At 64.6% G+C, this 110,692-nt stretch carries 115 protein-coding genes, 3 tRNA genes, 1 other RNA gene and 2 pseudogenes (1 of these 121 cut by a window edge); 70 read left to right on the top strand and 51 right to left on the bottom strand.

Annotated features, from left to right (window positions below):
- Positions 1-2,079, bottom strand: the 5' portion of a protein-coding gene (gene polA / locus IVA96_RS09595; protein ID WP_247276408.1) for a DNA polymerase I. Its footprint begins 1,002 nt before the window's first position; the window shows 2,079 of its 3,081 coding nt (coding positions 1-2,079); its start codon is at positions 2,077-2,079; the stop codon falls past the left edge of the window.
- A gap of 226 nt (positions 2,080-2,305) precedes the next feature.
- The gene (locus IVA96_RS09590) at positions 2,306-3,376 is read right to left on the bottom strand and encodes an acyltransferase family protein (protein WP_247276409.1); all 1,071 of its coding nucleotides are present in this window, start codon (positions 3,374-3,376) and stop codon (positions 2,306-2,308) included.
- 194 nt (positions 3,377-3,570) lie between these two features.
- On the opposite strand from IVA96_RS09590, the gene IVA96_RS09585 reads away from it, so the two are divergent.
- The 6 genes from IVA96_RS09585 to IVA96_RS09560 all read left to right on the top strand — a co-directional run bounded on the left by IVA96_RS09585 (position 3,571) and on the right by IVA96_RS09560 (position 10,786).
- The gene (locus tag IVA96_RS09585; protein ID WP_247276410.1) at positions 3,571-4,887 is read left to right on the top strand and encodes a UDP-glucose/GDP-mannose dehydrogenase family protein; all 1,317 of its coding nucleotides are present in this window, start codon (positions 3,571-3,573) and stop codon (positions 4,885-4,887) included.
- Between the two features lie 184 nt (positions 4,888-5,071).
- Positions 5,072-7,546, top strand: coding sequence for an ATP-dependent helicase HrpB (gene hrpB, locus IVA96_RS09580; protein ID WP_247276411.1), 2,475 nt, complete (start codon positions 5,072-5,074; stop codon positions 7,544-7,546).
- Positions 7,547-7,926: 380 nt separating this feature from the next.
- Entirely contained in the window at positions 7,927-8,439 is a 513-nt protein-coding gene (locus tag IVA96_RS09575) for a TIGR02281 family clan AA aspartic protease (protein WP_247276412.1), read from the top strand.
- Between the two features lie 62 nt (positions 8,440-8,501).
- A complete protein-coding gene (locus IVA96_RS09570; protein ID WP_247276413.1) occupies positions 8,502-8,798 on the top strand; it encodes a nucleotidyltransferase family protein in 297 nt (98 codons plus the stop codon).
- Positions 8,788-9,201, top strand: a complete 414-nt coding sequence (locus tag IVA96_RS09565; RefSeq protein ID WP_346015471.1) for a HepT-like ribonuclease domain-containing protein — start codon at positions 8,788-8,790, stop codon at positions 9,199-9,201. The genes IVA96_RS09570 and IVA96_RS09565 overlap by 11 nt, the downstream gene beginning before the upstream one ends.
- Before the next feature lie 85 nt (positions 9,202-9,286).
- A complete protein-coding gene (locus IVA96_RS09560; RefSeq protein WP_247276414.1) occupies positions 9,287-10,786 on the top strand; it encodes a phosphomannomutase/phosphoglucomutase in 1,500 nt (499 codons plus the stop codon).
- A gap of 65 nt (positions 10,787-10,851) precedes the next feature.
- Here IVA96_RS09560 and IVA96_RS09555 read toward each other — a convergent pair whose 3' ends face one another.
- The 7 genes from IVA96_RS09555 to IVA96_RS09525 form a co-directional block, all read right to left on the bottom strand.
- Positions 10,852-12,318 (bottom strand): methyl-accepting chemotaxis protein, encoded by a 1,467-nt coding sequence (locus IVA96_RS09555; protein ID WP_247276415.1) that lies wholly within the window; start codon positions 12,316-12,318, stop codon positions 10,852-10,854.
- Positions 12,315-12,656, bottom strand: a complete 342-nt coding sequence (locus IVA96_RS09550) for a hypothetical protein (protein WP_247276416.1) — start codon at positions 12,654-12,656, stop codon at positions 12,315-12,317. The genes IVA96_RS09555 and IVA96_RS09550 overlap by 4 nt, the downstream gene beginning before the upstream one ends.
- Positions 12,657-12,737: 81 nt before the next feature.
- Positions 12,738-13,247, bottom strand: a complete 510-nt coding sequence (locus IVA96_RS09545) for an Lrp/AsnC family transcriptional regulator (RefSeq protein ID WP_247276417.1) — start codon at positions 13,245-13,247, stop codon at positions 12,738-12,740.
- A 67-nt stretch (positions 13,248-13,314) separates the two neighbouring features.
- Positions 13,315-14,268, bottom strand: a complete 954-nt coding sequence (locus IVA96_RS09540) for a sugar kinase (RefSeq protein WP_247276418.1) — start codon at positions 14,266-14,268, stop codon at positions 13,315-13,317.
- Positions 14,269-14,281: 13 nt separating this feature from the next.
- Entirely contained in the window at positions 14,282-15,226 is a 945-nt protein-coding gene (gene nudC, locus IVA96_RS09535) for an NAD(+) diphosphatase (RefSeq protein ID WP_247276419.1), read from the bottom strand.
- A gap of 8 nt (positions 15,227-15,234) precedes the next feature.
- Positions 15,235-15,654, bottom strand: a complete 420-nt coding sequence (locus tag IVA96_RS09530; RefSeq protein WP_247276420.1) for an HIT family protein — start codon at positions 15,652-15,654, stop codon at positions 15,235-15,237.
- Between the two features lie 239 nt (positions 15,655-15,893).
- Positions 15,894-16,535, bottom strand: coding sequence for an HD domain-containing protein (locus IVA96_RS09525; RefSeq protein WP_247276421.1), 642 nt, complete (start codon positions 16,533-16,535; stop codon positions 15,894-15,896).
- Between the two features lie 105 nt (positions 16,536-16,640).
- On the opposite strand from IVA96_RS09525, the gene IVA96_RS09520 reads away from it, so the two are divergent.
- From IVA96_RS09520 to IVA96_RS09495, 6 genes are all read left to right on the top strand, one after another.
- Positions 16,641-17,642, top strand: coding sequence for a GlxA family transcriptional regulator (locus tag IVA96_RS09520; RefSeq protein ID WP_247276447.1), 1,002 nt, complete (start codon positions 16,641-16,643; stop codon positions 17,640-17,642).
- Between the two features lie 126 nt (positions 17,643-17,768).
- An RNA gene (gene ffs, locus IVA96_RS09515) (signal recognition particle sRNA small type) lies at positions 17,769-17,865 on the top strand.
- 91 nt (positions 17,866-17,956) lie between these two features.
- Positions 17,957-19,774, top strand: coding sequence for a DNA polymerase III subunit gamma/tau (locus tag IVA96_RS09510; RefSeq protein ID WP_247416923.1), 1,818 nt, complete (start codon positions 17,957-17,959; stop codon positions 19,772-19,774).
- A gap of 26 nt (positions 19,775-19,800) precedes the next feature.
- Positions 19,801-20,121: a YbaB/EbfC family nucleoid-associated protein gene (locus IVA96_RS09505; RefSeq protein WP_247276423.1), complete on the top strand. Its 321-nt coding sequence runs from the start codon at positions 19,801-19,803 to the stop codon at positions 20,119-20,121.
- A 1-nt stretch (position 20,122) separates the two neighbouring features.
- Positions 20,123-20,725, top strand: coding sequence for a recombination mediator RecR (gene recR, locus IVA96_RS09500; protein WP_247276424.1), 603 nt, complete (start codon positions 20,123-20,125; stop codon positions 20,723-20,725).
- 27 nt (positions 20,726-20,752) lie between these two features.
- The gene (locus IVA96_RS09495; RefSeq protein ID WP_247276425.1) at positions 20,753-21,187 is read left to right on the top strand and encodes a hypothetical protein; all 435 of its coding nucleotides are present in this window, start codon (positions 20,753-20,755) and stop codon (positions 21,185-21,187) included.
- 145 nt (positions 21,188-21,332) lie between these two features.
- On the opposite strand, the gene IVA96_RS09490 is transcribed toward IVA96_RS09495, so the two are convergent.
- Positions 21,333-22,688, bottom strand: coding sequence for an MFS transporter (locus IVA96_RS09490; RefSeq protein ID WP_247276426.1), 1,356 nt, complete (start codon positions 22,686-22,688; stop codon positions 21,333-21,335).
- A gap of 190 nt (positions 22,689-22,878) precedes the next feature.
- Entirely contained in the window at positions 22,879-24,078 is a 1,200-nt protein-coding gene (gene rmuC / locus IVA96_RS09485) for a DNA recombination protein RmuC (RefSeq protein ID WP_247276427.1), read from the bottom strand.
- A 171-nt stretch (positions 24,079-24,249) separates the two neighbouring features.
- Between rmuC and def the strand changes: the two genes are divergently transcribed.
- The 3 genes from def to truA all read left to right on the top strand — a co-directional run bounded on the left by def (position 24,250) and on the right by truA (position 26,761).
- Positions 24,250-24,774, top strand: coding sequence for a peptide deformylase (def, locus tag IVA96_RS09480; RefSeq protein WP_247276428.1), 525 nt, complete (start codon positions 24,250-24,252; stop codon positions 24,772-24,774).
- 194 nt (positions 24,775-24,968) lie between these two features.
- Positions 24,969-25,904 (top strand): methionyl-tRNA formyltransferase, encoded by a 936-nt coding sequence (gene fmt, locus IVA96_RS09475; RefSeq protein ID WP_247416917.1) that lies wholly within the window; start codon positions 24,969-24,971, stop codon positions 25,902-25,904.
- A gap of 119 nt (positions 25,905-26,023) precedes the next feature.
- Complete coding sequence (gene truA / locus IVA96_RS09470; RefSeq protein WP_247417061.1) at positions 26,024-26,761, top strand: tRNA pseudouridine(38-40) synthase TruA; 738 nt, start codon at positions 26,024-26,026, stop codon at positions 26,759-26,761.
- A 239-nt stretch (positions 26,762-27,000) separates the two neighbouring features.
- Here truA and dapE read toward each other — a convergent pair whose 3' ends face one another.
- The 10 genes from dapE to rpmH form a co-directional block, all read right to left on the bottom strand.
- Entirely contained in the window at positions 27,001-28,167 is a 1,167-nt protein-coding gene (gene dapE / locus IVA96_RS09465) for a succinyl-diaminopimelate desuccinylase (RefSeq protein ID WP_247276430.1), read from the bottom strand.
- A gap of 10 nt (positions 28,168-28,177) precedes the next feature.
- Positions 28,178-29,023, bottom strand: a complete 846-nt coding sequence (gene dapD, locus IVA96_RS09460; protein WP_247276431.1) for a 2,3,4,5-tetrahydropyridine-2,6-dicarboxylate N-succinyltransferase — start codon at positions 29,021-29,023, stop codon at positions 28,178-28,180.
- A gap of 217 nt (positions 29,024-29,240) precedes the next feature.
- Positions 29,241-29,930 (bottom strand): pyrimidine 5'-nucleotidase, encoded by a 690-nt coding sequence (locus tag IVA96_RS09455; RefSeq protein WP_247276432.1) that lies wholly within the window; start codon positions 29,928-29,930, stop codon positions 29,241-29,243.
- A gap of 194 nt (positions 29,931-30,124) precedes the next feature.
- Positions 30,125-31,111: a DUF1036 domain-containing protein gene (locus IVA96_RS09450; protein WP_247417059.1), complete on the bottom strand. Its 987-nt coding sequence runs from the start codon at positions 31,109-31,111 to the stop codon at positions 30,125-30,127.
- A 230-nt stretch (positions 31,112-31,341) separates the two neighbouring features.
- The gene (gene argB, locus IVA96_RS09445; protein ID WP_247276433.1) at positions 31,342-32,229 is read right to left on the bottom strand and encodes an acetylglutamate kinase; all 888 of its coding nucleotides are present in this window, start codon (positions 32,227-32,229) and stop codon (positions 31,342-31,344) included.
- Positions 32,230-32,473: 244 nt separating this feature from the next.
- The gene (locus IVA96_RS09440; RefSeq protein WP_247281526.1) at positions 32,474-32,839 is read right to left on the bottom strand and encodes a DUF423 domain-containing protein; all 366 of its coding nucleotides are present in this window, start codon (positions 32,837-32,839) and stop codon (positions 32,474-32,476) included.
- Positions 32,839-33,492 (bottom strand): ribosome biogenesis GTP-binding protein YihA/YsxC, encoded by a 654-nt coding sequence (gene yihA, locus IVA96_RS09435; protein WP_247281525.1) that lies wholly within the window; start codon positions 33,490-33,492, stop codon positions 32,839-32,841. Before yihA ends, IVA96_RS09440 begins: the two co-directional genes overlap by 1 nt.
- Before the next feature lie 140 nt (positions 33,493-33,632).
- Positions 33,633-35,501 (bottom strand): membrane protein insertase YidC, encoded by a 1,869-nt coding sequence (gene yidC, locus IVA96_RS09430; RefSeq protein WP_247281532.1) that lies wholly within the window; start codon positions 35,499-35,501, stop codon positions 33,633-33,635.
- On the bottom strand, positions 35,501-35,893 hold the full coding sequence (rnpA, locus tag IVA96_RS09425) for a ribonuclease P protein component (protein WP_247281524.1): 393 nt from the start codon (positions 35,891-35,893) through the stop codon (positions 35,501-35,503). The genes yidC and rnpA overlap by 1 nt, the downstream gene beginning before the upstream one ends.
- A gap of 28 nt (positions 35,894-35,921) precedes the next feature.
- Positions 35,922-36,056 carry a 50S ribosomal protein L34 gene (gene rpmH / locus IVA96_RS09420; protein ID WP_212501943.1) on the bottom strand — a complete coding sequence of 45 codons (135 nt, stop codon included), beginning with the start codon at positions 36,054-36,056 and terminating at the stop codon, positions 35,922-35,924.
- A 407-nt stretch (positions 36,057-36,463) separates the two neighbouring features.
- Here rpmH and IVA96_RS09415 point away from each other — a divergent pair, with 407 nt between their 5' ends.
- From IVA96_RS09415 to queD, 3 genes are all read left to right on the top strand, one after another.
- Positions 36,464-37,909, top strand: coding sequence for a HAMP domain-containing sensor histidine kinase (locus IVA96_RS09415; protein WP_247281531.1), 1,446 nt, complete (start codon positions 36,464-36,466; stop codon positions 37,907-37,909).
- Positions 37,910-38,173: 264 nt separating this feature from the next.
- A tRNA-Arg gene (locus IVA96_RS09410) sits at positions 38,174-38,250 on the top strand.
- A 4-nt stretch (positions 38,251-38,254) separates the two neighbouring features.
- Entirely contained in the window at positions 38,255-38,674 is a 420-nt protein-coding gene (gene queD, locus IVA96_RS09405; RefSeq protein ID WP_247416911.1) for a 6-carboxytetrahydropterin synthase QueD, read from the top strand.
- A gap of 84 nt (positions 38,675-38,758) precedes the next feature.
- Here queD and IVA96_RS09400 read toward each other — a convergent pair.
- Positions 38,759-39,084 (bottom strand): annotated as a pseudogene (locus IVA96_RS09400) (hypothetical protein).
- A 244-nt stretch (positions 39,085-39,328) separates the two neighbouring features.
- On the opposite strand from IVA96_RS09400, the gene IVA96_RS09395 reads away from it, so the two are divergent.
- From IVA96_RS09395 to IVA96_RS09385, 3 genes are all read left to right on the top strand, one after another.
- Complete coding sequence (locus IVA96_RS09395; protein ID WP_247281521.1) at positions 39,329-39,487, top strand: hypothetical protein; 159 nt, start codon at positions 39,329-39,331, stop codon at positions 39,485-39,487.
- Between the two features lie 266 nt (positions 39,488-39,753).
- A complete protein-coding gene (locus IVA96_RS09390) occupies positions 39,754-39,972 on the top strand; it encodes a hypothetical protein (protein ID WP_247281520.1) in 219 nt (72 codons plus the stop codon).
- 10 nt (positions 39,973-39,982) lie between these two features.
- Positions 39,983-40,438 (top strand): hypothetical protein, encoded by a 456-nt coding sequence (locus IVA96_RS09385; protein WP_247281519.1) that lies wholly within the window; start codon positions 39,983-39,985, stop codon positions 40,436-40,438.
- A 167-nt stretch (positions 40,439-40,605) separates the two neighbouring features.
- Here the strand turns inward: IVA96_RS09385 and IVA96_RS09380 are convergent, their stop codons facing one another.
- From IVA96_RS09380 to IVA96_RS09350, 7 genes are all read right to left on the bottom strand, one after another.
- Entirely contained in the window at positions 40,606-41,034 is a 429-nt protein-coding gene (locus IVA96_RS09380; RefSeq protein ID WP_247281518.1) for a hypothetical protein, read from the bottom strand.
- Positions 41,035-41,052: 18 nt separating this feature from the next.
- Positions 41,053-41,406: a hypothetical protein gene (locus IVA96_RS09375; protein WP_247281517.1), complete on the bottom strand. Its 354-nt coding sequence runs from the start codon at positions 41,404-41,406 to the stop codon at positions 41,053-41,055.
- 58 nt (positions 41,407-41,464) lie between these two features.
- Positions 41,465-41,971, bottom strand: a complete 507-nt coding sequence (locus tag IVA96_RS09370) for a hypothetical protein (RefSeq protein ID WP_247416907.1) — start codon at positions 41,969-41,971, stop codon at positions 41,465-41,467.
- A gap of 232 nt (positions 41,972-42,203) precedes the next feature.
- On the bottom strand, positions 42,204-42,563 hold the full coding sequence (locus IVA96_RS09365) for a hypothetical protein (RefSeq protein WP_247281515.1): 360 nt from the start codon (positions 42,561-42,563) through the stop codon (positions 42,204-42,206).
- A gap of 114 nt (positions 42,564-42,677) precedes the next feature.
- Entirely contained in the window at positions 42,678-43,022 is a 345-nt protein-coding gene (locus IVA96_RS09360) for a DUF1236 domain-containing protein (protein WP_247281514.1), read from the bottom strand.
- 347 nt (positions 43,023-43,369) lie between these two features.
- On the bottom strand, positions 43,370-44,392 hold the full coding sequence (locus IVA96_RS09355) for an LLM class flavin-dependent oxidoreductase (protein ID WP_247281513.1): 1,023 nt from the start codon (positions 44,390-44,392) through the stop codon (positions 43,370-43,372).
- A 656-nt stretch (positions 44,393-45,048) separates the two neighbouring features.
- Positions 45,049-45,234 (bottom strand): hypothetical protein, encoded by a 186-nt coding sequence (locus tag IVA96_RS09350; protein WP_247281512.1) that lies wholly within the window; start codon positions 45,232-45,234, stop codon positions 45,049-45,051.
- Positions 45,235-45,386: 152 nt separating this feature from the next.
- Here IVA96_RS09350 and IVA96_RS35770 point away from each other — a divergent pair, with 152 nt between their 5' ends.
- Both IVA96_RS35770 and IVA96_RS09345 read left to right on the top strand, forming a co-directional pair.
- Positions 45,387-45,542 (top strand): GreA/GreB family elongation factor, encoded by a 156-nt coding sequence (locus tag IVA96_RS35770; protein WP_346015511.1) that lies wholly within the window; start codon positions 45,387-45,389, stop codon positions 45,540-45,542.
- Positions 45,543-45,858: 316 nt separating this feature from the next.
- Positions 45,859-46,086, top strand: a complete 228-nt coding sequence (locus tag IVA96_RS09345; protein WP_247281511.1) for a hypothetical protein — start codon at positions 45,859-45,861, stop codon at positions 46,084-46,086.
- 271 nt (positions 46,087-46,357) lie between these two features.
- Here IVA96_RS09345 and IVA96_RS09340 read toward each other — a convergent pair whose 3' ends face one another.
- Positions 46,358-46,870 carry a PRC-barrel domain-containing protein gene (locus IVA96_RS09340; RefSeq protein WP_247281510.1) on the bottom strand — a complete coding sequence of 171 codons (513 nt, stop codon included), beginning with the start codon at positions 46,868-46,870 and terminating at the stop codon, positions 46,358-46,360.
- Positions 46,871-47,371: 501 nt separating this feature from the next.
- Here IVA96_RS09340 and IVA96_RS09335 point away from each other — a divergent pair.
- Together IVA96_RS09335 and IVA96_RS09330 are read left to right on the top strand one after the other, a co-directional pair.
- Positions 47,372-48,184, top strand: coding sequence for a helix-turn-helix domain-containing protein (locus tag IVA96_RS09335; protein ID WP_247281509.1), 813 nt, complete (start codon positions 47,372-47,374; stop codon positions 48,182-48,184).
- Positions 48,185-48,254: 70 nt separating this feature from the next.
- Positions 48,255-49,307 (top strand): MBL fold metallo-hydrolase, encoded by a 1,053-nt coding sequence (locus IVA96_RS09330; protein ID WP_247416900.1) that lies wholly within the window; start codon positions 48,255-48,257, stop codon positions 49,305-49,307.
- Between the two features lie 270 nt (positions 49,308-49,577).
- On the opposite strand, the gene IVA96_RS09325 is transcribed toward IVA96_RS09330, so the two are convergent.
- The 3 genes from IVA96_RS09325 to IVA96_RS09315 all read right to left on the bottom strand — a co-directional run bounded on the left by IVA96_RS09325 (position 49,578) and on the right by IVA96_RS09315 (position 53,016).
- Positions 49,578-49,910, bottom strand: a complete 333-nt coding sequence (locus tag IVA96_RS09325; RefSeq protein WP_247281507.1) for a hypothetical protein — start codon at positions 49,908-49,910, stop codon at positions 49,578-49,580.
- Between the two features lie 170 nt (positions 49,911-50,080).
- Entirely contained in the window at positions 50,081-50,281 is a 201-nt protein-coding gene (locus IVA96_RS09320; protein WP_027547784.1) for a DUF6494 family protein, read from the bottom strand.
- Positions 50,282-50,994: 713 nt separating this feature from the next.
- Entirely contained in the window at positions 50,995-53,016 is a 2,022-nt protein-coding gene (locus IVA96_RS09315) for a YgiQ family radical SAM protein (RefSeq protein ID WP_247281530.1), read from the bottom strand.
- 47 nt (positions 53,017-53,063) lie between these two features.
- Here IVA96_RS09315 and IVA96_RS09310 point away from each other — a divergent pair, with 47 nt between their 5' ends.
- The gene (locus IVA96_RS09310; RefSeq protein ID WP_247281506.1) at positions 53,064-53,282 is read left to right on the top strand and encodes a hypothetical protein; all 219 of its coding nucleotides are present in this window, start codon (positions 53,064-53,066) and stop codon (positions 53,280-53,282) included.
- 23 nt (positions 53,283-53,305) lie between these two features.
- Positions 53,306-53,443 (top strand): hypothetical protein, encoded by a 138-nt coding sequence (locus IVA96_RS09305; protein WP_247281505.1) that lies wholly within the window; start codon positions 53,306-53,308, stop codon positions 53,441-53,443.
- A 6-nt stretch (positions 53,444-53,449) separates the two neighbouring features.
- On the opposite strand, the gene IVA96_RS09300 is transcribed toward IVA96_RS09305, so the two are convergent.
- Both IVA96_RS09300 and IVA96_RS09295 read right to left on the bottom strand, forming a co-directional pair.
- Positions 53,450-54,166, bottom strand: coding sequence for a GntR family transcriptional regulator (locus IVA96_RS09300; protein ID WP_247281504.1), 717 nt, complete (start codon positions 54,164-54,166; stop codon positions 53,450-53,452).
- An 8-nt stretch (positions 54,167-54,174) separates the two neighbouring features.
- The gene (locus IVA96_RS09295; RefSeq protein ID WP_247281503.1) at positions 54,175-55,587 is read right to left on the bottom strand and encodes an FAD-binding oxidoreductase; all 1,413 of its coding nucleotides are present in this window, start codon (positions 55,585-55,587) and stop codon (positions 54,175-54,177) included.
- A gap of 155 nt (positions 55,588-55,742) precedes the next feature.
- On the opposite strand from IVA96_RS09295, the gene IVA96_RS09290 reads away from it, so the two are divergent.
- The 4 genes from IVA96_RS09290 (at position 55,743) to IVA96_RS09270 (ending at position 61,289) form a co-directional block, all read left to right on the top strand.
- Positions 55,743-56,627, top strand: coding sequence for a dihydrodipicolinate synthase family protein (locus tag IVA96_RS09290; protein WP_247281502.1), 885 nt, complete (start codon positions 55,743-55,745; stop codon positions 56,625-56,627).
- Between the two features lie 299 nt (positions 56,628-56,926).
- Entirely contained in the window at positions 56,927-58,159 is a 1,233-nt protein-coding gene (locus IVA96_RS09280) for a rhodanese-like domain-containing protein (RefSeq protein WP_247281501.1), read from the top strand.
- A 141-nt stretch (positions 58,160-58,300) separates the two neighbouring features.
- Positions 58,301-59,545 carry a phosphoglycerate dehydrogenase gene (gene serA / locus IVA96_RS09275; protein WP_247281500.1) on the top strand — a complete coding sequence of 415 codons (1,245 nt, stop codon included), beginning with the start codon at positions 58,301-58,303 and terminating at the stop codon, positions 59,543-59,545.
- Positions 59,546-59,627: 82 nt separating this feature from the next.
- Positions 59,628-61,289, top strand: coding sequence for a tannase/feruloyl esterase family alpha/beta hydrolase (locus tag IVA96_RS09270; protein ID WP_247416897.1), 1,662 nt, complete (start codon positions 59,628-59,630; stop codon positions 61,287-61,289).
- Positions 61,290-61,326: 37 nt separating this feature from the next.
- On the opposite strand, the gene IVA96_RS09265 is transcribed toward IVA96_RS09270, so the two are convergent.
- Positions 61,327-63,054 (bottom strand): ATP-dependent Clp protease adaptor ClpS, encoded by a 1,728-nt coding sequence (locus tag IVA96_RS09265; RefSeq protein ID WP_247416895.1) that lies wholly within the window; start codon positions 63,052-63,054, stop codon positions 61,327-61,329.
- A gap of 234 nt (positions 63,055-63,288) precedes the next feature.
- Here IVA96_RS09265 and IVA96_RS09260 point away from each other — a divergent pair, with 234 nt between their 5' ends.
- The 6 genes from IVA96_RS09260 (at position 63,289) to IVA96_RS09235 (ending at position 70,153) form a co-directional block, all read left to right on the top strand.
- The gene (locus tag IVA96_RS09260; RefSeq protein WP_247281498.1) at positions 63,289-63,738 is read left to right on the top strand and encodes a MarR family winged helix-turn-helix transcriptional regulator; all 450 of its coding nucleotides are present in this window, start codon (positions 63,289-63,291) and stop codon (positions 63,736-63,738) included.
- Positions 63,735-64,505 (top strand): enoyl-CoA hydratase, encoded by a 771-nt coding sequence (locus IVA96_RS09255; protein ID WP_247281497.1) that lies wholly within the window; start codon positions 63,735-63,737, stop codon positions 64,503-64,505. Before IVA96_RS09260 ends, IVA96_RS09255 begins: the two co-directional genes overlap by 4 nt.
- 118 nt (positions 64,506-64,623) lie before the next feature.
- The gene (locus IVA96_RS09250; protein WP_247416893.1) at positions 64,624-66,723 is read left to right on the top strand and encodes a methyl-accepting chemotaxis protein; all 2,100 of its coding nucleotides are present in this window, start codon (positions 64,624-64,626) and stop codon (positions 66,721-66,723) included.
- A 113-nt stretch (positions 66,724-66,836) separates the two neighbouring features.
- The gene (locus IVA96_RS09245; protein ID WP_247281495.1) at positions 66,837-67,775 is read left to right on the top strand and encodes a dihydrodipicolinate synthase family protein; all 939 of its coding nucleotides are present in this window, start codon (positions 66,837-66,839) and stop codon (positions 67,773-67,775) included.
- Positions 67,776-68,060: 285 nt separating this feature from the next.
- Positions 68,061-69,461: a selenium-binding family protein gene (locus IVA96_RS09240; protein ID WP_247281494.1), complete on the top strand. Its 1,401-nt coding sequence runs from the start codon at positions 68,061-68,063 to the stop codon at positions 69,459-69,461.
- A gap of 83 nt (positions 69,462-69,544) precedes the next feature.
- Entirely contained in the window at positions 69,545-70,153 is a 609-nt protein-coding gene (locus IVA96_RS09235) for a hypothetical protein (RefSeq protein ID WP_247281529.1), read from the top strand.
- A 3-nt stretch (positions 70,154-70,156) separates the two neighbouring features.
- On the opposite strand, the gene IVA96_RS09230 is transcribed toward IVA96_RS09235, so the two are convergent.
- From IVA96_RS09230 to IVA96_RS09220, 3 genes are read right to left on the bottom strand one after another with little or no spacing between them, the layout of a single operon-like run.
- Positions 70,157-70,855, bottom strand: coding sequence for a DUF1045 domain-containing protein (locus IVA96_RS09230; RefSeq protein WP_247416890.1), 699 nt, complete (start codon positions 70,853-70,855; stop codon positions 70,157-70,159).
- Positions 70,856-70,873: 18 nt separating this feature from the next.
- The gene (locus IVA96_RS09225) at positions 70,874-72,070 is read right to left on the bottom strand and encodes an alpha-D-ribose 1-methylphosphonate 5-triphosphate diphosphatase (RefSeq protein WP_247281492.1); all 1,197 of its coding nucleotides are present in this window, start codon (positions 72,068-72,070) and stop codon (positions 70,874-70,876) included.
- Positions 72,067-72,738 (bottom strand): chloramphenicol acetyltransferase, encoded by a 672-nt coding sequence (locus tag IVA96_RS09220; RefSeq protein WP_247281491.1) that lies wholly within the window; start codon positions 72,736-72,738, stop codon positions 72,067-72,069. Before IVA96_RS09220 ends, IVA96_RS09225 begins: the two co-directional genes overlap by 4 nt.
- Positions 72,739-72,925: 187 nt before the next feature.
- Here IVA96_RS09220 and phnC point away from each other — a divergent pair, with 187 nt between their 5' ends.
- The 4 genes from phnC (at position 72,926) to phnE (IVA96_RS09200) (ending at position 76,538) form a co-directional block, all read left to right on the top strand.
- A complete protein-coding gene (phnC, locus tag IVA96_RS09215) occupies positions 72,926-73,735 on the top strand; it encodes a phosphonate ABC transporter ATP-binding protein (RefSeq protein WP_247281490.1) in 810 nt (269 codons plus the stop codon).
- 61 nt (positions 73,736-73,796) lie between these two features.
- Complete coding sequence (gene phnD / locus IVA96_RS09210) at positions 73,797-74,732, top strand: phosphonate ABC transporter substrate-binding protein (RefSeq protein ID WP_247281489.1); 936 nt, start codon at positions 73,797-73,799, stop codon at positions 74,730-74,732.
- A gap of 76 nt (positions 74,733-74,808) precedes the next feature.
- A complete protein-coding gene (gene phnE, locus IVA96_RS09205) occupies positions 74,809-75,693 on the top strand; it encodes a phosphonate ABC transporter, permease protein PhnE (protein WP_247281488.1) in 885 nt (294 codons plus the stop codon).
- Positions 75,690-76,538 (top strand): phosphonate ABC transporter, permease protein PhnE, encoded by an 849-nt coding sequence (gene phnE / locus IVA96_RS09200; RefSeq protein ID WP_247281487.1) that lies wholly within the window; start codon positions 75,690-75,692, stop codon positions 76,536-76,538. Before phnE (IVA96_RS09205) ends, phnE (IVA96_RS09200) begins: the two co-directional genes overlap by 4 nt.
- 177 nt (positions 76,539-76,715) lie before the next feature.
- Here phnE (IVA96_RS09200) and phnF read toward each other — a convergent pair whose 3' ends face one another.
- Positions 76,716-77,447: a phosphonate metabolism transcriptional regulator PhnF gene (gene phnF, locus IVA96_RS09195; protein ID WP_247416887.1), complete on the bottom strand. Its 732-nt coding sequence runs from the start codon at positions 77,445-77,447 to the stop codon at positions 76,716-76,718.
- Positions 77,448-77,605: 158 nt separating this feature from the next.
- On the opposite strand from phnF, the gene phnG reads away from it, so the two are divergent.
- Genes phnG through IVA96_RS09150 form a run of 9 tightly spaced genes read left to right on the top strand, consistent with a single transcriptional unit; the run spans position 77,606 to position 84,540 of the window.
- Entirely contained in the window at positions 77,606-78,019 is a 414-nt protein-coding gene (phnG, locus tag IVA96_RS09190; protein ID WP_247448914.1) for a phosphonate C-P lyase system protein PhnG, read from the top strand.
- 4 nt (positions 78,020-78,023) lie between these two features.
- Positions 78,024-78,632, top strand: coding sequence for a phosphonate C-P lyase system protein PhnH (phnH, locus tag IVA96_RS09185; RefSeq protein WP_247281484.1), 609 nt, complete (start codon positions 78,024-78,026; stop codon positions 78,630-78,632).
- 4 nt (positions 78,633-78,636) lie between these two features.
- Positions 78,637-79,740 (top strand): carbon-phosphorus lyase complex subunit PhnI, encoded by a 1,104-nt coding sequence (locus tag IVA96_RS09180; protein WP_247281483.1) that lies wholly within the window; start codon positions 78,637-78,639, stop codon positions 79,738-79,740.
- Positions 79,737-80,627 (top strand): alpha-D-ribose 1-methylphosphonate 5-phosphate C-P-lyase PhnJ, encoded by an 891-nt coding sequence (locus IVA96_RS09175; RefSeq protein ID WP_247416884.1) that lies wholly within the window; start codon positions 79,737-79,739, stop codon positions 80,625-80,627. The genes IVA96_RS09180 and IVA96_RS09175 overlap by 4 nt, the downstream gene beginning before the upstream one ends.
- Positions 80,620-81,417, top strand: a complete 798-nt coding sequence (gene phnK / locus IVA96_RS09170) for a phosphonate C-P lyase system protein PhnK (RefSeq protein ID WP_247281481.1) — start codon at positions 80,620-80,622, stop codon at positions 81,415-81,417. The genes IVA96_RS09175 and phnK overlap by 8 nt, the downstream gene beginning before the upstream one ends.
- 22 nt (positions 81,418-81,439) lie before the next feature.
- The gene (phnL, locus tag IVA96_RS09165) at positions 81,440-82,138 is read left to right on the top strand and encodes a phosphonate C-P lyase system protein PhnL (RefSeq protein WP_247281480.1); all 699 of its coding nucleotides are present in this window, start codon (positions 81,440-81,442) and stop codon (positions 82,136-82,138) included.
- A gap of 11 nt (positions 82,139-82,149) precedes the next feature.
- Positions 82,150-83,307 (top strand): alpha-D-ribose 1-methylphosphonate 5-triphosphate diphosphatase, encoded by a 1,158-nt coding sequence (locus tag IVA96_RS09160; protein WP_247281479.1) that lies wholly within the window; start codon positions 82,150-82,152, stop codon positions 83,305-83,307.
- Positions 83,304-83,900 (top strand): phosphonate metabolism protein/1,5-bisphosphokinase (PRPP-forming) PhnN, encoded by a 597-nt coding sequence (gene phnN, locus IVA96_RS09155; protein WP_247281478.1) that lies wholly within the window; start codon positions 83,304-83,306, stop codon positions 83,898-83,900. Before IVA96_RS09160 ends, phnN begins: the two co-directional genes overlap by 4 nt.
- Before the next feature lie 28 nt (positions 83,901-83,928).
- Positions 83,929-84,540 carry a pyridoxamine 5'-phosphate oxidase family protein gene (locus IVA96_RS09150; protein ID WP_247281477.1) on the top strand — a complete coding sequence of 204 codons (612 nt, stop codon included), beginning with the start codon at positions 83,929-83,931 and terminating at the stop codon, positions 84,538-84,540.
- A gap of 240 nt (positions 84,541-84,780) precedes the next feature.
- On the opposite strand, the gene IVA96_RS09145 is transcribed toward IVA96_RS09150, so the two are convergent.
- The 5 genes from IVA96_RS09145 to IVA96_RS09125 all read right to left on the bottom strand — a co-directional run bounded on the left by IVA96_RS09145 (position 84,781) and on the right by IVA96_RS09125 (position 89,527).
- On the bottom strand, positions 84,781-85,512 hold the full coding sequence (locus IVA96_RS09145) for a 3-oxoacyl-ACP reductase family protein (protein ID WP_247416879.1): 732 nt from the start codon (positions 85,510-85,512) through the stop codon (positions 84,781-84,783).
- 78 nt (positions 85,513-85,590) lie between these two features.
- Positions 85,591-86,094: a DUF6496 domain-containing protein gene (locus IVA96_RS09140; RefSeq protein ID WP_247281475.1), complete on the bottom strand. Its 504-nt coding sequence runs from the start codon at positions 86,092-86,094 to the stop codon at positions 85,591-85,593.
- Positions 86,095-86,162: 68 nt separating this feature from the next.
- Complete coding sequence (locus tag IVA96_RS09135; protein ID WP_247281474.1) at positions 86,163-86,945, bottom strand: alpha/beta hydrolase; 783 nt, start codon at positions 86,943-86,945, stop codon at positions 86,163-86,165.
- A gap of 4 nt (positions 86,946-86,949) precedes the next feature.
- The gene (locus tag IVA96_RS09130; RefSeq protein ID WP_247281473.1) at positions 86,950-88,245 is read right to left on the bottom strand and encodes an O-acetylhomoserine aminocarboxypropyltransferase; all 1,296 of its coding nucleotides are present in this window, start codon (positions 88,243-88,245) and stop codon (positions 86,950-86,952) included.
- Between the two features lie 274 nt (positions 88,246-88,519).
- Positions 88,520-89,527: an LLM class flavin-dependent oxidoreductase gene (locus tag IVA96_RS09125; protein ID WP_247416875.1), complete on the bottom strand. Its 1,008-nt coding sequence runs from the start codon at positions 89,525-89,527 to the stop codon at positions 88,520-88,522.
- A gap of 245 nt (positions 89,528-89,772) precedes the next feature.
- On the opposite strand from IVA96_RS09125, the gene IVA96_RS09120 reads away from it, so the two are divergent.
- The 3 genes from IVA96_RS09120 to IVA96_RS09110 all read left to right on the top strand — a co-directional run bounded on the left by IVA96_RS09120 (position 89,773) and on the right by IVA96_RS09110 (position 92,125).
- Positions 89,773-90,276 (top strand): Twin-arginine translocation pathway signal, encoded by a 504-nt coding sequence (locus IVA96_RS09120; protein WP_247281471.1) that lies wholly within the window; start codon positions 89,773-89,775, stop codon positions 90,274-90,276.
- A gap of 14 nt (positions 90,277-90,290) precedes the next feature.
- Positions 90,291-90,923, top strand: a complete 633-nt coding sequence (locus IVA96_RS09115; protein ID WP_247417056.1) for a ferric reductase-like transmembrane domain-containing protein — start codon at positions 90,291-90,293, stop codon at positions 90,921-90,923.
- Positions 90,924-91,648: 725 nt separating this feature from the next.
- Positions 91,649-92,125 carry a cyclic nucleotide-binding domain-containing protein gene (locus IVA96_RS09110; protein ID WP_247281528.1) on the top strand — a complete coding sequence of 159 codons (477 nt, stop codon included), beginning with the start codon at positions 91,649-91,651 and terminating at the stop codon, positions 92,123-92,125.
- A gap of 804 nt (positions 92,126-92,929) precedes the next feature.
- Here IVA96_RS09110 and IVA96_RS09105 read toward each other — a convergent pair.
- Positions 92,930-93,004 (bottom strand) — tRNA-Thr (locus IVA96_RS09105).
- 316 nt (positions 93,005-93,320) lie between these two features.
- Between IVA96_RS09105 and IVA96_RS09100 the strand changes: the two genes are divergently transcribed.
- The 17 genes and pseudogenes from IVA96_RS09100 to IVA96_RS09020 all read left to right on the top strand — a co-directional run bounded on the left by IVA96_RS09100 (position 93,321) and on the right by IVA96_RS09020 (position 106,388).
- Positions 93,321-93,503, top strand: coding sequence for a hypothetical protein (locus IVA96_RS09100; protein WP_247281470.1), 183 nt, complete (start codon positions 93,321-93,323; stop codon positions 93,501-93,503).
- A gap of 39 nt (positions 93,504-93,542) precedes the next feature.
- Complete coding sequence (locus IVA96_RS09095) at positions 93,543-95,249, top strand: cyclic nucleotide-binding domain-containing thioredoxin-disulfide reductase (protein WP_247281527.1); 1,707 nt, start codon at positions 93,543-93,545, stop codon at positions 95,247-95,249.
- Between the two features lie 202 nt (positions 95,250-95,451).
- Entirely contained in the window at positions 95,452-95,760 is a 309-nt protein-coding gene (locus IVA96_RS09090) for an EthD family reductase (RefSeq protein ID WP_247281469.1), read from the top strand.
- Between the two features lie 236 nt (positions 95,761-95,996).
- Positions 95,997-96,506, top strand: coding sequence for a hypothetical protein (locus IVA96_RS09085; RefSeq protein WP_247281468.1), 510 nt, complete (start codon positions 95,997-95,999; stop codon positions 96,504-96,506).
- Between the two features lie 19 nt (positions 96,507-96,525).
- Positions 96,526-97,350, top strand: coding sequence for an alpha/beta hydrolase (locus IVA96_RS09080; protein WP_247281467.1), 825 nt, complete (start codon positions 96,526-96,528; stop codon positions 97,348-97,350).
- A 218-nt stretch (positions 97,351-97,568) separates the two neighbouring features.
- On the top strand, positions 97,569-98,012 hold the full coding sequence (locus IVA96_RS09075; protein WP_247281466.1) for a DUF2948 family protein: 444 nt from the start codon (positions 97,569-97,571) through the stop codon (positions 98,010-98,012).
- Between the two features lie 166 nt (positions 98,013-98,178).
- Positions 98,179-99,474, top strand: coding sequence for a histidinol dehydrogenase (gene hisD / locus IVA96_RS09070; protein WP_247281465.1), 1,296 nt, complete (start codon positions 98,179-98,181; stop codon positions 99,472-99,474).
- Positions 99,471-99,968, top strand: a complete 498-nt coding sequence (locus IVA96_RS09065; RefSeq protein ID WP_247281464.1) for a UPF0262 family protein — start codon at positions 99,471-99,473, stop codon at positions 99,966-99,968. Before hisD ends, IVA96_RS09065 begins: the two co-directional genes overlap by 4 nt.
- 5 nt (positions 99,969-99,973) lie before the next feature.
- Positions 99,974-100,441, top strand: coding sequence for a low molecular weight phosphatase family protein (locus IVA96_RS09060; protein WP_247281463.1), 468 nt, complete (start codon positions 99,974-99,976; stop codon positions 100,439-100,441).
- A 154-nt stretch (positions 100,442-100,595) separates the two neighbouring features.
- On the top strand, positions 100,596-101,225 hold the full coding sequence (locus tag IVA96_RS09055) for a Maf-like protein (RefSeq protein WP_247281462.1): 630 nt from the start codon (positions 100,596-100,598) through the stop codon (positions 101,223-101,225).
- A 154-nt stretch (positions 101,226-101,379) separates the two neighbouring features.
- On the top strand, positions 101,380-101,562 hold the full coding sequence (gene yacG / locus IVA96_RS09050) for a DNA gyrase inhibitor YacG (protein WP_247281461.1): 183 nt from the start codon (positions 101,380-101,382) through the stop codon (positions 101,560-101,562).
- A gap of 184 nt (positions 101,563-101,746) precedes the next feature.
- Positions 101,747-101,822, top strand: a tRNA-Phe gene (locus IVA96_RS09045).
- Positions 101,823-102,467: 645 nt separating this feature from the next.
- Complete coding sequence (locus IVA96_RS09040) at positions 102,468-103,100, top strand: DUF1326 domain-containing protein (protein ID WP_247281460.1); 633 nt, start codon at positions 102,468-102,470, stop codon at positions 103,098-103,100.
- A gap of 78 nt (positions 103,101-103,178) precedes the next feature.
- On the top strand, positions 103,179-103,943 hold the full coding sequence (locus IVA96_RS09035; protein WP_247416872.1) for a DUF2182 domain-containing protein: 765 nt from the start codon (positions 103,179-103,181) through the stop codon (positions 103,941-103,943).
- Positions 103,944-104,203: 260 nt separating this feature from the next.
- Positions 104,204-104,356 (top strand): annotated as a pseudogene (locus IVA96_RS09030) (FABP family protein); the annotation flags it as partial.
- Positions 104,357-104,397: 41 nt separating this feature from the next.
- Complete coding sequence (locus IVA96_RS09025) at positions 104,398-105,108, top strand: dihydrofolate reductase family protein (protein ID WP_247281458.1); 711 nt, start codon at positions 104,398-104,400, stop codon at positions 105,106-105,108.
- An 8-nt stretch (positions 105,109-105,116) separates the two neighbouring features.
- Positions 105,117-106,388, top strand: coding sequence for an NAD(P)/FAD-dependent oxidoreductase (locus tag IVA96_RS09020; RefSeq protein WP_247281457.1), 1,272 nt, complete (start codon positions 105,117-105,119; stop codon positions 106,386-106,388).
- A gap of 34 nt (positions 106,389-106,422) precedes the next feature.
- On the opposite strand, the gene IVA96_RS09015 is transcribed toward IVA96_RS09020, so the two are convergent.
- From IVA96_RS09015 to IVA96_RS08995, 5 genes are all read right to left on the bottom strand, one after another.
- A complete protein-coding gene (locus IVA96_RS09015; protein ID WP_247281456.1) occupies positions 106,423-106,743 on the bottom strand; it encodes a hypothetical protein in 321 nt (106 codons plus the stop codon).
- Positions 106,744-106,943: 200 nt separating this feature from the next.
- Positions 106,944-107,291, bottom strand: a complete 348-nt coding sequence (locus IVA96_RS09010; protein WP_247281455.1) for a DUF3088 domain-containing protein — start codon at positions 107,289-107,291, stop codon at positions 106,944-106,946.
- A gap of 53 nt (positions 107,292-107,344) precedes the next feature.
- Positions 107,345-107,923, bottom strand: coding sequence for a hypothetical protein (locus IVA96_RS09005; protein WP_247281454.1), 579 nt, complete (start codon positions 107,921-107,923; stop codon positions 107,345-107,347).
- Positions 107,924-108,119: 196 nt separating this feature from the next.
- Positions 108,120-109,433, bottom strand: a complete 1,314-nt coding sequence (locus tag IVA96_RS09000) for a tetratricopeptide repeat protein (protein WP_247281453.1) — start codon at positions 109,431-109,433, stop codon at positions 108,120-108,122.
- Positions 109,434-109,448: 15 nt separating this feature from the next.
- Positions 109,449-110,471 (bottom strand): aldo/keto reductase, encoded by a 1,023-nt coding sequence (locus IVA96_RS08995; RefSeq protein WP_247416867.1) that lies wholly within the window; start codon positions 110,469-110,471, stop codon positions 109,449-109,451.
- Positions 110,472-110,692 lie beyond the last annotated feature (221 nt).

Genomic DNA, 110,692 nt, shown 5'->3' with positions numbered 1-110,692 from the left:
GGAGCCCCCGGGCAGTCCCATCTTGCCGAACAGGATGTCCCCGATCTGCTTGGGGCTGCCGACATTGACCGGCTCGCCCGCAATCTCCTGGATCTCGGCCTCGACCCGCGCCGCGGTCTGGGCGAATTCGCCCGACAACCGCGACAGCACCTGGCGGTCGATCGAGATGCCGCGCCGCTCCATGCGCGCGAGCACGGACACCAGCGGCCGTTCCAGCGTCTCGTAGACGGTGGTCATGTGCTCGGCGACGAGACGCGGCTTCAGCACGCGCCAGACTCGCAGGGCGATATCGGCGGCTTCCGCCGAGAGCGGCGCGGCCTTGTCGATCGTCACCTGGTCGAAAGTGATCTTGCCCTTGCCGCTGCCGAGCAGCTCGCTCTCCTTCAGCATGGCATGGCCGAACCAACGCTCGGCGAGCTGCTCGATCGCATGCGAGCCACGGCCGGCGTCGAGCACGTAGGAGATGAGCTGCGCATCGTCGATGTTGCGCAGGGTGATTCCGTGCTGCGCCAGCATCACGGCGGTGAATTTGACGTCGAAGCCGACCTTGAGGATGCCTGATGATTCCAGCACCGGCCGCAGCGCTTCGATGGCATCAATGTGCTTGATCTGGTCGGGTGCCAGACCCGCGTCGAACAGGCCGGCACCACCGCCGGATTGCTTGTGCGCCAGTGGCACATAACAGGCCTCGTTCGGCGCCACCGCCAGCGCGATGCCGCAGAGATCGGCCTGCATGGGATCGATGGAGTTGGCTCTCGTCTCGATCGCGACGTGGCCGGCGTCATGGATGCGGGCGATAAAGGCGTTGAGCTCCTGGAGCGTCTTGATCGCCTGATACTTGCTGCGGTCGACCGGAAGCTTGCGCAGCGCCTCTTCGCGCGCGGCGGCCAGCGAGATCGGGGCACCCTTCTGGCTTGCGGCCTTGTCCTCCTTGCTCGCCGATTTATTGCGTTGGCCGGGAGCCGCTTGTGCCGGCGTGCCGGTGCCCGGCGCGGGCACGACGTCCGAGGGCGGCAACGGCGAGAACACGCTGGCGCCGCTCGTATAGCCGGGATCGGCATCGACATTGGCGGGATCGATCTGAGAATATTCGGCGACGCGCCGCGTCAGCGTCGTGAATTCCATCGCCTTCAGGAAGGCGATCAGCTTGCGTGCATCCGGCTCGTGGACGGCGAGGTCGTCGAGTGGCACATCGAGGTCCACCTTGTCGTCGAGCAGCACGAGCTGCCGCGAGATGCGCGCCTTCTCCGCATTCTCGAGCAGCGCCTCGCGCCGCTTGGGCTGCTTGATCTCGCCGGCGCGGAACAACAATTGGTCGAGGTCGCCATATTCGGTGATCAGTTGCGCCGCGGTCTTGATGCCGATGCCGGGCACGCCGGGCACGTTATCGGTCGAATCGCCCGCGAGCGCCTGCACCTCGACCACCTTGTTCGGCGGCACACCAAACTTCTCGATCACCTCTGATATGCCGATGCGGCGATCCTTCATGGTGTCGTACATCGTGACGCAATCGGTGACGAGCTGCATCAGGTCCTTGTCGGAGGACACGATGGTCGCGCTCGCGCCGCGCTCGCAGGCCTGCCGCACATAGGTCGCGATCAGATCGTCGGCCTCGAACCCCACCTGTTCCAGGCAGGGCAGGTCGAAGGCGCGCACGGCCTCGCGGATCAGTGAGAATTGCGGGATCAGATCATCAGGTGCCGGGGGCCGGTGCGCCTTGTAGTCGGGATAGATCTTGTTGCGGAAAGTGATTTCAGACTTGTCGAAGATGATCGCCAGATGCGTCGGCCGGTTGTCCTCGGGCATCTCGCGCAACAGCTTCCACAGCATGTTGCAGAAGCCGAGCACGGCATTGACCTGGAGGCCGTCGGACTTGCGGTTCAGCGGCGGCAGCGCGTGATAGGCGCGGAAGATGTAGGAGGAACCGTCGACCAGGAAGACATGGTCACCCTTGCCGGCCGCCTTCGCCGCGACCGGCTTGGCAGCAGCTTTGGCAGCAGCGGATTTGCTCTCGGCGGCCGCCTTTGGCGCGGCCTTGGTGTCAGCTATGACGGTGGTCTTCGGGGATGTCTTGGGCATGGCCGCAATGTATGAGCTTTTGCGGGCTTTGACAGCCTTGGGAGGCGGATTTTTGGCTCGCTATCCCCACGGTCTCACAGGACCCATCCAGTAATCGGGAGGCCGCCGGCGCCCCATCCTTGAGGAGGATGGCGACACAATCATGCAATCCAGTGCGCCGCGGCTTTTCCGTATCCGACTGATGCCTGTGGAATACTGGATGCCCCGCCCCCGCGTGGCATGACCGCTATTCCGCCGCCTGCAACACCGCCCCGGCTTTTTTCTTCGGCGCGAGCCAGAACGCATCGGGCCGCTCGAACAGGAAGTGCGCATGGAGCCGCAGCGCAAACTGCCAGATCGCGAGTGCCCCGAGCACGCCGAGAACCGTGACGATCAGCGACACCGTGCCGATGTCGCCAATGACGCCCGTGCGCAGCAGCAGCGTCCGCGTCGCCGCCATCGGCAGGAAGAAGGCGAGATAGATCACGATCGAATGCTCGCCGCAGAAGCGGAGAAAGTTCAGCCACTGCGCGCGCGCGAGCAGCGTGCCGATCGTGATGATGGCGCAAGCGCCGGCGAAGCCGAGCACGAGCGAGACGATCTTCCATTCGCTGGCCCCATGCCCGACGAGGCCGGCATTGACCAAGGCCCAGCTCGCGAGCGCTGCAAGCGCAAGGATGGGATGGCTGCGGGCGCGATCCGACAGCGCGAACACGTGAGGCGCGAACAGATAGCCCGAATAGAAATAGACAAAGCGCGCGCAGAACTCGTCGATGACGGTCCAGCCGGTCGTGATGCGTGCCGTCTCCAGTGCCGCGGCGGCGAGCCAGATCGCGAGCGGCGGGATTTTGCGTGTCAGTTTCGTGACGACGAAGAAGATCGGCAGGAGATAGATGAACCAGAGCGTGCCGAACGGCTCGATGAAGGATTCGAGGTACAAGAGGCCAACCTCGCGCCAGCTCGTTTCCGCCGCGAAGGCCGGCGCCTTGAAGCCGAACTGGATTGTCACCCAGACGACATAGAAATAGGCGAAATGCACCACCTTGCGGTCGAGATAGGTTCGCCAGTCCCGATCGATCACCAGGGCCAGGAACAGGCCCGAAATCAGGAAGAAATCCGGCATCCGGAACGGCTTTGCGAAGGCGACGGCGACATGCATGAAGCCTGTCTGGCCAGCGGCGAGCTCAACCCCGAGCACCGAATGCATCATCACCACCATGACGATGCAGATGCCCTTGGCGTAGTCGACCCAGTCGACACGCGCGGCAGAAGGGGGCTTGGAACGGCCGCCTGCAGCGATTGTGCCTGATCGTGCCATGGTGTCCCTTTTTGAGGCGTGTTCCGCCGCTCTCCGTCTGTCAGCGGGGCAGTGTGGCGCCTTGCGGTTTCAGACTTCTTTACCGGTTCAATTCCCGTGCCGCTTTTTTGCATGCGGACTCTTCCCTCGCCTCGGGAAAATGCTAAACCGCCCCGCGTCGGGGTTTCATTAACCAATCTAAGACAGGGATTTTCATGCGCATCGCGATGATCGGCACGGGCTATGTGGGATTGGTGTCCGGGGCCTGCTTTGCGGATTTCGGTCACGACGTCACCTGCGTCGACAAGGACGAGAAGAAGATCGCGGCGCTTCATCGCGGCGAAATCCCAATTTACGAGCCCGGGCTGGACGAGCTGGTGGCGAACAATGTGAAAGCCAAGCGGTTGGACTTCACCACCGATCTGTCCAAACCGGTCGCGGAGGCCGATGCCGTGTTCATCGCGGTCGGCACGCCCTCGCGTCGTGGTGATGGGCACGCTGACCTTTCCTACGTCTACGCCGCCGCTCGTGAGATCGCGCAGTCGCTCACCGGCTTCACCGTCGTGGTGACGAAGTCGACCGTTCCGGTCGGCACCGGCGATGAAGTCGAGCGCATCATCCGCGAGGCCAATCCGTCAGCCGACGTCGTGGTCGCCTCCAACCCCGAATTCCTGCGCGAAGGCGCGGCGATCCGCGACTTCAAATTCCCCGACCGCGTCGTAGTCGGTACCTCCGACGAGCGTGGCCGCAAGCTGATGGGCGACATCTACCGCCCGCTATCGCTGAACCAGGCGCCGTTGATGTTCACTGCGCGCCGCACCGCCGAGATGATCAAATACGCCGCCAACGCGTTCCTGGCGACCAAGATCACGTTCATCAACGAGATCGCCGATCTGTCGGAAAGGGCCGGCGCCAACGTCCAGGAGGTCGCGCGCGGCATTGGCCTGGACAACCGCATCGGCACCAAATTCCTGCATGCTGGCCCCGGCTTCGGCGGCTCGTGCTTTCCGAAGGACACCAAGGCGCTGATCAAGATCGCGCAGGACTATGACGTGTCCCTGCGCATCGTCGAATCCGTGCTCGCGGTCAACGAGAACCGCAAACGCGCGATGGCGCGCAAAGTGAGCCAGGCGCTCGGCGGCTCGCTGCGCGGCAAGACCATCGCGGTGCTCGGCCTCACCTTCAAGCCTGATACCGACGACATGCGCGATGCGCCCTCGATCCCGCTGGTCACCGGCCTGATCGACATGGGCGCGAGCGTCAAGGCGTTCGATCCCGTCGGCATGGAGCAGGCCAAGAGTGAGCTGCCCAACATCACCTATTGCGAGGATGCCTATTCCTGCGCGCAAGGCGCCGATGCGCTCGTCATCGTCACCGAATGGGTGCAGTTCCGCGCGCTCGATCTCGACCGGCTGAAGGCGACCATGGCAAAGCCCGTGGTCGTCGATCTCCGCAACATCTACCGCCCCGAGGACATGGAAGCCGCCGGCTTCGTGTACGAGAGCATCGGCCGCCCGTCGGTTCAGGGCTGACGATCTGCCGCCAAATAATTCCGTCATGGCTGGGCTTGCCGTCTTCGCCTAGGCTTCGTCGGCCCGATTCTGTAAGCCCGGCGAAGCATTCGCGGAGCCGGGTCCCGGCCATCCACGTCTGTTTTCTAGTCCAATGATGTGGATGCACGGGACCAACCCCCGGGCACGACGAACGGATAGATACTTGCCCCGCAGCTTCGACACGCCCCTCCCGATCGATGCCGTGCTCGATGACCTCTCGCGCACGCTGGAGGCGCATAACGCGGCCGTGCTGGTGGCGCCGCCGGGTGCGGGCAAGACCACGCGGGTGCCGCTGGCGCTGCTGGATGCGCCCTGGGCCAAGGATAAGAAGATCATCGTGCTGGAGCCGCGCCGCATCGCCGCCCGCGCTAGTGCCGACCGCATGGCCAAATCGCTTGGCGAGCGCGCTGGCGAGACCGTCGGCTATCGGGTCCGCTTTGGCTCCAAGATCTCGCGCGCCACGCGCATCGAAGTCGTGACCGAAGGCATCTTCACCCGTCAGATCCTCGATGACCCCGAGCTTTCGGGCGTTGCCGCGATCCTGTTCGACGAATTCCACGAACGCTCGCTCGATGCCGACATGGGCCTGGCGCTGGCGCGCGATGCGCAAACCGGCCTGCGCGAGGATCTCCGTATCCTCGTGATGTCGGCCACGCTCGATGGCGCGCGCGTGGCAAGATTGCTCGGCGAGGCGCCCGTCGTCGAGAGCGAGGGCCGCGCCTTTCCGGTCGAGACCCGCTATCTCGGCCGCAAAGCGGACGCGCCGCTAGAGCGGCAGATGGCCGACGCGATCGCATCGGCACTGCGCGCCGATAGCGGTTCGGTGCTGGCGTTCTTCCCCGGCGCCGCCGAAATCCGCCGCACTCAGAGCTTTCTCGCCGAACGCGTGCAGGACGCTTCGATCGAGATCGTGCCGCTGTTCGGTGCGCTCGATGCCGCCGTGCAGGACCGCGCCATCGCGCCGGCGCCCAAGGGCATACGCAAGGTGGTGCTGGCGACATCGATCGCCGAGACCTCGCTCACCATCGAGGGCGTGCGTATCGTCGTCGATTCCGGTCTCGCCCGCGTGCCGCGCTACGAGCCCGACATCGGGCTGACCCGGCTCGAGACCGTGCGCGCCTCGCGCGCGGCGGTGGACCAGCGCCGCGGCCGCGCCGGCCGCACCGAGCCCGGCGTTTGCTACCGCCTCTGGGACGAGCCGCAGACGGCTTCGCTCGCGCCTTATACCCAGCCGGAAATCCTCAGCGCCGATCTGTCGTCGCTGGTGCTCGATCTCGCGCAATGGGGCGTTGCCGATCCTGCAGCGCTGTCGTTCCTCGATCCGCCGCCGCAGCCGGCCTGGAAGGAAGCCAAGAGCCTGCTCTTGGAGCTCAACGCGCTCGATGGCGACGGCCGCATCACCGCGGAGGGCAGGAGCCTGCGCGCGCTGGCGCTGCCGCCGCGGCTGGCGCGCATGATCGTGGATTCGCATCGCGCCGGCAGCGGCGAGGCGGCTGCCGAGATCGCGGCCATCATCACCGAGCGTGGGCTCGGCGGCGACAGCGTCGATCTCGAGCACCGGCGCGACCAGTTCCGCCGCGACCGCTCGCCGCGTGCCGCGAGCGCGCGCGACCTGGCGCGGCGCTGGGCCTCGCAGGTGGCGGCATCGGAGACAGCGGGGCAGCAGGAGGAACTTTCGACCGGCCTGATGCTCGCCTATGCCTTTCCGGATCGTGTCGCGCGCAACCGTGGCAATGGCAGTTTCGTGCTGGCCAACGGCCGCGGCGCTTCCGTCGAGCAGACCTCTTCGCTGGCCCGCGCGCCTTACATCGCAATCGGCGAAATGACGGGAACGGCGGCGAGCGGACGCATTCTGCTTGCCGCGCAGATCACGCAGGACGAGATCGAGCGGCATTTCGCTTCGCATATCGAGAGCACCGACGAGATATTCTTCGATCGCGGCGCGATGGCGTTGCGGGCGCGGCGCAAGCGCGCGCTGCACGCGATCACGCTCTCCGAGGCGACGCTTGCCGTGTCGCCCGCGGAGGAAACGGCGCGCATCTTCGCGGATGGCCTGATCGCCGCCGGCCTCGACCGGCTGCCCTGGTCAAAAGCCGCCAAGCAGTGGCGCGATCGGGTGATGTTCCTGCGCAAGGCCGAGGGCGAGAGCTGGCCTGACCTGTCGGACGATGGATTGGTCGCGCGGCGCGACGAATGGCTGGTGCCGGCGCTCTATGACAAGACCGCGCTCAAGGATGTTTCCGCCGGCGATCTCTCCGATGCGCTGATGGCGCTGCTGCCGTGGGACATGCGCACGCGGCTCGACCGCGAGGCGCCAACACATTTCGAGGCGCCAACTGGCACCATGCTGGCAATCGATTACGAGGCCGAGCAAGGGCCGACCATCGCGGTGCGGCTGCAGGAATTGTTCGGCCTCAAAACCCATCCCTCGATCGCCGCCGGCAAGGTGCCGTTGGTGCTGGAATTGCTGTCACCGGCGCAGCGCCCGGTGCAGGTGACGCGCGACCTTCCCGGCTTCTGGCGCGGCAGCTACAATGCGGTACGCTCCGACCTGCGCGGCCGCTACCCGCGCCATCCCTGGCCGGATGATCCGGCCAGCGCGCTGCCGACAAGGCGGGCGAAGCCGCGTGGGACGTGAGATGTCTTCTCCCTCTTCCGCAGGCGGCAGGGCTATCGCAGTTGAAGATTGTTCGCCTTGGGCCATCCTTCGAGACGCCCGCCTTTGGCGGGCCCTCAGGATCAGGACGGAGTGTACGGCAGCAGTTTCAACGAGCACCGATGCCGCTTAGCCTCATCCTGAGGAGACCGCGGAGCGGTCGTCTCGAAGGACAAGGCGCGCGCTCACTCGTCGCCAAAAGCCATATGCGATTGCCCTGCCGCAGGCGGGGAGAGGTCAGGCGGCCGCATTAACCGTCCGCTCATCCTTTTCGTCAAAATGGCATCGGTCCAGCCGTGGCTTCGCTCGCGGACGGGCGTGCCGCGTGGTGAAATCGAGCTTTCCGGCTCGGAAGTGATGTGATGCGTAACATAGTGATCTTCGCGGCTGTCATGATCGGCCTCGGCACCTTCATGGCGCAGATGGCGGACAAGATGAGCTCCGCCTCCGCCACCTCGGTGCCGCGCACGACGGTGGCAGTCGCTTCCTCCGCGCCGGCCGGCGGCCGCAGCCTCGCCATCTCTCGCGACGGCCGCGGTCATTTCCAGGCAGAGGGCCGGATCGAAGGCCAGCGTATCGGCTTCATGGTCGACACCGGCGCGTCCGTCGTTGCGCTGAACGAGACCTCGGCCGCCCGCTTCGGTCTGCGTCCCTCGCGCAGCGAATACAACGCGACCGTCTCCACTGCCAACGGCACCATCAAGGCCGCGCGCACCCGCATCGCCATGCTGGAGGTCGGCGGCCTCGTCGTGCGTGACGTCGATGCCATGGTGCTGCCGGACGCAGCGCTGTCGGAGAACCTGCTCGGCCTTTCCTTCTTGTCCCGCCTCAAGCGCTTCGAATACGCCAACGGCCAGATGGTGCTCGAGCAGTAAGTTCGCTTTAGCGGCCCGAAGAGGCTCTCCCACCGGAGCAGGCGGGGTGCTATATTCCATCCATGAACGGCCCCGATGCGATAGCGATTCTGCGACAGTTCGAGCCTGCCCTGCGCGAGCGGGGCGTTTTGCATGTCGCGTTGTTCGGCTCGGTGGCGAGGGGTGAAAATCATCCCGGCAGCGATGTCGATATCATGGTCGAGATCGATCCGAATAAGCGGATCACGGTCTTCGATTACGTCGAGCTCAAGGAATATATTGCCAAGCTCTTTGATGAACCCGTTGACGTCGTCAACCGTGACGGCCTGAAATCATACGTCGCTCCCGCCGCAACGGCCGACGCTATCTATGCCTTCTGATCGCATCCCCGGGGCACTGCGAGACATCTTGCATCACATCGATTTGGCGGCTGAATTCGCCGGACGTCTTGATCGCGAGGAATTCGCGGCGGATCTGCGGACCGTCTACGCAGTTACGCGGTGTCTGGAGATTATTTCAGAAGCATCCCGCCGTCTGCCCGAGGAGTTGAAGGCGAGGCACCCGGCGATCGCGTGGAAACAGATGGCAGCCGCAGCAATGTCTATCGCCACAATTATGAGGACGTTGCCGCCCATTTCGTGTGGGAGACTGTTCAACGGGCTCTGCCGCCTCTCAGGGAGGTCCTTGAAGAGGAGGTTGCACGACTACAGCGTTAGCCCATTCTGGTCAGACATCTATATCGCGCGCGCTTCGTTACCAAACTGCCGCAATTATCGGCCATAAGCCTTTATTCCCGCCTTCCGCTGCGGTCCGGCATTCGCTAAGGCTGCAGCAAATCCTGCCCCCCCCTTTTCACGAGACCGTCTCAATGTTCCCGAAGCCGAAATCCGTATTGTTGCCCAACACCTATGCCTTCGAATCCGAGCCGATGGTGAAGCCGACGGGCTTTCGCGAGTACGACGCGCGCTGGTTGTTCCAGAAGGAAATCAACCTGATGGGTGTGCAGGCGCTCGGCATGGGCCTGGGCGCGTTGTTCGCCGAGCTCGGCGTCAGGCAGGAGATCGTCACCGGCCATGATTTCCGCGGCTATTCGGCCTCGATCAAATACGCGCTGATCTCCGGCCTGATGGCGGCGGGCTGCAAGGTGCACGACATCGGTCTTGCCGTGACGCCGATGGCCTATTTCGCGCAATTCGATCTCGACGTGCCCTGCGTCGCCATGGTGACGGCCTCGCACAACGACAATGGCTGGACCGGCGTGAAGATGGGCGCCAACCGCCCGCTGACCTTCGGTCCCGACGAGATGACGCGGCTGAAGGAGATCGTGCTGGGCGCCGAGTTCAAGAACAAGGCCGGCGGCTCCTATCAGTTCCACGAGAACTATCCGGCGCGCTACATCGCCGATCTCACCTCTCGTCCGAAGCTGACGCGCAAGCTCAAGGTCGTCGCGGCCTGCGGCAACGGCACCGCCGGCGCGTTCGCGCCGCAGGTGCTGGAGGCGATCGGCTGCGAGGTGATCCCGCTCGATACCGAGCTCGACCACACCTTCCCGAAATACAATCCAAATCCTGAGGACATGGAGATGCTGCACGCGATCCGCGACGCGGTGTTGCATCACAAAGCCGATGTCGGCCTCGGCTTCGACGGTGACGGCGACCGCTGTGGTGTCGTCGACAACACCGGCGAGGAGATCTTTGCCGACAAGGTCGGCGTGATGCTGGCGCGCGACATGTCGGCGATCCACAAGGACGCGCAGTTCGTCGTCGATGTGAAGTCGACCGGCCTGTTCGTCACTGATCCCGTGCTCCAGAAACAGGGCGCGAAGGTCGCCTATTGGAAGACCGGTCATTCCTACATGAAGCGCCGCACTAACGAGATGGGCGCGCTGGCGGGCTTCGAGAAGTCGGGACACTTCTTCTTCAACAAGCCGTTCGGCCGCGGTTATGACGACGGCCTGGTCTCGGCGATCGCGATCTGCGACATGCTCGACCGCGCGCCGGGCAAGTCGATGGCCGACCTGAAGAACGCGCTACCAAAGACCTGGTCGTCGCCGACCATGTCGCCGCACTGCGCCGACGAGGTCAAATACGGCGTCATCGACGCCGTTGTGAAGCATTTCGAGGGGTTGCAGGCGAAGGGCGCCAAGATCGGCGGCCAGGCGATCCGTGATCTCGTCACCGTCAACGGCGTGCGCGTCACCGTCGAAGACGGCAGCTGGGGCCTGGTGCGCGCTTCCTCCAACAAGCCCGAACTCGTCGTCGTGGTCGAGAGCCCGGTCTCGGAGCAGGGCATGCACGACATGTTCGAGATGGTGAACAGCGTGCTGCGCACGCATCCCGAGGTCGGCGAGTACAACCAGAAGATCTGAAGCGCGCCGTACCGCGGCGGCCCGACTCGAGGCGAGTGCAGCCGACTATGCCATGCGCGGGCGGCTCACGCCGCCTGCAGCGCACCGAGGAAGCCGTTCACCTCGGATTTCAACTGATCGGATTGCGACGACAAGCCGTTGGCTGCCTCTAGCAGCCGGTCAGTGGCCTTGCTCGCGTCTTCCGATGCCCGGCTGACACTGAGGATATTCTTGTTGACGTCTCTGGTCCGGTCGGCAGCCTGTTGCAAATTGTTGGCAATCTCACGCGTCGCTCCGCCTTGCTGCTCGACCGCAGCGGCAATCTCACCGGAGATCCGGTCGATTTCGGCGATGGTGCCGCCGATCGCCTCGATCGCGCCGACGGCCTCACCGGTGGCCGCCTGGATGTCCTGGATCTGGGCGGAGATCTCTTCAGTTGCCTTGGCGGTCTGATTGGCCAGTGCCTTGACCTCGCTCGCGACGACCGCAAAGCCCCGGCCATGCTCACCGGCTCGCGCCGCTTCGATGGTCGCGTTCAGGGCCAGCAGGTTGGTTTGGCTGGCAATACTCTGGATCAGCGTCACCACCTCCCCGATCTTTTGCGTGCCGGTTGCGAGCATTTCGACAACCGTATTGGTCCGACGCGCTTCCTCAGCGGCTTTCGCGGCGATTTGGGCCGATCGCGTCACCTGCTCGGAGATGCTGTTGATCGAAGCCGTGAACTCTTCGGTTGCCGCCGCAACGGTCTCTACATTGGCCGTCGCGCAGGTCGAAGCCGTGGCAGCAGCCGTGCTCTGCCGCATCGCTTCGACGTTACTGCCCCGCATCGATGCGGATAGGTCCTGCATCTCGCCCGCAGCGCGCGCCACTGCTTCGACGACACCGCTGATCCTGTGCTCGAAACCGGCTGCAAGGTTGCGACGGGCGTCGTCCCGCTTTTGTTTGGCGCGTGCGGCCTCCTGTCGGTCTGCGTTGGCGCGGGCTTCAGCGGCGCTCGCAGCCTGGGCCTCGACGGTTTTCTGAGCCGCCATTGCGAAGATCCCGGTGACCGTATGCGCGAGCCAGATCAGGACCCCGGCCTCGATCAGAACGATGACGGCGTGGAGCACCACGCGGCCGAGATCCGCGCCGCCGGGGTAGATGGCCGCCGGCAGAACGAAATTCAGCGTCAGGTGATGCAAAGCGACTGCAACCGTGCCGGCGACGATCGGACGATAGTCGCAATACGCGACGAGACAGGCTAGCGCCGCGAAGAAGTACATGTGCATGTCGACCTGCCATGGGTGACCGGCGAACTGGAACACCAGCATCGAAACGCCGCCCATCAGCGCAACGGCGACGATCATTTGGGTCGAAGGTCCGTTTCCTCCAGCCGACCACGCGATGCTTGCGGCCGAGGCCATCGCGGCCATGAAAATGGCCGGTAGCAACCACCCGGTGCCCAAGATCACCCCGACCACGACCGCGAGCGGGACATGCAGCCAGAGCGCCACGAGCAGGATCTTGCTCGTGCTCGCGCGCAGGACCGCCAGTTCATCACCTTCGAAGGTCATTCCCCAGTCCCCAATGGCTTGTTCGTGAAACAGGCATCGATCGCTTGCGGGTCGAGAGTCAGCCAGGCCCCCGCCTCGTGCAGCTTCTTCAATCCATCGTGGCTGTCGGGACGCAGCACCAGAACGGCCGGCGCAGCCGTCATCCGCACCAACGCCGCGTTCGCCGATGCGGCGGCCAGCAACGCCTGCTGGGCGTCCCACCAGGGCGGGAATGCCACTGCCACCACCTCAGCGTCCGGTCGCGCCTGCAGCGAAAGTGCTGCGACCGCGACCCAGCTCACCAGCAGCAACGCTGCTGCGGGCAGCCAGCTTCTTCTGAGGACGTTCCCCGACTCCATCTCCGAGGATCATAGCTTCACGAAGCTAACCGAGGGTAAATCTCTGGTAGAAGAAAGCCGAGCCCTCGCGAGGCTGCCGCGCTATGCCGCGACCACCGCCGGGATCGGCAGCGCAGTGACCGACTTGATCTTCTCCATCGCGAAGCGCGAGGTGACGTTCTTCAGCGGCACGGCGCTGATGAGCTTCTTGTAGAACACGTCATAGGCCTGCATGTCCGCCACCACCACGCGCAGCATATAATCGACGTCGCCGGCCATGCGATAGAACTCCATCACCTCGGGCATGGCGCTGACGGCTTCGGCGAACCGTTTCAGCCAGGCGTCCGAGTGATCGGCGCTCTCCACCGAAACGAACACGGAGATGCCGAGCCCGATCTTGTTCTGGTCGACGAGGGCCACGCGCTTGATGATCACGCCGTCGGCCTCAAGCCGCTGGATGCGCTTCCAGCAGGGGGTCGAGGACAGGCCGACGCGGTCGCCGATCTCGGCGACGGAGAGGGAGGCATCTTCCTGGAGCACCATCAGGATCTTGCGGTCGATGGCATCGAGGCGGCGGCTGGTCTCGGGGATCTGGACGGCAAGGTCGGTCATTTGAAGAACTTTGTTCCATTTCAGGGGCGAATTCCCCTGATACATAGAAAATCATTCTATCGCAAGTCTATAATGTTGGCGCCTGACCGGGCATCGCCGCCTGCTGCCTTCTCAAAAGCTCTTCAACTTCAACGCGTTGTGGGGCGGCTAGGCCACCGCCATGGCGGGTGCATTTCAGCGCCGCGGCGGCCGCGGCGAATCGCAGCGCCTCCCGCGTCCCCTCACCCTCGGCGAGGCGCAGCGTGAATGCGCCATGGAAGACGTCGCCGGCGCCGAGCGTATCCACCGCATGAACAGGGAAGGCTGGCGTCTCCTTCAGCTCGCCTGTCTCGTTCAGCCAGATCGTGCCGAGGGGACCGCGTGTGGCGGCGAGGAAGGCCGGCGTCAGCTTGGCGAGGCGCTTCAATGCCTCGCCGTCGTCGGCGATGCCGGCGGTCTCCTGCACCTGTTCGCTGGCGAACAGCAAATGAGAAGCGGCCGTGAGCAGGCCGTCCTGCAACGACATCGCGCGGTCCACGCCGACGATGAGGGGAAGGCCGCGCCGCCGTGTCTCGGTGCAGAGGGAAGTCGCGAGCGAGGCGCAGCGGCTTTCGACGAGGACCGCGCGGCAATCGGCCAGCAATTCGTCCAGGTCCGGCAGTTCTACGGTCCACAAAGCGGGATCACGATAGATGGTGATGGTCCGCTCGCCGGAGGGCTCGATCATGATCGCCGAGACCGGCGTGGCCAGGCCCGGCATGCGAACGATATGGCTGATGTCGATGCCCTCCAGCGCCATCCGTTCGAGGATGAAGCTGCTCGACGTCTCCCGCGCATCGCCCATCGGACCAGCGAACGCGACACGACCGCCGAGTCGCGCAATGGCAATCGCGGCATTGAGCGCGTTGCCGCCGCAGATCTCCGCAAGCTGGTTCGCATTGGCCTTGCTGCCGCGCGCTGGCACGTGTTCGACGCGGAAGGTGAGGTCGCGCACGGGAATGCCGATGCAGAGGATGCCCGGCGCAAGTCCCGTTGCGGTCATGGACGCTCTCAGTTCAGGTGCGGCTCTTGTCGTGCACCCAGCGGCCGAGCAGGTGATGGGCGATCGCGAAGGGATGAGGTCCGGCGAGCCCGTCGGGGTGCGTCCGCGCCAGCATCAGCGCAGCCTCCTCGCGCGTGAACCAGCGCGCGTCTTCCAGCTCCATGCGATCGACGACGATGTCCTCGTTCAGCGCCCGCGCGCTGCAGCCGATCATCAGCGACGACGGATAGGGCCAGGGCTGCGTCATGTAATAGTGCACGTCGGTGCAGCGGATCCCGGACTCTTCCAGGATCTCGCGGCGCACCGCGTCCTCGATGGTCTCGGCCGCCTCGACGAAGCCGGCAAGGCAGGAATACATGCCGGGTGGAAACTGCTTCTGGCGGCCGAGCAGGCATTTGTCGCCGGAGGCGACCAGCATGATCACGACGGGATCGGTGCGCGGAAAGTGCTCGGCCTTGCAGGCAGGACAGTCGCGCTTCCAGCCGCCTTCCTTCATGCTGGTGCGCGCGCCGCAATTGGCGCAATAGCCGTGGCGCTGGTGCCAGCTTACCATCGACTTCGCCATTGCGATCGCCGACAGCTCCTGTGGCGGAAGCGCGCCCTGCATCGCCATGCCGCGCAGCTCGGTCACGGTGTAGTCGTCGCGGCCGACGAGCTTCTCGGCCGCCGCCTGCGACATCCCCATGCCGAACATTGCTGCGCCGTCGCGCAGCCCCAGAAAGACCGTGCCGGGATTGGCGCCGCATTTCACTGCCTCGTCAATTCCCAGCAGCGCCCGCACCTTCTCGCCCTCGCGCTTCACCAGGAGCGAGTCGCGATAGACCACATAGGCGCGCGATGACGGCTTCTGCTCCAGCGCGAACAGCTTTTCGTCGTCACGGCGCAGATGCGCGGCACGGTCGAGGACGTTGGTGACGAAGGCCGGCTGTCCCAGCGGGAACGCGTTGAATGCTGACATTTTTTCTTTCAACCCAACCAAATCTTGCGGCGGAGCGCGCTGATGAAATTCTGCACTTCAGTGGCGTCGTGCGCCAGCGGCGGCATCACGCCCCACACCGGCCGCGGCCAGGCCGCATCACTGGTGCGGCGCGCGATGATATGAACATGAAGCTGCGGCACGAGGTTGCCGAGCGCGGCGACATTGAGCTTGTCGCATTTGGTGATCTCCTTCAGCGCGCGCGAGACGCGGGAGATCTCGGTCATCAGCTGCGCCTGCTGCACCTCGTCGAGATCGATGATCTCGATCGCGTCGGGCCGCCGCGGCACCAGCAGCAGCCAGGGATAATGCGCGTCCTTGATGACCAGCACCTTCGACAGCGGCAGATCGCCGATGTCGATCGTGTCCTCTTTCAGGCGGGAATGCAGCGACCAGGCGGGTTCGGGCATGGAGGTTCCGGATGGGCCCGATGGGTTCGGGCTTGTTGGAGCCGACCATACGATACGGAGTCAGCGAGGGGAAGGTTGAGGCTCCGCCGCCACTGCATACGCGATCGTCGTCCTGGACAAGCGCGCGCCGCGCTCGTCGCTGCGTGAGCTAGGGCGGTTTGTCAGTATCGAACGGTTTCTCTATCAATGATGTGTGAGCGCAAGGCGGCGCGCCGCGACATGATGTCGGTCCCGAGGGCTCAGCCGTGCCAATGGGAGTTGCGGATGACGCTGCAGAAATTGCCGCGATGGAAATGCGGCTCCTTGTCGGCGATGACGTCGGCCTTGACGTTGCCGAACGTCGTCTGGGGCCGATGCTTGATGCCGTCGTAGAACGACTGGATGATGTCTTCCTTGAAGTGCGCCGTTCGCGGAAATGCCTTCACCACGGCCTCGCGTTCCTCATCGGGATATTCGTCGTAGGTGAGCCCGAGAACGTCCATTTCGACGCCAGCGGTCACCAGCGCGACGACGGGATGCATGTGCTGGGGAATGCCCGGCGTGGTGTGCAGCGCGATCGCGCTCCAGACCGTGTAGGCATCCGCTTCCGGGATGCCGTGGCTGCGCAGGAAATCGCGCGCCGCATGGGCGCCATCGACTTCGAACCGCTCGTGCTTGCTGCCATGGCCGGGCATCAGGCCGATATCGTGAAACATGGCGCCGGCGTAAAGCAGCTCGCGGTCGAACTTCAGCCCGCGGCGGATGCCTGCCAGCGCCCCGAAATGGTAGACGCGGCTGGAATGGTTGAAGAGCAGGTCCGTCTCGGTGTCGCGGATATATTCGGTAATGGCACGCGCCAGCGTGCTGTCGGGAATCTGGGCGGCTTCGTTGATTTTCGACATGACGTTCTCCTGAAAATCTCTGGTGGCTGGCAGGCTAAGTCTGGGCTATTCTGTCTGCAATTGACGCGATACGTCCAAAACGGACAAATCTGCACCGAGGCGGACATGAATGGGAAGCCAAAATCGAGGACTGTTGTAATCGTTGCGCTGCCAGGGGTGCAGCTTCTCGACGTCGCCGGGCCGCTCGACGTGTTCGCCGAGGCCAACGTGCAGGCCGGCCGTGCGGCCTATGCGCTTTTCGTGGCTGCGACCGAGCCGGGCCCGATTCTCAGCTCCTCCGGCGTTCGCTTAATGCCGGACCGAATCATCGACCGCGACTTCCAGGAGCCCATCGACACCCTGCTGGTCGCCGGATGCCCGAACGCTACCGAGATCCCCGCGAATGCCAATGTGGTCGGCTGGCTTCGCCGGCGAGCGTCGAGGACGCGGCGGTTCGGGTCGGTGTGCAGCGGCGCATTCTTCCTTGCGGCGGCCGGCCTTCTTGACGGCCGGCGGGTTACGACGCATTGGGCAGTCGCCGATACCCTCGCGAGTAAATTTCCGTCGGTCACGGTCGACAAGGATGCGATCTACGTCATCGACGGAAAACTTCGCACAGCAGCCGGCGTGACCGCAGGGCTCGATCTCGCGCTTGCACTGGTGGAGGAAGACCTTGGACGCGAGACCGCGATGAAAGTCGCTAGCCAACTCGTGATGTTCTTCAAACGGCCCGGTGGGCAGATGCAATTCACCCGCAAGGGCGCGGCCGTTCCTGCCGGGCGTGCGGCATTGCAGGAGCTCCAACGCTGGGTCGCCGCCAATCCTGGTCTGGACCATCGGGTTGCGAATCTGGCCAAACGCATGGAACTCAGCCCGCGGCATTTGGCGCGGCTGTTCCATGCGGAGGTAGGCATCACGCCTGCGACCTGGGTCGAAGAAGCCCGCGTCGACGCCGCGAGGCGGCTGCTTGAGTTCGGTAACGAAGCGCCAAAGCAAGTGGCGATTCGTTGTGGATTTGCGGATGCCGATACGTTGCGGCGCGCTTTCGCTCGCCACGTCGGCGTGACGCCGGCCGAATATCGCAAGCAGTTTGCGCACATGGCCGAGGTTCCGGGGCAGGTGCCCTGACCACGCTCGGCATCCGATCTGGCGGTACCCGGCAGGTATGCTGGATTGGGGATGGCCCCGACAGGGAGACCATGTCCGTGGACAGCCGACTTGCTTTCCGCTTCCTTTGGCCCCAAATAGGGACCGGGAGATTGGCGGTGGACGAGCCACTCGCCAACCGGGTCAGGTCCGGAAGGAAGCAGCCCTAACGAGGTCCGGATCGGGTCGCTCGTCAGTCTCCTACCTGTTTTTCGAGCGAATTGCGCCGGCGGCCCCCGCCGGCGCGCTCCTTTCCGCAAAAGCCGGCCAACAGACATTTCATTGCGGATCGACCGATGACCGACGCTGGCGCCCCTCCCGATCCCGACAGAGCGAGCCAGGCCCCCACACCCTACCGCGTGCTGGCGCGGAAATACCGCCCTTCCTCTTTCGATGATCTGATCGGCCAGGAGGCTGTGGTCCGCACCGTCTCCAACGCATTCGAGACCGGGCGCATTCCGCAGGCGTGGATCCTCACCGGGGTCCGCGGCGTCGGCAAGACGACCACCGCGCGTATTCTCGCCCGTGCGCTCAACTACGAGATGCCGGATGCTTCGGTGAAGGGTCCGACCATCCACATGCCGATACTCGGCGTGCACTGCCAGGCGATCATGGAAAGCCGGCACATGGACGTGCTGGAGATGGACGCCGCTTCGCACACCGGCGTCGACGACGTCCGCCAGATCAATGACAGCGTGCGCTATGCCCCCGCCAGCGCCCGCTACAAGGTCTACATCATCGACGAAGTCCACATGCTGTCGACGGCGGCGTTCAACGCCTTCCTGAAGACGCTGGAGGAGCCGCCGGAGCACGCCAAGTTCGTGTTCGCCACGACCGAGATTCGTAAGGTTCCGGTGACCGTGCTGTCGCGCTGCCAGCGCTTCGACCTGCGCCGCGTCGAGGCCGACGTGCTGATGAAGCACCTCGCCAACATCGCGGCCAAGGAAAGCGTCGAGATCGAGCCCGAGGCGCTCGGCATCATCGCCCGCGCCGCCGAAGGCTCGGTGCGCGATTCGCTGTCGCTGCTCGACCAGGCGATCGCGCATGCGGCTGGCACCGTGAAGGCCGATGCCGTCAGGCAGATGCTGGGCCTCGCCGATCGCACCCGCGTCATCGATCTCTTCGATTCACTGGCGCGCGGCGACATCGCGGCCGCTTTCAAGGAGTTCCGCGACCAGTACGATGTCGGCGCCGATCCCATCGTGGTGCTCTCGGACCTCGCCGAGTTCGTCAATTTCGTCACCCGTGTGAAGATCGTGCCGGCGACCGCCGACAACGTCGCCTATGGCGAGACCGAGCGGGTCCGCGCACGGGACTTCGCGTCCAAGATTTCCATGCGCGTGCTGTCGAGGATGTGGCAGATGCTGCTCAAGGGCATCACCGAGGTGCAGGCCGCGACGCGTCCCGCCGCGGCGGCGGAAATGGTGCTGGTGCGCATTGCCTATGTCGCCGACCTGCCGACGCCGGACGAGGCGATCCGGATGCTGGAGCAGAACGGCGGCGGTTCGCCGGTCGTGAGCAGCGGCAGTGCCACGCGCAGCGCGCCTTCCGCACCGGTCGCGTCTGCTGCGCCGGTTCGCATGCCGACATCCTTGCCATCCTCGTTCGGCGCCGGCGCCCGGCCGCAGATGGCGGCCCCCGCGTCGGATCCGCAAGGTGCAGCGCCGGTGCTGCGCGTCACCAGCTTCACCCAGCTCGTCGCGCTGGCCGGGCAGAAGCGTGACATCATGACCAAGAGCGCGCTCGAAGGCGACATGCGCCTCGTCCGTTTCGAGGAGGGCCGGCTGGAAGTCGCGCTCGAGCCCAACGCCTCCAAGACCATGATCTCCGAGCTCGCGAAAAAGTTCGAGCTGTGGACCGGGCGCCGCTGGACCGTGATCGTCTCCAACGAGCAGGGCCAGCCGACGCTGCGCTCGGTGAACCAGGCCGCGAAGCAGGAGCATGCGCGCACCGCCGAGGCCGATCCGCGCGTGCAGGAGGTGCTGTCGCGTTTCCCCGGTGCGAAGGTCGTCGAGGTCCGCAGGCTTGCCCCCGAGGTGCCGGAAACCAATATTAACGCCGACTATGGCAGTGACGATCCGCCCGACGGTTCCGACGGCGACGATGATCTCTGAGCCATTCTTTCCAAGGACGAGCACCGATGGCTGATTTTCTCGGCATGATGAAGCAGGCGGCGCAGCTGCAATCCAAGATGCAGGAGATGCAGGACCAACTCGCCAACGTGGAAGTCGAAGGCATCTCTGGCGGCGGCCTCGTCGCCGTGCGCATGACTGCGAAGATGGACGTCAAGGCCGTCAAGATCGACCCTGCGCTGATGAAGGCGGACGAGCGCGAGGTGCTGGAAGACCTCCTCGTCACCGCCTTCGGCGATGCCCGCCGCAAGGCGGAGACTGCGATGCAGGAGAAGATGCAGGCCCTCACCGGCGGGCTCGGCCTGCCGCCGGGGTTGTTCGGCCAGTAATATGGGCGCCGTTGCAGGTCCCGAGATCGAGCGGCTGGTCCAGCTCCTCGCGCGGCTGCCGGGCCTCGGCCCGCGCTCGGCGCGACGCGCGGCGCTGCATCTGATCAAGAAGCGCGAAGCGCTGATGATGCCGCTTTCGTCGGCCCTCCAGGTCGCGCTCGACAAGGTCGAGGTCTGCAAGACCTGCGGCAACATCGATACGCAAAATCCCTGCACCGTTTGCATCGATCCGAAGCGCGATCCCTCCATCATCGTCGTCGTGGCCGACGTCGCCGACCTCTGGGCGCTGGAGCGGGCCAATGCCACCCAGGGGCGTTATCATGTGCTCGGCGCGACATTGTCGCCGCTCGACGGCGTCGGCCCGCAGGACCTCACCATCGACGCGTTGGTGGCGCGCGCGCATGATTCGCAGGTGCACGAGATCATTCTGGCGCTTAATGCAACTGTGGACGGCCAGACCACGGCGCACTACATCACCGACCTGCTCCAGGACGCCAATGTGAAGGTGACGCGGCTCGCCCATGGAGTTCCTGTCGGCGGCGAGCTTGATTATCTCGATGAAGGTACGCTATCGGCTGCGATGCGGCAGCGTACTCTGTTCTAGCCATCCAGAATTTACGGAACGGACGACATGACGAAACCTTTCGCCACACGATCGGCTTTGGTTGCGACGATGATGATGCTGGTGAGCCCGGCCATATCCGCGCAGCAGGGCGACGAGGCGCTGCCGCCGTCCAAGCCCGGCAAGCCGATCAACACCGGCGACGTGCTCTCCGGCGAGTTGAATGCGATGAAGGTGCGCGACGTCAAGAACGGCAAGCGCGTTGCGACCTACCAGATCACCTCCGAGCCGCGCCGCCTGCCGCCGCCGAACGGGCTGTGCAATCTCGAGACGGGCCCCGAAACCTTCCAGCTCGTCACCTCCAGCGACGCGCAGGCCGCGCAGCTGAAATCGTTCGTCGGCAAGGAAATCTCGGTCAAGGTCGACGAGATCGCCTGCGCCAGCGATGCCGGCCAGATGAGCGAGGCCGTGATCACCAAGTGGAGTTTGGTCAAGAAGCAGTAGGAATGGTTCGCGATTGGCCCCTTGCCGCGGCTTTCTCCGCCGTCATTGCGAGCGAAGCGAAGCAATCCAGAAATTCTTCCGCGGAAACGGTCTGGATTGCTTCGTCGCAAGAGCTCCTCGCAATGAGGAAGGCGAGACGTGAGTCCTAAACCCTGACTGGCCCCAGCGTCTTGAAATGGCCGCGCTTCTGGAGCCAGGCCAGCAGTACCAGGCTCGGGATCGCCACCAGCACGCAGATCACGAAGAACAGCGCCCAGCCGGTCGTATCAGCCACGAAGCCGGCACCCGAGGAGAGATACGTTCGCCCCACCGCCGCGAGCGCGGTGAGCAGCGCGTATTGCGTCGCCGTGTGCAACGGGTTCTTGCACAGGGCGGAGAGATAGGCGACGAAGATCACGGTGCCGATGGCGCTGGTGAAGTTCTCAGCCGTGATGGCGAAGGCGAGCGCCCATTGGCTGGTGCCGACGAACGCCAGCCAGGAGAACGAAAGGTTGGCGAGTGCCTGCACCACGCCGCCGATCCACAGGCTGGTCGCGAGCGAATAACGCCGCGCGACAAAACCGCCGGCAAAGCCGCCGAGCAACGTCGCGGCGAGCCCGACACCCTTCACGATCGCCGCATAATCGTTGCGGGAAAAGCCGAGGTCGATCACGAACGGCGCGGTCATCGTGCCGGAGAACGCGTCGGTGAACTTGAAGAGAACGACGAAGGCGAGCGCGGCGAGCGCGTCTTTCCGCGACAGGAATTCCGAGAACGCCCCGATTGCGGCGCGCAGCACGCGCGCGAACGCGGTCTCGGCCTTTGTCGCAGCTTCCGCCCGCACCGATTGCTCGGGCTCGGTTGCGAGGAGCGCCGTGATGGTCCCGATCAGCACCATCGCCGCCATCACCACATAGCCCCACATCCAGGCCGATTGCCGGCTAATGCCGGTGCCCTCGAAGCCGGAGACGATGAACAGCGCGCCCGCGGTCGAGACCAGCATGCCGATGCGATAGGCCGCGACATAAGCGGCCATGCCGGCCGCCTGCTCGCTCTCGGGCAAGCTCTCGACGCGGAAGGCATCGACCACGATGTCCTGGGTCGAGGACATGGTTGCGACCAGCAGCGCGCCGAGCGCGACGTAGAACGGCGAGCGCGCGGGATCGGTGAGCGCCAGCAGCAGGATGGCGATGATCAGCAGCATCTGCGAGAACAAGAGCCAGCCACGCCGCCGCCCGAAGGCGCGGGTGAACAGCGGCACATGCATCGCATCCACCAATGGCGCCCACAAGAATTTCAGCGTGTAGGGCGTGCCGACCAGCGCAAACAGCCCGATGGTCTTGAGATCGACTCCGGCCTCGCGCATCCACACCAGCAGCGTCGAGCCCGACAGCGCCAGCGGCAGGCCGGATGAGAAGCCGAGGAACAGCACGATCAGCACCCGCGGTTGCAGGTACACGGCAAGGCTGTCACGCCAGGAGGCGGCAGCGCCGGCGGAGGAGGTCGCGTCGGGTGCGGTCATGCGCAGGTGTTAGCAGATTCTGGCCGAAAAGACTCTGGCGGAGCTCGGTGGGCGGAAGCTCTCTCCATCCCTCGCTGTCATCGTCCGCGAAGGCGGACGATCCAGTAATCACCAGCGCCTCGGCTCAACCACGATCGCCGCGGCGTACTGGAGGCCCCGCCTGCGCGGGGCATGACCGTGTACCTTAATCTCACTCCCCTGCCTGCAGCTTCCTCGGGAACAACTCACCCGCGCCCGTCGCGACCAGCCGCGGGGCATCGGCCGCATCGCTCTTGCTGAAATCGAGTTCCTCGATACGTCCGGCGCGCTTCTCGATCTTGTCGGCGGAGATCAGAACCTGGCGGACGTCCTCGTTGACGTCGGAGAAATGCTTTTGCAGCTTCAGCACCCGGTCGCGCAGACGGCCCAGATCGTCGCCGAGCTTGATAACCTCCGTGCGGATCTGGTCGGCGGCGTCGCGCATGCGCGCGTCCTTCATGATCTGCTGCATCACCTGGATCGCGAGCATCAAAAGCGACGGCGACACCAGCACCACGCGAGCGCGGTACGCTTTCTGGATCACGTCGTCAAAGCCGTCATGGATCTCGGCATAGACCGATTCCGACGGCACGAACATCAGCGCCATCTCCTGGGTCTCGCCGGCAACGAGGTATTTTTCGGCGATGTCGCTGACGTGCTTCATCACGTCGCCGCGTAACCGCTGCGTGGCAATCCGCCGCTCTTCGTCCGTACGGGCATCGTGCAGGGCCGTCACCGCCTCCAGCGGAAATTTTGCATCGATGCAGAGCGGGCGCTGGTCGGGCAGGAACACGACGCAATCGGGCCGCTTGCCGGTCGAGAGCGTGAACTGGAACTCGTAGGACCCTTTTGGAAGACCGTCCTGGACAATCGCCTCCATCCGCGCCTGGCCAAAGGCGCCGCGCGACTGCTTGTTAGCGAGCACGTCGCGCAGGGTCGTCACCTGGGTGGTGAGGTCGGAGAGGTTCTTGTGCGCGCTGTCGATGATACCGAGCCGCTCATGCAGCGCGCGCAGGCTCTCCATGGTGTTGCGGGTGGAGTGTTCCATGGACTGGCCGACGCGATGCGTCACCGAATCCAGCCGCTCGTTGACCGCCCGTGCCATCTCGGCCTGGCGGCCGGCCAGCGCCTGGGTCATGGCGTCGACCCGGCCCGAAGCCTCGCTCTGGGCCCGCAGCACCTCGCTCAGGCGCTCCTCGAGCTCGTCGGCACGGATGGCATTGGCCATCGCGAGTTCCGCGCCGCGCCGCCCGGAGCGCGCGATCACCCCGGCAATCACCACCAGCAGGATGAGGACGAGGGCGCCGAAGCCGATCAGCGCGTCGATGGTGCGCACCGGCCAGTCGCCGAGCACGAAGATGATCTCGTTCATGCCGACCCTTCTAGCCGATTCGCCGGGCTCCACGAACGAATAGCGAACGTTTATGGCCAAAGTCCCGTTGATTCTTATGGTTAACGAAATCTGAAGTTTTATGGTTAGCGAAGGGTTAACGGAGTTCCGCGCCGGATTGACCGCACCCGACACGCGGCTTAAATCGCGGCCATGGCCCTACGAGAAATCATCATCCTGCCCGACAAGCAGCTGCGTCTGGTCTCCAAGCCGATCGAGAAGGTCACGCCGGAGATCCGCAAGCTTGCCGACGACATGTTCGAGACCATGTACGACGCGCCTGGCATTGGCCTCGCCGCGATCCAGGTCGCGCAGCCGCTGCGGCTGATCACCATGGACCTCGCCAAGCGGGACGAGGACGGCGAGACCAGGCACGAGCCGCGCGTCTTCATCAATCCGGAGATTCTCTCCTCCTCAGAGGAACTTTCAGTGTACGAGGAAGGCTGCCTCTCGATCCCCGAATATTACGAGGAGGTCGAGCGCCCGGCGAAGGTGCGCGTGCGCTTCACCGATCTCGACGGCAAGCTGCACGAGGAGGATGCCGAAGGCCTCTATGCCACCTGCATCCAGCACGAGATCGATCATCTCAACGGCGTCTTGTTCGTCGACTACCTGTCGAAGCTCAAGCGCGACCGCGTGATGAAGAAGTTCGAGAAGGCCGCCAAGCGGGCGGGGTAGAGTTTAGTGTTGCCTCACGCTCAGTCTGCTCCCTCGCCTTGGGGGGAGGGCAGGGGAGGGGGCAGCCCAGCAAAAGGCGCTCCTGATTTGCGGAGCGCGAGCAACAAAGCGCCCGCGCTCACGCCGCTAGAGCGGTCGTGTGGCACCCCCTCCCTAGCCCTCCCCAAGGGGGAGGGAACGCAGCGAGTCTGTTGATGCCCCTCCGCCTGATCTTCATGGGCACGCCCGATTTCTCCGTGCCGACGCTGCTCGAGCTGGTCGCGCATGGCCACGAGATCGCCGCCGTCTACACCCGCGCGCCGAAGCCGGGCGGACGGCGCGGCCTGCAATTGCAGCCCACTCCGGTTGAAGAAGCGGCGCGAAAACTCGGCGTCCACGTGCTGACGCCGAAGACGTTGAAGACGCCGGAAGCACTCGACGAGTTTCGCGCCTTCGATGCCGATGCCGCCGTCGTCGTCGCCTATGGCATGATCCTGCCGCAGGCGATCCTCGATGCGCCGAAGCTCGGCTGCTACAATCTGCACGCTTCGCTCTTGCCGCGCTGGCGCGGCGCCGCGCCGATCAACCGCGCCATCATGGCAGGCGATGCCGAAAGCGGCGTGATGGTGATGAAGATGGATGTCGGCCTGGATACCGGCGACGTCGCCATGGCCGAGCGCATCGCGATCACCGACAGCATGACCGCGGCCGATCTGCACGATCGCCTGTCCCGGTTAGGTGCCGATTTGATGGTGCGCGCGATGGCGGCGCTCGCACGCGGCGGGCTCCAGCTCAAAAAGCAGAGCGAGGACGGTGTCACCTATGCCGCCAAGATCGACAAGGCCGAGGCGCGGATCGACTGGACGAAACCCGCACGCGCGGTGCTGCGCCACATCCATGGCCTGTCGCCGTTTCCCGGCGCCTGGACCGAGCTTGTGGACGTCAGCGAAAATGCGCGCGTCAAGATCCTGCGATGTGAATTGGCGAACGGCTCAGGTGCGCCGGGCGAGGTGCTCGACGACCACCTCACCATCGCCTGCGGCGAGGGTGCCGTCCGCATCCTCGAGCTGCAGCGCGAAGGCAAGGCCAGGATGCGGGCCGCGGACTTTCTGCGCGGCGTGCCTGTGAGGGCGGGCGCGAAATTCAGCTGACACTGTCATACCCCGCGAAGGCGGGGTATCCAGTACGCCGAGGCTTCTCGGTTGATCTGATCGGCTGCGGAGTACTGGATTGCCCGCCTTCGCGGGCAATGACGGTGAAACTGGACACGATGCCCCGTTACAAGCTCACCATCGAATATGACGGCGCGCCGTTCTTCGGCTGGCAAGTGCAGGAGACGCTGCCCTCGGTGCAGGGCGCGCTAGAGGCCGCGGTGAAGGCGATGACCGGCGCGGACGCGCGGGTGCATGGCGCTGGCCGCACCGATGCCAGCGTGCACGCGCTTGGCCAGGTCGCGCATGTCGACATCGGCAAGCAATTTGCGCCGGATCGTTTTCGCGACGGGCTCAACGCGCATTTGCGCCCCCATCCGGTCGCGGTGCTCGAGGCCGAGATCGTCCCCGAGACCTTCGAGGCGCGCTTCTCGGCCATCAAGCGCCACTACCGCTACCGCATCATCAACACCCGCGCCAATCTCGCCATCGACGTCGGTCGCGCCTGGCGCGTGCCGCGCCGGCTCGACAGTAACGCGATGCATGCAGCAGCCCAGCGTCTGCTCGGCAAGCACGACTTCACGACGTTCCGCGATACCGAGTGCCAGGCCAAGTCGCCGGAGAAGACGCTCGATCAGCTCGACGTGATACGCGACGGCCGCGAGATCACCATTGTCACCTCTGCGCGCTCGTTCCTGCACAGCCAGGTGCGCTCGATGGTGGGATCGCTGGTCTGGGTCGGCGAGGGACGCTGGACGGCCGATGATCTGTCGGCCGCACTCGCCGCCCGCAGCCGCGCCGCCTGCGGCATCGTCGCCCCGCCGCAGGGGCTGTATCTGGTGAAGGTGGATTATTGAGATGCGCGGAGGGCGCAGGGTGCGCTCTCGCTACATCAGCGCTGTCATGCCCCGGCTTGCCGCCTTCGCAAAAGCTTCGGTGGCCGAGCACCCTTGTGGCCCCGGCGTAGCCTTGGCGGCGCCGGGACCGGGGCATCTCGTACGCCGCGGCCTCCCGGTTCAATACTGCTGTCTCTGGAATACTGGATCGCCCGATCAAGTCGGGCGATGACAGCTCTGTTTGTGGAGGCAACAGTGCCTCAAGCAAAATACCTTGCCAAAATCCCCCGATACACCCGCGTCAGCTTCTCTAGATCCGCCACGGGCACCCGCTCGTCGATCTGGTGCATGGTCTGGCCGACCAGGCCGAACTCGATCACCGGGCAGTAGCTGGAGATGAAGCGCGCGTCCGACGTGCCGCCCGAGGTCGACAGCTCCGGCTTGCGGCCCGTCACCTCTTCGATCGCGGACACTGCAAGATCGGTGAACGGGCCGGGCTTGGTCACGAACACGTTGGAGTTCGAGTGATCCCAGACGATGCGGGCGCGGATGCGGTTGCCGCAGGCTTTGGCGAGGCGCGCCTCGACCAATTCGCGCAGGCTGGCTTGCGTGTGGTTGTCGTTGTAGCGGATGTTGAATTTCGCGCGGGCCTCGCCGGGGATGACGTTGCTGGCCTTGTTGCCGACGTCCACCGAGGTGAATTCGAGATTGGAGGCCTGGAACTGGGCGCTGCCATGGTCGAGCGGCTCGTCGGAGATCGCCACGATCAGCCGCGCAATATCAGGCACGGGGTTGGAGGCGCGATGTGGATAGGCGACATGGCCCTGCACGCCGTCGACATGAAGCGTGCCGGATTGCGAACCGCGGCGGCCGACCTTGATGGTGTCGCCGAGCGTCTCGACGTTGGAGGGCTCGCCCAGCACGCAATGGTCGAACTTTTCGCCGCGCTCGGCGGCCCATTTCAGCAGCTTGACCGTGCCGTTGATCGAAACGTCTTCCTCGTCGCCGGTGATCAGGAAAGAGATCGAGCCCTTGCCGTCCTTGCGCGGCTTGCCCTCATTGGCGGCGAGATGCTCCAGCACCGCCGCCACCGAGCAGGCGATGCCGCCCTTCATGTCGACCGCGCCGCGGCCGTGCAGGACGCCATCCCGGACCTCGCCCGAGAACGCGCCGACGCTCCAGGCGCTCTCGTCACCGGGCGGCACCACGTCGGTGTGGCCGGCAAAGGTGATGTGCGGGCCCTCGCTGCCGATCCGCGCATAGAGATTGTCGATGTCGGCGGTGCCGGGTTCGCTGAACGTCACGCGATGACAGGTGAAGCCTGCTGCGGTCAGGGCTTTTTCAAGCACCCCAAGCGCACCGGCATCGGCCGGGGTTACCGAGGGGCAGCGGATGAGATCGCGGGCGATGGAGAGAGCATCGGTCATGCGCGTCGGATCAATCCCGCAGCAGCTCGTTGATGCTCGTCTTCGACCGCGTGCGCTCGTCGACGCGCTTGACAATGACGGCGCAGGCGGTGCTCGGACCGGGCTGGCCGTTCTTCAGGGGCTTGCCGGGCAGCGCGCCCGGCACCACCACGGAATATTCGGGCACTTCGCCCATGAAGATTTCGCCGGTCTCGCGGTCGACGATCTTGGTGGAGGCGCCCAGGAACACGCCCATCGCCAGCACCGCGCCCTTGCGCACGATCACGCCTTCGGCGACCTCGCTGCGCGCGCCGATGAAACAGTCGTCCTCGATGATCACGGGCTCGGCCTGGAGCGGCTCGAGCACGCCGCCGATGCCGGCGCCGCCGGAGATGTGCACGCGCTTGCCGATCTGGGCGCAGGAGCCGACGGTGGCCCAAGTGTCGACCATGGTGCTCTCATCGACATAAGCGCCGAGGTTGACGAAGGACGGCATCAGCACGACGTTCTTGGCGATAAAGGCCGAGCGGCGCACGATGGAGCCGGGGACGGCACGGAAACCGGCATCGCGAAAGCGGTTCTCGCCCCAGCCTTCGAACTTCGAGGGCACCTTGTCCCACCAGGTCGCCTTGCCCGATCCGCCGGGAATGACGTCCATGTCGTTCAGGCGGAAGGAGAGCAGCACGGCCTTCTTCAGCCATTGGTTGACCTTCCACTTGCCGTCGCTGCCGCGCTCGGCAACGCGCGCCTCGCCCTTGTCCAGGATTTCCAGCGCCTGGTCCACGGCCTCGCGCACCTCGCCCTTACTCGTGGTCGAGATGGTCTCGCGCGCGTCGAAGGCGCTGTTGATGGTGGATTCGAGGGCTGCAAGGGACATCGGGATTTCCTCAAGGAAACGGGAATTTTGATGGATTGGGGCGCTTTTTCGGGATTTGGAAAGGTCAAGTCAAGCGCACATTCGTCGCTATCGGGCTTGCCCCGGGTATCTCCACCGTCATTCCGGGGCGATGCGAAGCATCGAACCCGGAATCTCGAGATTCCGGGTTCGCCCTTCGGGCGCCCCGGAATGACGATGCATGGTTGAGCGATAAGGCCTACCGTGACAGCTTGGCCAAGAACCCCGCCAAATCATCCGCGACGTGATCGACATGAGCGGCGTCGCGGCCCTCCAGCTCCCAGTCCTCGCGCACCACCTCTTTCGCGCCGTCGGGCACCACGAGCACCGTGGTCATGCCGAGCTGGTGCGGGACGGCGAGGTTGCGGGCGAGATCCTCGAACATAGCGGCGCGGGTCGGATCGACGGCGTGCTGACTGAGGAATTTGCGGTAGGTCTGCGGCGCCGGCTTGGGCTCGAACTCGGCGGCGATGATGTCGAACACGCCGTCGAAATGCGAGGCGAAGCCGAGCCGCGCCAGCACCGCATCGACATGGTCGACCGAGCCGTTGGTCAGGATCAGCTTGCGGCCCGGCAGTCCAGCGATGGCTGCACCGAGCGCCGGGTTCGGCTCCAGCGGCGAGTGGTCGATCTTGTGGACGTAGGCAAGGTAGTCGTCGGCGGAGACGCCGTGCAGGGTCATCATGCCGCGCATGGTGGTGCCGAAGCGCAGGTAATAATCCTTCTGAATCTTGCGCGCTTCCTCCGGGGTCACGTTCAACCAGCTCGACACGAACTCACCGATCCGCGCATCGACCTGCTGCCACAGATTGACGTGATGCGGATAGAGCGTGTTGTCGAGATCGAACACCCAGGTGTCGATGTGGGCGAAGGTGCGGGGGGATTTCATCAAGGATTCTCTATCTGTTGCGCGCGCAGCCGCCCGGCCCTCAATTGTCGTGCTGGCGAAAGTCAGGACCCCTACTCCGCGGCGCATCGATCGGGGCATTCTGGTTGTCGTTCTTCCAAACGCAATCCTTGGTTAATCGGTCCTGGCTTTTGCCAGGACGACACCGGTCTATGTAGCGTCATCACGCCATTTCCTCACGGCGTCGCAAACCGCAGCGTCTTGCCGCCGCTCGACACATCCACCGCCCCAAACCCCGTTGCCGCAAATCCGCGCGCGCCGCAATCGGTCTGCTCGCTCGTCTCGAATTTGGTCTCGCGCGTGCAGAGCTGCTTGTCGCCGCCCCAGTTCAGCGGCCGGTCCTTCAGCTTGATGACGCGGTTGTCGGCATCGACCGCTTCCGCGAAGCTGAAGATCTGCCTGGGCTGGCCGGTCACATCAGGATGCAGGCATGTCTTTGGATCGATGCGATACCAGCCGCGGCTCGTCACCGACTTGCCGTCGTCGGTCGCGACCGCCGCCATCACCTTGTGCGGCGTGTCGTTGCACCAGGTGAGGCCGGTCGCCGACGGCGTCTGCACCGCATCGACCATGCTCTTGAAGACATTCGGCGACGACACGACGTCGGAGGACAGCCTCCGGCCCTTCAAAAAGGCAGCCAGCGCGGCCTGCGTCTTCGGCCCATCGACGCCGTCGATCGCGCCGACGTCGTAGCCCGCGATCACCAGCAGCCGCTGGATGCCGGCGAGGCGCGCCTGCTCGTCGTCATATTCGGAATCCTCGGCGAGATAGGCAATGAGGTTGCCGTCCGCGCCTTGCGTCGGTGTCACCTGCGTGAACGCGGCCTGGGTCTGGCCGCTGCGGCACTGCCGCGCCGCCGCGATGACGAAATTGTCCTGCGCCACGCACAGCATGTCGCGGCCGTTCTGCGGAATCGGCGAGGCGCCATAGACACCGAGCGCGCGCGCATTGAGCAGGATGCGGTCGGCGGTCAGCATGCCCTGCACCACCACGCGGCAGGTGGCGGGATCGATCCTGAACCAGCCCCGCGTCGCGGTCGCCGCCTTGTCGTCGATGCCGATCGCGGCCTCGACGACATAGGACATGCGGTTGCAGATCTTGAGGTCCGCAAAGGCCGGCGCGGAGGAGAAGAAGAACGAGGCGGCTGCAGCAGGCAGCGTCATCAGGAAGCGGGCGAGGGGCGAGCGGCGGTGCTGCGATCCAGTCATTCCGGGGCGACGCGAAGCATCGAACCCGGAATCTCGAGATTCCGGATTCGCCCTTCGGGCGCTCCGGAATGACCGAGCAATGCGAGAGCCGTGGATGGCCGGGCCTTCGCCTCGCCGAAGCGGCTTCGGCCGCGCAGGCGGGACAAGCCCGGGCATGACGCCCTCTTTCCTTGCCCGTTCCCGCATCACTTGTGGATCAGCGTTCCCGTGCCTTGGTTGGTGAAGAGCTCGAGCAGCACCGCATGCTGCATCTTGCCGTCGATGATGACGACGCCCTGCACGCCCTGTTCGAGCGCGTAGATGCAGGTCTCGACCTTCGGGATCATGCCGCCGGAAATGGTGCCGTCGGCGATCAGCTTTCGTGCGTCCTTGACGGACAATTGCGGTATCAGCTTCTTGGACTTGTCGAGCACGCCAGGCACGTCGGTGAGTAGCAAGAGGCGCTTGGCCTTGAGCGCGCCGGCCACGGCACCCGCAAACGTGTCGGCGTTGATATTCAGCGTCTGGCCGTCCTGAGAGGTCGCGAGCGGCGCCAGCACCGGGATCAGCTCGTAGCCGATCAGCTGGTTGAGCAGGGTGAGATCGACCTTCTCGGGATCGCCGACGAAGCCGAGATCGATCGCCTTCTCGATGTTCGAGTCCGGATCGATGATGGTCCGCGTCGTCTTCGACGCTTTCACCATGTTGCCGTCTTTGCCCGACAGACCCACGGCCTTGCCGCCAGCTTCGTTGATGTATCCGACGATCTGCTTGTTGACGGAGCCGGCAAGCACCATCTCGACGATCTCGATGGTCGCGGCATCGGTGATGCGCAGGCCGGCGGCGAATTCCGAGACAATGCCGAGGCGCTTGAGCATGGTCGCGATCTGCGGCCCGCCGCCATGTACCACCACCGGGTTGATCGCGGTCTGCTCCAGCAGCACGATGTCGCGCGCAAAGTTCTTGGCGGTCTCCTCGTCGCCCATGGCATGGCCGCCATATTTGATGACGATGGTTTCCTCGTCATACTGCTGCATGTGCGGCAACGCTTCGGACAGGATGCGGGCCTGGTCGAGCGGGGAGATGTCGGTCATGAGGCGGATCTCGCTGGCGGGACTAACGCGGGCTGCGTTCTATCCGATTGGCGGGCGTGGCGCAAAGTGCTCTTACCCTCCCCTGGAGGGGGAGGGTCGATCACGCGCAGCGCGAGCGGGGTAGGGTGATCTCTCCACACGGGCGCCGCTTCTGTGGAGAGACTGTCACCCCACCCCCGCGACGCATTTCGTTTCGCTGCATGCGTAGCGACCCTCCCCTCCCAGGGGGAGCGTAAGAAAGAAGCTACGTCTTCACCACCAGCGCCGCCATGCTCACCGCCAGCCAGCCCAACATCATCACCGTTCCACCCGTCGGCGCTGCATACGGAAATAGCCCAGGTCCCGCATATTGCCGCCAGGTGAGATCGCCCGCGAACAGCGCGGCGCCCGCTGCAAGGCCGAACGCGGCAACGAGGCCAATTCCGCCATGCAGAAGGCCGCGCGCGAGCAAGGCGACGGTTGCAAGTATGGCAGTTGCATGAAACAGCAGCATGGCGCTGGCAGATGCCAGCCGGCTCGCATCGCCGCCATGCGCGGAGGCGGCCGCCAGCGCAACGCCGGCGGCGCCCATCAAGCCGGCCAGCCCAATCAGCAGGCGTTGTGCCGTCATCAGGCGGTCCGCTCTTCCAAGAGCTTCGCCATGGCGGCGCGCAGCTCGGCCATGCCGGTCGAACTCCGCGACGAGGTCGCGAGCACGTTCGGGAATGCAGCCGGATGCTTGGCCAGCGCGGCCTCGGTCTCGGCGATGCGCGATTGCAGCTCGGACGCCTTCACCTGGTCGGCCTTGGTCAGCACGATCTGGTAGCTGACGGCGGAGCGGTCGAGTGTCTTCAGAACCTCGAGATCGACGTCCTTGAGACCATGTCGCGCGTCGATGAGCACGTAGACGCGCGCGAGTGAGGCACGTCCCAGCAGAAATTTGTGGATCAACTCGGTCCAGGACGCGACCTGGCTCTTGGGCGCCTTGGCGTAGCCGTAGCCGGGCATGTCGACGAGGCGCAGGTCACTCTTTCCCGGGACCTCGAAAAAGATCAGCTCCTGGGTGCGGCCCGGCGTATGCGAGGTGCGCGCCAGCGCGTTGCGCCCCGTGAGCGCGTTGATCAGGCTGGACTTGCCGACGTTCGAGCGGCCGGCAAAGGCGATCTCCAGCCCCGCCATCGGCGGCAACGTGGCAATCGAGGGCGAAGCCCAGATGAACTGCCAGTCGCGCGCGAACAGCTTGCGCCCGGCCTCGATCAGCTTCGCATCTTTGTCGTCGGTCATGCTCAAGGCCCAGTGCTAGTTCCTCATGGTGAGGAGGCGCGCAAGCGCCGTCTCGAACCATGCAGGCCCGGGAGCCCGTCGCCATCCTTCGAGACGCGGCCTTGCGGCCGCTCCTCAGGATGAGGTTCGAAGTCCTCGGCTTACGTCGCTTTCCTCGCGAACGTCGCCTTGAGATTATCGAACAGCTCCACCTTCACGCCGTTGCGGCGCATGATGTAGCTCTGCTGGACCACCGAGAGCAGGTTGTTCCAGGCCCAGTAGATCACGAGGCCCGCCGGGAAGCCGGCCAGCATGAAGGTGAAGATCAGCGGCATCCAGTTGAAGATGATCTGTTGCGTCGGATCCGGCGGCGTCGGATTCAGCTTCATCTGGAACCACATCGTGATGCCCATGATGATCGGCCAGATGCCGAGCGCGAGATAGTGGCCGAACACGGGAATCGTGGTCGGGTCGAACGGGATCAGTCCGAACAGGTTGAACAGGTTGGTCGGATCGGGCGCCGAGAGGTCCTTGATCCAGCCATAGAAGGGTGCGTGCCGCATCTCGATGGTGACGAACAGCACCTTGTAGAGCGAGAAGAACACCGGGATCTGGATCACCACGGGAAGACAGCCGGCGACCGGGTTGATCTTCTCCTTGCGGTAGATCTCCATCATCTCCTGCTGCTGCTTCACCTTGTCGTCGGGATAGCGCTCCTTCAGCGCCTGAAGCTGCGGCTGGATCGACTTCATCTTCGCCATGGAGGCGTATGACTTGTTCGCCAGCGGGAAGAACAACAGCTTCACGATCACGGTCACGAGCAGGATCGAGATGCCGAAATTGCCGAAGAAGCGATAGAAGAAGTCGAGGCCGAGAAACATCGGCTTGGTGATGAAGTAGAACCAGCCCCAGTCGATCAAGAGATCGAAATGGTTGAGGCCGAGCTCCTTGTTGTAGCCGCCGAGGCCTGCGAGCGGGAAGTTGATGCCGACCACGCCGGCTTCCTTGGCGCCCGCGAACAGCCGCGTGTTGGCTGTCGTCGTGCCGCCGATTGCGACGGTCTGCGCATCTTGCAGATAGTCGGTCTGGTACCGGATCTGGGTACCTGGTTCGGCGACGAAACGTGCCTTGAGCGTTGCGGACGTGTCGGGAAGGAGCGCGGATGCCCAGTATTTGTCCGTAATGCCGAGCCAGGCATTGGTGACCTTGTTGAATTCGAATCCGTGTCCGCCGTTGCCGATCGCAGGGGCCTCGCTGACGGCCTTGTAAGCCTTCTCCTGCAAGCCCTGGTCGCCGAGATAGCCGATGAGGCCTTCATGCAGGATGTAGTAGCCTGAGACTTGCGGCGTGCCGTGGCGCGAGATCAATGCGAACGGAAAGAGCTTGACCGGCGCGTTCCCGACATTGGTCACCTCGTCCTTGATGCTGAACAGGTAGCGGTCGTCGATCGTGATGGTGCGGCGGAAGGTGAGGCCCTGACCGTTATCAAATTTCAGCACCAGCGGCGTGGACGGCGTCAGGCTGTTGGAGCCCTCCTGCTGCCAATCGGTGGTCCGGTCAGGCACCTTCGTGTCGCTTGTCGCGGCCACCCAACCAAATTCGGCGTAATACGGCTCCGCCGTGCCCGAGGGCGAATAGAGGATGATCGGCGGCGACTTCGGGTCGACCGTTTCTCGATACTGCACGAGCGCAAGGTCGTCGATGCGCGCGCCTTTCAAGGAAATGCTGCCGGTCAAACGAGGCGTTTCGATCTTGACGCGAGGGGAGGCGGCAATCGCGGCCTCGCGGCTGACGATCGGCTGGGCCGGCTGGTTCGCGACAGGGGGAGCCGAGGGAGTGCCGCCCGCCTGCGGCGCGGCACCCGGCGTCGCCGACGCCGTCGGCTGCGGTGTGCCTTTCTGGAGCTCGGCCTGCGTCTGCTGCTGGGCGCGCTGCTTCTCCATCTGCGGCACGTTGTAGAAATACTGCCAGGCGATCAGCACCAGGCCGGACAGAATGACGGCGAGGATGGTGTTGCGATTGTCGGTCATCATTCTCTCGTCATCAATCCGGTTTGCGGCTTATCGCGGGGCACGGCCTTCGCCGGTCCCTTGGGCGTATGCCGCGCGGGCTTCGCGAATGCTATGCGCAGATCGTCGAGCATGGTCGCGAAGTCGCGCGAGAGCGCGTCCCTTCGGCCGACCAGCACATAATCATGATGGGGTTGCATCGACACCGGATCTAGCCGCTTCACCAGTTCGCGAAGCCGGCGCCGGATACGATTGCGCTCGGGGGCGTTGCCGTTCTTTTTGGTAACGGTAAAGCCGATCCGGATCGGGCCGCCGTCGTCCCGGCGGCGGCTTTGCAGGACGAACGCGGGACTATTCACCCGCGCGCCATTGGCAACGGCGAGGAAATCCGCCCGCTGCCTCAGCCGATCCATGATGAATCCCGGAAAAAGGGGGTCCGGCTCAGGCGCTCAGACGCTTGCGGCCGCGGGAGCGGCGGGCGGCGAGAACCTTGCGGCCGCCGGCCGTGGCGAGACGGGCACGGAAGCCGTGACGGCGCTTGCGCACCAGTTTGCTGGGTTGATAAGTCCGCTTCACGGGTTTTTCTCCGCTGACCGGGCAATTTGCCTGTAGAATTGATGGTAAAGTCCGGAAGATGCGGCCCAAAACGGGCCCTTTTCCGGCCCCAAGAGAGCCGCTCCCGGTGTCGCACCGGGTCATCGCGGACAATTCGCGCGGCTTATAAGCGAGCGCCTTGTTTTCGTCAACGCCGCACAAGCGCGCGTTTCCAGTGAATATCGCTGTTTGTGCGGGGTTTTTAACTCTTGAGGTAGCGACTCGCTTTATCAGCGCTTACATCTCACCTCGGCAGATTAGCGATCCGTAATTTGACCGGGCCCGGGGCCGGTCGCATCTTGCATCAGCCAAGGCCAACAGGGGCGAATTTCGTGGCAGCCACAGATCGCCAGCCGATCCAGGATCTGGATCAGCCGGACCAGCCGGCGATGCGGCCGCGCGGGTCGCGCGGGCTCGGGCTGTCAGGCAAGCTGCTGCTGCTTACCGTCCCGCTGGTGATGATCGCGGCCAGCCTGCTTTACGTGCCCGCCATTGCCAACTTCTGGGTCAACCGGCTCAACGACCGGGTGGCGGCGGCCAACACCGCGGCGCTGGTGCTGGACGCCGCGCCGCTCGGCATGGTTCCCGATTCGCTGTCGCGGCAGATTTTGAAGAGCATCAATGCCCGCGCCGTCGCCATCAAGATGGGCCAGCAGCGCCGGCTGCTCGCCAGCGACAACCTTCCTACGGCCATCGAGCATGACATCGACCTGCGCGACATGACAGCGTGGGAGGCGATCACCGGCTCGTTCCGGATGATGCTGGAGACCGGCAACCAGGCCATCCGCATCGTTGGGCCGGGCGTCGGCAACGCCCAGTTCATTGAGATCGTGACCGACGAGCTGCCGCTGCGGCAGCAGATGTACCGGTTCTCCCGTAATGTCGTGGTGGTTGCGCTGATCATCGCGGCCCTGACCGCCGGCCTCGTCTATCTCGCTCTGCATTATCTCTTCGTGCGCCCGATGCGGCGGCTCACCGCGAGCCTGGTCGGCTTCCACGAGAATCCCGAGAGCTCGGCGCGGATCATCGTGCCGAGCCAGCGCAGCGACGAGATCGGGGTGGCCGAGCGCGAATTGTCCGACATGCAGCGCGACCTGATGTCGATGCTGAATCAGAAGAGCCGGCTCGCCGCCCTCGGCCTCGCCGTCTCCAAGATCAACCACGATCTGCGCAACCTGCTGGCCTCGGCGCAGCTTTTGTCGGACCAACTCGCCAGCGTGCCGGATCCGCGGGTGCAACGCTTCGCGCCGAAACTGGTGCGCTCGCTCGAGCGCGCCATCGCCTTCTGCCAATCCACGTTGTCCTATGGCCGCGCTCAGGAGGCCGCACCAGACCGCCGCATGATCCTGATCGAGCCGGTGGTGCTGGAGGTGCGCGAGACCGCTGGGCTCGCCAACGACGCCTCGATCGCCTGGGTTTCCGCAATCGAGCGCGGGCTTGCCGTCGATGCGGATCCCGACCAGCTGTTCCGCGTGCTGCTCAACCTCGTCCGTAACGCCGCCCAGGCGCTGGAAAGCCATGCCTCGTCCGGCGAGGGCGGCGTGCAGCAGATCCGGATCACCGGAAAACGCGAGGGCGCGGTCGCCATCTTGGAGGTTTCCGACACCGGCCCGGGCGTGCCCCAGAAAACCCGGGAGCACCTGTTCGAGGCGTTTCAGACCTCCGGCCGCCCCGGCGGCAGCGGCCTTGGCCTTGCCATCGCCGCCGAGCTCGTCCGCGCCCATGGCGGCGACATCCACCTCGTCGAAGGCACCATCGGCGCCACCTTCCGTATCGTCATCCCCGACCGCCCCGTGGAACTGCTCTCCATCCGCAACGAGCGGGCGCGGGCGTAGCCGGCCAGCCGGCAGTCTCCCGTCATTCCGGGACGGCCCAAAGGGAGGGCCACGGAATCTAGAGGTTTCGGCGCGAGATTCCGCACTTCTTGCTTCGCGAGCCCAGGAATGACCATGCTGGCGGTCATCTCCTTGCAAAATCTCCCCATCCCGGATCTTGCCAACAGGGACAAGAGCGGCTAGTCAGAGCGCTCTTTCGCACCCCTCCCGGCCTTCCGGGAGATGCGTCGCGGGTCATGCCCGCCATCGCTGCTTGCGAAAAACGCGCCCGTAGCTCAGCTGGATAGAGCATCAGACTACGAATCTGAGGGTCGGACGTTCGAATCGTTCCGGGCGCGCCATTCCTTGACGCCGGGCAGGCAACCGGCATCCGAGATCGCGGATTGGCCGCGCCCTGTCGGGAACCAAATGAAGATATCGCAGGCATTCAAATTCGAGGCGGCGCATCGGCTGCCGAAGGTGCCCGAGACGCACCGATGCAGCCGGCTGCATGGTCATTCCTACCGAGTAGAGGTTCAGCTCGAAGGACCGGTCGACCCGCGCACGGGCTTCGTCGTGGACTTTTTTGATCTCGAGAAGTGCTTCGCCGACATCGTGGGCGCGTTGGACCACAGGTGCCTGAACGACGTCGAGGGGCTCGAGAACCCGACGGCCGAAAACATTGCGATCTGGATATGGGACCGGCTGGAGCCGAGCGTGTGGCAAATCTCGGCTGTCCGCGTTTACGAAACGGCGGACTGCTGGGCCGAATATCAGGGGCGGTGACGCGCGACGGCGCCGTGGTCAAAATGCGCTCGACATCGCATCCCGAACCGCAGCCTCGCTCGGCTGGGATACGCGTGGCGGCATTCACCGCAGCCCCTGTTCGTCGATCAGGATGCGGTGGATCTCGATGCGTTCCGGCAATTCGATCAGGAATTCCGGATCGCGCGCGAGATGATGCACCTTGGTCGGCTCGCCCTTGGTGAAAGCCGTCATGGCCTCGACGTCCGCCCAGTAGGAGATGGTCGTGAACACGTCTCCTCATCGCGGTCCTCGCGCAGCTGCTGCACGCCGAGCGCCGTCTTCAACAGCGGCGGAATGCCCTCCGCCTGCAGATAGGTCTGGTAGGCGTCAGCGATGTCGCGGCGGGTACGGCCGCGCCAGATGCGGGCGATGGTCGGCTTGGTCGGCATGGTGGACTCCTTCAGGCGAACGCCGTGCTTCGCATTCTCGTTCCAGCGTCTCCATGTCACGGCCCTCGACAGCCGCCCTGGAACTTGGTGCCACATCATTGATCTGAAGCAATGATGGTCTTCGGCACAAGTGCTCTTCTGAACATCAGCTGACCGCCGCCTGTAATCTGTTTCACACGCAAACGCGCTCAATGACGCTACACGAACCAGACCGCGCTCCGCGCGGCCTGGTCCGGAGCTGGCGATGATGGCTGCACTGGCAAAAGCACTCTCCCGTGCAATGAGAACCACCATCGACGTCGAGACCCTGAAAATCCTCATGATCTTCGCGGGAGCGTGGGCGCTACTCTTCCTCGTTGCCGCCATGATCTACGGACAGGCGCTGAAGGCCGCATTATTCTGAGGTCGCGCGAGTAAATCGCCCTTCGCCGCGAGACGAGCCCTCGTCCTGAGGGCCCGCCACAGGCGGGCGTCTCGCGCGCGCCAGCGCCGGCCCTTCCGGAAACCTATTGATGATCGATTGCAGCCTGCCTCAGCGCCGGCGCGACGTGGGTGAGCCGCCGCGTCGTCGGTCAGCGCGTCGCGCTCTCGGATTGATGCCGGGCTTGCCGCCCCGCAGGAACTTCCACTTTTTCCCGACGTTGAGCAGGCGGCTCCCACGGTCCACCGATGAAGAACTTTGCCAATACCGAGTTTTCCCCTGAGGTGATCGAGCTGATGACCACCGCGCTGGAAGCTGCGATTGCGACCCTGCCGGAGCCCGTGCATTCCTCGCACGTCAATGCACTCGCCGAATCCATCCTGCGCACGGCCGGTGCGGGTGAGCGCAACCCCGCCGCCTTGCAGAGGATCGCTTTGATGGAATTGCAACTGGCGCCGCGTCATTGATGAGGCCGACATGAGGACAGCAGCTGCTGTGGTCATCGCGCTCTGTGCGACATCGTCTGTTGCCGGGGCAGACAGCTGGACGACCTACCGGATTCCGGAATCCGGGACGTCGGCCGACATTCCCGCCTCGCTTTTCACCGAGCCCGCCGGAAAACCCGACGGATACGGCCAGCAATTTCGCACGGCCGATGGCCGCGCCGATCTCACCGTGCAAGCTGTTCCCAATCAAGGTCTCTCGCCCGCCGAATTTCTCGCCAGGAAAAATCCGCCGTCCGGGATCATCTACAAACGGATCACACCGAGATTTTTCGTAGTCTCCAGCATCAAGCGCGGCAAGATCTGGTACGACCGATGCAATTTCTCGCGGCGCTACGTGCATTGCGTGCTGATCAATTATCCGGCGGCCGAGAAGCGGCAATGGGACGGCATCGTGACGCGCATCAGCCACAGCCTGAGTGCCGGTTGACCTGGGCCAACACAACAAAAAGGCTGCCCGAGCGACTCGGGCAGCAGGTCGTGAGGATGGCGCGTTTTCTAGCGAGGTGGATACCGGTCCGCGCGACGAAAACGCGTCAAGCCAAGGAGCTTCAAGACAAGGAGCTTCGGTTCTGATTCCACCAGAACCGATATGCTCTAGCGAGCCGTCGTCGATGTCGTCGACATGGTCGGCTTCGAGCCCGGTACATGCGACATCGTCTTGGTGGTCGAGCCGACCTCTTCGCCGGCCTTGACCTTGGTGCGCGTATGCGAGCGGCTGAACGTGCCGCCTTCATGGGCCTGCGCCCGCGCGTTGGAATTCAGCACGGGCCCGTTGCCCTTGTTCGTGCTGACGCCGGTCTGGGTCTTGCCGTCGACGGAAGCGGCGCTTCCACCGGCCGCAATCGAGGAGCCGGTGCTGCCGGTCGGCGACGTTGACGTGCCGCCGGTGCCGACGGTGGAGGCGGATGTGCCGCCCGCGGCGGCCGAGCCGCCGCTTCCGCCCGTGATGCTCTTCTGTGCAAGAACCGGCGAAGCGGCAGCGAGCAGGGCCGCGACCGCCGCGGTCGTGAGTAAGTTTCTCATGTTTCAATCCTCTATCAATCAGGGTGACGATGTCGAGATTGTGCAGCCGTTGACGGTGATGGTGCTAGCACTGGTGGAGCCAGGACCGCCCGCCGTCGACGACGAGCTCGAGACGTTGCCGCCGCCGGCCTGCACATGCACCGATGATCCGCCGGCCGAGCTTGAGCTCGACAGCGAACTGCTCGATGAGGTCGACCCGGTCGTGCCCGAGCTCGATGAGCCGACCGCGGTGATGCTTCCGTCTGCATGCTTCTCGACCTTGACCTTGCAGGTCTCGCCTGATGCCGTCTTGCCGGTTTTTTCCATGGTCTCTGCCGATGCAGCGCTGCCCATCAGAGCCAGCGCCATGATCGCAACGATTGACTTGTTCATTGCGGCTCCTCCTCAACATGGACGAAGGGAGCGGCACGTGGCCGCTCCCGGGATGGGACTAATTCTTGTCCTTCTTCCACTCGTCCTTGTTATGGCCCTTGCCCTTCTCGAGGCCCATGTCGCTGGCGTGGCTACCGGACTTGCCGTCGCCCATGCCGGGCGACTTCGACGCGCCGGACTGACCAACGGTCGAGCCGCTGCCGGCCGCCGAGCCGCCGGTGCCGACGCTGGACGAGCTCTTGCCGCTGCCCGCCGACGAACCGCCGGTGCCGAGCGTCGAGGCCGAGCCGCTTCCCGAGCCGCTGCCGGCCGCCGAGCCACCGGTACCCACAGTCGAGCTGCTGGTGCCGCCGCCCGCAGACGAGCCGCCAGTGCCCAGCGTCGACGCAGAACCTGATCCGCTGCCCGAGCCGGCCGATGAGCCGCCGGTGCCGACCGTCGAGCTGCTCGTGCCGCCGCCCGCCGAAGAGCCGCCGGTGCCGACCGTCGAACTCGATTGCGCAACAGCGAGTGCCGTGCCGGCCAACAGCGCGGCCGCAGCCGGAGAAAGCTTCAGGATCCTCATGTCCATTCCTCCAGGGTTTCCAAAAACAAATCGCCAAATCAGGCACGGGATAAATTGGCAAACGCGCAAACGTTCCTTGCGTCGGACACGTTGACGCTTTTGCGCAACCTGAAGTGAAGTTCCGCGCTGCGCGAACACGGCCACGCATCCTTTTATTCATCTGGCGTTCATCTGGAGCGAGTGCGAACGGCTGCGCGCCTCATGCGCCGCGATCACGCTGCATCAGCACATCTCAGAACGCCCCGACCATCACCTGGCGATCGTAGAGTCGACGTGGGGACGCCGAGCGAGCCGCGCGATTTGAACGGAGACCGGCTGCTCGCGTCGCGCCGCGCTGAGGTGCGGGCGTGTTCGTCTCTGGCTTCCGCGGTTCGGCCATCGCCAATGCGTTGCTCGCAACGTGGACCGGCGGCTCGGCGGCGAGCAGAGGCGAAGAGACACTGGCGGCGATCTGAGTGGACGTGTCGAAGACGATTTTTTCAGGCAAGGCTCGTGCGGAGTGGATGCGAATGATGCTTCGGTCGACCTCCGGGCCGACAGAGCGCTCGCCAAGTGGCGGCAGATTGCGATCGAGTGCGAAGAGCAGCGCCACGACCAATGCGCCTGCAAACAGGAAATATCGAATGATGGGCATCGGGCCCCCTACCGCAAAATGAAAGCAGGATGCACGGCGAGCCGCTCCTCCACGGCCCGCCGCGCGGCGGAGTTAATCCACCTCCTGGACCACCATGCGGGTCTCGGGGTCCACCAGCATGACCCGGTTGCCCGAATAGACGTAGCGATACTTCGTCAGCGACGGGCCCCAATCGCTCGGCACGCTCGCGAGCTCGACATCGCGCGGGACCGGCGAGCCGACCACGATCTTTTCGCGCGTCTCGACCGGACGGATCTTGTGCTCGGTGACGTAAGATCGAATCTTGGTGCGGTATTCCGGCTCGATCTGCACGGTCGCGCCGTGTCCGGCGCCGGTCGTCGTGGTGACGGTGGTTTGCGCCATCGCGCTCGTCGACACGAGCAGAGCGGCGGCCGAAATCAGCATGAACTTCTTCATCGCATTCTCCCTCGCCGCTTCATGCGGCGCTGCGATGAACTCGCCATCAGCTCGGCCGTTCCGCAGGAACGCGGAACGTTTGCCGTTTTTTCCTGTTTCTTCCCCGGGAGCAGTTATTCGGAGGAGAGGATAATGCCTGTATTGATTCTCTGGGCCGTGCCGGCGATCCTGGTTGTCGGCGGTGGCATCTATCTCATTGGCCACATGCACTGAATGCAAAGGCCCCGGTTTCTGAATGCAAAGAACCCGGGGCTGCATATCTGCAGGAAATCCTCGCCGACCTCGTCAGCCCTACGTTTTCAAAAACTGAACGGCATCGTACGAGTGACAGCTGGCGGTCGTTTGCCTTACCGCCACCCCAGCGCCGGTGCCACCTGAGTCAGGATCGCCTCGAGCGCATGCACGCAGTAGGCGACGCCGAGCTGGTTCGGAATCGTCAGCAGCAACGTGTCCGCTTCCGCGATCGCCTCGTCCTGGCGCAGTTGCTCGATCAGCACGTCAGGCTCCGCCGCATAGGAGCGGCCGAAGATCGCGCGGGTGCGCGGGTCGATGAAGCCGATCTGATCCTCCCCTCCGCGTTCCCCGCCAAAATAAGCGCGGTCGCGATCGTCGATCAGCGCGAAGATGCTGCGGCTCACCGATACGCGCGGCTCGCGGCTGTGCCCCGCCTCTTTCCACGCCGCGCGATAGGCGCGGATCTGCGCCGCCTGCTGCACATGAAAAGCCTCGCCGGTCTCGTCGTTCTTCAGCGTCGAGCTCTGCAAGTTCATGCCGAGCTTTGCTGCCCACACCGCGGTGGCGTTCGAGCCGGCACCCCACCAGATGCGTTCGCGCAAGCCTTGCGCATGCGGCTCGAGGCGCAACAGCCCGGGCGGATTGGGAAACATTGGCTGCGGATTGGGCTCGGCAAAACCCTCGCCGCGGAGCAGGTCGAGGAAGACTTCCGCGTGGCGCCGGCCCATGTCGGCATCGCTCTGGCCCTCGGCCGGGCGATAGCCAAAATAACGCCAGCCGTCGATCACCTGCTCGGGCGAGCCGCGGCTGATGCCCAGCTGGAGCCGCCCACCGGCGATGAGGTCGGCGCTTCCTGCGTCCTCCACCATGTAGAGCGGGTTCTCGTAACGCATGTCGATCACGGCCGTGCCGATCTCGATCCTGCTGGTCTTGGCGCCGACGGCGGCGAGCAGCGGAAAGGGTGATGCGAGCTGCCGGGCGAAGTGATGTACGCGGAAATAGGCGCCGTCCAAGCCGAGCTGTTCCGCCGCAACCGCAAGCTCGATCGATTGCAGCAGCGTGTCCGCGGCCGAGCGGGTCTGCGACTGCGGCGAGGGCGTCCAGTGTCCGAAGGACAGGAATCCGATCTTTTTCATGGAGGCAAAGTAAGTATGATCGCAGGAGTTTGCGATACGCCGGCTGGAGGAAAGTTGGACAAGAGGGGAAGCCGTGTACCCGCAAGTGCCGCCCTTTGGGAGGAAGCAGACCTAAGCAGACAACGCCGTCATGTCGCTTTTTGACCCATCGCAGGCGTTCGGGCCTCTGGGGCCGGCGTCGCGTTTTGACGCTGAACAGACGACTAAATGTTGCCGACGGCGACGCATTTGGAAAACGACTGTCGCCCGACAGCGCAGAGCCGAGGCCTCGTCATCGCTCTGCATGGTCTCGCCATGCGTGCGCAGCGTCTAGCGCCGCTTCCCAATAAGACGATGCGGGCATCCGGTGCTCACGTAAAATTACCGCCAAATGCCGGATAGAAGCTAGCGCACCGGCACGGTGCGGGTCATCTTGCTGTGCTGGCCTAAGGTCTTGCAGTAGATTGTTGAGCAGTATTGCTGCTCGATCTTCGCAGGTCTCCCGCGCTTCTTGCAATATCAGCAGCGCGTAACGCGCCTCTACATACTGGCTCATTATCGTCGCCTGAATTCAACCGACGGAGACCGAAAATCTTGCCTCTGTGCTGGTAATGTCCCTTACCTGCCGCAGAAGAGGCGCAGACCGGAGCACCGGTTGTTGCTTTCCGGCAGCGGCCCTATTTCGCAGGCAATTGGCGCTTTCCATGAGCCTCCCCGCGTTCGCACTTTCCTCCAGTTCGCTCCGCCTTCTGCTCGGCTAAAAGCACTTGCGCTCGCAACTGTTCCAGCTCGGCAAGTTGAAAGGCGAGCGCTTCAAGGCGGTCGTGAAGAACTACAACTTCGTGCGCGCGGCCGTAGTGCATGCCAGCCCCTCTTCATTTAAGACTTGGCCCGTTCGCTGGACCCGGGAAAATCTGGCAACTTCGGCCATGGCGCGCATTTACATACAGCAAGGTGTATCGCACCAAAGGCCAGTTAGCCGGGGGCACCCGCCGCATCGCATGCTTCGCGTCTGATGCTGGAGGACCTGGACCAATCCTTCGCTATGCGTGTCTCGGTTCTTACGCCGGCTGGAACTGCGTTGTTCGGCTTATCGGTTGGCCAGGCCATCGAGTTCCAAACGCCAGGCCCAAACAGCTGGTCCTTGAGGGTACTCGGCGTGTTGAACTGAAGGAGGCGTCGGTATGCGCGGTGCTTTCAGCTAGAACAGGCCGCCTTAACGGTCATCGGTATCAGCGTCGTTCTGGCTGTCGTGCTCTTCCTGGCAACCTTCTTCAGGGCTTGAAGGTCCAACTGAGCTGCCCCTCGATCTATGATCGAGCTGGGGCCCCCGACCGCTGCTTACCCACGGCTCTTTCCATCCGCGCTTTTAGGAACCCCTCACCCCAGTGTAGCGAAATGGCGCAGGCCGCTGCAGACGGGAACAACCGGAACTTCAGTCGCGCGTCCTCGTTGGCAGTGACTACTTACGAGCTTGAGGAGGATACATGAAGAAGCTGATCGTATGCGGCGCTCTCGCCGCCTTTGCCCTCGGCACACAGGCCGCCAGCGCCGCCGAGTTCTACATCGTTCGCGACGCGACCACCAAGAAGTGCACCGTGGTCGACACCAAACCGACGACTACCACTACGACTATCGTAGGCGACGGCATCTACAAGACCAAGACGGAAGCCGAGTCCGCCGTGAAGACCACCAAGGTCTGCACTGAACAGTAAAACGGTTCTTGCAGGGCCTAGCCGGCCCGGTGAAAAACGTTCTGATGCAATTGGAGGAGAAGATGCCTGTGCTGATTTTAAGGGCCGTTCCTGCCGTGCTCGTTGTTGGCGGCGTCGGCTATTGGTTAGTTCACATGCACTGAGCGAACACCAGCTCGCACGAAAGGCTCGCCCTCAAGCCGGGCGGGCCTTTTTTGTGGTCTGCGAAGCCTCGCTCAGCAGAAAAAAGGGCCCCGGTTGGGGCCCTAATCTTTCGCGAGCGCTCGACCTGCTAGTTGTAGTCCGAATACTTGAACTGCGGGAGCGCCTTCAGCTGCTCCTTGTTGCCGCTCATGACGGCGTGGTCGGGGACCCAATCGTTCGCGCTGCGGTTAGTCGTATTGGTCGAAGCCGCGCCGGTAGTCGTGTCGCGGGAGGTGGTCGAGGTGCTCGTCGAGCTCGTCCGGACAGGCTCTTCGACGAACTTCAGCTTGTCCATCGAGACGGCGATGTCGTGTTCGCCCATGCCGAGAAAGCCCCCGATGCCGATCACCACGGCGTTGATCTTGCCGCTCTTGTCGACGAGCAGTTCGTTGACGTCGCCGAGCTTCTCGTTGGCCTCGTTGTAGACGTTCAAGCCCATGAGCTTCGAGGCTCGCCAATTGCCCTTGAGCGCCATCTTCGCGTCCACCGGTTGGGCGGTGGCAGCCGGCGCAGCGCGATCAGCCGGTTGAGTGGATTGCGCGAACGCAGCGCCGCCGATCACGGCAGTGCCAAGCAGAGCCACGGCAAGAAAGCTTTTCATCTACTATCTCCTCCACGTGAGAACCGCACCCGTTCAGATGCCGGCCTCAACGCCCGGAACTGCCACTTGTTCCCGAACTCGATCCCACCGGAGCCAGCAACCCAGCGACGTTCGGTGGTCACGATTCGGACGGAAACGCCCCTAGCAATGTCGTCAAGATTGCAGCGCAGACCGCCACGAGGACAATTTTTAGCAGCGTTCTCATGCGCCGTACGTCCTCGTTCGAGCTCTCGATAGACGAAAGTGCACGCCAGACCAGATGCGAGCAAGGCATTGCAGTGATTCCTACTACCATAAGCCCCTCCCAAAAAGCGCATTCTTCAAAGCACGATCTATGAATGCGTGAGCAAAAATGGTGCAAGTTGCGGAAGGTGCCTGCGGCTCGGCCTCTCGCGGCGCCCAAGTGCGGAAGTTCGAGGTGGAGGCCAGCGCGCCAATCCATGATAGTGTCCATGGCGGGTAACGGGGCTCGCCCGCCGGCCTACCGTGCTCAGATGAGGGATGTCGATGGATCTCAGGCGTACGGAGCCTCATCCGAAACTGAGGAACGTCGTTCGCTCCTTCGAAGAACGCCGCGCGACGCTAGGCTCTCACGTGCTGGCATTTCCGCTGACGGCACGTCCGCATCAGATTATCGATATTTACCTGGGCGATCCATTACGTCTTCGCCTCGATGGCGGGCGCCTCGCGACCGCGCCGGAGATGGTCGTCGTCGGGCCCCAGGGCGCGCGCCGGATTCATCTCTATGCTTCGGGTCAGTTACATATCTTCAACATTCTGCTGCAGCCGGCAGCTCTGCACCGGCTGGTCGGAATCGGAATGACATACCTGATCGACGAAGGCGTCCCGGCACGCGACGTGCTCGGAAACCGCGCCGCGCTCCTCCAAGACGCCGTACGATCGGCGCAGGACTTTTCTTCGCGTGTCGCCGCGGCAGAACGATGGTTTGGCGCCATGTTGGAAGGCCGTGCCGCGGAGGATGGAATTGGCGTCACGTCCCGCCGTCTCATGTCCGCCCGGGGTAACATCCGGATCGCCGCATTGGCCTCGCAATCGGGTCTGAGCGCCCGCCAGTTTCAACGTCGCTTCACGATGCAAACGGGCCTTCCCCCAAAATTGTACGCGCGCACGGCGAGATTTGATGCCGCCTTGACGATGCATCGCAATCAGCCGGCCAAGCCGTGGACGCAAATCGTCCACGAGGCCGGCTACTTCGATCAGGCGCACTTCGTCCGGGAATGCTACGCGCTAGTCGGCCTGCCACCCCACCAATTCATCGGCGATTGGGACAACATCCTCTCGCCCGATGGCTGAAAAATACAAGCCATGAAGCCTCAGCCGTGGTTTGCTTGCCAGTAGGCAAACGCGACTCAGGGGTCCCACGATGGCAAGCAACGGCGGCAGGATGGCACGCAATTTGGTGGTTAGTGCCGCGATGATAGGCTTTGCACTGGTGGCTTGCGTTTCAGACGCGTCGGCTCAGCAGCAAGAACGTGCGGGCCGCCCCGGTGAAATCGTGGTGACGTTGCTCGGCACCGGCGGCCCCGAGCCAGGCACGGCGCGCTTTGGGCCGGCCACCTTGATACAAGCCGGTGGACTCAATCTGCTATTCGATGCGGGCCGCGGCGTGACGGTGAGGTTGTATCAGCTCGGGATACCCGCAGGGAAAGGCATCGATGCCGTCTTTCTCACCCACTATCATTCCGACCATGTCGAAGGTCTGCCGGACCTCTGGATGACCGGATACATGTTCGGACCGTTCGGCTTCCGCAGCCGACCATTGCGACTGTTTGGGCCATCGGATGGCACAGGATCGGGCGGAGCGGCGAGAATCGCCAAAGGGCTCACCGAGGCGTTTGCGGACGATGCGCGGATACGAATGGCCGACGAAAAAATCCCGGCCGTCGCCACCCAAATCGACGCGCATGACTTCCAGGCTGATCGGGTCGTGTTCGAGGAGGCCGGCGTCAAGGTGACGGCATTCGCCGTCAATCATGGTGACCTGATCAAGCCGTCAGTGGGATATCGCGTTGATTATGGCGCGAAGTCGGTCACGTTGTCAGGTGACACCAAGTTCGATGAGAATCTCATCAAGTTTGCGACGGGCACGGATCTTCTGATCCATGAGGTTTTTGCCACGTCCGCGAAACTGGCAGAGTTGCCGTACATGAAGCCAGTCGCGGACCATCACACGTCGCCCGAACAGGCCGGCGAGGTGTTTTCCCGGGTCAAACCGAAGCTCGCCGCCTACACACATGTCATACTCCTCGGTGTGAGCCAGGATGTACTCGTGTCGCGGACCAAGGGCACATATGCGGCTCCGTTTCAAGTTGGCGACGACCTTATGCGGTTCGAGATTGGCGACAGCGTCGCGTCAAGAGATGGAATCCGGAGTTTCGCGGATATTCCGATTAGATGCGCAGGAACTAATCCTTGACGATCCGCTGCTGGCGGTCTGCCGGATGAGCCCGTCACGAGGGACACTTAACAGTAAGCTGCCCTGGCTGCGCGACTACTTTGAGCAGAACCTCAGGTTAGACGGCGCTATTCGTGGGCCAAAAGGGGAGCTGGCGAACATTTGAATTGGTCAGACTTTGGGCAATCTCGTGACTTGAAGCGAACGTGGTAGCGCGAAAAGATCCCCGCATCGTTCGTCAGCTTTTGGGCCATCTGCGAAATTGAGCATCGGCGGACCAAAGTCCGGTCATTACATTAGAGCGGGCCTGATTTGCTCAACCTGAGTTCTTCGCACTTTGACCCGAAGCGGAAGTTCCGCGTTTCGATGCGCAACGTAATCTTTACCATGGGCTCGTCGCAAGCCGGAAGGATCAACTTGGGGGGCGCCGCCGATTGCAAGGATGCATAAGTGATCAGTATGAGCAATGGCATCCCAACCGGCAAAACTTATCTCGGGTTCGCCTTGCTCTGGCAGGTCGTGTTCTTCGTCGCGTGGATCGCTTGTATCGTCTTTTTTGAGGCTGGTTACTTCGCGACCACAATGGTTGTGATCCTGCTCACCGCGTATGGGTTCTTCCGACATGCCAGATCGATTGGCCGTCGCGCAAAGCAAGGCATTCGGCGGCCAACGCCTGAGCTTCGCCGATGGCTCTCGATCACGTCAGGGCGCCGAGACGCAATCAACGGCGGTCCTCGCTATTAAACGGCTGGTTCTGGCCCTGAACGGACGTTGGGTCGCAGCGTGTGCCCTCGTCAGAGTGCGACTGTTTCCTCGACAACATGTTTCAGCGGCGTCCCCTCAGCGGACAGGGTCATTCGCAGTTTGAGCTCGCCACCTTTCACCGCCCCGCTACGCACTAGGTTCTCGATTTCACGCTGCGATGTAACTCCGACATGCTTCAGAAACTTACGGATAGCCATATTGAAGCGGTCTTCATCGAACTCGGCGGTCATGGCTTTTCTCCCTGATCGGCTGGACAAAGTCTAACACATTGGCGATCCCGTGTTTACAGCCCCCCAAGTCCCGGACTAGGGATCAATGATCGGGACGTTCATTCGCCGCTTGCTTCTGGGCATCGTGGCGAGTTCAAGGTTTGACGACACGAGTAAGCCGCCTCGCTTCGCGGCGTCGCTCGTCAGGACGTCGCCGTTGGGCCCTTAGCTGACTTGCAAAGGCGAACCGGCCAGGTCTGCTTTCGAAGGCAGAACGGAGGCGCCTGCCTGGGGGCTGATCGATAATAAATGCACGCGCTAGCGCATCCGGATTTGGTGCCGGCCGTGTTGACGAAGCCGTGACGGCTCGGGCGTGGACCACCCAGTCGCGAAGGGTGAAGCCGGTGTCACACGGTGCTACCGTCCGGTGCTAATTCCCCGGGGAAGTATAAATCCCCCTGCAACGCGTCGATCAGGCGTGTGACAGCCTGCGCGTGGGACGCGGTGTGAAGCTCGAGGATATCGATACGGGCAGAGACCGGGCTCGCTCTATTCCACGTGCCCGATGATGCCATCATGCGCCTGTGTTGCCCGACGGGGCAACGACTTTTTGCCCGACGGGTCAACATCTCTCTGCAAAGTGTCTAAGCCATTGATCCCGCTAAGGGCGCCTACTGCGCATGGGGTTGTTTTTGACATTCTTGTTGCGGGGGCACGAAAGCTCACTCGTCCCGCTACTTCACCACCCGCACGCCCTTGGTTGTAAACCGCTGCGTCCTGACGCCGGGGCGAACCGGGCGCTTCGTGCCGGCGGCCTTGCCGGTGCCGGGGGGCTGGTGCGCGGGGACGAGCTGGTGGGGCTGCGAGCCGATCAAATCGGCGCGGCCCATCTCCTTCAGCGCCTCGCGCAGCACCGGCCAATTGTCGGGGTCGTGGTAGCGCAGAAATGCCTTGTGCAGGCGGCGCTGGCGCAGGCCCTTGATCGCCTCGACCTTGTCGCTGCCGCCGTGGCGGACGCCGCGCAGGGGGTTGACGCCGGTGTGGTACATCGCGGTGGCGGTCGCCATCGGCGAGGGCAGGAAGGTCTGCACTTGATCTGCGCGATAGCGGTTCTTCTTCAGCCAGAGCGCGAGGTTCATCATGTCCTCGTCGGTCGTGCCGGGATGTGCCGCGATGAAATAGGGGATCAAATAGTATTTCTTGCCGGCCTGCTCGGCGGCTTCATCGAACATCCGCTTGAAGCGGTTGTAGGCGCCGATGCCCGGCTTCATCATCTTGTCGAGCGGGCCGCGCTCGGTATGTTCCGGCGCGATCTTCAAATAGCCGCCGACGTGATGGGTGACGAGCTCCTTGATGTATTCGGGGCTCTCCACCGCGAGGTCGTAGCGCACGCCGGAGGCGACCATCACCTTCTTGATACCACGGGTCTCGCGCACCTTGCGATAGAGCCGGATCAGATCGTCATGCGAGGTGTTGAGGTTCGGACATATCTCGGGGAAGACGCAGGACGGCCGCCGGCACGCCGCCTCGACCTTCGGATCCTTGCACGCCATCCGGTACATGTTGGCGGTAGGGCCACCGATGTCGGAGATCACGCCGGTGAAGCCCGGCGTCTTGTCGCGGATCTTCTCGATCTCGCGCAGGATCGAGCCCTCCGAACGGTTCTGGATGATGCGGCCCTCATGCTCGGTGATCGAGCAGAAGGTGCAGCCGCCAAAGCAGCCGCGCATGATCGTCACCGAGAATTTGATCATCTCCCAGGCGGGGATCTTTGCATCACCGTAGGACGGATGCGGCGCGCGCGCGTAAGGCAGGTCGTAGACCGCGTCCATCTCCTCGGTGGTGAGCGGGATCGGCGGCGGGTTCAGCCAGAGATCGCGATCGCCGTGACGCTGCACCAGCGGCCGCGCATTGCCGGGATTGCTCTCCCGATGCAGCACGCGTGAAGCGCGCGCATAGGCCTCGCGGTCCTGCTCGACCTGTTCAAGGGCCGGCAGGCGGATCACCGTGGCGCCGCGTTGGCGCGATGCGCCCTCGTCGGCGGAGTCGAGATCGTCGGCGTGCAGCTCGGTGTAATCCGCAGGGACCTTGCGGAACAGCGCGACGCCCCTGATGTCGTCGAGCTCGCGCGGCGCCTCGCCGGCGGCGAGCCGCTGCGCCACTTCGACGACGGCGCGCTCGGCATTGCCGTAGAGCAGAAGGTCCGCCTTGGCGTCGGCCAGCACCGAGCGGCGCACCTTGTCGGACCAGTAATCGTAATGTGCGATCCGGCGCAGCGAGGCCTCGATGCCGCCGAGCACGATGGGCACGTCCTTGAACGCCTCGCGGCAGCGCTGAGCGTAGACGATGGTGCAGCGGTCCGGCCGCTTGCCGCCTTCGCCGCCGGCCGTATAGGCATCGTCGTGGCGCAGGCGGCGGTCCGCGGTGTAGCGGTTCACCATGGAATCCATGTTGCCGCCGGTGACGCCGAAGAACACGCGCGGCTTGCCCAATGCCCTGAACGGCTCCGCCGAGTGCCAGTCCGGCTGCGCGATGATGCCGACGCGAAAACCTTGCGCCTCGAGCAGCCGGCCGATGATCGCCATGCCGAAGCTCGGATGATCGACATAGGCATCGCCCGTCACCAGCACGATGTCGCAAGCATCCCAGCCGAGCGCATTCATCTCGGCACGGCTCATGGGGAGGAACGGCGCCGGCTTGCGCGGGCGCGCCTGTGCCATCAGGGGCTTTTCGGCGGTGACGATCTGGGTGTCCATACGGATAGGCATAGGGGTCCGGGCGGGTGAATTCAACCAATCGATGCGTGGCCTTTGCCGATGTCTCGCCGATGCAGCTTGGCGGCATCGTCATGACGAGTCGAGCGGGGAGTTCCATCCTCGCGGCCGCGCTGATCGGGTGTCGGCCGCGGGAACCAATCGCCGCTGCGGACATTCTGGTCCAGGGTTCTAACCGGGCCCGTGTCGCGCGCGCCTCCACCATCTCGGCGTTCGTGACGTCGCCTCTGGCGATGGGGGAATTGTGAGCACCGTCATAGAGAACTTGCTGATGCGGAAGCAGAAGCTCGTGGAACAGCTCGAGACAGCGCAGTCGGTCGAAGACCGCGACAGGCTTGAGCACCAGCTCGAACAGATCAACACCGCGCTGGATTTTCTGGACAGGCCGGGACCGGAGGAGGAGCCGTGACGGCGCTCAATCCATCCTCGGCCCCTCCATCTTCATCTTCACCGCCTCTCCTTTCAGCGCCTCTAATTTCAGCGCCTTGGCATAGACCACGCCCGAATTGGTGATGTGCGTCGTCATCAGCGCTTCGAAGGAGGCTTGCTCGCCGCGTGCGAACAGATCGAGCAGTCTGCGATGCTCGTCGAAGGACGAGCGGGTGCGCACGTCGATCGGCGAGGTCAAATTGGTGCGGAGCGCGGCGACGCGGCCGGAGACGAGCTGATAGGATTCGGCGAGGTAGCGGTTGCCGCAATGGGCGAACAGCGCCTCGTGAAAAGCGGCGTCGGCGCGGCCATAGGCGATGTTGTCTCTTGCCGCGATCGCCGGCTCCATCGCGGCGATCGCTGCGCTGATCGCGGCGACAGCACCGTCGCGGTCGTGGCGGAAGGCGAACTCGGCCGCCTTCGGCTCGAGCGCGATGCGGAAGGTGCAGAGCGCATGGATGTCCTCCGCGCTCGGCGTGAACACGAAGCTGCCGACCTGCGGCCGGATCACCACAAGGCCTTGCGCCTGCAGCTGGCCCATCGCCTCGCGCACCGGCGTGCGGCTGACGCCGAAGGAATTTGCCACCATCTCCTCGGAGATGGCGGCGCCGAGCGCGAACTCACCGTCGATAATGGCCTGGCGCAGCCGCTGCATCACCCGCTGCGACAGCGATTTCGGCGTATCGAGCTTCAATGACTTCATGGGCTCGGTCAGATCACCTTGCCGGGATTGAGCAGATGCTCGGGATCGAGCGCGGCCTTCAGGGTGCGCATCAGCGCGATCTCAGGCTCGCTCCTGGCGTGATCCAGCCATTTCTTCTTCAGCGTGCCGATGCCGTGCTCGGCGGAGACGCTGCCGCCCATCTCGCGCACGAGACCATAGATGATCGCGTCCATTTCCTCCTTCGGCTGCTGCGCGACGGAGAGACCCCCGACCCAGGAGACGAGATGCAGGTTGCCGTCGCCGATATGGCCGTAATAGACGCTCTCGCAGCCCTTGATGCCATCAGCGAGTGCGGCCTTGCAGCGCGTCGCGAACTCGTCCATCCGCGCCACCGCCAGTCCGATGTCGTAGGAGATGTGCGGCCCCAGCACGCGGCCGAACTCGGCACAAATGTCGCGCACGCGCCAGAACGCTTGCGTTTGCGCCAGCGATTGCGCCACCGCCGCGTCAGTCAGCAGCCCGCGCTCCATCAGCTCTTCGAGCCAGGTCTGGAAGCGCGGCGCGTCGATACTCTCGTCGGTGCCTTGCGCCTCCACCAGCACGTAGAGGCCGTGGCCAGCTGCGACCGGAGGCTTCACGCCGGCGCGAATCGTGATCACGTCCCAATAGTCCGGCCACATCACCTCGAAGGCCGACAGCAGCGGCCCGAGCCCGCTGCGTGCGGCGCCGAGCAGCGCGATCACCGCGGCATAGTCCTTCAGCGCGCAGAGCGCAGCCATGGTCGAACGCGGTTTTGGAAACAGCCGCAGCACCACGCGGGTGATGATGCCGAGCGTGCCTTCCGAGCCGATGAAGAGATGCTTCAGATCGTACCCGGCGTTGTTCTTCATCAGCTTGTTGAGGGTGGTGATGATGGTGCCGTCGGGCAGCACCACTTCGAGCCCGAGCACCAGCTCGCGCGTCATGCCGTAACGGATCACGCGGTTGCCGCCGGCATTGGTCGAGAGATTGCCGCCGATGGCACAGGAGCCGCGCGAGCCGAGATCGAGCGGAAAGAAGAAGCCGGCCTCATCTGCGGCCTTCTGGATCGTCTCCAGCGGCGTGCCTGCCTTTACCGTCATCGTTGCCGACGCAGGATCGATCTCCTCGATGCCGGTCATGCGCTCGAGCGAGATCGCGACCCAGCCTGTTTCGGGCGATGCGCCGCGGCACAGCCCGGTCAATCCGCCCTGCGGCACGAAGGGAAGCCGCGCCTGCCGGCAGACCAGGATCGCATCGGCAACGCCCTGCGCATCGAGCGGACGGATCACCGCGCGCGGCGTTTGCGGCAGGCTCGCGCTCCAATCGTTGCAATTGCGCGCCGGCACGTCGCTGCCGGTCAGCACCGCGGCCGCGCCGAGCTTGTCGCGCAACGCGCCGAGCAACTGGTCCGGACGCTCAACCGGGTTCGCCATATCCATGCGAGACCTCCTTGGGGCGCCGACGGGCGCGGGTTTGCATTCGCCTTGTATGTAAGGTACAAGGCGAAAATGTAAAGCAAAACAATGCTTCGACAGGCGCTGAAGATCTGATGGATCAGAGGCTTAGTCCGAAGCCGCAGCAGAGGATGATGTTGATGATGGAGGCAATTCGCGGGTTCTGGGTGGCATCAGTGACGCCCCTGGCGACGGACGGCAGCGTGGATTCCACAAAGCTCGCGGCTCATGCCAAGCAACTCTTCAGTAGAGGGATCGACGGTGTCGTGCTGTTCGGCACCACTGGCGAGGGCACCTCGTTCACTGCCGCCGAACGTATCGCGACCATCGAAGCCGTGCTCAAGGCCGGCGTCGCGCCGGAGCGTATCGGCATCGGCGGCGGCTTCCCCGCCATCACCGACGGCATCGCATTGACGCGCGCCGTGCTCGGCCTCGGCCTGCGTCACGTCCTGTTGCTGCCGCCTTACTTCGATCGCAACGTCACCCCTGAAGGCATCGAGGATGCCTTCGCCGCGATCATCGACGGAGTCGGCGACGATCGCCTGCGCGCCTCGCTCTATCACATTCCACAGGTCTCGGGCGTCGCGATCCCGACCAGCGTCGCTGCGAATCTGCGCAAGCGCTACGGCAAGGTGGTTGCGGGCCTGAAGGACTCCAGTGGCGACTTCAAGGAATTCCAGGCGTTCCGCAACGCCGCGCCCGACCTCGCCATCACCGTCGGCAACGAAGCCGACATCGCCCGTGCGATCGCCGCCGGCGGCGCCGGCACCATCTGCGGCATGGCCAATGTCGTGCCGGAGCTGGTCAAGGCCATGGTCGACGGCAAGGATGTCGAAGCGCGCATGCAGGCCGCGATCGACGTCGTGGACAAGACGCCATCTCTGGTCGCGACGCTGAAGGCCATCCTCGCGGCGCAGACGGGCGATGCCAGCTGGCTGCGTGTGCGACCGCCGCTCCGCGCGTTGTCCGACGGCGCCGCGTTCCAGCGGAAGCTCGACGCGTTGATGGCGCCTGCCATCGCCTGAGATCCCACGTAATCGCGGTACACTGCCGCGGTTCGCGTGACGAGACGTTCGGCGAGAAGATCATCGCCGGCATCTGCGACGACCATCGCGATGCGATCCTGGGTTGGCCGGCAAGTTCGCCTCGATGAGCGTCGTGGCGCTGATGCCGTTGTTCTCGGTCACGGCATCGCAAGTTGCGGCGACCGGCGCAGCCCCCGCTCGGGCAGCTCGTTCCAGGCGAGTGACCGCGACGCGAAGGCTAGCCAAGCGCGCGACAATCGTTCAAAAGCCCATGGCCTGTTCTCGTCAAGGTTCACGCCATGAAGCGCCGTACCGTCACTCCCGCCGAGATCCGCCGCGCGTTGCTGTTGCGCGAAGAAATCGCGTTGCTCGATCTCAGATACGAGGCGGCGTTCGCGACTGGTCATCCGCTGTTCGCTGCTAACATGGCTGCCGACCGGATCGCGGTCGAAGCCGAGGTCAGGCTGCCGCGCAAGGACGTGGCGATCGTGCTCTATGACGATGGGGAAGAGCTGGTTGCGACCGGCGCCGAACGTCTGGCCGCGCTCGGCTACAGCAACATCAGCGTGCTCGATGGTGGGCTGAGGGCCTGGCGCAAGGCCGGCTACGAGGTGTTCGAGGACGTCAATTCCTATTCAAAAGCATTTGGCGAGCTGGTCGAGGCGCGCCGCCACACGCCTTCGCTCAGCGCCGACGAGGTGGCAAGACTCATTGCCGAGAAGGCCAACATCGCCATTCTCGACGTTCGCCGCTTCGACGAATATGCGACCATGAACATTCCGGGCTCGGTCAGCGTGCCGGGCGCGGAGCTGGTGCTGCGCGCGGGCAGCGCCGCGCCCGATCCCGCCACCACGATCATCGTCAATTGCGCCGGCCGCACGCGCTCGATCATCGGCACCCAGTCGCTGATCAATGCCGGCGTGCCCAACCAGGTGTGCGCGCTGCGCAACGGCACCATCGGCTGGACGCTGGCGCGGCACAGGCTCGATCACGGCGCCGACAGGCGCGGCGGGCTCGGGCCGTTCGAAGGCGGCCCGGCCAATGCCCGCGACGTCGCCTATCGCGCCGGCGTTCGTCATATCGGCGCGAGCGAGGCGGCGGCGCTTGTCGCGCGGACCGACCGCACGCTCTATCGCTTCGACGTGCGCGATGCCGAGGAATATGCGGCCGGCCACCTTCCCGGCTTCCGCCACTATCCTGGCGGCCAGCTCGTTCAGGAGACCGACATGGCCGCACCGGTGCGTGGGGCGCGCATTCTCCTGACTGACGACAAGGGCGTGCGTGCCGACATGACGGCGTCCTGGCTCGCGCAGATGGGCTGGGAGGTCTATGTGCTCGAAGGCGGCTATGACGGTGCGCTCGAGATCGGCCCGCCGCGCGTATTGCCGAAGCCAGATCCGGCACATCGTTACCGCCGCCCCTATGAAGGCACCGACGTCGCCGAAGGTGCGATGCAGGCCTATCTGAACTGGGAGTATGGCCTGGTCGAGCAGCTCCGCCGGGACGGAACGCACGGGTTTTATGTGATCTGACTCTGTTACCCTTCACCCTCTCGGGATGGCGGAATTGCTGACGCAAGCATGGCGGGCTCCCGCCATCTTCTCAGGCCCTATTGTGCCGCGCACCGTCCGCGGTCTATGAGCTGCGGCAACGTTGCTACTTACGGAGATACAATGCCAGCCCCCGGCCAAAGCCCCGAGCGGAATGCGAAGGCGCTGCTGCTCGAAGGCGTCAATGATAGCGCAGTCGACCTGTTCAAAAGCGCGGGCTTCACAAATGTCGAGCGCCTGACCAAGGCGCTGGACGGCGAGGATCTGCGGCGGGCGCTCAAGGGCGTGTCGCTGCTCGGCATCCGCTCGCGCACCCAGGTCACCGATGAAGTGCTTGGGGCCGCCGACCAGCTTCTCGCGGTCGGCTGCTTCAGCGTCGGCACCAACCAGGTCGATCTGACCGCGGCGCGCAAGCGCGGCATTCCCGTGTTCAACGCGCCGTTCTCCAACACGCGCAGCGTCGCCGAGCTCGTGATCGGCGAGATCGTGATGCTGCTGCGGCGGATCTTTCCGCGCTCGGTGTCGGCGCATGGCGGCGGCTGGGACAAGTCGGCGACCGGCAGCCGCGAGGTGCGCGGCCGCACCCTTGGCATCGTCGGCTACGGCAATATCGGCTCGCAGCTCTCGACGCTCGCCGAGGCCATGGGCATGCGCGTGATCTATTTCGACCGCACCGACAAGCTCCGTCACGGCAACACCGAGCCGGTCGAGAGACTGGAGGAGCTGCTGGCGCAGAGCGACGTCGTCAGCCTGCACGTGCCCGAGACGCCGGAGACCGCCGGCATGATCGGCGAGAAGGAGCTGCGGGCGATGAAATCAGGCTCGTTCCTGATCAACAACAGCCGCGGCACCGTGGTCGATCTCGATGCGCTCGCGCGCGCCTTGCGCGACGGCCATCTCGCCGGCGCGGCCGTCGACGTGTTTCCGGTCGAGCCGTCCTCGAACGCGGATCGCTTCAACAGCCCGATGCAGGGCCTCGAGAACGTCATCCTCACGCCGCATATCGGCGGCTCGACCGAGGAGGCGCAGGAGCGGATCGGCGGTGAGGTTGCGCGCAAGCTGGTCGACTATTTCATCACCGGCTCGACCATGGGCGCGGTGAATTTCCCGGAGGTGCAGCTGCACTTGCGACCCTCTGGCGCGCGCTTCAGCCACGTCCATCGCAACGTACCCGGCATGCTGCGGCGCCTGAACGAAGTCTTTCTCCAACGCGACATCAACATCGCTGCGCAATATCTGGAGACCGCCGGCGATCTCGGCTACGTCGTGCTCGATGCCGACTTGGCCGGTCAGGATTCGGCAGCGCTGCTCCAGCAGATCCGCAGCCTCGAGGGCACGGTCGGCGCGCGGCTGGTGTTCGAGCACTAGCGCATCATTGACGGCCGGCGGTAGGTCGCCTTCAATGCGGCCTCCTGACGGATCGAACGAGAACAGAAAACAGGGGGAAACCATGGCGCAAATGCGTGCGAAGCTCCGTGCGCTGCTCGTAGGGACGGCGGCTGCATTGACTGCGGGTAGCGCCTCGGCGGCGACGCTGACAGACGACGCCGAGACGGTCTGCAACGGTCTTGTTGGCGGCACTGATGCGGTGAAGATCGATTCCGCGACATTGCTGGCGCCGTCGCAACTCGCCGTCGCCGAGCGCGGGCCGACCCCGTCGGGGCGCATCACGCCGGCCAATCCGCGCTTCTGCAAGGTGCTCGGCCACATCGATCCCGCCGACCCCAAGGCGCCGCCGATCAAATTCCAGGTCAACCTTCCCGTCGAATGGAACGGGCGCTCGCTGCAATATGGCGGCGGCGGTTTCAACGGCGTGCTGATCACCGGCCTTGCGCTGCCGCCGGCCTATCCCTTCGACAAGCCGTCGCCGCTCGCGCGCGGCTTCGTCACCTATGGCACCGATTCCGGCCACGAGACCAAGCAGGGCGAGCCGCCGCAGCTGTTCGCGCTCAACGACGAAGCGTTCGAGAATTTCGCCCATCGCGCCTACAAGAAGGTGCGCGATGCTGCGGTTGCGCTGATGCAGCGCGCCTACGGCAGGAAGCCGGACAAGATGTACTTCATGGGCTCGTCCGAAGGCGGCCGCGAAGGTCTTACCATGGCGCAGCGTTATCCCGACGATTTCGACGGCATCTTCGCCCGCGTTCCCGTCATCAACTGGGTCGGCTTGCAGCATGCCGGCACCCGCTCGGGCCTCGTGACCATGGGCGAGGGCTGGATCAATCCGGCGCAGGTCAAGCTCGTCGGCGATGCCGTGCGCGCGGCCTGCGACAAGGCCGACGGCTCCGACGATGCGCTGGTGCAGGATCCCGTTTCCTGCAAGGCGGCGTTCAAGGTCGAGACGCTGCGCTGCGCGGCGGGCGAGAGCGGCGATCAGTGCCTCACTGACGCGCAGATCAAGGCCGTCAACACGCTGCACGCGCCCTACAAATTCCCGTTCGCGCTCGCCAATGGTCTCGACGATTATCCGGGCTGGGGCGTCTCCGGCGAGGACACGCCGGCAATCGGCCCGACCGGCGGCTGGGTCGCATGGTGGCTCGGCACCGCGCCGCCCGCGCAGCCGCCTGCGCCCAACAACGGCATCGCCTGGATCTACGGCGCCGGCGGCATCCAATATGTATTCGCGCGCGATCCCAAGCTCGACGTCACCACCTACAAGGTGGAGGAGCACAAGGCGCGGCTGATCGAGGTCTCCACGCTGATGGACTCGACCGATCCCGATCTCAGCCGCTTCCGGGTGCGCGGCGGCCGGCTGATCATGCTCGAGCACATGGCCGACTATGCGCAGAGCCCCTATGCCGGCATCCGCTATTTCGACAGCGTCGAGCGCAAGCTCGGCAAGGCGGAGACCGCGGAGTTCGCGCGGCTCTACACCGCGCCCGGAGTCGACCATGTCGGCTCCGGCGCGCCGGCCAATGTCGACATGCTGAGCGTGCTGGTCGACTGGGTCGAGCAGGGCAAGGCGCCCGGCGATCTCGAAGTCGCCGAGCAGAAGGTCGAAGCGCCGTCGTTCGCGACGCTGCGCGCGATGCCGCTGTGCCGCTGGCCGGCCTGGCCTCATTACAAGTCGGGCCCGGTGACGGAGGCCTCGAGCTTCACCTGCGCGCCGTAAACGCTCAGTCCAAGCCCGCCACTCCGGTGGGTAGGCGTTATCTCGTCGCCATCGCCTGTGCGCCTCCGAGCAATTGCGCATTGAGCCTGCCGCCGGAGAACAACATGTCGTCGAGCGCCTCGTCGATGTCGGCAGACACGACGGAATTGCCACCGTCTCGCGCGAGGCTCCCTTGCGCAAGCCGTCGCATCAATTCCTTGATGAAGGCACAGCTCGTGCCCTCACTGCGGCGGGCCGCTTCTGCGATGATTGCATCGTCGAGCGGCAGCCCCTTGCCGTAGAGCCGGACCAGCTTGCCGCGGCCGGTCTCGTCCGGCAGCGGGACTTCGATGGCCTGATCGATGCGGCCCGGGCGGCCGGCGAGGGCGCCTTCGAGGTCCTCAGGCCGGTTGGTGGTCAGGACGAACAGGATGTCCGCGTCCTCCTTCAGCCCGTCCATCTCGTTGAGCAACTTGTTCAGCATGGATTCTTCGCACGGCCCCATGTCGTCGCGGTCGCGGGCGATGAGATCGACATCCTCGATAACGACCATCGACGGCTGGAGCAGCCGTGCCAGACTCATATAAGCGCCGAGAAGCTCGATTTGCTCGGCGGTGATGATCAGTGTCGTGTGCCCGGGCAAATGAGTTGCCAGATAGCGGATCGTATGGGTCTTGCCGGTGCCCGGCGGTCCGTAAAGCAAGATGCCCTTACGTGTCGACTGGCCGAGCCGGCGCAATTGATCTCGGGTGTTGACGAAAGTCAGAACGTTGCGATTGAGCAGCCGCAGGGTCTGTTCGGGCAGGATCACCTCATCGCGCGCAACCGGCGGCAGCCGATGCACCGTGATGCCGCGCGAGCGGCCGCGATAGTCGGAATCGGCGTCGAGGGACAGGATCTTGCCGCGATAGCTGCGCGCAGCTTGCACGGCCTGCTCCAGCTCGCCAAAACACTGCTGCACGAGTGCCGCGCCCGCGGTGCCTGCCGGCACGAGGATCTCGATCCGAATTCCCGGTTCTCGGCTGTATTCGCGGTGGGCACACAGCAAGACCGCGTAACGAAGGCCATCCTGCTCGCACAGCCAGAGGCCGTTATCGAGACATTTGACCGGGCTCTTCTCGCCGACATCCACGTCGGAATATTGCAGCGGAGCAATCGCGAGCGCATTGCGGCCATCGCGGAGGAGCCGTGAGATCGACAGCGTTTCGTAGCGCTGTTCTTCGTTCAGCCCGAACAGCCGGATCGACTTGCCGAACAGTCCCTCGATCGCTGCCTGGACATCGACCCGCATATGGCCGGGAAACTGGCGGATGGTGGTCACGAGATTGCTACGCGAGACGTTGGCAAAATGCCAGTCAAGCACGTCGCAAGCGTATTCGAACTCCTCTTCCGACTCTTGCGGTGTGTTCACGGTGTCTGCTGCACGAATGCAGTCGCTGCACAGCCAGACCGTGCGGCTCCCGATCCGAACATCGGTCTGTCCCTCAGGCTTGCCGCAGAGTTCGCAGGGGGTCTTAATCTCTTCTAGCGTGATCCTCAGCGGATGTTGGCCGAGCCAGATATATTGCTGAGCCGACTTGAACAGCGCCTCGGCGACCGATTGCGGGTACGGACCGCAAGTGGCCTTCTCCTCCCGCTCGACCCGCGCTATCACCGCGGCCGCTTCACGCTCCGATTTGCCAAAAACCTGGCGGAGCAACCCGATGACAAACTCGTCCGGCGTTTCGTCATCATTGTGAATCACGAGCTGAGCCGGCTCGCGCTCGCCGCGCGCATCCTTCGTCATGAAATGATCCTATTGCAACCAAAACGAGTGAAGAACAAATATGGAACATAAAGGAGGGCGGCCGTCAAGCGCCAACGGGTGCGTCAAATTCCCGATGGAATTTCAATGCGCCATCCCACTCGCCGCCTTCGTGCCGCGTCGGCTTGACGATCGGCACGACCGCGATCGCCATGGCCATGCCGCATCGGCAACCCCTCTTTGACAACGCGGTTGGCCTCGCATTATATATTTCGTATGCGAAATAAGGAAGCCACAGCGAGCCACCATCGCCTGATCTACCTGCTGAGCGTCGCGCAACGCCGGTTGCAGCGCTGGATGGCGGCTCGGCCCGAGAGCGAGGTAACGCCGGCGCAGGCCGGGCTGCTGTTCATTCTCGGCAAGCAGGATGGTGTGCTGATCGGTGAGGCGGGTGCGGCGCTCGATCTTGGCCCGGCCGGCATTTCCGGCCTAGTCGATCGCACGGCAGCCGCCAAACTGATCGAGCGGCGGGCCGATCGCGAGGACGGACGCGCCTGGCGGATCTGGCTGACGCCGAAGGGGCGCAGCGCGCTGGCGCAGGCGAAGGCCAGCGCGGCGGAGGTCAATGCGGCGCTGACGGAAGGATTTACGGCTGCGGAGATCGACATCGTCGCACGCTGGCTGATGTGCATTCAGGACAAGTTTCCAAGAGGAGCAGACGAATGACCGAGCACGTCCGGATCGAGAACAACAGCGGAATTCTTACCCTTACGCTGGCGCGCCCCGACAAGAAGAACGCGCTGACGGACACGATGTACGGCAAGCTCGCCGACAGTATCGAATCCGCCGAGTTCGATCCGTCCGCTCGCGTGATCCTGATCCGCGGCGAGGGCGACATGTTCACTGCCGGCAACGACGTCGGCGAATTTGCCGCGGTTGCAGCGGGCAAGTCGGAAGGCAGCCGCAACGTCGTGCGGTTCATCCAGTCGCTGGCGCGTTGCACCCGGCCGCTGGTTGCGGCGGTGCAGGGCCGCGCCGTCGGCGTCGGCACCACGATGCTGCTGCATTGCGATCTCGTCGTCCTCGCCGACAATGCGCAATTGTCGACGCCCTTCGTCAGCCTCGCGCTGGTGCCGGAAGCGGCCTCCAGCCTGTTGATGCCGGCGCGGATCGGCTACGCCCGAGCTTATGAGATGTTCGCACTTGGCGAGACGGTGCCGGCGCAGGCCGCGCTGGAATGGGGCCTCGCCAACCGGGTGGTGCCGCTCGACACGCTCGATGCCGAGGCGCTTGCGCTCGCGCAGCGCCTGGCCCGCCAGCCGGCCGGCGCGCTCATCGCCACCAAGAAGCTGATGCGCAATGGCGAGGCGCTGGTTGCGCAGATGAACGCGGAGGGCGAGCAGTTCACGCAGCGCCTGCGCACCGCCGAAGCGCGCGAGGCGTTCACTGCCTTTGCAGAGCGCCGACCGCCGGATTTCACCAGGGTTGCGTGAGGGAACGCGGCCTGCCGGAGGCGCAGCGAGTACAACCCAGGTATTCGATTAAAGTCTTAACCAAACCTTGGCATGTCGCGGTGCAAGGTGGCTGCTCGTCAAGACTAGGCCCCCGACCATGGCAATGTTTAAGAAATCGGTAAGCTCGCTTCTCCTGACTTTGATGGCCCTGCTGGCCGCCGGCGCGCTGGCCAGCACGGCGATCCAGATGTTCGGGGCCTTCGGCCGCTACAGCGACAGTCTGGAGACCGAACGGCTTGCGAACGCGGACAAGGCGATCTTCCAGGGCGTGCTGTCCTTGCGCAACAATCGCGGCGATGCCCAGAGCGCGCTGCTCGGCGAGGACGATCCGCGTGCCAAGCTCGGCGCCGCCGAAAAGGCAGAGCAGGCCGGCTTTGACGCCATCATCGCCGCGCTCTCCACCGTGGAATTCGCCCGGCGCGACGAGCTCGCAAACACCTTGAAGCAGCGCTGGAGCGAGGCCGCGCCGAAATTCCAGCTGTTCTACGAGGAGGCCAGGCTGCCGCGCGGCGAGCGTAAGGTGGAGCGCACCGCCGCCTGGTACGATTCCGTCACGAGAGTGATCGAGACCGCCAATCTCGCCTCCACGGCGGTGTCGAACCGAGCCTGGATGAACGATCCTTTCATCGCCCGCATGATCCAGGCTCGCCGCCTCGCCTGGCAGGTGCGCGACCGCTATGGCATCCAGTGCTCGACGCTGCGCCCGAACGTCAACAGCTCCAAGCCGCTCGACGAGACCCAGAAGCAGACCGTGGCAAGCTGGAACGGCATCATCACCGCCGGCTGGACCGGCATGGAGGAGCTGCTGGCTGCGCCCGACGTGACGGCGGACCTCGCCAATGCGGCCAAGGAGGCACGGGCCAAGACCGATGGAGTTCTCAAGCAGATCGGCGAGCTGACCAAGAACCTCGGCGGCAGCGGTCGCCCCGCGATGCCCGCTTCGGAATGGAACGCGTTATGCCAGTCGCCGTTCGCGTCCATCGTCGCCGTCGCGAACAAGGCCCTCGACCAGTCGATCGCGCGCGCAGAGACGGTCCAGAATAAAGGCCTCACCAACCTCATCGTGCAGTCGTTCGCATTTCTGCTCGCGTTGGCCGTGACCCTGGCCGGCGTGTTCGTGGTGCGCAACCGCCTGATGGGCCCGGTGCGCGCCCTCCTCGACGCCATCGCCCGCATCAGCGCGCGCGACTATGCGACGCCGGTGCCGCAATCCCGGCATCCCGACGAGTTCGGCACCATGGCCGCCGCACTCGAAAGCCTGCGCGAGAGCGCGGCAACCGCGGAACGGCTGGGGCAGGAGCGTGAAGCGCAGCAGGCGTTCCAGCTCGCCCGCTCTGGCACCGTCGATTCCGCCTGCCGCAGCTTCGACGACACCGTGCAGGCTGTTATCCAGAGTGTTGCGGCCTCGACGCGGGAGCTCGATGACACCGCCAGCGGCGTGCGCTCGCTGGTCTCGCAATCGAGCAGCCAGACCGCGGCGGTCTCCTCCGCGGCCGAGCAGGCCACCAACAATCTCGAGACCATCGCAGCGGCGACCGAAGAGCTCTCCGCGTCCGTCGGCGAGATCTCCGCGCAGGTGCAGGCCAGCGCTCGCGAGGCCCGCGAAGCCGTGTCGCAGGCCGCGCAGACCAACGCGACCGTTGAGATCCTCGACCAGACCGCGAGCCGCATCGGCGAGGTCGTGAAGATGATCAACGCCATCGCCGGCCAGACCAACCTTTTGGCATTGAACGCCACGATCGAGGCCGCGCGCGCGGGCGAAGCCGGCCGCGGCTTTGCCGTGGTCGCCGGCGAGGTCAAGAGCCTCGCGGCGCAGACGGCGACCGCGACGGAAGAGATCTCGCGTCAGGTCGAGGAGATCCAGGGCGCGACGGGCCAGGCGGTTGCCGCCATCCGGTCGATCGGCGGCGCCATCAGCGGCATCGACGAGAAGATGACGGCGATTGCCGCGGCCGTCGAGCAGCAGCGCGCGGCCACCACCGAGATCTCGCGCAACTTCCAGCAGGCCGCACAAGGCACCCGCGAGGTCACCGATACCATCGGCAGCGTCGCCAGGCTCAACCGGGAGACCGGCAACGCCGGCACGGTGTTGTCTCACTCCGTCAAGAAGATGTCGGCGGACGCCGATCGTCTCCGCGTCGCGGTCGAGGGCTTTTTGGGAGCGGTGAAGACCGCCTCGTTTCGCTTCATTCCTTGATTCCAACGTCGCGCCTTCGGCATTGCCGCAGGTCGCCGCGGCGGGTACATCTGTGCCGCCTCGCAGCGTGTGCGCGGCGCCAGACGTAAGACACATCAGGGATGGAGAGTTCGATGCCGGTCACCCCACACAAGGCCCAGCGCCCCTATCGCGGCGTGTTCCCGGTCGCGCCCACTATCTTCGACGAGCGCGGCGAGCTCGACCTCGAAGGCCAGCGCCGCTGCATCGATTTCATGATTGACGCCGGCTCGCACGGCATCTGCATCCTCGCCAATTTCTCCGAACAGTTCGTGCTCACCGATGCCGAGCGCGAAACCGTGATGCATACCGTGCTGGAGCATGTCGCCGGACGGGTTCCCGTGATCGTCACCACCACGCATTTCAGCTCGGCCGTCTGCGCGGCGCGCAGCAGGCAGGCCGAGGCGGCCGGCGCCGCCATGGTGATGGTGATGCCGCCCTATCACGGCGCGACCTTCCGCGTCCCCGAGAAGGGCATCGTCGAATTCTTCAAGGTGCTCTCGGGCGCGATCACCATTCCGATCATGATTCAGGATGCGCCGGTTGCCGGCACGCCGCTTTCGGTCGAGCTGCTGGCGCGGCTGTCGCGCGAATTCTCCAACATCCGCTATTTCAAGATCGAGGTGCCCGGCGCTGCCGCAAAGCTGCGCAGCCTGATCGATGCGGGTGGCAAGAACATCGAGGGCCCCTGGGACGGCGAGGAGGCGATCACGCTGCTCGCCGATCTCGATGCCGGCGCCACCGGGGCGATGACCGGCGGCGGCTATCCCGACGGCATTCGCCAGATCATCGATCCCTATTTCGCCGGCAAGCGCGAGGAGGCGAAGGCGGCCTACGAGCGCTGGCTGCCGCTGATTAATTACGAGAACCGCCAATGCGGCCTGATCGCCTGCAAGGTCATGATGCAGGCCGGTGGCGTGATCAGGTCGGACACGGTGCGCCATCCGCTGCAGCCGTTGCATCCGGCGACGCGCGCGGGGCTGCTGGAGCTGGCCAAGGAGCGCGACGCGCTGGCGCTGCGGTGGGGGAAGTAGGGCTCTCCACCGTCGTTGCGAGAAGCGAAGCGACGAAAGTATCCAGACTGTTTCGGCGGAGAAAGTCTGGATTGCTTCGCTTCGCTCGCAACGACGGGGTCCGCCCATTTCGGCTGAAGGCGTCGAATTGGCGCGGTTCGGGTGGTTTCCCGCTGCCCGGCGATGACATATTGTACGTTTGCCAACCAGGCCTGCGGAGAATCTCAGGACATCACCTAACAGCTCTTCTTTTGCCGCTATTTCGAGCCAGGTTGGCGTGAACCGACGGAACAGGGAGGCAGTGCCATGACGATGAGGCCGGATCCCACCTTTCACGCATCGCCCAAGCTTGCGATGGAAGCACCAGCGGAGAACTTTGCCTACACGCTGCTGCTCAGTCCAGATTTCTCAAAACCTGATGCTCTCGCGGTCATCGACGTCAAGCCGGGGTCGCCGACCTACAGCCAAATCGTCCATACCGTGACGATGCCCAACAAGGGCGATGAATTTCACCACTTCGGCTGGAATGCCTGCTCCTCCGCCTTGTCGCCGCTCGCCGGACATGCCTTCATCGAGCGGCGCTATCTCATCATCCCCGGACTGCGCTCGTCGCGGATCTACATCATCGACACCAAGCCAGATCCGACCAAAGCCAAGATCCACAAGATCATCGAGCCCGAAGAAGTCTTCAAAAAGACCGGTTACTCGCGGCCGCATACCATCCATTGCGGGCCGGACGGCATCTATGTGAGCACGCTGGGCGGCGGCGGCAAGGACGGCACCAACGGTCCTCCAGGCGTTTTCATCATGGATTGCGAGACGTTCGAGGTCCTGGGACGATGGGAGATCGACCGCGGTCGGCAGACGTTGCACTATGATTTCTGGTGGAACCTGCCGCGCGACTACATGGTGACGAGTGAATGGGCGTTGCCGCCCCAGTTCGAGAACGGGATCGTCCCGGAAGATCTGCTCGCGAATAAATATGGCCATCGTCTCCACTTCTGGGATCTTCGCGCCCGTCGCAACGTCCAGACCATCGACCTCGGCGCCAATCATCAGATGGCCCTGGAGGTGCGGCCCGCGCACGATCCGGTTCGCGAATACGGCTTCGTTGGCGTCGTGGTCGACACCACCAACCTCGAAGCATCGATCTGGACCTGGTGGCGCGAAGGCGGGACATTCCACGTGGAGAAGACGGCGACGATCCAGCCGGAGCCCGCGCCAAAGGAGAAGCTCCCGCCGCTGCTCCAGGGTTTTGGTGCTGTGCCGCCTCTGGTGACCGATATCGACCTGTCGATGGATGATCGCTTTCTCTATGTCTCGTGTTGGGGCACGGGTGAAATGCGCCAGTACGACGTCAGTGATCCGCGAAAGCCGAAGCTTGCAGGCTCGGTCCACATCGGTGGCATCGCGCGCCGCACGCCTCATCCGAACGGCAAGGCCTTTGCGGCAGGTCCGCAGATGGTCGAGATCAGCCGCGATGGCAGGCGCGTGTACTGGACCAATTCGCTCTATTCCACCTGGGATGACCAATTCTACCCCGACGGAGTTCCGGGCGTGGAAGTCATGGCCAATGTCGGTCGCGACGGCGGTCTCGAGCTCGACAAGGACTATTTCGTGAGCTTCCCCGACGGATATCGTGCGCACCAGATCAGGCTGGAAGGCGGCGATTGTTCGACGGACTCCTTTTGCTACCCGTCGGCCTAGATTGGGGACACGCGAGCCCGGCGCTTGGCTGGCTCTGGCTCGCTCTCGTTGCGAGCGGCTTCTATCACGGGGTCAATCCGGGTATGGGATGGCCGCTCGCCGTGTCGGCCGGGCTCATGGACAAGAGCCCGCGCGCGCTGTTCCGTGCGTTGTGGGCTCTGGCGGCCGGGCATCTTCTGGCAACGCTTCTCGTGCTGCTGCCATTCGCGCTGCTGCTCGTGCTGGCCGAGTGGCAGCGTTCGATCCAGCTAGTCGCGAGCCTTCTCGTCATCGGTTTCGGCGTCTATCGGCTGATCGAGCGACGTCATCCGCGCACGCTGGCACGAATTCCGCCAACGCAATTGGCGCTCTGGTCGTTTGCCGTTGCCATTGCTCACGGCGCCGCCTTGATGCTCGTGCCGATCTATCTCGGTCTCTGCCAGGCCTTCGAACTCGATGCCGGCCATGCGGCCGCCGGCGCGCTGATGAAGGCAAATCTTGTGAAGGCAAGTCTCGGGATGGCGGTGCTGGTGTCTGTGGTGCACGTTGCCGCCATGATCAGCGCGGGCGGATGTCTGGCGTGGCTGGTCTACCGCTATCTGGGATTGAGGCTTGTCTCGCGAAGCTGGTTCAATCTGGATGTGATCTGGGCAACCAGCCTCATCGTGGTTGGGATCGTGGCGCTCGCCTTCAATGTCTCGAGCTGGCGGTGAAGCCTAGCGCGTCAAAGCCCACTCGCCGACGATGCGAAAGCGTGCCTTCGCGTCGTCCTGTTTGAACAGTACGATGCGGTCGATCACGAGCGTCTTGGATCCTAGCGCTGCAAACCTGCTCCGCAGCATCTCCAGAATGGGCCCGCGGCGCTCTGCGTCCAGCCGTCCTGTCAGGGTCATGTGAAAGCGAAATTCTTCCATCACGTAAGGGTAGCCCCAGCGGTCGAGGTAATCGCGCTGCCGCTCGCTCAGTTTCTCGGGCTTGCGACGCGCGCGATCTTCCGCGCTCAGAGGGGCGCGGAACGAGTCGAATTCGCTGACACAATCGGCGGCGAGCTGCTGGAGCGCATCGACCGGCTCGGCCGCGATCACGGCAATGAAGCCGCTTATGGAATCGACGACCGGTCGTATCGCCGGAATCGGTCGCTCCTTACCAGCAAATGCCGCGCAGGCCGCCGCGAGCTCGGCCTCGCTCTTGCCCGGCGCCAGCATCATCGGCGCCTTCAGTGTGGCGTGAAAACCGTATTTGCGGGGATCGGCGCTGATATCGCGCCAGTCCGGCGCGACATCCAGTGCCTCGCGCGGAAACGGCACTTCGTCGCCGGTGTAGGCATCGTAGCCGAGCAGCTCGGCGCCGAAGCGGGAGAGGGCGCTGTGGGCGTCGGCCGCAAAATAGATCGCGTAGCGGGGAAAACCTGTCATCGCCTCAGCATAACCAATTTAAGCCGCAACGACAGCCTCGCGCGGCGCCGCCGCTGCTGCTGTGAGCAGCCGCGTCGCATCGGTGAGATGCACCAGCTTGCCGCCTGATATCACGGCGATTAGCCGCGGCCGCAACTCCACGCTGTCGTCGACCAAAAGAATGTCGGCGCGGCGCCCTTCCGCGATGGCGCCGCGATCGGTAAGGCCGGTTGCACGCGCAGGTCCGGCAGAGACCAAATCCCAGGCCTGCTCCAGCGGCAGCACGCGGTCGGCGGCGAGCCGGAATGCGGCCAGCAGCTGTGCCGGATAGTAATAGTCCGAGGCCAGCACCGAGCAGAGACCCTTGGCGACCATGTCCGACGCCCTGGTCCAGCCGGTATGGCTGCCGCCGCGCACGACGTTGGGAGCGCCATAGACGATGGCGTCGCCGTGGCTTGCTGCCGCCCGCGCTGTCTCCTCGTTGATCGGAAACTCGGCGATCAACGCGCCGAGATCGCGAAACTCCTGGCGCATCGCCGGCGTCGCATCGTCATGCGAGAGCATTCGCACCCCGGCGGCGCGGGCTGCCGCCGCAAGCCGCGAGACCGACGCCGGAACGTCGGTGGCGCGCGCCACCACACGTTCGACCAGCCGGTCAAATTCCTCGCTCGATAGGCCGGTGCGCTCCACCATGCGGTTGCGCTTGCGCGGCTTGGCCATGTCCGCAACCGTGCCGTCCATGTGGTCGTTGAAGGCGAACAGGTCGACGCGGCCTTCCGCGAGCCACTGGCTGATCTCGGTCTCGGCATCGAGATTGTAGGTCTCGTGCCGCAGGTGGAAGCGGGTGTCGGCGGCGAATTGCGGACGCTGCCGCTCGATCGCCTCCATCAGGCCGCGCGCATTGTCAGCGCTGCGCAAGCCAGGCTCCCACGAACAGGTCGTGGCGTGGAACACCGTGGTGATGCCGTTGCTGATCGCCTGACGATCACTGTCGGCGAGCGCGACGTCGATCGGGAAATCGACGCCGGCGCGCGGCATCATCTGGCGCTCGAAGGCATCGCCATGCAGATCGACGATGCCTGGCAGCACCAGCAGGTCGCGGGCATCGATAGCGAGCCGCGCGCGGCCGCGAGGGACATCGACCAACGCAATGTCCGTTCCGGACACGAGAAGTGAGGTTTCGACGAGCCCGGCGCCGATCAGGACCCGGCCGCCTTCAAGGAAAATGTCTGTCACGCGACCGCGCTTGGTTTGCTGGCAGGAGAACCGGTGAAAGAGCTCGCCCGTGCTTCGTATGTCGCGAGGAAATCTTCAATCCCGAGCTTGCGGAAATCGGGCAGCACTTCACGCAATTTGTCGTGATCCCAGTCCCACCAGGCGAGCTTGGCGAGCCGGCCGGCGATCTGCTCCGAGAACCGCCGCCGCACGATGCGCGCCGGATTGCCGGCGACGATGGTGTAGGCCGGCACGTCCTTGGTGACGATAGCGCCCGCCGCGATCACCGCGCCGGTGCCGATATTGCGGCCGGGCAGCACGATCGCGCCGTGGCCGATCCAGACATCGTGACCGACATGGACGTGATGCTGGCGGCGCCAGTCGAAGAACTCGGTGTCGTCGCTTTCACCTTCGAAATAGGCGCTTGAACGGTAGGTGAAATGCGCCTGGGTCGCACGATGCATCGGATGATTGCCGGGATTGATCCGCGTCATTGCCGCGATCGAGCAGAACTTTCCGATGGTGGTGTAGGTGATCTGGGCATCGTTGACGACATAGGAGTAATCGCCCATCGCCACTTCATGCAGTACGGTGCGCGCGCCGACCTCGGTGTAGGCGCCGAGCCTGGCCTCGTGCAGCTTGGCCGAGGGATCAATGGTCGGCTGAATCGAAAGAGCTTTGGCGGCCATGTTGCATCCGAAGCGCGAGGGTGGGGCATTTTTCTTGGAGCGGCTTGATGACAATGCTTTGATGACAACGTCATGACGTGGCGATGACAGGGGATGACGTGTGTTGGATCGCCGCACCGCAACGCGGATGTCACACAAGTGTTAAGCGCCGGCGTTAGCGGTGGGTCCGATTAATCTGGAGCCCTGCATGCTGGTCGTGGAAGGTCTGACGTGTCGCTTCGGCGCAAAGGCCGCGGTGGACGACGCTTCGTTTCAAGTTGCCCCGGGCGGCTTCGTCGGTGTGATCGGACGGTCCGGCGCCGGCAAGTCGACCCTGCTGCGGACCATCAACCGCCTGGCGACGCCGACCGAGGGCCGCATCCTGTTCGACGGCATCGATGTCACCGCGCTGCGCGGCAAGGAGCTGCGGCAGTGGCGGGCGCGCTCGGCAATGATCTTCCAGCAGTTCAACCTGGTCGGCCGGCTCGATGTCCTCACCAACGTCCTGATGGGGCGCCTCGCAACGATGCCCGCCTGGCGCTCGCTGTCGCAGCTCTGGCCCGAGCAGGATAAGGCGCTGGCGATGTCCGCGCTGGAGCAGTTCGACATCGCCGCGCTCGCCGCCCAGCGCGCCGACCAGCTCTCCGGCGGACAGCAGCAGCGCGTGGCGATTGCCCGCGCCCTGGTCCAGCAGCCCGACATCATCCTCGCCGACGAACCGATTGCCTCGCTCGATCCGCGCAACACCAAAATCGTGATGGATGCGCTGCTGCGCATCAACAAGCATTTCGGCATCACCGTGCTCTGCAATCTGCATTCGCTCGATCTGGCGCGCAGCTATTGCGACCGCCTGATCGGCATGGCGCAGGGCCGCGTGGTGTTCGATGGCGCGCCGGCCGCGCTGACCGATCACGTGGCGCGCGAGCTCTACGATCTCGAAGCCGCCGACGTCATGGGCGGCATGCCCATCCCGGCGCCCGAGGGCGTTCCGGCGCTCGGGACGGCCGCGGCGGCCTGAGCCTCGCCTCTTTTACTCAAGTCTTTGCGTCAAGCGATCCCCAACCGATGAAGAGGGTACCATGATCACTCGCAGATTAATCCTTGCCGGCGTCGCCGCGCTCGCCTTTGCCACCTCCGCCTCGGCGGACGACTGGAAAGCCAAATATCCCGAGCTGACCTTCGCGGTCGTGCCGGCGGAGAACGCCTCCGGCGTCACCGAGCGCTGGGCGCCGTTCGTGAGCTATCTCTCCAAGGAACTGGGCGTGAAGGTCACGCTGCGCATCGCCAACGACTATGCAGCCGTCATTGAAGGCCAGCGTGCCGGCAACATCCAGATCGCGAGCTACGGCTCGGCCTCGTTCGCCCGCGCCCGTCTGACCGGTGTCAAGACCGACGCCTTCGCCAACGACATCAACGCGGACGGCTCGACCGGCTATTATTCGGTGTTCTTCGTCAAGGCGAGCAGCCCCTACAAGAAGGTCGATGACCTCAAGGGCAAGAATCTCGGCCTCGTCGACCCGAACTCGACCTCCGGCAACAACGTGCCGCGCTTCGAACTCGACAAGATGGGCATCCCAGATACCGACACCTATTTCGGCAAGGTCGTCTTCACCGGCAGCCACGAGAATGCGATGCTGGCGCTGGCGCAGGGCACGGTCGACGTTGCCGCCAACCAGTGGACCAGCGATGACGATTCCACGCTGGCGCAGATGCTGACCAAGGGCATGCTGAAGAACACCGACGGCTCGGCGATGAAGAAGGACGATTTCCGCATCATCCACAAGTCGGCGCCGATCATCAACGGCCCTTATGCCTACAATTCCGACCTGCCGGAGGATGCCAAGGCCGCCATCGCCAAGGCATTCTTCGATGCGCCGGCCAAGGACAAGGCCGCGTTCGACCGTCTCTCCGATGGCCAGAAGAAGGGCTTTCATCCCGCCACCACCAAGGACTGGGATGGCACGATCGAGCTGATCAAGTTCGTCGATGCGCTGCGTAAGAAGAAGGCGTCCTGAGTTTTTGGGACTATGCACTGGAGCCGGGTCGATGGACCCGGCTCTTTCTCTTTGATCGACCACTTGTTCTGACCAGATGACCGTCGCGGTTTCGATCCTCCCCGAGCAGCAGCTTGCCGTGCTCAACGCCGCCTATCGCCAGGCGGTCGCGCGCAGGCGATGGCGCCTCCTGTTGGGAGCCGGTATCTTTGCCGCTGCGCTTATTCTCGCAGCGATCGGCGCCGAAGTGAATCTGCGCACGCTGTTCACCTATTTCGGCAACTTCATCAGCTATTTCGATCGCATCTTCACGCTCGACAGCGGCCAGCGGGTCTGGACTGATCTCGGCGAGTGGCTCTGGGGCTGGCGCAAATGGTTGAAGATGCTGGGCGAGACGCTGCTGATCTCCTATGTCGGCACGCTGATCGGCGCCACCTTCGCCTTTGCCCTGAACTTCTTCGCGGCGGAGAACACTTCGCCTGCGCCCTGGCTGCGCTTTGCGGTGCGGCGCCTGCTCGAATTCGCCCGCACCGTTCCCGGCATCGTGTTCGCGCTGATCTTCGTGATCGCCTTTGGGTTAGGTCCGATGGCGGGCGTGCTCGCGATCGCGATCCACTCCACCGGCGCGCTCGGCAAGCTGTTCTCGGAGATCGTCGAGAACGCCGACATGAAGCCGGTCGAAGGCATCCGCTCGACCGGGGCGAGCTGGCTGTCTTGCATGCGCTTTGCAATCGTGCCGCAGGTCACCGCGAGTTATGCCAGCTACGCGCTGCTGCGCTTCGAGATCAACGTGCGCGAAGCCTCGGTGATGGGCTTCGTCGGCGCCGGCGGCATCGGCCAGGAGCTCGTCGTTGCCATCCGCAAGTTCTATTACTCCGACGTCAGCGCGATCCTGGTCACCATCATCGTGACCGTCTTCATCATCGACATCACCACCGGATGGCTGCGCGGCCGGCTGTTCGGCAAGGAGGCGCGGACGTGACCGGGCCGCAGCAAGTCGAGACGCGAGAGATCCGCGCCCGCTACCCCGATGTGTTCAACCGGCCGGCCTCGGCGCGGCTTGCAACGCCGGCGATGATCGTCGCGGCGTTCGCGATCCTGATCTATGGTCTGGTCGATCTCGATTTCTCGCCGTCACGGTTCCTCGCAGGCCTCAGCCAGCTCGGCTGGATCAGCCTGATGATGATCCCGCCCGATCCCGGCTCCTCGTTGCCGGTCTATCTGAAGGCGCTGGGCGAGACGCTGTCGATCGCGCTACTCGGCACGACGCTGGCGGCGCTGTTCGCGCTGCCGGTGAGCCTGCTGGCCGCGCGCAACGTGGTGCCGTCGAAGATCCTGCGCTTTCCCGTTCGTCGCTTGCTGGATTCGATCCGCGGCGTCGACACGCTGATCTGGGCGCTGGTGTGGATCAATGTGGTCGGGCTCGGCCCGTTCGCCGGCGTGCTCGCCATCGCCGTGTCGGATTTCGGCGCCTTCGGAAAGCTGTTCTCGGAGGCGATCGAGGGCGCCGACCAGAAGCAGGTCGAGGGCATCCGCGCCTCCGGCGGCAGCGCGCTGCACGAGATCCGCTTCGGGCTGCTGCCGCAGGTCCTGCCTGTCATCGCCGGCCAGGTGCTCTATTTCGTCGAATCCAACACCCGCTCGGCCACCATCATCGGCATCGTCGGCGCCGGCGGCATTGGCCTCCAGCTCGCCGAGCAGATCCGCGTCTTGGAATGGCAGAAGGTGTCGTTCCTGATCCTGATGATCTTGGTCGCGGTTGCCGCGATCGATTTCATTTCCGGCAAGCTGCGCTTTGCGATTATCGGACGAAGGGCTATCGCTTAACGGCCGCAGTCTTCTTCCCTTCTCCCCTTGTGGGAGAAGGGGGCGCGAAGCGCCGGATAATGGCCGTCTCCGCGCATTCAAATGAGAGCCGCACTCGCGGAGAGAACCCGCACCCGTCTCGCCGCTGCGCGGCAAGCCACCCTCTCCCACAAGGGGAGAGGGGAAGAGGGCGGCAGCTCACCCGTTGTCCACCAAAAACTCCACCCGCTCTGCTGCAAACCGCGAGTGCTTGGTCACCAGCGGCTTGCCGTCGAGAGCGTGGTCGGTGGCATCGACCACCAGGATCGGTCGTCCCAGTGCAAGATCGAGCCGGGCGGCGTCAGTCGCGTCGATGATGCCGGCCGTTATCCGGGTCGCGCCGCGGCGGTAGTCGCGAATGCCGTAGTGCTCCAGCAACTTCGTCATCGAGCGCGTCGCGGCGAACACGGCGCCTGCGCCCGGAAACAACTCAGCCGACAGCCAGGTGGTGGAGACGCAGATCGGCGTGCGATCGGCGAGGCGGATCGCCTCGATCCGCAGCAGCGCCGCGCCGGCCTTCAAGCCGAGCTCGCGCGCCAGCTCCCGGGTCGCGACGTCATCGGAGGTCTCGATCAACTGGCCGCGCGGCTCGCGGCCGCCGGCGCCGACGATCTCGGAGAACCGGGTGCGCGAGCGCAGCGGATAGGCCAGCCTCTGCGCCTCGACATAGGTTCCGCTGCCGCGCTCGGCCCGGACCAGGCCGCGCTCGGCCAGCGCGGCCAGCGCGCGCCGCACGGTGTGGCGGTTCACGCGGTAGGTTTCCGCGATCTCCATCTCGCCCGGTAATTTGTCGCCGGCGGCAAAGCGGCCGTCGGCGATACCGCGCTCGATGCCGTCGGCGACGAGGCGCCACAGCGCGACGCCCGACGATGCAGTGTCTTGCATGCTCATATCGCTGGTCAGCCTAGCTCAGAAATCACGCCTTTGTCACGAAACAGTCATGGCGCTCCTTTATGAAGTTGTCTATTATCATAGACAACTTAGAATCGGCAAGTTCGGTGGATTTGGTGACCCAGCAGAATAACCAGCAAGCCCAGCGCAAGGCCGCGATGGCCGTGCTGGCGCACGCGGAGGCGGGCGAGATCGCCGCCCGCCTCCGCGCACTCGCCCTGCCGGCCCATCAAAATCTGCGCGAAGGCGAAAACGGTCTCGTCATGCTGCGCGGCCGGGTCGGCGGCGACGGCGCACCGTTCAACCTCGGCGAAGCCACGGTGTCGCGTGCGGCGGTCCGGCTTGCCAGTGGCGAGGTCGGCTTCGGCTACACGCTCGGTCGCGATAGCGAGAAGGCGCGGCTGATCGCGCTGTGCGACGCGCTGGTGCAGTCCAGCGATTTTGGCGCAGCCGTCGAGCGCGAAATTATCGCGCCGTTGCGCGAGCAGCTTATGACGAGGCGCCAGCAGGCAGCGGCGAAGACTGCCGCGACGAAGGTTGATTTCTACACCATGGTGCGCGGTGAGGGGTGAGATCATGACCACGATTGCAGAACTGCCGCCGGGTTTCGCCGACAGGGTTCTGTCGGCGCAATCGACCTTTCGTTCGGTCATGGATGCGATGGCGCGGCCGGGTTCGGTCCAGCGCATCGTCCCGACAGCCGGAGCGCTTCATACGATGATGCGCGGCACCGCCGCGATCGCGCTGACGCTGTTCGATCACGACACGCCACTCTGGCTCGATGCGCGCATGGCAGAAAATTCCGACGTGATGAAATGGCTCAAGTTCCACACTGGCGCGCCGGTGGTGCAGGACACTTCGATCGCCAGCTTTGCGCTGATCAGCGACGGTGCGGCGCTGCCGCCGCTCGAATGCTTCGCGCTCGGCACCAACGAATATCCGGATCGCTCGACCACATTGATCCTTCAGGTCGATAGTCTGGGCTCGGGACGCAGCGTCGAGCTGCGCGGCCCCGGCATCGATGGCTCCACGACGCTCCAGGCGTCGATCAAGCCGTTCGATCTGTTCGAGCGCCTGCGGTTCAACGAGGCGCTGTTTCCGCGCGGCCTCGATGTGGTGCTGGTTGCCGATGATGCGGTGGTTGCGATCCCGCGCACCACCCGCGTCGCGAACAAGGAAAGCTGACCGCATGTATGTCGCAGTCAAAGGCGGCGAACGCGCCATCGAGAACGCCCATCTCCTGCTTGCAAACGCGCGGCGCGGTGACCCAAGCGTTCCGGAAGTCACGCTCGATCAGATCTCGGAGCAGCTCGGCCTCGCCGTGGACCGCGTCATGAGCGAGGGCTCGCTCTATGACCGCGAGCTCGCCGCGCTCGCGATCAAGCAGGCGCGGGGCGATCTGATCGAGGCGATCTTCCTGGTCCGTGCCTTCCGCGCCACGCTGCCGCGCTTTGGCGCGAGCGAGCCGGTCGACACCGGCGCGATGCGCGTGCAGCGGCGAGTGTCGTCGACCTTCAAGGATATTCCAGGTGGCCAGATCCTCGGGCCGACCTTCGACTATACCCACCGCCTGCTCGATCCTTCGCTCGCAAAAGGCGTTGTGCCGGAAGCGCCAGTGACGGCGGAAGCATCAACGGCACCCACGCCGCGCGTGACGGATATTCTTGGCCGCGACGGACTGATCGAGTCCTCGCCGCAGGCCGAGGACGGCGCCAGCGTCGGCGATCTCACCCGCGAGCCGCTGAATTTTCCGGCGGACCGCGACCTGCGCCTGCAAAATCTGGCGCGTGGTGACGAAGGCTTTCTGCTGGCGATGGGCTATTCCACCCAGCGCGGTTACGGCCGGAACCATCCCTTTGCCGGCGAGATCCGCTTTGGCGAGGTCGATGTCGAATTTTTCGCCGAGGACGTCGGCTTCGCCGTGCCGCTCGGCTCGATCGAGCTCACCGAGTGCCAGATGGTCAACCAGTTCAAGGGCTCGGCGACGGAAGCGCCGTGCTTCACCCGCGGCTATGGCCTCGCCTTCGGCCAGAGTGAGCGCAAGACCATGTCGATGGCGCTGGTGGATCGGGCGCTGCGCGCTCGCGAGCTCGGCGAGGAGGTGCGTGCCCCCGCGCAGGACGAGGAGTTCGTGATGTCGCATTCGGACAACGTGCAGGCGACCGGCTTCGTCGAGCATCTCAAGCTGCCGCATTATGTCGACTTCCAGTCCGAGCTCGGCCTGCTCCGCAAGCTGCGCCAGGAGTTTGCCGAGGCCAATGCGCCCGATGCCATGAAGGAGGCCGCGGAATGAACGCGCCCGCCTATAATTTCGCCTATCTCGACGAACAGACCAAGCGGATGATCCGCCGTGCGATCCTCAAGACGATCGCGATCCCCGGCTATCAGGTGCCGTTCGCCAGCCGCGAAATGCCGATGCCCTATGGCTGGGGTACCGGTGGCGTGCAGGTGACGGCGGCGATCCTGGGACCTGAGGACGTGCTGAAGGTGATTGACCAGGGCTCCGACGACACCACCAACGCGATCTCGATCCGAAAGTTCTTCGCCAAGACGGCGGGCGTCGCCACCACGACGGCGACGGACGAGGCAACCGTGATTCAGACGCGCCACCGCATTCCTGAGACCGCGCTGCATGAAAATCAGGTGCTGGTCTACCAGGTGCCGATCCCTGAACCCCTACGTTTCCTCGAGCCGCGCGAGACCGAGACGCGGCGCATGCATGCGCTCGCCGAATATGGCCTGATGCATGTCAAACTCTATGAGGACATCGCCCGCTTCGGCCATATCGCGACTGCCTATGCCTATCCGGTCAAGGTGAACGCGCGCTACGTGATGGACCCGTCGCCGACGCCGAAATTCGACAACCCCAAGATGGACAATTGTGCCGCGCTGCAATTGTTCGGCGCCGGCCGTGAGAAGCGCATCTACGCGATCCCGCCCTACACGAAAGTCGTGTCGCTGGATTTCGAGGATCATCCGTTTGAGCCGTACCGTTTCAACGCGCCGTGCGCGCTGTGCGGCGCGGAGAACTCCTATCTCGACGAGATCGTCACCGACGACAAGGGCGGTCGGATGTTCGTCTGCTCGGACACCGATTATTGCGAGGGCCGGCAGGCCGCCGGCCATCACGGCAGCCTGAGCGCCGCACCGTACAAGGAGAAGGCGGGCTCACATGGCTGAACTCGATACGCTCGAAAGCGACCAGCCGCTACTGGTGGCGGAGTCGCTCAGCAAGTCCTTCGGCCGCATTGCCGCGTGCCGAGAGGTGTCCTTTGCGCTCTATCCCGGCGAGGTGCTGGCGATCGTCGGCGAATCCGGCTCGGGCAAGTCGACGCTGCTGCAAATGCTGTCGGGTCAACTCACGCCGAGCGCCGGCCGGGTCTCTTACCGGATGCGCGACGGCGTCGCCCGCGATCTTACGACGCTCGGCGAGGCCGAGCGGCGCTTTCTGTTCCGCACCGACTGGGGCTATGTCCATCAGGATCCTGCGCAAGGTCTGCGCATGGCGGTCTCGGCCGGCGCCAATGTCGGCGAGCGGCTGATGGCGGTGGGATGGAATCATTACGGCCGTATCCGCGACACCGCCTCCGACTGGCTGATGCGCGTCGAGATCGACGTCGCGCGCATCGACGATGCGCCGCGCACCTATTCCGGCGGCATGCGCCAGCGGCTCCAGATCGCGCGCAATCTCGTCACCGAGCCGCGGCTGGTGTTCATGGACGAGCCGACCGGCGGCCTGGACGTGTCCGTGCAGGCGCGCCTGCTCGATCTCCTGCGCAGCCTGGTCGCCGAGCTGCACCTCGCCGTCATCATCGTCACGCATGATCTCGCGGTGGCACGCCTTTTGTCGCACCGCGTGATGGTGATGAAGGGCGGCCGCGTCATCGAGACCGGCCTCACCGATCAGGTGCTCGATGATCCGCGCGAGCCCTATACGCAACTCCTCGTCTCCTCGATTCTGCCGCCATGAGCCTGCCAGCATGAGCCTTGCAATGACTGCCATGATCGACATCACCGACGCCCGGAAGACCTTTACGATGCACCTGCAAGGCGGCATCGAATTGCCGGTCGTGCGCGGCGTGACGTTCCATGTCGATCCCGGCGAATGCGTCGTGCTCTCGGGGCCATCAGGCGCCGGCAAGTCGTCGATCCTGAAGATGATCTTCGGCAATTATCGCTGCGATTCCGGCCGCATCGGCATCCGCCACCGCGGCGCGCTGATCGATCTTGCCGTCGCCGAGCCGCGGCAGGTGCTCAATGTCCGCCGCGTGACCATCGGTTATGTCAGCCAGTTCCTCCGCGCGGTGCCCCGCGTTGCGACCATCGACGTGGTCGCCGAGCCTCTGATCGTGAACGGCCTGGCGCGCCCGGAAGCGCAAGCCCGCGCGGGCGCGCTCCTGCATCGTCTCAATATTCCCGAGCGGCTGTGGCAGCTTCCGCCCGCGACCTTCTCCGGCGGCGAGCAGCAGCGCGTCAACATCGCGCGCGGCTTCATCTCGGATCTGCCGATCCTGCTGCTCGACGAGCCGACCGCTTCGCTCGATGCCGCCAACCGCACTGTGGCGGTCGAGCTGATCGCTGAGAAAAAACGCCAGGGCGTCGCCATGGTCGCCATTGTCCATGACGATGAAATCCGGCATCTGATTGCCGACCGCATCGTCGATGTCACCAGCTTCGCCGCCGCGGCCTGAAGGAAATCGACATGAACGCCAAGCCGAAGGACACCGTCATCGCCAACGCCAGGATCGTGCTGGCTGACCGGGTGATCGATCAGGGTTGGCTTGCTCTGGTCGACGGACGCATCGCCGAGATCGGCGAGGGCAGGGCGCCCGCCGACGCCGAGGATGCTGGCGGCGACCTCGTCATGCCCGGCCTGATCGAGCTTCACACCGACCATCTCGAAGCGCATTACGTGCCGCGACCGAAGGTGTTCTGGAATCCGGTCGCCGCTGTCATCTCCTATGACGGCCAGCTCGCGACCTCGGGCATCACCACCGTGTTCGATTCGCTCCGGGTCTGGCGCGAGGACGGCGCGGAGGAAGTCGATGGCCGCGCCGGCGTGCTCGCCGCCGCGATCACGACCGCGCGCGATGCCGGCCTCTTGCGCGCCGACCATTTCCTGCATCTGCGCTGTGAAATCCCGATGCCGAGCGTCGTCGAGGAGGCCAAGGAGCTGATCGACCGGCCCGACGTCAAGCTGATGTCGCTGATGGATCACACGCCGGGCCAGCGCCAGTTTCGCGACGAGGTCAAGCTGCGCGACTATTATCGCGGCAAGGGCGGCGGCAAGACCGACGCCGAGCTCGACGAACTGTTCGCGAAGCGCTTTGCCTATCAGAAGGCCTATGCCGCGACCAACATGCGCGAGATCGTGACGCTGGCGCATGCGTACAAGATCCCGCTCGCAAGCCATGACGACACCACCGAGGAGAACGTCGCCGATGCCGTGCGCGACGGTGTCGCGGTGGCGGAATTCCCCACCACGCTCGAGGCCGCGCGCGGTCTGCATCACGCCGGCATCGACATCCTGATGGGCGCTCCCAACGTCGTGCGCGGCGGCTCGCATTCCGGCAATATCGCCGCGGTCGATCTCGCCCGCGAAGGCCTGCTCGATATCCTGTCGTCGGATTACATTCCGTCGAGCCTGCTGATGGGTGCGCTGCAGCTGCCCGAGCATGTGCCGGCGATCGATCTGCCGTCGGCGATCCGCACCGTGACCAAAGCGCCTGCCGATGCGGTCGGACTCACCGATCGCGGCGAGATCGCGGTCGGCAAGCGCGCCGACCTGATCCGCGTGCATGTTGCCGGCAGCGTCCCCGTCGTGCGCAGCGTCTGGCGCGAAGGGAGTCGTGTCGCATGAGCGAGACCGCGGCCATGGCGCAGGAGGCAGCGGGCGCGATCGGACCCGGGCGGCTAGTACTTGTGGTCGGTCCCAGCGGCGCCGGCAAGGACACGCTTTTGCGACTGGCGCGGGCGGCGTGCAGTGAGGATCACGACATCGTCTTTCCACGCCGCCTTGTGACGCGGGAATCCTCCGCTGCCGAAGACAATCTCACGCTCGCCCCTGACGAATTCCGCCGCGGTCAGCAGCATGGCGATTTCGCCATGCACTGGCAGGCGCACGGGCATTCCTACGCACTGCCGCTCGAGATCAACGACGATATCCGTGCCGGACGCACGGTGGTCGTCAACGTCTCGCGCACGGTCATCGGCGCGCTGCGCCAAGCCTATGCAAATGTTGTGGTGGTCGCGATCACCGCACCGCCGGACGTGCTGGCGCAGCGGCTTGCCGCGCGGGCGCGGCACAGCGACGGCAATATCGCGGCGCGGCTGTCGCGCAGTGTCGATGACGCGCGGGCGCTTGCCGACATCACCATCCTCAACGCCGGCAGCGCGGAGTATCACAGCCGACAGCTCGTGCGCGTGATCAGGAATGAAGGCTGGCATGAGTAATGGCGGGCACGATCAGGAGAGTGGAAGAATGTCGGTGATCGAAACGGTTGAACAGCTGGAGGCCATCTACGGCGTCACCAACGATGCCTCGACCGTGAAAGTCGCCGACCATGTCACGCCACTCTACCGCATCTACATCGAGAAGGCGCCGTTCGCGGCGCTCGCCACGGTCGGGCCGGAGGGCATCGACTGCTCGCCGCGCGGCGATCTCCCTGGCTTTGTCCGCATTCATGACCCGAAGACACTGATGCTGCCCGATCGCCGCGGCAACAATCGGGTCGATTCCCTGCGCAATATCGTGCGCGATCCCCGGGTGTCGCTGATGTTCCTGATTCCCGGCTCCGGCAATGCGGTTCGTGCCAACGGCCGCGCCCATCTCTCGATTGATCCCGAACTGCTGGCCTCGTTCAAGGTCGAAGGCAAGGCGCCGCGCAGCGTCATGGTCATGAGCGTGGACGAGATCTACTTCCAATGCGCCCGCGCCATCGTCCGCGCCGACCTCTGGAATCCCGACAGGCGCGTCGACCCAAAGACCCTGCCGACGCCCGGCCAGATCCTGGCCGAGATGAGCGAGAACAAGGTCGGCGGCGCGGAGTACGACCGCGCCTGGCCCGCGCGAGCCGCAGCGACGATGTGGTGACTTTTCTTACCCTCTCCCCTTGCGGGAGAGGGTGGCTCGCCGCGATAGCGGCGAGACGGGTGAGGGGTATCTCTCCGCGAGCGACCCTCTCACAGCTGATCTCGCGGACAGATACCCCTCATCCGGCGCCATAGCCGAAGCTTCGCTTCGACGTTCTTGAGAACGGCGGCCGAAGGCCGCCTATGCCACCTTCTCCCACAAGGGGAGAAGGGAAGAACGAGTCCGCGGCGGCGGCTCACCTCAATTGAACGCCATGCCGCCGCTCAGCGCGATGGTCTGACCCGTCATGTAGGCATTGTCGACCAGCAGCATCACTGCCTTCGCCACCTCCTCCGCCGTGCCGAAGCGGCCGAGCGGGATGCGGCTGACGAGCTGTTGCTGGCCGCTCATCATGTCGGTCTCGATCAGCGACGGCGCCACCGCGTTGACGGTGATGCCCTCCTTCACCAGCCGCGCGGCATAACCTCGCGTGAGGCCTTCCATGCCGGCCTTGGACGCGTTGTAGTGCGGGCCGATCGAGCCGGCACCGCGCGCAGCCCCGGAGGAGATGTTGACGATGCGGCCCCACTTCCGGGAGCGCATCGACGGCAGCACGGCCTGCGTGCACAGGAACACGGATTTCAGATTGACCAGGATGGTCCGGTCGAAATCGTCTTCGCTGAGATCATCGAGGCCGCGCGTGATCGCGATGCCAGCATTGTTGACGAGGATGTCGATCGGTCCGAGTCCGGCCGTGACGCGCTCGACCATGCCGGTCACGGCCTCGCGCTGCGAGACGTCGGCTGCGACGACGATGGCGCGGCCGCCCTGCTTGCCGATCTCGCCTGCCAGCTGCTCGGCCCGACCGATCTGCTCGCGGCAGTTGATCGCTACGGCGGCACCGGCCTCGGCCAGGGCGCGACAGACGGCCGCGCCAATTCCGCGCGAGCCGCCGGTGACGAGCGCCGTGCGCCCCTTCAGACTGTCTGTCATGAGAAACTCCGATCCGATCACAGCGGGATCGCCGGACGTCGGCCACTGCCATTCAAGTCAAAAGGCCGCTACATGAATTTAGCGCCGCCGCCGCGCCCTGGTGCGCGCCGCCTTCTTGGCGGCGGCGGAGCGGGTCTTGGCGCCCTTGGTGCGGCTCGCTTTCCGCGCAGCGGCCGAACGTGACGCCGCGGTTCGCCGGCTCGCGGCGCTTTTGGCCTGTTTTGACAGCGCGCTGCGCGACGCCGTTGAGCGCGGCTCCTTCTTCAGGACATTTTCCACGGCGCGCGACACGCGCGGCCGGCGCTTCGGGGTGCGCTTGCCCTGGCCGACCTCATAGGCATATTTGGCGCTGCGGCGCGTCGATTTCTTGGTGCGCCCCTTGCGCGGCGGCGGCAGATCGACGCCGGCGCGGCGTGCCTCGGAAAGGCCGATGGCAATGGCTTGCTTTGTCGAGCGTGCGCCGTGCTTGCCTTTACGAATCTTGTCGATCTCGTCCTTGACGAATTCGCCGGCCTGCGTGCTCGCAGATTTGCCGGCGCGCTTGTCCTGCTTCGCTTTGCGAATGATTTCCTGTCTTGGCATGAGTCGAGTTCCCTTCGAGATGACAGGGATGTCTCACCGCAACGCATAACCCGGACGATTGATCCTTTTCAGTTCCTCAGCGCCGCCAGCAGTTCGTCGGGACGCTCGGCCATGATCATGTGCCCTGCGCCCGGCACGATGACGGTCTTCGCATGCGGGATCGCCGCCGCCAGCGCCTTGCCGGCTTTCGCGGGAGTCATCATGTCCCGCTCGCCGAGAATCAGCGTGGTCGGGACCTTCACGCTCGCAGCCGCGGCAAGTGCATTCGCATAGCCGTTGCAGGCCGACAGATCCCCGAACAGCACGCCCGGGTCGCAATGCTTCAACACGGCCTGCGCGCCGCCATGCATCCAAAGGCCCGGCGCGAGGCTGCCCCCGAGCTCGGCCTTGAAGCCGAGACCCCAGATCGAGACCATGTCGACGGCGTCCTGGTCATTGGCTTCGGCGGCTTTGAGCAGATCCGGGCCGACGGTCATGGTCGCGGCGGTGCCGATCAGGCTCAGCGCGGAAACCTTGTCCGGATGCCGCGCCGCCGTCTCCAGCGAGATCAGCGAGCCCATGGAATGGCCGATCAGTTGCGCCTTCGCGGCGCCGGCCGCATCCAGCAGCGCCGCGGTCCAGTCGGCCATCTCGGCGATGGTCGACAGCGACGGCCCGGCCGAGCGACCGTGGCCGGGCAGGTCTGGCGCCAGCACGGAAAAGCCGTGATGGGCGAACCAGCGCGTGTGCAGCGCCCAGGTCGAATGATCGAAGCCGGCGCCGTGAATGAAGGCGACCGCGGGCAGCGACTTGTCGAAGTCGCGGCCGCCGGTTGCGACAAACACGTCGGTGCCGTTGACGGAAAGCTTCATGGCGTCAGACCTTTTGCGAGATGCGCAGCGCTTGGTTGAGATCGTCGATGATGTCGCTTGCCGTCTCGATGCCGACCGAGAGCCGCACCAGCTCCTCGCCGATTCCGGCGGCCTTGAGCTGCTCGGCGTCCATCTGCTGATGCGTGGTCGAGGCGGGGTGGATCACCAAGGTCTTGGCATCGCCGACATTGGCGAGATGGCTGATCATGCGCAGTGATTCGATGAACGTGCGCCCGGCGGGCCGGCCGCCCTTGATGCCGAAGGAGACGATGGAGCCGGCACCGCGCGGCAGCAGCGCCCTTGCGAGCTGAAAGTCCGGGTGGTTCTCCAGCGAGGGATGCAGCACCCAATCGACGGCCTTGTTGGCTTTCAGCGCGTCCAGCACGAGATGCGTGTTCTGCATGTGCCGGTCCATACGCACGCCCAGGGTCTCGACGCCCTGAAGCAGCTGGAACGCGTTGGTCGGCGACAGGCATGCGCCGAAATCGCGCAGGCCCTCGGTGCGCGCGCGCATGATGAAGGCCGCGGTGCCGAACTGCTCGTCGAAGACGATGCCGTGATAGCCGCCATAGGGCTCGGTCAGCGCGCCGAACTTGCCCGAGCCGCGCCAGTCGAAGCGGCCGCCGTCGACGATGGCGCCGCCGATCGCAATGCCGTGTCCGCCGATCCATTTGGTCGCCGAATGCATGACGATGTCTGCGCCGAGCTCGATGGGGCGGCTGAGATAGGGTGTGGCGAAGGTGTTGTCGATCAGCAGCGGAATTTTTGCCTCATGCGCGATCGCCGCGACCTTGGGAATGTCGAGCACTTCCAGCCCGGGATTGCCGATGGTCTCGCCGATCACGAGCTTCGTGTTCGGCCCGATCGCGGCGCGGAACGCGTCGAGATCGCGCGGCTTGACGAAACTGGTGGTGATGCCGAAGCGCGGCAGCGTATGCGCCAGCAGGTTGATGGTGCCGCCATAGAGTGAGCTCGATGCCACGATGTGGTCGCCGGCGTTCAAAAGTGTCGCGATCGCCAGATGCAGCGCGGCCATGCCGCTGGCGGTGCAGATCGCACCGACACCGCCTTCGAGCGCCGCGAGCCGCTCCTCCAGCACACCGGTGGTCGGATTGGAGATGCGCGTATAGATGTGGCCGGCGCGCTCCAGGTTGAACAGCGCGGCGGCGTGATCGGAATCCTGGAACACGTAGGACGTGGTCTGGTAGATCGGCACGGCGCGGGCGCCGGTTACGGGATCCGGATGCTGGCCCGCATGCAGGCTCAGGGTCTCGAAGGCAGGCGGCTTTGGCGCGGGCATGCGTGGCCTCGTTGGTCGATCGGCGGAGGCCGCCCTTGTGCCACAAAAAGAAGCGCTGCGTCAGCCCATTGACAGCGCCTCTAACCCCCGGATCGCTCGATGATCCCGGCCTCGCGCAGCAAGATCTCCGCGTCTGGTAGGCTTCGAATCTCTTCTCGTTGGCCGCGACGATCTTTCGCGCGTCCTGCGCCGGCATCGCGGCGAGGATGGCGATGGGGCAGTTCGCGTTCGGCCAGCTCACGGTCAGCCTCCAGCACATCAAGGCCCAACGCGCTCACGCTCCCTTCTGCCCTGCCAGCGGTTCCCGCACCTCGGCCGCAATCTCGAACGAGCGCAGCCGGGCGGCGTGGTCGTAGATCTGGCCCGTCGTCATCAGCTCGTCCGCGCCGGTCTCGGCCATCAGCGCCTTCAGCTTCTCCTCCACGATTCTGGGCGAGCCGACCGCCGAGCAGGACAGCGCTTGGCCGACGTCGGCCTTCTCCGCCGGCGACCACAACGCGTCCATGTGGTCGACCGGCGGCGGCAGCGGGCCCGGCGTGCCCCGGCGCAGATTGATGAACTGCTGCTGCAGCGATGAGAACATGCGCTGCGCCTCGGCGTCGCTGTCGGCGGCAAACACGTTGACACCGATCATCGCGTAAGGCTTGTCGAGTTGCGCCGAGGGCTCGAAGCGCGCGCGATATTCGCGCAGCGCCGGCATCATCATCTGCGGCGCGAAATGCGAGGCGAACGCGAACGGCAAGCCCAGCATCGCCGCAAGCTGCGCGCCAAAAGTGCTCGATCCCAGGATCCACAGCGGCACCTTCGTGCCCACGCCCGGCACCGCGCGGATCGCCTGGTTCGATTGCACATCGCCGAGCAGCGCCTGCAATTCCAGCACGTCGTGCGGAAAGTTCTCCGCAGCCGTCGCAAGGTCGCGCCGCAGCGCCTTTGCTGTGAACTGGTCGGTGCCCGGCGCCCGCCCGAGGCCGAGATCGATCCGGCCGGGAAAGAGCGATTCCAGCGTGCCGAACTGCTCGGCGATGACCAGCGGCGAATGGTTCGGCAGCATGATCCCGCCGGACCCGACGCGGATGGTTTTCGTTCCCCCCGCGATATGGGCGATCACCACCGACGTCGCCGCGCTTGCGATCCCCGTCATGTTGTGATGCTCGGCCAGCCAGAACCGCTTGTAGCCCCAAGCCTCCGCATGCCGGGCGAGATCGAGCGAATTGCGAAACGCCTGCGCGGCGTCGCCACCTTGGCGGATGGGCGCGAGGTCGAGCACGGAGAAGGGGATCATGTGTGGTACCCGTGAAGGGCGCGTGTGCGCGGGGACCTCACATATAGGGGACCAGGGATAGGAATGCTGCTCGAACCTGTCGCGACTTGGATCTTGACGGAGCAGCGCATCCTTGACGCTGCAGCCCGCGCTGCCCGTTCACAACACTGTTATTGCGACCTATGGCGCCCTTCGTCGCAACTGGGCGTTCTGCGCCTGTTGTTATAGATTGCCGGAGCACTGCTCGGTTGCCAGGAGGAACTGACATGACCACGGTCGTACTCAACCGCCGCAACCTCCTCGCCGCTGGCGGCTCGGTGCTCGCAACCGGGGTTTTGGCGAGCGGAGTTTCCGGGCTGCTGTTGCCCGCCCGTGCCGAAGGCCTCGCGCCGACCGAGTCGATGTCGGGCGGGGCGAACAACTACCGCAAGGGCGCGGCGATCGTGGAGCGGATCGGAAAGGGCGGCTTCTGGATGAGCGGTACCGTGCGCCGCGCCGGCGACGGGGCTCCGCTCGCCGGGCAGCGCATCCAGATCTGGGCGCACACCGTCGAGGGGCAGGAGCACGAGCCGCAGAGTCATGGCGCCACGCTCACCGACAAGGACGGCAAGTTCCGGCTCGAGATGCCGCAGATCATTCCCATCTTCGGCCAGCCGCATGGTCACCTCGCCTATGACAGCGGCGAGTTCAAAACCGTCTTTCTGCGTCCGGTGATGCGGAGCGCAAAGGAAACCAGCCTCGAGGCGCACTTCGTCCTGCAGCCGGCTTGAGCCGCGAATTGCAAATGAAGGGATGGGAATCGGCCCGGGCGACCCTGATCTGGGTGGCCCTTGCCTTGGCCATTTGCGTGCCGATCGCCGCCGCAGCAGGAAGCGACCTGCTCGCTTGGCGCGGTCCGGTCTACATCCTCGCCGGCTTCGCAGGGATCGTCGCCCTCGGTCTTGTGCTCGTTCAGCCCCTGCTGATCGGCGGATATTTGCCGGGGCTATCGGCTTATCGCGGACGGCGTGCCCATCACTGGATCGGCGGCGCGCTGGCCTTTGCGGTGGTGATCCATGTCGCCGGGCTCTGGATCACCAGTCCGCCCGACATGATCGACGCCCTTACCTTCTCATCGCCGACGCCGTTCTCTCCCTTTGGCGTGGTCGCCATGTGGGCCATCTTCGCTGTCGCGCTTCTGGCTCTCTTGCGGCGGCGGCTGGGATTGCGGCTGCGAACCTGGCGCATCGTCCATATTCCCCTCGCGATCGTCATCGTCGCAGCCAGCGTAGCCCATTGCCTGCTGATCGAGGGGACGATGGAGACGACCTCCAAGATTGTGCTTTGTGCGCTCGTTCTCGCGGCGGCCATCAAAGTGATGGCTGATCTGGTTTGGAGAAAGCGGACGTTGCGCGGAGAGGGCATTGCGCGGCAGTAGGCGTCGGATGGATAGAGCACTTGCGAAATCCATTGTGCTTCGTCATCGGCAAGCCTCGACGGGCTTCGCTGCCGCCTTGGCTCTTTGCGCTACGGCGGACTAGTCGCCCTACCCACGCCACGAGCTGGACGTGATTAGAAATCACGATTTGTCGTGCGCGTACTTCTCCAGAAGCAGCCGATTATATTCATCTCTCACGGCTCTCCGCGAAATATGCCCTTTTCGGTCTTTGGCGATCTTCAGAAGATCGGGATCAGTCGGTGCCCGTGATTTCCGCCTAAATCTCGCAAAGAGTGGGGTCGTAGGCGCCGACGTCGTTCCAAACAGCCGGTCAAACCATCCCATTGTGTCCTCCCGGACAGACGGCAGATTACGACATTATCACCATGAATTTGGGGGTCAAACGGATTGCGTCCGCGGCTAATGGCCCCGGACTACGCTTGCACTCCATCCGGGTTACGCCACCGGAAAAGCGGACGGTGCGCGGCGTGTTGCGCGGCGGCGAGCGCAGGATGAGTAGAGCACTTGCGAAATCCGCCACGTTTCGCCACTGAACGAGCTTGATGGATTTCGCCACCGCCTTCGCTCTCTGCGCTGCGGCGGACAAGTCGCGCTAGCCATCCTACGCATATTTTGTTGGCCTCTTCTTGCGAACACGTCGGGCATCGTCAGCGCCGATGTCTGCTCTGCTTGCCGCAGATGGCGACGGGGCGTATCCTTGCGCGATGGCTGTCAGCGCTCCCGATCTGAAGGCGTTCCTGCTCGCCACGCCGTTCTTCGGTGGTCTCCCGGAACCGAGTCTCGACCTCCTGATCTCGATGCTGGTCGAGCGCCGCTTTGATGCCGGAGCAACCGTCGTGGCGGAGGGCGAGCAGGGACGCTCGATGTTCATCGTCAAATCCGGTCGGCTGGCGGTGCGCAAACGGGCGAATTCGGGGAACGTCATCCCAATTTCCGCTCTGGAGCCTGGCGATTTCTTTGGTGAAATGACGCTGATTGAAATGCAGAATCGCTCCGCCACGGTGGTGGCGGAAGGGCCGACGGTGCTGTACGAGCTGACCGCCCAAAAGCTCTACGCTTGCTACAAGGCCGATATCCACGCCTACGTGATCGTCCTCCAGAACATCAATCGCGAACTGTGCCGACGGCTGCGCCGTGCCGACGATCGCTTCATGGGACAGCAAATGCGTGACGACAATTGACCGTGCGTAGGATGGGTACAGCGCTTGCGAAACCCATGGGGCGCGTGGGTTGGCTTCGGCGGCATCGTTGCAGTGCTGTTGGCTAGTCTATTCGTTGGTCGCTCGTACAAGTTCAAGGGAAAGCCGCCGTAGCCAAGCTGATATCGGGTCGCTGCAACTTTTACCCGTCGGGCAAAACACCCGCCCCATGCAAAACCTCGTCAATCTCCCGCCGCAAAAATATTCCACTTTACCGAAATTCGGAATTGCGGCATTCTTCCCCTATCCCGGCCCGGGGAGAGGGACGATCGTACGTCGTAACGAAACGTGGGCCGGGGTGCGGTGGACGCGGCAGCGTCGGGCACGCCTAGGCGAGACCAGGGCGAGATGAACCTCGTGAGGTCCTTGACTGCGTGCGGACGGACGGCGCCCTGTCCGGCGAAGCCCTTTGGGCGAAGCCGGATTGCTGCGTACGGCAAAACCGTGTGGTCCTGACCGTCGTTGCTACGGTCAAGCCTTGCGGAGATGTCTTGAGCCCAACCGGGTCGCGAGGCATCGCCAATTCGCGAGGTGACGGAGGCCAGAAGGAACTCGGCTCCGGGGAGAGCAGGCATAAGCCGTCAAACCACTGCGCAGGGAAGGCCGTGTGTTGGGCTTCACCTGTATGCCGCTGTGCAGTTTTTCTGCGTGTGCTTTCGCACAGCGGACCGTGGGTGCCAGCCGGCACTCGGCCTTCCCTGCGCCCTCTTCACCGAAGAGGGGCACGGAATAGAGCAAAACTCGGGCGCATCGAGCCGCGAGAATGCCTTGTCATGTGTGGAACACTGGTGCTGCCGGACAGGATTGAACTGTCGACCTCTCCCTTACCAAGGGAGTGCTCTACCACTGAGCTACGGCAGCAGATGCTGGCACAGAATCGGGCCGCCACCGGGCCCGCCAAGCGGGGCGATGGATGCCACAAGGGCCCCTCATGTGCAAGCTTGCCGGCTCTGCCAAATCGAGAAAATCGGCGCGGTTGTCCGACCGAGGCGGCCTTATTGCCCAGAAATGACCGATTTTGGGGTGATTTTTCTGCCGGCGAGCCCCCGCCATCTGGCCAGTTGGTCCCGCCCTCGAATTCGACCAAATCTCGCTGGCTTCGTTGCGCCGGCCTCTTGTACCTCTTGAGATGTCGTCATTCGGTGGCATCCTGCCGCCGACAACGTGATGGGCCACGATGAGCGACGAGACTGACAAGACGCGGGCCGCTGATCCCCGGCAGGACCGGCTGAAATCGGCGCTGCGCGAAAACCTGAAGCGGCGGAAGGTGCAGGCGCGCGAACGCGCCGCAAGGACCGAGCCGTCGCAGAACGATGATGATTCCCTGGGTAAGGGGACCGCCGGCAAGACCGGCAGTTGAAGGCCGACGGCTAACATTTTGGAGTGCATGGAAGTGGCAATGGGGCAGGACGGACAGCAACGAACCGACCGCGACGCGCTGATCTCGCGGTTTACCCGTCCCGAGCAGACCTTTCCGACGCTGGCATCAGCCGAGATCGCGCGTATCAGGCATTTCGGCGAGGTCCGCAGCTATGCCGACGGCGAGTTCCTGTTCGAGACCGGCAAGCCCGGGCCCGGCATGTTCGTCGTGCTGTCTGGCCACGTTGCCATCACCCAGCGCGACGGGCTCGGCCACGTCACGCCGGTGATCGATCAGGGGCCGGGGCAATTCCTCGCCGAGCTCGGCCAGCTCTCGGGACGGCCGGCGCTGGTCGACGGACGCGCCGAGAGCGAAGTCGAGGTGCTGCTGGTACGCCCGGACCGGCTGCGCGCGCTGCTGGTGGCCGAAGCCGAGCTTGGCGAGCGCATCATGCGCGCGCTGATCCTGCGCCGGGTCAGCCTGATCCAGGGCGGCATTGGCGGCCCCGTGTTGATCGGTCCGTCGAACTCCGCCGGCGTGGTGCGCCTGCAAGGCTTTCTCACCCGCAACGGCCAGCCGCATCATCTGCTCGACCCCAATAGCGAGCATGACGCCGCCGAGATCATCGCGCGCTATTCGCCCGAGCCGGAGGATTGGCCGCTCGTCGTCACCGCCGACGGCACCGTGCTGCGCAACCCCAGCGAAACCGCGCTTGGCCGCGCCATCGGCATGATCGGCGGGGCGAAGGATGACCGCATCTACGACGTCGCGATCGTCGGCTGTGGACCGGCAGGCCTTGCGACGGCGGTCTACGCGGCGTCCGAAGGGCTGTCCGTCGCCGTGCTCGACACCCGCGCCTTCGGCGGCCAGGCCGGCGCCAGCGCGCGCATCGAGAATTATCTGGGCTTTCCAACCGGCATCTCGGGCCAGGCGCTTGCGGGTCGCGCCTTCACCCAGGCGCAGAAATTCGGCGCCGAGATCATGATCCCAATGTCGGTGAAGTCGCTGGACTGCTCGCGCAGCGCCGGTACGTTCGCGCTGGCGCTGGATTGCGGCGACACATTGCGGTCACGCGCGGTGGTGGTCGCGAGCGGCGCACGTTATCGCCGGCCCGAGATCGAGAACCTCGACAAGTTCGAGGGACGCGGCGTCTGGTACTGGGCATCTCCTGTCGAGGCGCGGCTCTGCGCCGGCGAGGAGGTGGCGCTGGTCGGTGCCGGCAATTCGGCCGGCCAGGCCGCCGTGTTCCTGTCAGGGCATGCAAAGAAGGTCTTGATGATCATCCGCGGCGGCGGCCTGGGCGCCAGCATGTCGCGCTATCTGATCGAACGCATCGAAGCGACGCCGAACATCGAATTGATGTTCAACACCGAGATCACCGCGCTCGAAGGCGACGAGGCCTCGCTGCTGCGCCGCATCCGCTGGAAGAGCCGGCTTTCCGATGACGAGGATTCTGCCGAGATCCGCAATCTCTTTCTGTTCGTCGGCGCCGATCCCGCCACCAATTGGCTCGACGGCTGCGGCGTCACGCTCGACCGCGGCGGCTTCATCGTGACCGGCGCGCAGTCCGAGCAGAACCAGGGCCGGCTGGTGGCGCCGCTCGAGACCTCCGTGCCCGGCGTCTATGCCGTCGGCGACGTCCGCTCCGGCTCGGTCAAGCGCGTCGGCGGCGCTATCGGCGAAGGCGCGCAGGTCGTGGCCTCCCTGCACGGCTATCTCGGCGACGCCGCAAAACCGGCGCTTTAGGCAAGCAGAAGACAAGCGGAATATGGGTTGTCATCGTGCGACATCCCGCGGACTATCCCCTCATCCTGAGGAGCCGCGACAGCGGCGTCTCGAAGGATCGAGGCCCAGCTGTCACAGCCGGGCCTTCATGGTTCGAGACGCGTGCTTCGCACGCTCCTCACCATGAGGATCTAAACACAACAAGTTTCACAGGGAGGACTAAATGGCTGAACTCGTCGTGCTCTACAAGACGCCCAAGGATGCTGCGGCCTTCGACAAGCATTATGCCGAGACCCACATTCCGCTTGCCAAGAAACTGCCCGGCTTGAAGAAGTACGCGGTCAGCACCGGCCCGGTCGGCTCTCCCGCTGGTCCTTCCGGAGTCCACCTCGTCGCAATTCTCACTTTCGACAGCGTGGCCGCCATCCAGGCGGCATTCGGCAGCGCAGAAGGCAAGGCGGCAGCGGGCGACGTGCCGAAATTCGCCAGCGGCGGCGCCGACCTGCTGATCTTCGACACCAAGGAAGTGTGAACCACGCGCAAGGGCGGCCCACATATCGCGGGCCGCTCTTGCCGAAGATGATTCAAGTTCGTCGAAAACCTGCTGTCGTTTGTGACAGCGCTGCAAAAAATCCGAGCACGCGTTTGTCACTTCGCACGATGGCGCATGGCTCGGGGGGCATGTGCGGCGCCATCGCATGTGGCAATCCGATGAGGACCGTAATATCAATCGCCTGATCTCAATGCTGGACACGTAGGAGAGACGTCATGGTGCTTGGGTTGAGCCTGTCCGCCTTTACGATGATCCATGTCGTCATCAGCCTGATTGCCATCGTCGCGGGCCTCGTCGTGATGTTCGGCCTGCTCGGCTCGAAGTCGATGCCGGGCCTCACCGCGATCTTCCTGCTGTTCACGATCCTGACCAGCGCGACCGGCTTCCTGTTTCCGTTCGAGAAGCTGCTGCCGTCGCACGTCATCGGCATCATCTCGCTGTTGCTGCTCGCGATCGCGTGCATCGCGCTCTACGGCATGAAGCTCGCAGGTGCCTGGCGCCCGGTCTATATCGTGACCGCGATGGTCTCGCTCTATTTCAACGTCTTCGTGCTGGTCATCCAGTCGTTCCTGAAGGTGCCGGCGCTCGCCGCGCTCGCGCCCGCCGTGCCGCCGGCGCCACCGTCGGGTCCGGTGTTCGCGGTGGTGCAGGGCATCGTGCTGGTGTTCTTCGTGCTGCTCACCATCGGCGCCTGGCGCCGCTTCAGGCCGATGGCGTTTGCCTGATCGTTCAAGGAGCCTAGCAATGCCCACCATCACCACCAAAGACGGCGTCGCGATCTTCTACAAGGATTGGGGCTCGGGCCAGCCGATCGTGTTCAGTCATGGCTGGCCGCTCTCGGCCGACGACTGGGACGCGCAGATGTTGTTCTTCGTCTCGCATGGCTACCGCGTCATCGCGCATGACCGCCGCGGCCACGGCCGCTCGGCGCAGGTCGCCGACGGCCACGACATGGATCATTACGCCGACGACCTTGCCGCGCTGACCGCCCATCTCGACCTCAAGAACGCCTTCCATGTCGGCCACTCCACCGGTGGCGGCGAGGTCGTGCACTACATCGCGCGCCACGGCGAGAGCCGCGTCGCGAAAGCGGCGATCCTGGCCGCAGTGCCGCCGCTGATGGTGCAGACCGCGGCCAATCCCGGCGGCCTGCCGAAGAGCGTGTTCGACGACCTCCAGGCGCAACTCGCGGCCAGCCGCACGCAATTCTATCGCGACCTGCCCGCCGGCCCGTTCTATGGCTACAATCGTCCCGGCGCAAAGCCGTCGGAAGCGGTGATCCAGAACTGGTGGCGCCAGGGCATGATGGGCGGCGCAAAAGCGCATTACGACGGCATCGTCGCGTTCTCGCAGACCGACTTCACCGAGGACCTGAAGAAGATCAACGTGCCGGTGCTGGTCATGCACGGCGACGACGACCAGATCGTGCCTTACGCCGATTCCGCGCCGCTGTCGGCCAAGCTGTTAAAAAAAGGCATCCTCAAGACCTACAAAGGCTTCCCCCACGGCATGCCGACCACGCACGCCGAGACCATCAACGCGGACCTCCTGGCGTTCTTCAGGGAGTGAAGCTTCGCGTGCTCCGCCGGATCTCACCATCGCTCGTCACCTCGAGCCGAGCAGATCGACCGCGCCATGACCCGCGTCGCGCGGCAGAGGTATCCGCGAAGATGCTGAAAACGGAGGATATCAATAGCCTCTAGTCCGCCGCGCAGTTAGTTTGGTGCGGAAAGTTCGGCGCTCGCGCGCGTTGAGTCCCGTCCGCCCTTGAAGGAGAAGCGTCGGCGATGTCTCCCCAGCTCAAACTGATCGCACTTGACGCCGACGATCTCGCTGTCATCTCGACCCATGTCCAGGACGCCCGTGTCCAGGCCTCCGACATCATCTGGCGGCAGAGCGAGAAGCGGCTTGTCGTCGGCATGAGCCGGCTCGACTGGGAGCAGACGCTGGAAGGCGAGACCGAGCCGCGCCGGCTGGTCGCCGCGCTCCGCTTCGACCGCGTGCTTGCCTGCAAGTCGCGCAACATCGACCTCGCCGCACCGGACAAGGTGCTGGACCTCGTCGGCATCGAGTTTCACCCCCAGGGTGGCCGCAACGAGGAGCCCGGCGGCAGTGCCCTGCTTCTGTTCGCCCAGGGCGGCGCCATCCGCCTCGACGTCGAATGCCTGGAATGCGAGCTGACCGACCTCGGGGCGGACGCGCTGGGGGCGGGCCCGGGGATCGAGGGGTGAGAATGGCATGCCAAGCCAACGCATTCCGCTGTCGTCCTGGCGAAAGCCAGGACGGCAGCGGAGGGAAACGACCCGGCCCAAGGGTTGACGCCGCTTCCCCGCCGCGCCATTGAGCAGGGTCGGGTGAGCCAATCCGCCCCAAAAGACCAGCCAGAAGCCCAGCCAAATGCCCGTTCGTCTCGACCGCAGCAGCGCCGATTTTGACCAGCGATTCGCGGCCTTCCTCGCCGCCAAGCGCGAGGTCTCGGCGGACGTCGAGGCCGCCGCGCGCGCAATCGTCGACGACGTCGCTAAGCGGGGCGATGCGGCCCTGCTCGAGGCCACGAAAAAATTCGACCGGCTTTCGCTGGATGCCGCCTCCTTGCGCGTCACCGCCGCCGAGATCGAAGCCGCGACAAAGGCCTGTGATGCCGCGACGCTGGACGCGCTGAAGCTCGCGCGCGACCGCATCGAGATCTATCACCGCCGCCAGCTTCCGACGGACGAACGTTTCACCGACCCGCTCGGCGTCGAGCTCGGCTGGCGCTACACCGCAATCGAATCCGCCGGCCTCTATGTGCCCGGCGGCACCGCGGCCTATCCCTCCTCGGTGCTGATGAACGCCGTGCCCGCGAAGGTCGCCGGCGTTGCGCGCCTCGTCATGGTGGTGCCCTCGCCCGACGGCAAGCTCAACCCGCTGGTGCTGGCGGCAGCCCATCTCGGCGGCGTCACCGAGATCTACCGGGTTGGCGGCGCACAGGCCGTGGCCGCGCTCGCGCACGGCACCGCGACGATCGCGCCGGTTGCCAAGATCGTCGGGCCCGGCAACGCCTATGTCGCCGCCGCAAAGCGGCTGGTGTTCGGCAAGGTCGGCATCGACATGATCGCGGGTCCCTCCGAGGTGCTGGTGATCGCCGATGACACCGGCAATGCCGACTGGATCGCCGCGGATCTGTTGGCACAGGCCGAGCACGATGCCAGCGCGCAATCGATCCTGATCACCGATTCCGCGCGGCTTGCCGCCGAGGTCGAAAAGGCGGTCGCGGCGCAGCTGAAGACGCTGCCGCGGGCTGCGATCGCTGGCGCCTCGTGGGCCGATTTCGGCGCCATCATCATGGTGAAGGATATTGCTGGCGCCATCCCGCTCGCGGACGCGATCGCCGCCGAGCATCTCGAGATCATGACGAGCGATCCCGATGCGCTCGCCGCGAAGATCCGCAATGCAGGTGCGGTGTTCCTCGGTGCGCATACGCCGGAGGCGATCGGCGATTATGTCGGCGGCTCCAACCACGTGCTGCCGACAGCGCGCTCGGCGCGGTTCTCCTCGGGCCTGTCGGTGCACGACTTCATCAAGCGCACCTCGATCCTGAAATGCGGTCCGGATCAGCTGCGTGCGCTAGGTCCGGCCGCGATGACGCTTGGACAGGCGGAAGGGCTGGACGCGCATTCGCGCTCGATTGGATTGCGCCTCAATCAGTCATGACAAGGCCGCCCGAACAGGACGACTCGACCAATCGCATCGTCGGCGTCACGCTGGACGAGGACTCGATCGGCCGTTCCGGGCCGGACATCGAGCATGAACGCGCGATCGCGATCTACGACCTGATCGAGCAGAATTTGTTCGCGCCCGACGGTGCCGAAGGGCAGGGCCCGTTCACGCTGCATATCGGCATCACCGGCAACCGCCTGATGTTCGACATTCGCCGCGAGGACGGCACGCCCGTGGTCGCGCATCTGTTGTCGCTGACGCCGTTCCGACGGATCGTGAAGGACTATTTCATGATTTGCGACAGCTATTATCAGGCGATCCGGACCGCGACGCCGGACAAGATCGAGGCCATCGACATGGGCCGCCGCGGCATCCATGACGAGGGATCGCGCACGCTCCAGGAGCGGCTGAAGGGCAAGGTGCGGGTCGATTTCGAGACCTCGCGCCGGCTGTTCACGCTCATTACTGTCCTGCACTGGAAAGGCTAAGCGCGATGGCGGCGCCGCCACGCGCACGCGATCCGCAATCGGTGCTGTTCGCCTGCGCGATGAACAGCGTGCGCTCGCCGATGGCCGAGAGCCTGTTGCAGCACATGTTTCCGCAGGGCCTCTACGTGAAGTCGGCCGGTGCCAGGAAGGGCGACCTCGATCCATTTGCGGTGTCGGTGATGGCCGAACTCGGCCAGGACATCTCCGCCCACAAGCCGCAGACCTTCGAGGAGCTGGAGGATTGGGAGGGCCTGAACTTCGACCTCATCATCACATTGTCGCCGGAGGCCCACCACAAGGCGCTTGAGCTGACCCGCACGCTCGCTGCCGAGGTCGAATACTGGCCGACGCAGGATCCCACCACCATCGAAGGCAGCCGTGACCAGAAGCTCGCCGCCTATCGCGAGGTTTGCGATCAGCTCTTGATGCGCATCCGCAGGCGGTTCGCGAAGGTGGGTGCGGCGAGCGGATAGCATGCGGCGTGCGTAACACCCGCGTCACAGAGCGCAGGCACACGCGTGTTGGCAACCTCGAATCACCAAACCTCCGGTTCCCGGGTTGTGAAACCGGCCCCCTTCCGATAGGTTCCGCGCGCAATTCACCCCGCTTCATCCCCCAAATCACCTGATGCTCGGCCGCCCCAAATTCGTACTTGCCTCCGGTTCGCCGCGGCGCCTGGCGCTGCTCAATCAGGCCGGCATCGAGCCGGACGCGCTCCGGCCGGCCGACGTCGACGAGACGCCGAAGCGGGGCGAGCTGCCGCGCGCCTGCGCCAACCGCCTCGCGAGGGCCAAGGCCGATGCGGCGCTCAAATCGGTGCAGCTGGATGATGAGCTGCGCGGCGCCTTCATCCTCTCTGCCGACACCGTGGTGGCGGTCGGCCGCCGCATCCTGCCCAAGGCCAATCTGGTCGACGAAGCCGCGCAGTGCCTGCGGCTGCTCTCGGGCCGCAACCACCGTGTCTACACCGCGATCTGCGTCGTCACGCCGCGCGAGGCCTTTCGCCAGCGCCTGATCGAGACCCGCGTCCGCTTCAAGCGCCTGTCGGAAGACGACATCCAGGCCTATATCGGCTCGGGCGAATGGCGCGGCAAAGCCGGCGGCTATGCGGTGCAGGGCATCGCCGGCTCGTTCGTGGTCAAGATGGTCGGCTCGTACACCAACGTAGTCGGCCTGCCGCTGTACGAGACGACGACCCTGCTCGGCGGCGAGGGCTTTCCGATCCGCTTCGGCTGGCTCAACGCCACCGCGCTGTGAGCACGACAGCGCCCTCGAGAAAAATCGCGAAACAACCCCATGCGCAGTAGAATGGCCCCACCGGCCCGCCGCGCGAACGCCTGCGCCGCCGCGCGAGGAACCCGTTTTCCTGACAGGCTGTTGAACTCCTTCACCTCGTGTAAGCGCCGACACCATGAACGATCACCTCAAAACGCCCGCCAAACCCCTCAAGACCTGCCCGATCTGCGGCAAGCCGCAGTCGCAGGCCACCCGCCCGTTCTGCTCCTCGCGCTGCCGCGACGTCGACCTGAACCGCTGGTTGAAGGGCTCCTACGTCATCCCCGGCCGCGACGACGAGGTGGATGACGTAGAATAGAAAGCAATATCAATGATTTGTTAAGTTCAGGAAGCGCCAGGCGCCAGCCGCAGCGACACTGCCCCACCTTGTACACAGCCGGGCCGCGCCCGGCGCAGCCTTCACGCGAAGCCGGGTGGACAGGCCGCTCTCGGCCCACTATAAACCGCCCGCTCGATGGGCTTTGGCCCCTCTCTTGGAGCACGCCCAGGTAGCTCAGTTGGTAGAGCATGCGACTGAAAATCGCAGTGTCGGTGGTTCGATTCCGCCCCTGGGCACCAACTACGCTTTCCCGCGCTGAAGCAAGAAGCTGACTAAGCCAAGATCGGCACGCGTTACGCGCTCGCGGGGCGTTCCTGGCTGGGCATATGCGACGGTCTACCTGCATCTCCAGGCGAACGCCGGAGCGGCGCAGAATTTCGTCACCAGCAATGGCGCGCGCGGCTCGGTTGTGACCGGACTCAACGCGCATGGGACGCCCTTGCTCTTGGCATCACCTACACCTCTCCCTTTTCGGTCCTGGGCGGCCAGGCCGCCTTCTCGCTCATCACGGCGCCGGGTAACGTCGGCATCGGCATCGACGCCCGAACCGTCTAGCAAGCCAGCGTTGCGCAAATGAGCGCCACCTCCGCCGGGCCACTTCAATGCGGCACTGAGCCAGCATCGCTGCAGATGGCCTGAAAGGTGGCAGTTCGACGTCTCAAGAGCCGGCTGCTCTGCCGCATCCGTTCGCTGTACGCGCCCGGCTGCAGCTGATATGCTCTTGGCCATAGGACGGTAAATGGCAGCTAGCCACAGACTTTCCCGCGATGCCGGCCTTCTGATCGGATTCGATCCCGCTCGCACTTTCTCGCAAGGCTTCGACATAACGCTGAAAAAATTCGTCTACGGCTGCCGCGTCCCTCGCTCACATTGGGAGATGTGCCATGGCTGCATCGGACTGGCGTCTCGAAGGCGAATGGATGAAGAATTGCACCTGCGCGTTTGGCTGCCCCTGCGATTTCAATGCGCCGCCGACCAAGGGCTATTGCAAGGGAATGTTCGGCATGCGGATCGCCAAAGGACATTTCGAAGGAACCAGGCTCGACGGTCTGTGCTTCGCGATCACGGTCGATTTCCCCGGCCCGCTGCATGAAGGCAACGGGACAATCCAGCCCATCATCGACGAACGCGCCGCGCCGGAACAGCGCCAGGCGTTGTTCAATATCTTTTCAGGCAAACATTCGGCCGAGGGTACGCTTTTTCAGATTGTCAGCCTCATCGTCACCAAGATCCACGATCCGATTTTCGCCCCCTTCGAATTTTCCTTCGACAAGGACGGCCGCGTCGCAAAACTCGTCGCCACGGGCGTGCTCGAGACCGACGTCGAGCCGATCAGGAATCCGGTGACGGGTGATCCGCACCGCATCCAGGTGGTGATGCCCGAGGGATTCGAGCACAGGGCTGCCGAGATCGCGTCCGCCAACATCCGCTCGACCGGTGCGATCCCGTTCGAGACCCAGGGCACGCACAGCTCGCTCGCCAATGTCGTGCAAACGCCCGAGGGCATTGCGGCATGATGCGGCGCTGACATCGAGACGAGGCCTCGGTGTCGGCTCCTCATCGCGATCCTGGAAAAGTCCATGCGGGGGCGCTTGATGCTGGAACGCCTACTTCAGCGCGACCGGCTGATCGTCGCAATCGGGACCGCCACAGTGGCGGCGCTCGCCTGGGCCTATCTCGCGGGGGGCGCCGGCATGGACACCGAGATGATGACCGCCATGCCGGACATGGCGCCAATGCCGTGGACGCCACTCTACGCTGCGCTGCTGTTCGTGATGTGGTGGGTGATGATGATCGCGATGATGGCGCCGAGCGCGGCGCCCACCGTTCTCTTGTATGCGACCGTCAAGCGCAAGCAGGAGACTGCATCCCGGGCCGCAATCGATGCCTGGATCTTTCTCGCCGGTTATCTCGTGACATGGGCGGGGTTCAGTGTCGTTGCGGTCCTGGCGCAATCGGTGTTGGAACGCTTGGGATTGCTGTCGATGGCGATGACCAGCACCAGCGCAATCTTCGGCGGCAGCATTCTGCTTGCCGCAGGCCTCTACCAGTTCACGCCGCTCAAACATGCGTGCCTGCGCTACTGCGAGAGCCCGCTGCTGTTTCTCAGCCGGCATTGGCGGCCCGGCACGCGCGGAGCTTTGCGGATGGGACTTCGCCACGGCAGCTATTGCGTCGGCTGCTGCTGGTTTCTGATGGCATTGCTGTTCGTCGGCGGCGCGATGAATCTAGCCTGGGTCGTCGGCATTGCGCTCTATGTCGCCGCTGAGAAACTGCTGCCGCTCGGCCGGCGATTGAGTTATGCGGCGGGCGCGGTCCTCATCCTGTCCGGCACGATCGTTCTGGCACGCGCGATGTGAGAGGCCGGGACAGATGACCAAAGGTATCGCTTCCAGCCGACCTCCGTGGTCACACGGATGTCGTCAGCTGAAGAATTGAGCTTTGCCCCAACCAAAGCTTAAGGCTGAGGAGGCTCAGCTCCACTTCGCTCACTTGGCAAGGTCCTTCCAACAACCGTCTGCGCGTGGCGCCTATGTCCATTCGCAATTGTGAGACTTGAGCACGAGCCGCGTTCCCGCCTCCGTGCTATTGCTGCTCCTCGCAATCCCGCGAGGCCCCCGTGCTCCCTCTTGCCGCCGACATCTTCACCGAGCCCGAGGACGTTTCGCCCGACGGCCTTGCCAATCTCGGTCCGCTCCGCCGTCTCGCCGGCAGCTGGCAGGCGGACAAGGGCATCGACGTCAATCCGAAGGCGGAGGGGCCGGAGCAGCGCGCCTTGGCTGGCGGATCGGCGGCCTGAGACCGGAGTATCACATGAAGCCTTATGTCATCTGCCTGATGCACGCCAGCCTGGATGGCCGCACGCATCCCAGCCGCTGGCGTCCGAAGGGTGCGGGCACGGACTGGTTCGAGAAAATCCATGACGAGCTCGGCGGCGACGCCTGGGTGATCGGCCGCGTTACTGGCTCGGAATTCGCCAAGGGCAAGCCGTATCCGACCGCGACGAGCGAGAAATTTCCGCGCGAGAACTGGTTCGCACGACGCGATGCGAAAAGCTTTGGGGTCGTGCTCGATGCGCAGGGCAAGATCGGCTGGGGCCGCGCCGACATCGGCGGGGATCCAATTGTCGTCGTGCTAGCCGAAAGCGTGCCGGATTCGCATCTCGCAGGGCTGCGCGGCGAGGGGGTGTCCTACGTCTTCGCCGGCAAGTCCGAGATCGATCTGGCGCTGACGCTGGACATCCTCAGCCGTGAGCTCGGCGTGAAGCGTCTGCTGGTCGAGGGCGGCGGTGTCGCCAATGGCGCGTTCCTGCGCGCGGGTCTCATCGACGAATTCAATCTGATCCTCAGCCCAGCAGTGGATGGCGCGAGCGGTGCGCCCTTCGTGTTCGACTCGACGGCTGCGGACAGCGACAAGCGCGCGCCCATCATGGCGATGACGCTGGAGAGCACGCGGGAGCTCGGCGGCGGTGTCCTGCTGCTGCGCTATCTGATCCAGAACGAGCCGCAGGCCGTGGCCAAGTAAGCGCCGGCATGTCGGAATCATCGGAGCACATCGTCATCGTCGGCGCCGGCGCCGCCGGCCTGATGGCAGCGCGGGAGCTGGCGCGTGCGGGCAGACGCGTGACCATCCTGGAGGCGCGCGAGCGCTGCGGCGGGCGCATCAATCCGCTGCCGGCATTGCAATTCGGCTATCCCGCCGACGGCGGAGCCGAGTTCGTCCATGGCGAGGCGCCGGTCACGCGGGCTTTGCTGCGCGAAGCCGGGCTGTCCCTTCAGGAGATCGAAGGCACGCAATGGAGCTTTGACGGCGCAAGCCTCTCGCGTGAGGACCGCCACGATCCGCATGAGGCGGAGCTGCAAGCCGCGCTGCGGGACTTGAAGGACGATCTGACTGTGGCCGATTTCCTGCGCCGCCATTTTGCCGGGGAGGACTATACGCGGCTGCGCCATTCGATCGAGCGGATGGTCGAGGGCTATGACGCGGCAGACCCCGAGCGTGCTTCGACACTGGCGTTGCGCGAGGAGTGGATGGATGGCGGTCACTCGCCGCAGGCGCGCATCAATGGTGGCTATGGCGCGCTGATCGATTTTCTGGCGGCCGAGTGCCGCGCCTGCGGCGTTGCGATCCGGCTCGGTTGCGCCGTGTTGGCGATCGTGGAAGAGGGCGGCGCCGTAGCGGTTCGCTGCGCCGGCGGTGATGGGCTTGCCTGCGACCGGGCGATCCTCACCGTGCCGCTGCCGCTGCTGCGCGAGATCGCGCTGCCGGCGAGCGTGAGCGCGAGGCTTGCTGCCGCCGACGACATCGCCTTCGGCAACGTCATCAAGATCCTGCTCCGCTTCGCGCGGCCATGGTGGCGCGACCGACAAGACGACCTCGCCGACATGACCTTCCTGCTGTCCGACGAAGCGATTCCGGTGTGGTGGACGCGATATCCTGACCAGCATCCCCTGCTCACCGGCTGGTTCGGCGGTCCACGGACGGCGGCGCTGTCGCATCTCGATTCGAAAGGACTGATCGAGGCCGGGCTCGATTCGCTCGCCGCCATCTTCAAGCGGTCACGCGAGGACATCGCGCGCGATCTCGTGGCGGCGGCCGCGAGCAATTGGGCGCACGATCCCTTTGCCCGCGGCGCCTATTCCTGGGCCACGCCACGGACGCGCGAGGCGCAAGCGATACTCGCCCGCGCCGACGGCTTGGTGCTGTTGTCCGGCGAAGCGCTCTATCGCGGCCGCGATATGGGCACGGTCGAAGCGGCACTGACGAGCGGCCTGGAGACGGCAGGGGTGATCTTGCGGAGCTAAGAAAGAAGGCCCGCATCTCTGCGGGCCATTTGTCTCACCAGCGTCCGCCGCCGAAGCTAAAAGTTACGCCGGGACCACCGCCGTAATATCCGTACGGGCCGCCGCCATAATAGCCGTGGTGCCGCGGGTAATAGCCGTAGCTCCGGTAATGGGGGCGATAATGGCCATGGTGGTGATGACGCCAGTGATGATGGTGCCGGTGGCCGTGATAATAGTGCCTATGCTGCGCGCTGATGTCGGTCGATCGGCTGTCCTGCGCGTTCTGCTTCGCGCTCGAATTATCGGCCGCGTTCGCCGCCGATCCGCCGGCAAGCGCCGCAGCACCGATCGCGATCGCGACAAAGAGATACTTCATGTCATCACTCCGGTTGAATGTCGTGTGACAACAGATGAGCATGCAGCGCGTTCCCGCCAGAGCGGGCGTCGAAACGACGCAGCGTGTGACGTCCGGTTCGCGCGAATGATCGCGTGTCGTCGGATTTATTGTCGCAAGGTAGGCGTTGTTGTGCCGCTGCCATCATGCCGCCCGAATGAGGCCACCAGCTCGGACGTCCCTCACGGATGCGGATCGGGAAAGCCGTGGCGCTCGGAGAGCGCGGCGAGGATCGCGTCCTTGTCGGCGATGAAGGCGCGGCCATGATGGCTGCCGGTCTGGTGCGGCGAAGTTGCCCCAATCGCGAGCACAAGCAGCGGCAGCGATTGATTCTCTTCGCCGACCAGCGTGATCACGGCCTGTCGCGGGCGCGGCCACGCAATGCGCGCGACGTCGAGCTGTTCGGCCGCCAGCGGGAAGGAGGCCAGCACGCCCTCGATCAGCGCGCAATGCCAACAGTAGAAGCGCCGGCCCGGAAAGGCCGGGTCCTCGAAATCGGGGCGCAGCAGAAACAGACGATCGCGCATCATGGGTCGCTCCGGAGCATGGCCGCGATCATACACGCTGACGCCAACAGAGGATGCTACTTGAACGGATCCTGGATCGACGGCGCCGATTGCCGGATGCGGCGCACGCTGACCGGCGTGCCGTCGGAGACGAACAAGAGCTCGTAGCGCCGGCCTTCGCTGTCGGTGGCGGAGCAGGTGACGTCGTTCACCTTCCTGGCGGCGAAATTGCCGGTCTGGCGGCAGATTCCGGTGGAGGTCTGCTCGGACGGCACCGGCAGGCCGTCGACCTTGGGACGGTCCTTGGAGTTGAGCAGCATGCGGTCGATCGGCAGCTCGTAGGAATTGTCGTCGGCGCGTTTGCCGTTCTCGCCCGAGAACGACACCACGTGATTTGCGTCGGTGGGATCGTCGACCGCGACCGCGAAATTGACCCGGCCCTTGTCGCCATGGGCGTAGGCGATCGTCTTGCAGGCATAGGTGCGCCCGGCGACTTTGAGCGTCTTGCACTTGCCCGACATCAGCGCCAGCAGGTCAATGAAGGCGTTCTGCTGCTCAAGCGGATTTTTGACAGGAATGGGAGCAGAAGACTCGGCAAAGCAAGGGCTTGCTAGGGCAATGAGGGCGGCACCGAGGACCGGCCGGCGGAGGCGCATCGGAAGGCTCATATGCCAGAGAACCAGGGAAAAGCTCCGTCCGATAACCATCGAACCGCAAATTGGCTGCGATCCCGTGTGCCTTGCCCGACCCATCTGGAATACCACCGCGTCACCCCGACGGCGATTCGTCGAAATCGCCCAGCCTGTCCCAGCCGGCACTTGCCGTCAGGCTAGTGTTTTTTTGGTGGCAGAGCTAGCCCATCGCCGCCTGCCAACGCCTGTCGCGCAAGGATGGCCGGCGGTGCAGGCGGGCGTCGAGCAGGGCGCGGGCGCGGGAGAGTTCACCGCTGCGCATCAGCGCGACGAGGTAGGTGTCCTCGATCAATTCGCGCTGGGCGTGGCTGCCGCCGATGCGCACGACGTCAGCCAGCACCGGCCCGAGCGTTTGCGCGCACGCCGTGTAATCCTCATCCGCAAAGGCCAGAAGCGCGCGGCAGATCGCGGGCACCACCGGGCCGGCCGGCAGCTTGCCGTCCGCGAGCCGCTGTTCGATCGCCGCAAGGCGCGCGGCAAGCGCCTCGTGATTCTGCGTTGCGGCGGCGAACAGTGCCATGTGGACGTCGGCGAAAGGCAGGCTCGACTTCGGAAACAGCTCTTGCGCGGTGGCATCGGCATCGAGCCAGAGCGCCTTCGGTACGGTGTGGCCGTAGGTCGAGAGGCGCCACAACAGCGATGCGGCGTCCGTGATGACGTTGAGCGGCGGCGCCTGCGTGACCGACGGCTGAAGCACGTCGGCATAGATCGACAGCGCCCGGGCTGCATCGCCGTGCTCCAGCGCGCCGAGGGCCTGGTGCCAGCGGATGTGACCGTGCAAAATTCCGGCGCGGTCGTAACACGGGATCCAATCGTCAACGAGACGATCGGCCGCCTCGATCGAGCCGTCCTCGAACATCGCATGCAGCACGGCATGCGCGGCATGGGCGTTCGCCCGGCGCAGTTCGAAGCCGCGCTCGGTAACGTCGCGGCCGCGGGGGACGTCGCCGTTCTCCGTCATCGCCCAGCCATACATGGTGAGAAACCACCAATCCTCGCCATAGTGCTGCGCGACGCGCTCGCAGAGCTCATGCCGGGCGCGGTCATGATCGGCCATGCCGGAGAAGGCGAACAGACCGAAGGCGCCGAGCGGCAGCGACAGCACCAATGCATCGCGCGGCCATGTCTCGACGTGCTTGCGCATCGCGGCGATCGCCTCGGGCAGCCGTCCCGCGATCGCCAACGCCAGTGTCTCGACATGGGAGCGCTCGCGTTCGGTGCCGCGTTTGGCGACGAGCTCGCGCGCGATCGCCGCCTTGCCGCGCGCGAGATCGCCCTGCTGGTAGAACGCGTGCACGCGGGCGCGGGCGATATGGGCCAGCGCGAAATCCGGGTCAGTCGCAATCGCGCGGTCCAGCGCCTCTGCCGTGCCGGTCCACCCCGAGAGCATGAGGTCGACGCCCTCGCGATAGGCGGAGGCTGCCGCATCGGATGTGGTGGAGAGCGGCAGGCCGTAGCGGTCTTCGTGAGCCATGGTCGTCTCCACAGTTCAAGCCGTCCGCGCCCGGCGTCCTTCGATCGGATAGGCGGGATCGTTGTAGCCTGGCGTCGAGGGATGGCCCGGCACGACCAGCCGGTCGATCAGTGCCTCGTCCTCTGCGGTGAAGCGATAGTCGAGCGCGCGGATGTAGTCGTTCCACTGTTCTTCCGTGCGGGGGCCGGCGATGATGGAGGTCACGAAAGCGGAGTTCAGCACCCAGGCGACCGCGAACTGGCCGGCGGTGATGCCCTTGTTCTCCGCGTGATGCTTGATCTCTTGGGCGAGCTGGAGCGATTCCGGCCGCCACTCGGTCTGCATCATGCGGGTGTCGCTGCGGCCCGCGCGCGTCTCCTTGTCCGGGGGCGCATCGGGCTTGTATTTGCCGGTGAGTACGCCGCGCGCCAAGGGACTGTAGGGCACGATGCCGAGACCGTAATAGGCGCAGGCCGGAAAATGCTCGACCTCCGGCATGCGGTTCATCGCGTTGTAATAGGGCTGACTCACCGCGGGCCGGTCGATGCCGAGCCGGTCGCAGATGTTGCAGATCTCGGCGACGCGCCAGGCGCGGTAGTTCGACACGCCGAAATAGCGCACCTTGCCCGCGCGGATCAGGTCGCCCATCGCGCGCACCGTCTCCTCCAGCGGCGTCGCATGGTCTTCCTTGTGCAAATAGTAGATGTCGATGTGGTCGGTGCCGAGCCGCGCCAAGCTCTCGTCCGCTGCCTGCAACACCCAGCGCCGCGACAGCCCGCCGCGATTGGGATCGTCTCCCATATCATGGTTCATGCGATTGGCGAGTTTTGTGGCGAGCACCCAGCCGTGACGATTGTGGGCAATCGCGCGTCCGACGACCTGTTCGGATGCGCCCTTCGCATAGGCATCTGCGGTGTCGATGAAATTGATCCCGGCATCGAATGCCTTCGCGATGATCTGCTTGGACGCGGCTTCATCCGTCGGCCCGCCGAACATCATGGTGCCCAGACAAATCGGCGACACTTTCAGGCCGCTGCGGCCGAGCTGGCGGTATTGCATGAGCTGTCCTCGATATTGGTGGAGGGCAGCATAGCCAGCAACGCCGGTCATTGCGAGTGCAGCGAAGCAATCCAGAGATGTGTCTGCGGAGGGATTCTGGATTGCTTCGCTGCGCTCGCAATTGTGCATGTTCACTAATTCGCTGATTGGATCGCTCCAGCGGAGGACGATCCGATGCGCGACAACAGCTATGACCGGACGATTGAGCGCAACTATCTGCA

This window comes from Bradyrhizobium sp. 159 (assembly GCF_023073795.1).
Classification (GTDB): Bacteria; Pseudomonadota; Alphaproteobacteria; order Rhizobiales; family Xanthobacteraceae; genus Bradyrhizobium.
This window is presented reverse-complemented; position numbering and strand designations above follow the sequence as displayed.

Coding starts and splice junctions, on each gene's coding strand:
- IVA96_RS09260 (WP_247281498.1), top strand. CDS start 63,289: ATGCGAAATAAGGAAGCCACAGCGAGCCACCATCGCCTGATCTACCTG.
- IVA96_RS09395 (WP_247281521.1), top strand. CDS start 39,329: ATGATGGCTGCACTGGCAAAAGCACTCTCCCGTGCAATGAGAACCACC.
- IVA96_RS09590 (WP_247276409.1), bottom strand. CDS start 3,376: ATGGCACGATCAGGCACAATCGCTGCAGGCGGCCGTTCCAAGCCCCCT.
- IVA96_RS09135 (WP_247281474.1), bottom strand. CDS start 86,945: ATGAAGCTTTCCGTCAACGGCACCGACGTGTTTGTCGCAACCGGCGGC.
- IVA96_RS09270 (WP_247416897.1), top strand. CDS start 59,628: ATGGCGCAAATGCGTGCGAAGCTCCGTGCGCTGCTCGTAGGGACGGCG.
- IVA96_RS09115 (WP_247417056.1), top strand. CDS start 90,291: ATGAAGGGATGGGAATCGGCCCGGGCGACCCTGATCTGGGTGGCCCTT.
- IVA96_RS09005 (WP_247281454.1), bottom strand. CDS start 107,923: ATGCGCCTCCGCCGGCCGGTCCTCGGTGCCGCCCTCATTGCCCTAGCA.
- IVA96_RS09110 (WP_247281528.1), top strand. CDS start 91,649: ATGGCTGTCAGCGCTCCCGATCTGAAGGCGTTCCTGCTCGCCACGCCG.
- IVA96_RS09355 (WP_247281513.1), bottom strand. CDS start 44,392: ATGAAAAAGATCGGATTCCTGTCCTTCGGACACTGGACGCCCTCGCCG.
- recR (WP_247276424.1), top strand. CDS start 20,123: ATGGGCGCCGTTGCAGGTCCCGAGATCGAGCGGCTGGTCCAGCTCCTC.
- IVA96_RS09495 (WP_247276425.1), top strand. CDS start 20,753: ATGACGAAACCTTTCGCCACACGATCGGCTTTGGTTGCGACGATGATG.
- IVA96_RS09525 (WP_247276421.1), bottom strand. CDS start 16,535: ATGTCGAAAATCAACGAAGCCGCCCAGATTCCCGACAGCACGCTGGCG.
- IVA96_RS09250 (WP_247416893.1), top strand. CDS start 64,624: ATGGCAATGTTTAAGAAATCGGTAAGCTCGCTTCTCCTGACTTTGATG.
- IVA96_RS09570 (WP_247276413.1), top strand. CDS start 8,502: ATGAACGGCCCCGATGCGATAGCGATTCTGCGACAGTTCGAGCCTGCC.
- IVA96_RS09415 (WP_247281531.1), top strand. CDS start 36,464: ATGCGGCCGCGCGGGTCGCGCGGGCTCGGGCTGTCAGGCAAGCTGCTG.
- IVA96_RS09220 (WP_247281491.1), bottom strand. CDS start 72,738: ATGGCCGCCAAAGCTCTTTCGATTCAGCCGACCATTGATCCCTCGGCC.
- IVA96_RS09295 (WP_247281503.1), bottom strand. CDS start 55,587: ATGGATATGGCGAACCCGGTTGAGCGTCCGGACCAGTTGCTCGGCGCG.
- IVA96_RS09040 (WP_247281460.1), top strand. CDS start 102,468: ATGGCTGCATCGGACTGGCGTCTCGAAGGCGAATGGATGAAGAATTGC.
- yacG (WP_247281461.1), top strand. CDS start 101,380: ATGAACGATCACCTCAAAACGCCCGCCAAACCCCTCAAGACCTGCCCG.
- IVA96_RS09440 (WP_247281526.1), bottom strand. CDS start 32,839: ATGACGGCACAACGCCTGCTGATTGGGCTGGCCGGCTTGATGGGCGCC.
- IVA96_RS09015 (WP_247281456.1), bottom strand. CDS start 106,743: ATGAAGTATCTCTTTGTCGCGATCGCGATCGGTGCTGCGGCGCTTGCC.
- IVA96_RS09305 (WP_247281505.1), top strand. CDS start 53,306: ATGCGGAAGCAGAAGCTCGTGGAACAGCTCGAGACAGCGCAGTCGGTC.
- IVA96_RS09325 (WP_247281507.1), bottom strand. CDS start 49,910: ATGTCGGAAGAACCCATACGCGGTGAGCAGGATCACAACCATTGTGGT.
- IVA96_RS09330 (WP_247416900.1), top strand. CDS start 48,255: ATGGCAAGCAACGGCGGCAGGATGGCACGCAATTTGGTGGTTAGTGCC.
- IVA96_RS09375 (WP_247281517.1), bottom strand. CDS start 41,406: ATGAACAAGTCAATCGTTGCGATCATGGCGCTGGCTCTGATGGGCAGC.
- IVA96_RS09555 (WP_247276415.1), bottom strand. CDS start 12,318: ATGACCTTCGAAGGTGATGAACTGGCGGTCCTGCGCGCGAGCACGAGC.
- argB (WP_247276433.1), bottom strand. CDS start 32,229: ATGACCGACATCTCCCCGCTCGACCAGGCCCGCATCCTGTCCGAAGCG.
- IVA96_RS09090 (WP_247281469.1), top strand. CDS start 95,452: ATGGCTGAACTCGTCGTGCTCTACAAGACGCCCAAGGATGCTGCGGCC.
- IVA96_RS09145 (WP_247416879.1), bottom strand. CDS start 85,512: ATGACAGACAGTCTGAAGGGGCGCACGGCGCTCGTCACCGGCGGCTCG.
- dapD (WP_247276431.1), bottom strand. CDS start 29,023: ATGTCCCTTGCAGCCCTCGAATCCACCATCAACAGCGCCTTCGACGCG.
- IVA96_RS09350 (WP_247281512.1), bottom strand. CDS start 45,234: ATGCACTACGGCCGCGCGCACGAAGTTGTAGTTCTTCACGACCGCCTT.
- IVA96_RS09565 (WP_346015471.1), top strand. CDS start 8,788: ATGCCTTCTGATCGCATCCCCGGGGCACTGCGAGACATCTTGCATCAC.
- IVA96_RS09280 (WP_247281501.1), top strand. CDS start 56,927: ATGAAGCGCCGTACCGTCACTCCCGCCGAGATCCGCCGCGCGTTGCTG.
- IVA96_RS09175 (WP_247416884.1), top strand. CDS start 79,737: ATGAACGCGCCCGCCTATAATTTCGCCTATCTCGACGAACAGACCAAG.
- IVA96_RS09140 (WP_247281475.1), bottom strand. CDS start 86,094: ATGCCAAGACAGGAAATCATTCGCAAAGCGAAGCAGGACAAGCGCGCC.
- phnD (WP_247281489.1), top strand. CDS start 73,797: ATGATCACTCGCAGATTAATCCTTGCCGGCGTCGCCGCGCTCGCCTTT.
- yihA (WP_247281525.1), bottom strand. CDS start 33,492: ATGACCGACGACAAAGATGCGAAGCTGATCGAGGCCGGGCGCAAGCTG.
- IVA96_RS09390 (WP_247281520.1), top strand. CDS start 39,754: ATGAAGAACTTTGCCAATACCGAGTTTTCCCCTGAGGTGATCGAGCTG.
- IVA96_RS09550 (WP_247276416.1), bottom strand. CDS start 12,656: ATGGAGTCGGGGAACGTCCTCAGAAGAAGCTGGCTGCCCGCAGCAGCG.
- IVA96_RS09160 (WP_247281479.1), top strand. CDS start 82,150: ATGAACGCCAAGCCGAAGGACACCGTCATCGCCAACGCCAGGATCGTG.
- IVA96_RS09055 (WP_247281462.1), top strand. CDS start 100,596: ATGCTCGGCCGCCCCAAATTCGTACTTGCCTCCGGTTCGCCGCGGCGC.
- IVA96_RS09150 (WP_247281477.1), top strand. CDS start 83,929: ATGTCGGTGATCGAAACGGTTGAACAGCTGGAGGCCATCTACGGCGTC.
- phnK (WP_247281481.1), top strand. CDS start 80,620: ATGGCTGAACTCGATACGCTCGAAAGCGACCAGCCGCTACTGGTGGCG.
- IVA96_RS09060 (WP_247281463.1), top strand. CDS start 99,974: ATGGCGGCGCCGCCACGCGCACGCGATCCGCAATCGGTGCTGTTCGCC.
- IVA96_RS09255 (WP_247281497.1), top strand. CDS start 63,735: ATGACCGAGCACGTCCGGATCGAGAACAACAGCGGAATTCTTACCCTT.
- IVA96_RS09320 (WP_027547784.1), bottom strand. CDS start 50,281: ATGACCGCCGAGTTCGATGAAGACCGCTTCAATATGGCTATCCGTAAG.
- serA (WP_247281500.1), top strand. CDS start 58,301: ATGCCAGCCCCCGGCCAAAGCCCCGAGCGGAATGCGAAGGCGCTGCTG.
- IVA96_RS09380 (WP_247281518.1), bottom strand. CDS start 41,034: ATGAGAAACTTACTCACGACCGCGGCGGTCGCGGCCCTGCTCGCTGCC.
- IVA96_RS09545 (WP_247276417.1), bottom strand. CDS start 13,247: ATGACCGACCTTGCCGTCCAGATCCCCGAGACCAGCCGCCGCCTCGAT.
- IVA96_RS09235 (WP_247281529.1), top strand. CDS start 69,545: ATGGGATGGCCGCTCGCCGTGTCGGCCGGGCTCATGGACAAGAGCCCG.
- IVA96_RS09335 (WP_247281509.1), top strand. CDS start 47,372: ATGTCGATGGATCTCAGGCGTACGGAGCCTCATCCGAAACTGAGGAAC.
- truA (WP_247417061.1), top strand. CDS start 26,024: ATGCCCCGTTACAAGCTCACCATCGAATATGACGGCGCGCCGTTCTTC.
- IVA96_RS09230 (WP_247416890.1), bottom strand. CDS start 70,855: ATGACAGGTTTTCCCCGCTACGCGATCTATTTTGCGGCCGACGCCCAC.
- IVA96_RS09585 (WP_247276410.1), top strand. CDS start 3,571: ATGCGCATCGCGATGATCGGCACGGGCTATGTGGGATTGGTGTCCGGG.
- def (WP_247276428.1), top strand. CDS start 24,250: ATGGCCCTACGAGAAATCATCATCCTGCCCGACAAGCAGCTGCGTCTG.
- IVA96_RS09025 (WP_247281458.1), top strand. CDS start 104,398: ATGAAGCCTTATGTCATCTGCCTGATGCACGCCAGCCTGGATGGCCGC.
- IVA96_RS09345 (WP_247281511.1), top strand. CDS start 45,859: ATGAAGAAGCTGATCGTATGCGGCGCTCTCGCCGCCTTTGCCCTCGGC.
- IVA96_RS09560 (WP_247276414.1), top strand. CDS start 9,287: ATGTTCCCGAAGCCGAAATCCGTATTGTTGCCCAACACCTATGCCTTC.
- rnpA (WP_247281524.1), bottom strand. CDS start 35,893: ATGGATCGGCTGAGGCAGCGGGCGGATTTCCTCGCCGTTGCCAATGGC.
- IVA96_RS09085 (WP_247281468.1), top strand. CDS start 95,997: ATGGTGCTTGGGTTGAGCCTGTCCGCCTTTACGATGATCCATGTCGTC.
- IVA96_RS09245 (WP_247281495.1), top strand. CDS start 66,837: ATGCCGGTCACCCCACACAAGGCCCAGCGCCCCTATCGCGGCGTGTTC.
- phnC (WP_247281490.1), top strand. CDS start 72,926: ATGCTGGTCGTGGAAGGTCTGACGTGTCGCTTCGGCGCAAAGGCCGCG.
- IVA96_RS09300 (WP_247281504.1), bottom strand. CDS start 54,166: ATGAAGTCATTGAAGCTCGATACGCCGAAATCGCTGTCGCAGCGGGTG.
- IVA96_RS09315 (WP_247281530.1), bottom strand. CDS start 53,016: ATGGACACCCAGATCGTCACCGCCGAAAAGCCCCTGATGGCACAGGCG.
- phnN (WP_247281478.1), top strand. CDS start 83,304: ATGAGCGAGACCGCGGCCATGGCGCAGGAGGCAGCGGGCGCGATCGGA.
- IVA96_RS09510 (WP_247416923.1), top strand. CDS start 17,957: ATGACCGACGCTGGCGCCCCTCCCGATCCCGACAGAGCGAGCCAGGCC.
- IVA96_RS09080 (WP_247281467.1), top strand. CDS start 96,526: ATGCCCACCATCACCACCAAAGACGGCGTCGCGATCTTCTACAAGGAT.
- phnE (WP_247281488.1), top strand. CDS start 74,809: ATGACCGTCGCGGTTTCGATCCTCCCCGAGCAGCAGCTTGCCGTGCTC.
- IVA96_RS09125 (WP_247416875.1), bottom strand. CDS start 89,527: ATGATCCCCTTCTCCGTGCTCGACCTCGCGCCCATCCGCCAAGGTGGC.
- IVA96_RS09100 (WP_247281470.1), top strand. CDS start 93,321: ATGAGCGACGAGACTGACAAGACGCGGGCCGCTGATCCCCGGCAGGAC.
- IVA96_RS35770 (WP_346015511.1), top strand. CDS start 45,387: ATGCTGGAGGACCTGGACCAATCCTTCGCTATGCGTGTCTCGGTTCTT.
- IVA96_RS09035 (WP_247416872.1), top strand. CDS start 103,179: ATGCTGGAACGCCTACTTCAGCGCGACCGGCTGATCGTCGCAATCGGG.
- IVA96_RS09180 (WP_247281483.1), top strand. CDS start 78,637: ATGTATGTCGCAGTCAAAGGCGGCGAACGCGCCATCGAGAACGCCCAT.
- IVA96_RS09075 (WP_247281466.1), top strand. CDS start 97,569: ATGTCTCCCCAGCTCAAACTGATCGCACTTGACGCCGACGATCTCGCT.
- IVA96_RS09010 (WP_247281455.1), bottom strand. CDS start 107,291: ATGATGCGCGATCGTCTGTTTCTGCTGCGCCCCGATTTCGAGGACCCG.
- dapE (WP_247276430.1), bottom strand. CDS start 28,167: ATGACCGATGCTCTCTCCATCGCCCGCGATCTCATCCGCTGCCCCTCG.
- phnF (WP_247416887.1), bottom strand. CDS start 77,447: ATGAGCATGCAAGACACTGCATCGTCGGGCGTCGCGCTGTGGCGCCTC.
- phnG (WP_247448914.1), top strand. CDS start 77,606: ATGGCCGTGCTGGCGCACGCGGAGGCGGGCGAGATCGCCGCCCGCCTC.
- IVA96_RS09095 (WP_247281527.1), top strand. CDS start 93,543: ATGGGGCAGGACGGACAGCAACGAACCGACCGCGACGCGCTGATCTCG.
- IVA96_RS09575 (WP_247276412.1), top strand. CDS start 7,927: ATGCGTAACATAGTGATCTTCGCGGCTGTCATGATCGGCCTCGGCACC.
- IVA96_RS08995 (WP_247416867.1), bottom strand. CDS start 110,471: ATGCAATACCGCCAGCTCGGCCGCAGCGGCCTGAAAGTGTCGCCGATT.
- hisD (WP_247281465.1), top strand. CDS start 98,179: ATGCCCGTTCGTCTCGACCGCAGCAGCGCCGATTTTGACCAGCGATTC.
- phnL (WP_247281480.1), top strand. CDS start 81,440: ATGACTGCCATGATCGACATCACCGACGCCCGGAAGACCTTTACGATG.
- IVA96_RS09385 (WP_247281519.1), top strand. CDS start 39,983: ATGAGGACAGCAGCTGCTGTGGTCATCGCGCTCTGTGCGACATCGTCT.
- IVA96_RS09540 (WP_247276418.1), bottom strand. CDS start 14,268: ATGACCGCAACGGGACTTGCGCCGGGCATCCTCTGCATCGGCATTCCC.
- IVA96_RS09065 (WP_247281464.1), top strand. CDS start 99,471: ATGACAAGGCCGCCCGAACAGGACGACTCGACCAATCGCATCGTCGGC.
- IVA96_RS09130 (WP_247281473.1), bottom strand. CDS start 88,245: ATGCCCGCGCCAAAGCCGCCTGCCTTCGAGACCCTGAGCCTGCATGCG.
- IVA96_RS09290 (WP_247281502.1), top strand. CDS start 55,743: ATGATGGAGGCAATTCGCGGGTTCTGGGTGGCATCAGTGACGCCCCTG.
- IVA96_RS09265 (WP_247416895.1), bottom strand. CDS start 63,054: ATGACGAAGGATGCGCGCGGCGAGCGCGAGCCGGCTCAGCTCGTGATT.
- IVA96_RS09000 (WP_247281453.1), bottom strand. CDS start 109,433: ATGGCTCACGAAGACCGCTACGGCCTGCCGCTCTCCACCACATCCGAT.
- IVA96_RS09370 (WP_247416907.1), bottom strand. CDS start 41,971: ATGAGGATCCTGAAGCTTTCTCCGGCTGCGGCCGCGCTGTTGGCCGGC.
- fmt (WP_247416917.1), top strand. CDS start 24,969: ATGCCCCTCCGCCTGATCTTCATGGGCACGCCCGATTTCTCCGTGCCG.
- IVA96_RS09340 (WP_247281510.1), bottom strand. CDS start 46,870: ATGAAAAGCTTTCTTGCCGTGGCTCTGCTTGGCACTGCCGTGATCGGC.
- IVA96_RS09020 (WP_247281457.1), top strand. CDS start 105,117: ATGTCGGAATCATCGGAGCACATCGTCATCGTCGGCGCCGGCGCCGCC.
- IVA96_RS09530 (WP_247276420.1), bottom strand. CDS start 15,654: ATGCCCGAACCCGCCTGGTCGCTGCATTCCCGCCTGAAAGAGGACACG.
- IVA96_RS09505 (WP_247276423.1), top strand. CDS start 19,801: ATGGCTGATTTTCTCGGCATGATGAAGCAGGCGGCGCAGCTGCAATCC.
- IVA96_RS09240 (WP_247281494.1), top strand. CDS start 68,061: ATGACGATGAGGCCGGATCCCACCTTTCACGCATCGCCCAAGCTTGCG.
- IVA96_RS09360 (WP_247281514.1), bottom strand. CDS start 43,022: ATGAAGAAGTTCATGCTGATTTCGGCCGCCGCTCTGCTCGTGTCGACG.
- IVA96_RS09520 (WP_247276447.1), top strand. CDS start 16,641: ATGAATGGGAAGCCAAAATCGAGGACTGTTGTAATCGTTGCGCTGCCA.
- phnH (WP_247281484.1), top strand. CDS start 78,024: ATGACCACGATTGCAGAACTGCCGCCGGGTTTCGCCGACAGGGTTCTG.
- nudC (WP_247276419.1), bottom strand. CDS start 15,226: ATGTCAGCATTCAACGCGTTCCCGCTGGGACAGCCGGCCTTCGTCACC.
- IVA96_RS09455 (WP_247276432.1), bottom strand. CDS start 29,930: ATGAAATCCCCCCGCACCTTCGCCCACATCGACACCTGGGTGTTCGAT.
- yidC (WP_247281532.1), bottom strand. CDS start 35,501: ATGACCGACAATCGCAACACCATCCTCGCCGTCATTCTGTCCGGCCTG.
- rmuC (WP_247276427.1), bottom strand. CDS start 24,078: ATGAACGAGATCATCTTCGTGCTCGGCGACTGGCCGGTGCGCACCATC.
- IVA96_RS09120 (WP_247281471.1), top strand. CDS start 89,773: ATGACCACGGTCGTACTCAACCGCCGCAACCTCCTCGCCGCTGGCGGC.
- IVA96_RS09450 (WP_247417059.1), bottom strand. CDS start 31,111: ATGACGCTGCCTGCTGCAGCCGCCTCGTTCTTCTTCTCCTCCGCGCCG.
- IVA96_RS09490 (WP_247276426.1), bottom strand. CDS start 22,688: ATGACCGCACCCGACGCGACCTCCTCCGCCGGCGCTGCCGCCTCCTGG.